This is a genomic window from Micromonospora sp. NPDC048894 (assembly GCF_040649765.1).
GTDB classification, from domain to species: domain Bacteria; phylum Actinomycetota; class Actinomycetes; order Mycobacteriales; family Micromonosporaceae; genus Micromonospora; species Micromonospora antibiotica.
The window spans coordinates 1-115,343 of the sequence record NZ_JBEZFY010000011.1; the positions used below are offsets into that span (position 1 = coordinate 1).

The following is a 115,343-nucleotide window of genomic DNA, read 5'->3' on the forward strand; positions in this document are numbered from 1 at the left end:
GAACACCGCGTCCTACCGGATGAGCGTCGACAACCTCGCCGACTGGATCGCCACCCGCGGCTACACCTCCTGACCCGCTACTCGTCCTGACCTCGGACACCGATCGGGCCGCCCCCACCCGGGGGCGGCCCGATCGTCGTCGGTACGGCCGGCTTCCGCGCCCGGTTGCAGCTCAGCGGTCGGTGCCGGCCCCCACCGGTTCGGCCTCGTCGATGGTCGTCGTCGACTCCAGGCGGCGGGCTCGGCGGCGCAGCCACCAGGTGCTGGCCACCCCGCCGAGTACGGCCAGGACCAGGCCGGCCCAGGAGATGTCCTTGAGCCAGTGCTCGGCCGCCCGGCCCAGGGTGTAGAGCAGGTAGGTGGTGCCGAAGGCCCAGACCAGGCCTCCGGCCGCGTTGGCCACCAGGAACCGCCGGTACGGCACGTGCAGCGCGCCGGCCAGCGGCCCGGCCAGGATGCGCAGCAGGGCGACGAACCGGCCGAAGAACACCGCCCAGACGCCGTGCCGGGCGAAGCTCTGCTCGGCTCGGGCGAGTTGTGCGGGGCCCAGGTGTTTCGGGAAGCGCCGGCCCAGCCGGGCCAGCAGCGGACGGCCGCCCCGGCGACCCACCGCATAGCCGACGGAGTCGCCGACGATCGCGCCGAACGCCGCGGCGGTGGCGACCCAGTGCGGCTCGACCACCCCGGCCGCGGCCAGCAGGGCGGAGCTGACCAGCACGATCTCGCCCGGCAACGGGACACCCATGCTCTCGACGCCGATCACCCCGGCGACGATCAGGTAGACCACCCCCGGGGGAAGTGCTACGAGCCAGTGCTGAACGTCGACCACTACGGCACCCCTTCCGACCCGACCTCGAACCCTACCCGCGCCGGGCGGGCCGGGCGGGCCCCCGGGAACACGGTGCGGTCAGCGGGGTTCGAGCAGGCCCCGGGCGGTCATGAAGCTGTGCAACGTCGCGGCGTCCTCGGCGGGCATCAGCCAGCGGGGGATCACCGTCGCCGGCATCCGGCCGACGTACACGATCCAGAAGTCGCCGGCCTCCCGCACCCGGGCCACCCCGTCCCAGGCGATGCCGCCGGACTCCGAGCCGCTGCGCATCATGATGTTGTCGTCGGTGATGTCGTAGCCGCCCTCGACCGCGTAGTCGTCGGAGCGGCGTCGGGCCCGCCAGCGCACCCAGGGCGCGTAGAGCATCGACAGCAGCCCGCCCACGAGCAGCACCAGCCACAGCGACGAGAGCCGGCCACCCCGGGAGACGAGCAGGCCGACCGCCCCGGCCGCCGCCAGCGCCACGCCGATGAGGGTGAACCGGCGCAGCCGGACGCTGCCGAGCGCGGCGGCCACCCGGCCCGGGTAGGCGGGGTCGGCGGGGACGTCGAAACGGATGTGCACGCGGAAACGATAGTGCGGCGCGGCGGCGGTGGCTCAGTCGAGGCAGAACTCGTTGCCCTCGACGTCCTGCATCACCAGGCACGACTCGTCGTAGCCGCCGGCGGGCAGCAGGCGTACCCGGGTCGCGCCGAGGGCGACCAGCCGGGCGCACTCCGCCTCCAGCGCGGCCAACCGCTGCGCACCGACCAGGCCGGGGCCGATCCGCACGTCGAGGTGCAGCCGGTTCTTGACCACCTTGCCCTCGGGCACGCGCTGGAAGAACAGTCGCGGGCCCGCACCGGTGGGGTCGACGCAGGCGAACGCGGAGCCCTGCCGCTCGGGCGGCAGGGACCTGTCGAACGCGCCCCAGTCGGCGAACCCCGGCGGCGGTGGCGGGACGACGTAACCGAGCGCCTCGCACCAGAAGCGGGCGACCCGTTCGGGCTCCGCGCAGTCGAAGGTGACCTGGACCTGCTTGACCGACACCATCGGCACACCGTAGCGGCCGGGTCCGACACGGTGGCGCTCAGCGACCGGGGGCCGCCGGCCGGGTCGTCCGGTCGGGCAGCGGGGCGACGAACTCCAGCCGGTTGCCGTGCGGGTCGGCGGTGTGGAAGCGGCGCATCCCGGGCAGCTCGTCGTCGTCACCCCAGGTGACCGGGTGGCCGGCGCGGGCCAGCCGGTCGGCGAGGGCGTCGAGGTCGGGGCGCAGCAGCGCCGGGTGCGCCTTGCGGGCGGGCCGGAAGTCGTTCTCGACGCCGAGGTGCAGTTCGGCGTCGTACCCGGTGAACCAGCAGCCGCCACGGGCGGCGAGGGTCGGGGGTTTGGGTTTCTCGGTCAGGCCGAGGATGCCCACGTAGAAGGCCCGGGACGAGTCCTCGGCACCGGGCGGGCAGGCGAGCAGCACATGATGGATCATGGTGGCACCTCCTCGTCCCGAACCCTGGCACGAGGTTGCGTGAATAGCAAGACGGACGTACGGTTTTGTTGGAAGACGACGAATCGGCAGTAAGTGTTACCTAACCTGGGCGGCCCTCCGCCTGGTGCGACAGACTGCTCAGGACTACTCACGGTCGCTGGTGTGAAGGAGTACGACGTGGCGAGCCTCGACACCTTCGGTGCGAAGACCCAGCTACGCGTCGGAGACGCGAGCTACGAGATTTTCAGGATCGGCCAGGTGCCGGGGCACGACAGGCTGCCCTACAGCTTGAAGATCCTGCTGGAGAACCTGCTGCGGACCGAGGACGGCGCGAACATCACCGCCGACCACATCTCCCAGCTCGGCGCGTGGGACCCCACCGCCGACCCGAGCGTGGAGATCCAGTTCACCCCGGCGCGGGTGCTGATGCAGGACTTCACCGGCGTGCCCTGCGTGGTCGACCTGGCCACCATGCGTGAGGCCGTCCGCGAGCTGGGCGGCGACGCCACCAAGGTCAACCCGCTGGCCCCGGCCGAGCTGGTCATCGACCACTCGGTCATCGCCGACCTGTTCGGCCGCGAGGACGCCTTCGCCCGCAACGTCGAGCTGGAGTACGAGCGCAACAGGGAGCGCTACCAGTTCCTGCGCTGGGGCCAGAGCGCGTTCAACGAGTTCAAGGTCGTCCCCCCGGGCACCGGCATCGTGCACCAGGTCAACATCGAGTACCTGGCCCGCACGATCATGGCGCGCGCAGAGGCGTCTGGAGTCATGCAGGCGTACCCGGACACCGTGGTCGGCACCGACTCGCACACCACCATGGTCAACGGCCTGGGCGTGCTGGGCTGGGGCGTCGGCGGCATCGAGGCCGAGGCCGCGATGCTCGGCCAGCCGGTCAGCATGCTGATCCCCCGGGTCGTCGGCTTCAAACTGCACGGCGAGATGCCGGCCGGCACCACCGCCACCGACCTGGTGCTCACCATCACCGAGATGCTGCGTAAGCACGGCGTCGTCGGCAAGTTCGTCGAGTTCTACGGCCCCGGCGTCAGCGCCGTGCCGCTGGCCAACCGGGCCACCATCGGCAACATGTCCCCCGAGTACGGCTCCACCGTCGCGATCTTCCCGATCGACGCCGAGACCGTCCGCTACCTGGAACTGACCGGCCGCGACGCCTCCCAGGTGGCGCTCGTCGAGGCGTACGCCAAGGAGCAGGGTCTCTGGCACGACCCGGACCACGAGCCGGAGTACTCCGAGCGCCTGGAGCTGGACCTGGGCACGATCGAGCCGTCCCTGGCCGGGCCCAAGCGCCCGCAGGACCGGGTGCCGCTCGGGGTCGCCAAGACGCTGTTCCGCTCGGCGCTGACCGACTACGTCGCCGACGACTCCGCCGGTGAGCGCGACCTCAAGCCCGGCGTCGCCCGCGAGCAGCTCCCCCGGGGCGCGAACGGCCCGGCCGACGAGGCCAGCGCCGAGTCGTTCCCGGCCAGCGACCCGCCCGCCAACGACTTCAGCGACCCCGCCGACGAGCCGCGCGACCTGGAGACCGCCGCCGTCGGCGCCGGGGGCCGGGCCAGCAACCCGGTCCGGGTCACCGGCAGCGACGGGGTGGAGTACGAGCTGGACCACGGCGCGGTGGTCATCGCCGCGATCACCTCCTGCACCAACACGTCCAACCCGCAGGTGATGATCGGTGCCGCCCTGCTGGCCCGCAACGCCGTCGACAAGGGCCTGAGCCGCAAGCCGTGGGTCAAGACCACCCTGGCACCCGGCTCCAAGGTCGTCATGGACTACTACGAGCGGGCCGGCCTCACGCCCTACCTGGACAAGCTCGGCTTCAACCTGGTCGGCTACGGCTGCACCACCTGCATCGGCAACTCCGGCCCGCTGCCGGAGGAGGTCTCCGCCGCCGTCAACGAGGGCGACCTGGCCGTCGTGTCGGTGCTGTCGGGCAACCGGAACTTCGAGGGCCGGATCAACCCGGACGTCAAGATGAACTACCTGGCGTCCCCGCCGCTGGTGGTGGCGTACGCGCTGGCCGGCACGATGGACATCGACCTGGCCAACGAGCCGCTCGGCGAGGACACCGAGGGCAACCCGGTCTACCTGCGCGACATCTGGCCCAACAGCGCCGAGATCCAGGACGTCATCGCCCAGGCGATCGGCGCGACCGGGTTCAGCGCCGCCTACGCCGACGTGTTCGCCGGTGACGAGCGGTGGCAGTCGCTGCCCACCCCGACCGGCGACACGTTCGCCTGGGCCGACGACTCCACCTACGTCCGTAAGCCCCCGTACTTCGAGGGGATGCAGCAGGAGCCGAGCCCGGTCGTCGACATCGCCGACGCCCGGGTGCTGGCCAAGCTGGGTGACTCGGTGACCACCGACCACATCTCCCCGGCCGGCGCGATCAAGGCCGACTCCCCCGCCGGCAGCTACCTCGCCGAGCACGGCGTGCCGCGCCACGAGTTCAACTCGTACGGCTCCCGCCGGGGCAACCACGAGGTGATGATCCGGGGCACCTTCGCCAACATCCGGCTGCGTAACCAGCTGGTCCCCGGTGTGGAGGGCGGCTTCACCGTCAACCACCTGACCGGTGAGCAGACCTCCATCTACGACGCCTCCACCGCCTACCAGGCCGCCGGCGTCCCGCTGGTCATCCTGGCCGGCAAGGAGTACGGCTCCGGTTCGTCCCGGGACTGGGCAGCCAAGGGCACCATGCTGCTCGGCGTCCGGGCGGTCATCGCCGAGTCCTACGAGCGCATCCACCGGTCCAACCTGATCGGCATGGGCGTGCTGCCGTTGCAGTTCCCGGTGGACACCACCGCCGAGTCGCTCGGTCTCACCGGCACGGAGACCTTCTCCATCACCGGCGTCACCGCGCTCAACGACGGCGACACCCCGCGTACGGTGCGGGTCAGCACCGACACCGGCGTGGAGTTCGACGCGGTGGTCCGGATCGACACCCCCGGCGAGGCGGACTACTACCGCCACGGGGGCATCCTCCAGTACGTGCTGCGCCGCATGATCGCCAGCTGACGTCGGCGTACGAAACGGGCCCTCTCCAGCGTGGAGGGGGCCCGTTCCCGTCGACGGGTGGCGGCGGGTCGCGACCGTCGTCAGCGGCCGCCGACCGCGCGCCGCCGGGAGTTCCGGGTCTTCATGGCGTGCTCCAGCAGGGTGATCAGCACGTTGCGGCTGGACTCCCGCTGCCGGGCGTCGCAGAGCAGCAGCGGCACCTCCGGGTCCAGGTCCAACGCCGTACGCACCTCGTCGAGGCCGAACCGCCGGGCCCCCTCGAAACAGTTCACCGCCACCACGAACGGGGTGCCCCGCCCCTCGAAGTAGTCGATCGAGGGGAAGCAGTCGGCCAACCGGCGGGTGTCGGCCAGCACCACCGCGCCGAGCGCACCCACCGCCAACTCGTCCCACAGGAACCAGAAGCGGTCCTGACCGGGGGTGCCGAACACGTAGAGCACCAGGTCGTCGCTGATGGTGATCCGGCCGAAGTCCATCGCCACCGTGGTGGTGCTCTTACGTTCCACCCCGGACAGGTCGTCGACCCCGATGCCGGTCTCGGTCAGCACCTCCTCGGTACGCAGCGGACGGCTCTCACTCACCGCACCGACCAGTGTCGTCTTGCCGGCCCCGAACCCACCCGCCACCAGAACCTTGAGCGCGGTGGGCAGCACCCGTGCCCCCGCCGGACGTTCAGAGCGCCCGTAGTCCATTGATCACCGCCTCGTAGATGCTCTCGTCGTTGACACCGGCCGGCTCCCGGGGTTCCTGTACCCGGACCAGGTCCCGTGCCACCAGGTCACCGAGGAGCACCCGTACGGTGCCCACCGGCAGGTCCAGTCGGGCCGCGACCTCGGCCACCGACTGCATGCGCTGGGTCAGCGCCACTATCGCCACGTGTTCGGGCCCCAGCCCGGCCTCCTCGACCGCGTTCGTCCGGGTCGCCGTGACCAGCGAGATCAGGTCGAACGAGCCGGCCACCGGGCGGGCCCGGCCCCGGGTGACCGCGTACGGGCGGACCACCGGGCCCGCGTGGTCGTCGACCCACTGCTCGTCCGCGGGGTCGCCGTCGGCAGCCATCGCGGTCAGCTCCCACCGGACGACTGGTCGACACCCCGGGCCGGGGACGCCACGTACTTACCCACCCGGGCGACCAGCATCGCCATCTCGTACGCGATCAGGCCGACGTCGGCGTCGGTGCCGGCGAGCACCGCCAGGCACGCGTTCGGCCCGGCCGCGGTGACGAACAGGAACGAGGACTCCATCTCGATGATGGTCTGCTGGACCTGCCCGCCGCCGAACCGTTTGCCGGCGCCCCGGGCCAGGCTCTGGATGCCGGCGGCCATCGCGGCGAGGTGTTCCCCGTCGTCGCGGCCCATCCCCTCGGACGCGGCCATCAGCAGGCCGTCGGTGGAGAGCGCGACGGCGTGCTCGGCCTGCTTCACCCGGCCGACCAGATCGTCCAGCAACCACGTCAGGTCGGCACCGGATGCCGTCGTCTGCCCCACTCGTCGTCCTCTTCCCCGGCGGTTCCGCCGTGCTCGGTTGCCGTGACCCCGTGGACGTCGCGTCCGTCGCGACGCCGTCAGGTGGCCGGGCGGTCTGCGTCGTCCGACCGGTCACCGCTGCGGGTGCCCTCCGACAGCCGGGCCGCGTCGGTCCGGCCGCGTCGGGTGCCCGACTGGTAGGCGCTCATCATCTGGCGCACCTGCTCGGGTGCGCGCCGGACCGCAGCACCGGCCCCGGTCTCCCCACCGGTCGGGGGGTCCCGCAGCTCGGGCGCCAGGTTCGCCTGTCGTACCCGCACCGGCAGGCCCGCGTCGGTCACCGGCCCCTCCACAGTAGGCGACGGCGGGTCGGCGTCGGCGTCCGCCGTCCGTGCGTCCCCGGCCACCGCGACGGTCGGGGTGGACGGTCGGGCGACGGTCACCGGCAGACCGGTCGGGACGGTCGGCGCGTGCAGCGCGTCCTGCGCCGGGCGTCGCTTACGGGACCGGGCCGGCAGGCCCGCCGGGGTCACCGCGTCCGACGGCGGGACGGCCCTCGGGCTCACCGGGGGCCCCGCGTCGGCCGCCGGTGTGGCCTCGGCGGTGGCCGGGCGTCGGGCGACCACCGGAAGCGCGCCGGACGGGCTCGGGTCCCCCGGCACGACCAGCTCCGCCGGGATCAGCACCACGGCGGTGGTCCCCCCGTAGGCGGACTCCTTGAGCTGCACCTTCACCCCGTGCCGCTCGGTCAGCCGGCTCACCACGTACAGCCCGAGGCGGGCGGCGTCGGCCAGGTTCAACTCGGACCGGTCCACGATGCGGCGGTTGGCGGCGAGCAGTTCCTCACCGGTCAGACCCAGACCACGATCCTCGATCTCGATGGCGAACCCGGCGGTCACCAGGTGACCCCGCACCTCGACGGTGGTGTTCGGCGGGGAGAAGGACAGGCCGTTCTCGATCAGCTCGGCGAGCAGGTGGATCACGTCACCGACCGCCCGGCCGGCGAGCGCGACCGGGCCGAGCGGCAGCACGTCCACCCGGGTGTAGTCCTCGACCTCGGCGACCGCGCCGCGCACCACGTCCACCATCGGCACGTTGCGTCGCCACGCCCGACCCGGGGTGGCGCCGGAGAGCACGATGAGGTTCTCCGCGTTGCGCCGCATCCGGGTGGCCAGATGGTCGACCCGGAACAGGTCCTCCAGTTCCCCGGCGTCGTGTTCGCGCCGTTCCATCGCGTCGAGCAGGGTGAGCTGGCGGTGCACCAGCGCCTGGGTCCGCCGGGCCAGGCTGAGGAACACCCCCCGGACGTTGCGGCGCAGCTCGGCCTGCTCGACCGCCGTGCGGATGGCGGTCTCCTGGACGGCGTTGAAGGCTCGGCCCAGCTGACCGATCTCGTCGTCGCCGAAGTCCAGCGGCGGGGCCTCGCGGGCCACGTCGACGTCCTCGCCGTGGCCGAGGCGGTCCACCACTCCGGGCAGCTGTTCGTGGGCCAGCCGCAGCGCGGCGTCGCGCAGCCGGGCCAGCTGCCGGACCAGGTGCCGGGCGGTGCTGATCGACACCACGATCGAGGCGATCACGGCGATCAGGCCGAGGCCGGCGGCGAGCACCAGCCGGACGATGACGCCCACCGCGACCGGGGTGGCCCGGTCGATGAGCGCGTCGCCGACGCTCACCCCGAAGTCCACCTGCGCCTGCATCGCCGGCCCGACGGTCGACTGCCACTCCTGCTCGGTCAGCGGCAGGGTGGTGCCCGACCGGGCCTGCTGGATCACCCGGTCCTCCAGCAGCCGGAACCGGGCCACCGCGTCCGAGCCGGCGAGCTGGTCGTAGCGGACCCGGTCGGCCGGGGACAGCTCGGCGACCGCCTCCGCCGTCTGGTAACGCTGGGCGCCGACCAGTTGGGTGAAGCGGGCGTACTCGTCGCCGGTCATCCGGCCGGCCGCGAGCACGCCGGTGATCAGGGCATCCTGTTGGGAGATCAGCTCCCGCACCTGGTAGAGGTCGACCAGGGTCTCGCTCTCCGCGGCGATCCGCGTGTCGTCGAGCTGCCCCAGCGAGCCGTACATCCGCAGCACCCCGGCGAGGACCCCGGTGTACGCGGCGGACGCCTCGGCCCGGGTCATCCCGGCGTCGCGCACCGACTCCCGGATGCCGGTCAGGCCACTCAGGCCGGTCAGCACCTCGTCGACCCGGCGGCGGGTGTCCTCGCCGGTGGCCAGCTCGGCCTGCCAACTGCCCACCGAGGTGCCGAACTCGTCCGCCACCTGGTCGGTGCGCTGCCACTGGGTGCTCAACGCGTCGAGTTGCCGCTGGGCCCGTTCACCCAGGTAGGCGTTGGCGAGCCGCCGCTCCTCCTGGAGCGCGGTGAGCAGCGACTCCCCGGGGTCGGCCACCCGGCTGTTGAGGGTCTGCACCCAGAGCAGGTTGAAGCCGTCACCGACGGTCACCCACGCGGCGAAGGACCAGAGCGCGACGAGGGAGGTGAGCAGGGCCACGATCTTGGTACGCAGACGCGTGCTGCCGGAACCCATCACACCGCCCCCGGGCCGGACCGTGGCCACCGGACGCCCGACGCGTCACGGCACACCTGAACCCGGCGCACGCTAGCAGTCGGCACCACCATCGCTCAAGCCATGCTGATCATGGAGGCGGGGCCGGTGCCGCAGGTCCTGGGGCGATGGTGACCACCGTGGATGGTGCCGGCACCCCCTGAGGCAGCCGACCCGGCGACCACCCGGCGCGGGCCACGGCCGGTCTGGCCGCCGACGGACCGGCCGGCCCCGAACACGGGCGCGGGCGACCCTGCTGTGCCAGGCTCAGGGGCATGGACGACAAGACCATCCTGCATCGGATCTCGGAACTGGTCGACGAGGAGCACCGGCTCCGCTCGGCCGCCCAGGACCACGAATCCGGCACCGACGACGAGGCCAAGGAACACCTGCGCGCGCTGGAGGAGTCGCTGGACCAGTGCTGGGACCTGCTGCGCCGCCGCCGGGCGGCCCGGGAGGCCCACGGCGACCCGGAGGCCCAGGGGGCCCGACCGGTGTCGGAGGTCGAGCGTTACCTCCAGTGACGCCCCGACGTCCCGGACGGCCGGTTGCCGTCCGGGACGTCACCCCCGTTCAGCGCACCCCCGCCTCGCGCAGCAGCAGCTCGGTGAGGGCGGCCGGGTCGGTGTCGGCGGCGGGCAGCCCCCGGGCGGTGAACCAGGTCGCCACCACCCGCACGTCGCGGGCCAGGAACTCCGGTCCCTGCGGGTTGGCCACCACGTCGACCACCTGCGGCAGGTCGATCATGACGAGCCGCCCGGCGTGCACCAGCAGGTTGTACGGCGACAGGTCGCCGTGGGCGTAGCCGGCCCGGGCCAGCACCACCAGGGCGTCCACCAGTTGCTCCCAGAGGGAGCGCAGCGGGGCCGGGTCGGGGCGTACCTGGGCCAGCCGGGGTGCGGCGGTCCCCTCGTCGGGGTCGCCGACGAACTCCAGCATCAGCTCGGTGCCGAGCAGCTGCACCGGGTACGGCACGGCGATCCGCCCGGATTCCGCACCGATCTCCCAGAGCCGGGACAGCGCGGCGAACTCGGCCGCCGCCCACTGCCCGGCGATCATCTGCCGGCCGAACGCCGTCCGGCCGGCCATCGCCCGGTTCTCCCGGGACCGGCGCACCCGGCGTCCCTCCAGGTAGCCGGCGTCGCGGTGGAAGAGCCGGTGCTGGGCGTCGCGGTACCGCTTGACGGCCAGCAGGCAGGACCGGTCGGTGTCGGGCACCGCCCGGCGGACGAGGTGCACGTCCGCCTCCTTGCCGGTCTTGAGCACACCGAGTTCGGTGTCCCGGGCGGCCAGCTCGGTGACGAGCCACGGCGGGTGCGGTTCCGGACCGTGCACGGCCTCGTCCCAGGAGGACCAGTGGTCCTCGGGCTCGGGCTCGTCCTCGGGTGCGGTGCCGGCCGGCTGCCGGCCGTACGTCAGGAAGGGTGTCTCGTCGTCGTCGAAGCGGCTTCTGCCGCGGCCACGGCGCTGCGGCGCCGGGAGGTCGTGTTCGCGCACGGTGCTGGTGATCCCTTGGTCGAGGCTGGTGAGGGCAGGTGGTACGACCCTGCAAAGACGGCCATGACCGACCTCCTCTCCTCGACCGGGCCCCGCCCGGCTGCGCGCTCCCGCGCGGGCCCATGCTGACCGATACCCCGCCCGGCGCACAACCGGATTACCCCCCGGCGAGCACCACCGAGACCGCCGCGATCAACGAGTCGACGGTACGGGTGGGGGCGAACCGCCCGTCGGTCCAGCTGCGCCCCCGGTGCAGCCAGACGCTGGGCAGGCCGACCGCGGCGGCCCCGCCGATGTCCGCCTCCGGGCTGTCGCCCACCACCCACGCGCCACGCAGCGGCAACCGGGCCCGTTGGGCGGCCAGCGCGAAGATCCGGGGGTTGGGCTTGCTCACCCCGGCTTCCTCGGAGATCACCCAGTCGGCGACGTAGCGGTCGAGGCCGGTCTGCCTGATCTTGGCGTCTTCCAGCCGGACCGAGCCGTTGGTGACCACCACCGGCAGCCACCCGGCGTCGTCGGCGATCCGCAGCGCGCAGGCGACCAGCGGGTCCAGCCGGGTGTAGCCGACCACCCCGTCGTGCAGCTCCTCGACCAGGTCGATGGAGGGGATGCGCAGCGCGTAGCGGTCCCGGATGGCGTCGGCGATGTCCCACCGGTCGGTGAGGCCGTCGGCGTCGATGGACAGCAGCCAGTCGATGTCGGTGGCCGGGGCGCCGATCTCGGCCAGGAAACCCTCGGCCCAGGCGCGGAACGGCCCGGCCCGGTCGAGCAGGGTGTTGTCCAGGTCGAGCAGGAGCAACGGCACTGAGGCACCTTACGGGAGGAAGGACCGCCGCCGACAGGGTCGAACCGCCCGCCGGCGACCGTCGGGCTGCCGGGGCCGGATGGGGGCGGTGGGCGGGTAGGGGGAGGTGACCGGGGCTGTCGGCACCGGCCGATCCTAACCGGACGGGCGTTCGGCAGGACGAGGTGACGACCCGATAGCAAGCCGTACGTACGGTTTGCCTTGCGGAGGGTCACCTGCGACGATCGACCCGTGCCCAGAGTAAGTCAGGACCAGCTCGACGCGCGCCGGCAGGAGATCCTGGGCGCGGCCCGGGCCTGTTTCGCCCGGCACGGCTACGAGGGTGCCACCGTGCGCCGGCTGGAGGAGGCGACCGGCTTGTCCCGGGGCGCGATCTTCCACCACTTCCGCGACAAGGACTCACTCTTCCTCGCCGTCGCCGAGGACGACGCCGCCGTGATGGTCTCCACGGTGGCCCGCCACGGCCTCGTCCAGGTGATGCGGGACCTGCTCGCCCGCGCGGTCTCCCCCGACACCACCGGCTGGCTGGGCAGCCAACTGGAGGTGTCCCGGCGGCTGCGGACCGACCCGGCCTTCGCGCGCCGGTGGGCGGAACGCTCCGCCGCCATCGCCGAGGCGACCCGGGACCGGCTCGCCCGGCAACGCGACGCCGGGGTGCTCCGCGAGGACATCGACATCGACGTGCTGGCCCAGTTCCTGGAGCTGGCGTACGACGGGCTGGTGCTGCACCTGGCGATGGGCCGGCCCGCCGGTGACCTGGGGCCGGTGCTCGACCTGGTCGAGGAGGCCGTCCGCCGGCACTGACCCACCCGGGCCGGCAGCCCGGATCTCGGCTCGGTAACTCGCCCACCGCCCCGGTGCCGGCGTGGCGGGGCTACTCCACAATGAGGCCGCGACCCCCTCGCGCGACAGGAGCAGCTCATGAACACGCTTGCCGCACAGGGCGACACCTGGGGCATCCCCGGGCCGCTCTTTCTGAAGCTCTACCTGCTGGTGGCCGTCGTCGCCGTGGTCGGCACGCTGCTGCACCGCCGCCGTACGACCGCCGGCCCCGACACGGTCACCACGGACCAGCTCGGACCCCAGCAGGTGGCCTACCTCAACGGTGGCGACCAGCTCGCCATCTGGGCGGCGCTGGGTGGGCTGCGCGGCGCCGGCGCGATCGACGTCACATCGAACGGCCGGTTGGTCGCCGCCGGGTCGACACCCAGCGGGCTCACTCCGCTCGACCACGCGATCCGGCACGCCGCCCGCCAGTCGGTCGCCACCCGCGAGCTGCGCCGCAACGCCGGGGTGACCCGCGCCCTGGAGGAGCTGCGGCAGGGGTTGGAGCAGCGCGGCCTGCTGATCGACGCCGACGGGGTACGGGCCCTGCGGCGCGGACGGAACCTGCTGCTGGTGCTCCTGGCCCTGGGTGTGGTGCGGCTGGTCGCCGGCCTGTTCAACGGCCGGCCGGTCGGCTGGCTACTGCTCGCCCTGGCCGGACTCGCAGTGGCGTTCGCCCTGGTGGCCCGTACGCCCCGGCGGACCAGGACGGCGAACGTGATGATGAGTCGCCTGCGCAGCAGCAACCACCACCTCGCCCCCGACGCCGCCCCGGCCTACGCGACCTACGGTCCGGCCGGCGCGGCGATGGGGGTGGCCCTGTTCGGCACCGTCTCCCTCTACGCGCTCGACCCCGGCTTCGCCGCGCAGGCGGAGATCCAGCGGCAGGCGTTGAACGCCAGCAGCGGCAGCGGCTACACCGGTTCCACGGGTGTGACGTGCGGCGGCAGCACCTCGTCGGGCGACAGCGGCTCGTCGGGCGGTGGCGGCAGCTCCTGCGGCGGCGGAGGAGGATGCGGCGGCGGTGGCGGGTGCGGCGGATGACCGGGCCGCAGGGGGTGGGCATCGGCTGGCGGTCGGAGATCGCCGGCTTCGTCGCCGAGCTGCCCGGGCTGCGCTTCGTCGAGGTGGTAGCGGAGTCGCTCAGCCCGGGCAACCCCCTGCCGGCCGGGCTGGCCGGGCTGCGGGAGCGCGGCGTGACCGTCGTACCGCACGGGGTGCGGCTCTCCCTCGGCGGCGCGGACCCGGTCGACCCGGCCCGGGTGACGCACCTGGCCCGGGTGGCCGAGCTGGTCGACGCGCCACTGGTCAGCGAGCACATCGCGTTCGTCCGGGCCGGCGGCCTGGAGGCCGGGCACCTGTTGCCGTTGCCGCGCACCCGGGAGGCGGTGGCGGCGGTGGTGGCGAACGTCCGCCGGGCCCGGGCGGAGCTGCCGGTGCCCTTGGCGTTGGAGCCGATCGCCGCGCTGTTCGACTGGCCCGACGACGAGCTGGACGAGGCGGACTTCCTCACCGAGATCCTGGACGCCACCGACGCGGAGCTGCTGCTCGACGTGGCAAACGTGTACGCCAACGCCCGCAACCGGGGCGAGGACCCGCAGGCCCTGCTGGACCGGCTGCCGCTGGACCGGATCGCCTACGTACACGTGGCCGGTGGGGCCGAGCACGGCGGGCTCTACCACGACACGCACACCGATCCGGTGCCCACCGAGGTGTTGGAGCTGGTCGGCGCGCTCTGTGCCGGCCGCCGACCGCCGGCCCTGCTGCTCGAACGCGACGGCCACTACCCACCCGCCGACGTGCTGCGGGCCGAGCTGGACGCCCTCGCCACCGCTGCCGGCCACCCGGTCGTCACATGAGCCCGACGCACCCCGTCGAGTCGGCCCCGCCGCCCGGTGCCACCGGACCGGTGGGGCTGGCCGCCCGACAGGCCGCGCTGGTCGCCGCCCTGGTCGCGGGGGCCCCGCTGCCCGCAGGCTTCGCCACCGACCGGGTCGACGCCGCCCGGCGGGCGCTGCTGCGCAAGCGGGCCGGCGAGGTCGCCCGCCACTGGCCGCTGCTCGCCGCCGGCCTCGGGGACACCTGGCCGGCCACCTTCGCCGACTGGGCGTCCGGCCGACCCACCGTCGGGTCGCTGCGCGACGGTTGGGACCTCGCACGTGGGCTGCGCGACCGGGACGCCCTCCCCCCGCTCGGCGCGCAGGAGCTGGCCGCCCGCGAGGCCACCCACCGCTACGACGGGCGGCACCCGCCCCGCCGCCGCCGGTTGCCGGCCCTGGCCCGCAGCGGCGACGCCGTCGCCCTCCAGATCGCCGGCCGGGTACGCCTGCTCCGACCGGCCCGCCGCTGACCACCGGCTCGCCTCCCCGGCCCGCCGCGCCACCCACCGCCGGATGCGGCAGGATCGGTGGCATGGATCTCGGACTCACCGATCGGGTGTACGTGTTGACCGGCGCTTCCCGGGGGCTCGGCTTCGCGACCGCGCAGTGCCTGGTCGCGGACGGAGCACGGGTGGTCCTGTCGGCCCGCACGCCGGAGCGGATCGCCGGGGCGGTCGACCGACTCGGTGGGCCGGACCACGCGATCGGTCTCGTCGCCGACCTGGCCGACCCGAGCCTGCCCGAGCGGCTGGTGATCGCCGCCGGAGAACACTTCGGCCGCCTCGACGGGGCGCTCGTCTCGGTCGGTGGGCCGCCCCCGGGCACCGCCGCGCAGGTCAGCGACGCACAGTGGCGGGAGTCCTTCGAGACGGTCTTCCTGGGCACCGTCCGGACGGCCCGGACGGTGGCCGCCGCGCTCACCGATGGTGGCGCGATCGGTATGGTGCTGTCCACCTCGGCCCGGACGCCGATCACCGGCCTCGGCATCTCCAACGGCCTGCGGCCCGGCCTGGCCGGCGTGGCCAAGGACCTGTCCGACGAGTACGGCCCACGCGGGGTACGGGTGCTGGGCCTGCTGCCCGGGCGCTTCCTGACCGACCGCAACCGGGAGCTGCTCGGCGACGACGCGGCGGCCCGTGCCGCTGCGGAGGCCGGCATCCCGCTGCGCCGCATCGGCGATCCGGCCGAGTTCGGGCGGGTGGCGGCCTTCCTGCTCTCCCCCGCCGCCGGCTATGTCACCGGGGTCAGCGTGCCCGTCGACGGCGGCGCGCTGCGCAGCCTGTGACCCCGCGACGCCGTTCGACCAGCCCCGCCGCCGCCCCCGAACCAGCCCCGGCCGCCGAACCGGGCCGCACCGCCCCCGAACTGCCTCCCGCCGTCGCGACCCCCGAACCGGCCCGTCGTCGGGGTGCCGGCGGGCGGCCCTCCCCGGCCCCTGCCGAGCGCCCGTCCACGACCGTCGACGCGATGTCCGACCCGGTCGGGCCCTCCGCCGGCCTGACCCGGCCGGGCGCGTCGCAGGTACGGCGACCGGACCAGCCAGGCACGCCGGAGGTACGGCGACCGGACCAGCCAGGCACGCCGGAGGTACGGCGGCAGGACCGGCCGGGCACGCCGGAGGTACGGCGACCGGACCGGGCGGAGCTGGCAGCGGCGGCGGACCGCACCATCCCGGACGTGATCGGCCCCGGGCTGACGGTGCTCTTCGTCGGGATCAACCCGGGCCTGTGGTCGGCGGCCACCGGGTGGCACTTCGCCCGGCCGGGCAACCGGTTCTGGCCGGCCCTGCACCGGGGCGGCTTCACCCCGCGCCAACTGCACCCCAGTGAGCAGGACACCCTGCCCGGGTACGGCCTGGGCATCACCAACATGGTGGCGCGGGCCAGCGCCCGGGCGGACGAACTGACTCCGGCGGAGCTGGTGGCGGGCGCGCGGACGCTGACCGACAAGGTGGCCCGGTACCGGCCGACCTGGGTCGCCGTGGTCGGGGTGACCGCCTACCGGATCGGGTTCGCCCGGCCGAAGGCCGGTTTCGGCCCGCAGCCGCAACCGCTGGCCGGTGCGCGGCTCTGGGTGCTGCCCAACCCCAGCGGCCTGAACGCCCACTTCACCCCGCAGACCCTGGGGGCCGCCTTCGGCGAGCTGCGCGCCGTCATCGCCGGCCACCCGCCGGCTGACCGGTCGGCGTGACCACCCTGGCGAGATGGACCCCTTCCCGTACCGCATGAACACCGCCGCGAACCACCGGGACGTCTGGCGGGGAACGGCCAGCAGTCCACTCCGCGTGCCGGCTCACGCTGTCCGTGGGGTGGCGCGTTCACGATGTGTCGGGTAAAGGGTGACATTGAGGCAATAAATTGCGCACCCGACTCACTACCCTATTGACGAAGATTTATTTCGAACGTGCTTTCGACTTCACCTTGGTCTAACATTGGGTCCGCAATCGGTCACACGTCGTTAACGCAATTCTCCAGCAGATCAGGAGCAGTTATGCCTCAAGTCCGCTCTTCCCGCTTCATCCGCCTGCTCGCCGCAGGCGCCGCCGGGGCGGCCGCGGTGGCCATGTTCCCCGCGGTCAGCGCCCAGGCGGGCACGTCATCGATCAACGTCTCGGTCAAGGGTGGCTACAACAACACCCATTCCCTCGGCACCGCCACCGGGACCGTCACCGGGACGACAGGCAGCACCCAGGCAAGCTACTCGGTGACACTGTGCGGGCAGAGCACCTACCCGAGCGCCAGCGTCACCATCCAGGGCGGAACCGCCACGGCCACCCACACCGTCTACTACCAGAACTGCGAGACCTTCACCGGCGATCTCGTCTCCAGTTACGGATTCACCAACGTCCAGGTCAGTGTGTCCGGTTCCACCTTCTACCCGGGCAGCCAGTACACCACGTACACGAAGACCAAAACGGTGTACTTCTGAGTTACCGTCGCACCTGATGACGGAACAGGCACCGAATTGACGATCGCCGCCTCGGGCAGCCGCCGCGCCGGCAGCCTGTGAGTCGTGCCGACGGCCGGTGGGACGTGTCGTCGGCACCCGGCGTGGGGAGCGCCGTCGGAATGCGAGACCAGGCCAGGGCCCGCTCCCCCTGGCCTGACCTCGTTTCACTGGCGGCAGCACGCAGCCGAGGTGTGCCCCGACCCCGGTCCGCAGGACACCAGCCGGGTCACCACGCTGGTCGCTTTCGGGACGGGGTCCCGTCAGTTGGCCACGGCCGGGGGCAGCGCCTCCTGCGCGACGTAGGTGCCCATCGGCACGGTGGTGATGATCGGCTCAGGCTGGTCCGCCTCGGCGTACGGGGCAGGCGAGTCGACGACGGCGAACTGGGTGCGGTACAGCTCGGCGTAGAGCCCACCGACCGCGACCAGTTCCTCGTGGCGGCCCCGCTCCACGATCCGGCCGCCGTCGAGGACCAGGATCTGGTCGGCGTCACGGACGGTGGAGAGCCGGTGCGCGATCACCAGCGCGGTACGCCCGGCCAACGCCACGGACAGGGCCCGCTGCACCGCCGCCTCACTCTCCGAGTCGAGATGGGCGGTGGCCTCGTCCAGGATCACGATCGACGGGGCCTTGAGCAGGAGCCGGGCGATGGCGATGCGTTGCTTCTCGCCGCCGGAGAAGCGGTAGCCGCGCTCGCCGACGGTCGTCTCCAGCCCGTCGGGCAGGGCCCGGACCAGGTCGGCCACCTGCGCACCGGCCAGCGCCGCCCAGATCTCGTCGTCCGTGGCGTCCGGCTTGGCGTACCGCAGGTTCTCGGCGATCGTCTCGTGGAACAGGTGGGAGTCCTGGGTGACCACACCGATCTCGTCGCGCAGCGAGGCGAGGGTGGCGTCCCGGACGTCGACCCCGCCGACCCGCACCGCGCCGTCGGTGACGTCGTAGATCCGTGAGATCAGCATGGACAGCGTGGACTTGCCGGCCCCGGACGGCCCGACCAACGCCACCATCTGCCCCGGCTCGACGCGGAACGAGACGCCCTTGAGCACCGGCTCGTTGGCCGTCCGGTCGAGGGTGGCGACCTCCTCCAGCGAAGCCAGCGAGACGTCGGCGGCAGCCGGGTAGCGGAACCGGACATCGCGGAACTCGACCCGGCCGGCGCCCCGGGGGACCGGCACCGCGTCGGGCTTCTCCTCGATGCCGGGGCGCAGGTCGAGCACCTCGAAGACCCGGTCGAAGGAGACCAGGGCGCTCATCACGTCGACCCGGACGTTGGACAGCGCGGTCAACGGACCGTAGAGGCGGGTGAGCAGCAGGGCGAGGGTGACCACGGTGCCCGCGCTGACCGCCCCGGTGACCGCCAGCCAGCCGCCGAGCCCGTAGGTGAGCGCCTGGGCCAGCGACGCGACCAGCAGCATCGCCACGAAGAAGGTGCGTGAGTACATCGCCGACTGGATGCCGATGTCGCGGACCCGTTCGGCCCGCGCGGCGAATCGGCCCGCCTCCACCTCAGGCGTGCCGAACAGCTTGACCAGCAGCGCGCCCGCCACCCCGAACCGCTCGGTCATGGTGGCGTTCATCTTGGCGTCGAGGTCGTACGACTCCCGGGTGATCTCGGCCAACCGCCGGCCAACCCGCCGCGCCGGCACCACGAAGATCGGCAACAGGACCAGCGACAGCAGGGTGATCTGCCAGGAGAGGGTGAACATCACCCCGGCGGTGAGCACCAACTGGATGACGTTGCTGACCACCCCCGACAGGGTGGAGGTGAACGCCCGTTGGGCGCCCATCACGTCGTTGTTGAGCCGGCTGACCAACGCACCGGTCTGGGTCCGGGTGAAGAACTGCAACGGCATCCGCTGCACGTGGTCGTAGACCCGGGTGCGCAGGTCGAGGATGATGCCCTCGCCGATACGCGCCGAATACCACCGCTGGACCAGGGAGAACAGCGCGTCGGCGACGGCCAGCGCGCCGATGATCAGGGCGAGCCGGACGACGACCGCACCCGCCTCGGGGCCACCCCCGCTGATCGCGTTGATCACGTGGCCGGCCAGCACCGGGGTGGCCACCCCGATCACGGCGGCGATGACCACGGTCACCAGGAAGACGACGATGTCCCGCCGGTAGGGGTGGGCGAACGCCATGATCCTTCTCGCGGTGCCCCGGGTGAGCCGGTGCGTGGAGACGTCGTCACCGTGCCGGATCGACCGGAGCATGCTCCAGCCGGCCATGTTGCCGCCCGCCATCGGGTTCATGGGTCACCTCCGCGTCGTGGGCAGCGCGCACCGTCGGGTCGATTCTCCCGACGCCTACGACAACCTCGGCGGCAACCCGGGTCTTCCCGGGCAGTCCCTGCTGTTCGCTCCGGGCAGAGTAGCCGCGGTTCCCGCCCCCGGCGGGTGGGCTATTCGCCGCGGCCGGCGAGATCGCGCAGCCGGCGGGTCTGTGCCTCGCGCTCGGCCCGCTGCTGTTCGGGGTGGGAACGGCCGGCGGCACCGGCGAGCAGCGCCTTGATCTCGACAACCGCGTCCCGGTTGCCGGCGAGCAGGCCGGCGGTGAGGTCCCGGACGGCCGCGTCCAGCTCGGCGGGCGGCACCACCAGGTTGGCCAGCCCGATCCGGTCGGCCTCGACGGCGTCCATCCGCCGGCCGGTGGCGCACAGCTCCAGGGCACGGGCGTAGCCGACCAGCTCGACCAGCCGCTTGGTGCCGGCCAGGTCGGGGACCAGGCCGAGGGTGACCTCGGCCATCGACAGCTTCGCGTCCTCGGCGAGCACCCGCAGGTCGCAGGCGAGCGCGAGTTGGAAGCCCGCGCCGATGGCATGACCCTGCACGGCCGCCACCGAGATCACGTCCGGTCGGTGCAGCCAGGTGAAGCCCTGCTGGTAGTCGGCGATCCGGTCGGCGCACTCCTGCTCGGGCAGGGTGGACAGCTCCGCGAAGGAGCCCGGACCCTGGGCACCGGCCACCGACAGGTCGAGGCCGGCGGAGAACGACCGCCCCTGACCGCGTACCACGACGACGCGCACGTCGCCGGGCAGGTCCCGGGAGAAGTCGCTCATCGCGCGCCACATCGCCGGGGTCTGGGCATTGAGCACGTCGGGCCGGCACAACGTGACCGTCGCGACCGGCCCGTCGCAGTGCAGTAGCACCCCGGTCGTCTCGGCGGTCACCGGACCGCCCGGGGCGTGCTGACGGACGACGCTGGTAGGCGGGTCACGCCTTCTTGCGACGCCGGGCGCCGCCGCGCTGTCGCAGCTGCACACCGGACTCGGTGAGCACGCGGTGGATGAACCCGTAGGATCGCCCGGTCGAAGCGGCGAGCGCGCGAATGCTCTCGCCGCCGGTGTACCGCTTTACCAGGTCCTTGGCGAGCGTCTGACGCTCGGCTCCGACGATCCGGCGACCCTTCTCAGTGCTGGTGGCTGTGCCAGTGGCTGCCATGTTGATTCCTCACGTCCCAGACTGTGCGGTTCGATACGGTCCCACCTATTAGACCGTCTCGAACGATCATGCGCCAGATATCAACTCCACGCCAACCGACACGCTATGCAGTGTCGCCAACCCGATAGAGTGACGCTCCGGACGATCCACGGCGGAGACCGCGCTGCGGTCGCGCCCGTGGGAGGCCCGTAGCCTGCCGGTCGTGACCGACCTGTTGGGCAGCGTGAGCGGAGCGGGGGCCGTCTTCGCGGCCACCAACCTCGACGACATCGTGGTGTTGACCGTACTCTTCGTGGCCGCCCGGAGCACCGGACGACCCCGCCCGTGGCAGATCGTGACCGGGCAGTACCTGGGCATCGCCGCCCTCGTCACGGCGGCTCTGGTCGTCGCCGCCGGCCTGCTGGTGGTGCCCGACCCGTGGACCGGCCTGCTCGGGCTGCTGCCGATCGCGCTTGGCGTCCGGGCGCTGCTGGCCCGCACCGACGACGACACCCCGCCGGCCGTGGTGGGCGGCCTGCTCGGCGTCGCCGGGGTGACGATCGCCAACGGCGCGGACAACATCGCCGTCTACGTCCCGGTGTTCCGCTCCCTCGACCCGGCCACCGGGCTGGTCTACCTGCTGGTCTTCGCCGTGCTGGTCGCCGCCTGGTGCGGTGCCGCCGCGCTGCTCGGTGGGCATCCCCGGGTGGTCCGCCTGGTCGGCCGGGCCGGGCACTGGCTGGTCCCGGTCGTCTTCGTCGCCATCGGCCTGGTGATCCTGGTCGGCTCGGGTGTCCTCGGCCGGCTGGTCGACCTCGCCCGCTGACCACCGGCCGGGCCGCCGCCGCGCCGCCGAGCGTAGGCCGGCGACCACCGGCCGGACCGCCGAGCCGCCGGGCGTAGGCCGCTGACCACCGGCCGGACCGCCGAGCATGGGCCGCTGACCACCGGCCGGGCCGGTCACGGGCCGGTGGGGCAGGGGCCACTGAGCACCGGTCGTTGGCCGCGGCAGCCGACCCCGCCGGCCGTCGCGGGCGGGGTCGTGGCCGGGTCAGGCCAGCTCGACCAGTTCCAGCAGGTCGTCGCTCCAGGCGTCCTCGTCGCCGTCGGGGAGCAGGATGGCCCGGTCGGGCTTGAGCGCGAGCACCGCGCCCGGGTCGTGGGTGACCAGCACGATCGCGCCGGGGTAGTTGGCGATGGCGTCGAGCACCTGCTCACGGCTGACCGGGTCGAGGTTGTTCGTCGGCTCGTCCAGCAGCAGCACGTTCGCGCCGGAGCAGACCAGGGTCGACAGGGCGAGCCGGGTCTTCTCGCCACCGGAGAGCACCCCGGCGGGCTTGTTGACGTCCTCGCCGGAGAACAGGAAGGCACCGAGGATCTTGCGCAGGTCGGTGTCGGACTGCTCGATCGCCGCCGCCCGCATGTTCTCCAGCACCGTGCGTTCCACGTCCAGCGTCTCGTGCTCCTGGGCGTAGTAGCCCAGCCGCAGGCCGTGCCCGGCGTGCACCTCGCCGGTGTCCGGCGGGAGCAGGCCGCCGAGCATCCGCAGCAGGGTGGTCTTGCCGGCACCGTTGAGCCCGAGGATCGCCACCCGGGAACCCCGGTCCACCGCGACGTTCACGTCGGTGAAGATCTCCAGCGAGCCGTACGACTTGGACAGGCCGGTCGCGGTCAGCGGGGTCTTGCCGCACGGCGCGGGGTTGGGGAACCGGACCTTCGCCACCTTGTCGGAGACCCGTACCTCCTCCAGGCCGGAGATCAGCTTCTCGGCCCGGCGGGCCATGTTCTGCGCGGCGACGGTCTTGGTGGCCTTGGCGCGCATCTTGTCGGCCTGCGCCATCAACGCGCCGGCCTTCTTCTCGGCGTTGACCCGCTCCCGGCGACGCCGCCGCTCGTCGGTCTCCCGGGCCTCCAGGTACGCCTTCCAGCCCAGGTTGTAGACGTCGACCACGGAACGGGTGGCGTCGAGGAACCAGACCTTGTTGACCACCGACTCCAGCAGCGAACCGTCGTGGGAGATCACGATCAGCCCGCCCTTGTGGTTGGCGAGGAAACCGCGCAGCCAGGTGATCGAGTCGGCGTCGAGGTGGTTGGTGGGCTCGTCGAGCAGCAGGATGCCGCCGCCGTTCTCCCCGGCGTCGCGGAACAGGATCCGGGCCAGCTCGATCCGGCGACGCTGACCGCCGGAGAGGGTGCCGATGGTCTGGGCCAGCGCCCGGTCGGGCAGCCCCAGGTTGGCGCAGATCCGGGCGGCCTCGGCCTCGGCGGCGTACCCGCCCAGCGAGGCGAACTGGTCCTCCAGGGCGCCGTAGCGGCGGACCAGCTTGTCGTCGACGCCGTCGGCGAGCCGCTGCTCGATCTCCTTCATCTGGGCCATCAGCACGTCCAGCCCACGGGCGGAGAGCACCCGGTCCCGGCCGGTGACCTCCAGGTCGCCGGTACGCGGGTCCTGCGGCAGGTAGCCGATGGCGCTGCGCCTGTCGATCTGCCCACCGTAGGGCTGCCCCTCGCCGGCGAGGACCTTGAGGGTGGTGGTCTTGCCGGCGCCGTTGCGGCCGACCAGTCCGATCCGGTCACCGGGCTGTACCCGCAGGGTGGTGTCGGACAGTAGGATCCGGGAACCGGCGCGCAGTTCCAGGCCGGTGACACTGATCATTTCCGGTACTCGCTCTCGGGGGTCTGGAAGGGCTGACTCAGGGCACGCGAAAGCGCCGGCGGGCGGTGGTTCCCGTCGGCGCGGGGCGATTCAGCCTTCGCAGCGCAGCACCCGACAAGTGTACCGGGCGGCCCGACACGCGCCGCCCGGATTACCGGGCAAGATCATCGGGTACCGGAAACGCCGTCCGGACCCGGTCCGGTACCGCAACCCTCAGACGTGACGAATCGGTGATCGGGGTCAACATGGAGCTGAACGAGAACGCGCGGGTCGACACCGGCCAGGTGGACGACCGGCGGGGATCCGGCGGGGGTGGCGGGATGGGCATCCCGATCCCCGGCGGGGGTGGACGCGGCGGCATCGTCGGGCTCATCATCGCCGTGCTGGTGGCCCTGGTGGGTGGTGGATTCGGCCTGAACGCCATGAACGGCGGCGGCGCCGAGTCGGGCGACAACACGTCGCTTACGCAGAAGTGCTCCGCCGACGACGCGCTCAAGCAGCTGGACTGCCGCAACACCCTCTACGTCAACTCGATCCAGGCGTACTGGCGTACCGCGTTGCCGGAGCGGTTCGGCCAGCAGTACCAGCCGTCCAAGACGGTCTTCTTCAGCCAGGGCGTCAACACCGGCTGCGGTCAGGCCGACTCCGGCGTCGGGCCGTTCTACTGCCCGGCCGACGACCTGGTCTACATCGACCTGACCTTCTACCAGACCCTCGCCGACCAGCTCGGTGCCGAGGGTGAGTTCGCCCAGCCGTACGTGCTGGCCCACGAGTACGGCCACCACGTGCAGGACCTGCTCGGCACCGAGGCGCAGATGCGCCGCCAGCAGCAGCGGGACCCGGGCAGCGCCAACGCGCTCTCGGTCAAGCTGGAGCTCCAGGCCGACTGCTACGCCGGGGCCTGGGCCAAGAACGCCACCGGCACCGCCGACGAGCAGGGCCAGAAGATCTTCAAGAGCATCACCGAGCAGGACATCGCGCAGGCGATCGACACCGCCGAGAAGATCGGCGACGACGCCATCTCCAAGCGGGCCAACCGCCCGGTGAACCCGGAGGAATTCACCCACGGCTCCTCCGAGCAGCGCAAGCAGTGGTTCACCAAGGGCTACACCACCGGTGATCCGAAGTCCTGCGACACCTTCGGCGGCAGCCTCTGACCGGGCACCGCATCGGCACCGTCGCGGCGGTCGGAGGGGCGTACGCCCCCCGGCCGCCGTCGTCGTGCCGCCCCGCTCAGGCCGGATCGCGGACCAGGATGTGCACGGCGCGGGCGGCGGCGACCGCGCCGACCAGCACCGCGTGCCGGGGTTCGGGCACGTCGAGCAGCCGGTCGGCACGCAGCGCGGCGAGCGGGGCCAGCCGCCGGTCGGCCAGGACCGTGTCGACGGCCCGGCGGTCGCCCCCGCAGACCAGCGCCGCCAGCGTCGCCGCCGCCGGCAGCAGCAGGCGTACGGCCAGTTCCGCCGCGTCGCCCAGGGCCGCCTTCGCCTGGTTGTCCCGCCGCCGGGCGAACCGCTGCTGGGACCAGCCCCCGGCGGCGGTACGACCCTGCACGTAGCGGGTGTCCACCTTGGAGACCAGCAACTCCGCACCGGACGCCACACCGACCGCCACCGCGCCCTTGCGGGCGAGCAGCAGCCCGAGCCGGCGGGGCGCGGTGGCGACGCTGACGAACTGCGGCACGTCGTCGACGCGTCGGGGCGGGACGGCCTGCGCTGCGTCGCCGACGGTCGGGGCACCCGGCGGCAGGTGCAGCTCGGCGGTCGCGCCGTCGGAGGCGGTGAGCAGCAGCCCGTACCCCTGCGGGGAGACGACGGGCGGGCCGTGCCGGTCGGCGAAGCCCTCGGCCCAGCGCCCGACCCGGGTCGGATCGACCTCGACCCACCGGCCGCCACCGGCTGCGGGTCGGCTGCTCATCACCCGACCGTACGGCACGCCGGCGTTCCGCTCCTACCCCACCTGACCGACGGCGGGCGGACGACGGCACACGCCGTGCCGACCGACCGGTGGCCCACCCGAGCCGGTCCGACGGCCGGCCCACCGCACGACCAGCCGGGCCGACCGCCCGACGGGCGGCCCACCGCACGACCGACCGGACCGACGGACGGCTCACCGCACGACCAGCACGGCGACGGCGAGTGCGGCGATGATGAGGCTGGAGAGGAGCCCGGTCACCAGCCGGCCACGCGGGCCGGCCAGCACCCGGCCGACCAGGGTGCCGCCCCCGGCGATCAGCAACTGCCAACTCGCCGAGGCGACGAAGGCACCGAGGACGAACAGCGCCGCCGCTGCCGGTGCCGCCCGCGCCGCGTCGGCACGGCCGAGGACCAGCGCCGTGAAGTACACGACGGTGGCCGGGTTGAGCAGGGTCAGTGCCAGCACCCCGGCGAACGCCCGCCCCGCGGTGTCGATCCCCCGGCCCGCCCCCGGGCCGCCCGACGCGGGCCGGGGACGCCAGGCCCGCCAGCCTCCGTGCACGGCGAGCGCCAGCAGCACCACCGCCGCCACCACCCGCAGCGGACCGGCGACCGGGGCGACCACGGCGGCCACCGCCGCGCCGCCGAGCACCGCCACGGCGGCGTAGAGCCCGTCCGCCGTGGCGACACCGAGCGCGGCGGCCGCACCGACCCGGAAGGAGGTACGGGCACTGAGCCCGAGGATGAGCACCGCGATCGCGCCGACCGGCACGGCGACGCCGTAGCCGGCCACCAACCCGGCCAGGAAGGCGGCGGTCACGACGATCGGGGACGGGCCGATCCGCACCCCGGACGGGCCCGCTGTCGACGCGCGGCGGTGGCCGCCCGGACAGGGCTCTGCTTCGGGTACGCCTCGATCACCGGCCCATCATCGGCCGCCACCCGCCACCAGGCCACCGAATTGCCACAAAAACGGGGAACGACCGGGGTGGTCGACTCGTCGGCGGCGACGGTGCGATAGCCGGCAGACCTGGACACCCACTGCGGTGAGCACCCCCGGCGGGTGGGTCGGGCCGGCTGGAAAGACGCGGGCACGGCACCCGGTCAGGGGTGCCGTGCCCGCGAGGTCGACCAGGGGTCAGACGTTGAAACCGAGCGAGCGGAGCTGGTCCCGCCCCTCATCGGTGATCTTGTCCGGGCCCCACGGCGGCAGCCAGACCCAGTTGATCCGGATGTCGTCCACCAGTCCCCCGCCGGGGCCGGTGGTCAGCGCCTGCCGGGCCTGGTCCTCGATCACGTCGGTGAGCGGGCAGGCCGCCGAGGTCAACGTCATGTCCAGGGTGGCGACGTTCTGGTCGTCCACGTGCACGCCGTACACCAGGCCGAGGTCGACCACGTTGATGCCGAGTTCGGGGTCGACGACGTCCTTCATCGCCTCCTCGATGTCGGCCAGGGCCGCCCGGCCACCGGCCGAACCGGCGGCGTCCGCCGTCCCGTCGCCGGCCGGGGTCCCGTCGGCACCGGACGACGCGTCGACACCCGCCGTCCCGGTGGCACCGTTCACGGCGTCGGCGGCCGGAGTCGCGGCGGCGACACCGTCGGTGGCCGGCGGCGTCACCGCGCCGGTCGTGGTGCCGGCGTCGCCGGTCTGCGGCGTCGCCGCGGTAGCCGTGTTCTCGCTCATGCCTCAACCTCCGTCGGGCTCACGCCCACCCCCGCGCGTGCCGCGGCGTCCTTGAACGCCATCCACGGCAACAACGCGCACTTGACCCGGGCCGGGTAGCGGGCGACCCCCGCGAACGCCACCCCGTCACCGAGTAGTTCCTCGTCCGGCGTGACCTGGCCACGGCCGGACATCAACTCCACGAATCCGGCGTGCACGGCGGCGATCTCCTCCGCGCACCGGCCGGACAGCCGGTCGTACAACACGCTCGCCGACGCCTGGCTGATCGAACAACCGGCCCCGTCGTACGAGATGTCCACCACGATGTCGTCGACGGCGGCCACCCGTACGGTGACCTCGTCGCCGCAGGTCGGGTTGACGTGGTGCGCCTCGGCCACCTCGGCGTCGGGGTCGTCGGCGTCACGCAGACCGCGCCCCTGCGGACGCTTGTAGTGGTCCAGGATGATCTCCTGGTAGAGCTGCTCCAGCTGCATCAGTCGAAGATCCTCCGCACCTGTGCGAGACCCGACACCAGGGCGTCGATCTCCTCCGTGGTGGTGTACAGGTAGAACGAGGCCCGGGTCATCGCCGGCACCCCGAACCGGGTGCAGACCGGCTTGGCGCAGTGGTGACCCACCCGCACCTGCACGCCGAGCGAGTCGAGGACCTGCCCGACGTCGTGCGGGTGCACGTCGCCGAGCGCGAACGAGATGGTGCCACCCCGGCCGACCGGCACCGTCGGGCCGAAGATCCTCAACCCCGGCACGGTGGCGAGGGCGTCCAGCGCGTACGCGGTCAGCTCCTTCTCGTGCCACTGGATCGCCCGCATCCCGACGCCGGTGAGGTAGTCGACCGCCGCGCCGAGCGCGACGGCCTCGGCGATCGGCGGGGTGCCCGCCTCGAACCGGGCCGGCGGCGCGGCGAACGTCGACCGGGCCATCGACACCGTCTCGATCATCGAGCCGCCGCCCATCACCGGGGGCATCGCGGCGAGCAGCTCGCCCCGGCCCCACAGCACGCCGATGCCGGTCGGCCCGCACATCTTGTGCCCGGTGAACACGATGAAGTCGGCGTCCAGATCGACCACGTCGATCGGCTGGTGCGGCACCGACTGCGAGCAGTCGAGCAGCAGCAACGCACCCACCTGGCGGACCCGTTCGGTGATCCGGGCGGTGGCGTTGACCGTGCCGAGGATGTTGGAGGTGTGCACCAGCGCGACGATCTTCGTCCGCTCGGTGACCAGGTCCGCCAGCCCCGACTCGTCCAGCCGGCCGCTGTCGGTGACCGGGAACCAGCGTAGGGTCGCGCCGGTCCGCTCGGCCAGCAACTGCCACGGGACGATGTTCGAGTGGTGCTCCATCTCGGAGATCACGATCTCGTCGCCGGGGCCGAGCCGGAACCGCTCGTCGGCGTCGGCGCGCAGCGAGGCGTTGGAGAAGGCGTACGCCACGATGTTGATCGCCTCGGTGGAGTTCTTGGTGAACACCACCTCGTCCACGCTCGGCGCGTTGACGAACGCGGCGATCTTCGCCCGTGCCCCCTCGTACGCCTCGGTCGCCTCGGTGCCCAGGGTGTGCACCGAACGCGACACGTTGGCGTTGTGCATCGCGTAGTGCCCGGCGAGCACGTCGAGCACCTGGCGGGGTTTGTGCGAGGTGTTGGCGCTGTCGAGATAGACCAGCCGGTGCCCGTTGACCTCCCGGTCGAGGATCGGGAAGTCGGCGCGCACCGCGGCCACGTCGAAGCGCGGCACGTCGTCGTACTGCGGCATCCCGTCCGGGATGGCGATGGTGGTCATCTCAGCGCCCCGTTCCGTGGTGTTCAGGCCCGCGCCGTGCCGGCTCCGGCGACGTACCGCTCGTAGCCCTCTTCCTCGAGCTTGTCGGCCAGCTCCGGGCCACCCTGCTCGACGATCCGACCGGCCACGAACACGTGCACGAAGTCGGGCTTGATGTAGCGCAGGATGCGGGTGTAGTGGGTGATCAGCAGCAGGCCGGTGTCGCCGGTGTCGCGGACCCGGTTGACTCCCTCGCTGACCACCCGCAGCGCGTCCACGTCGAGGCCGGAGTCGGTCTCGTCGAGGATGGCGATCTTGGGCTTGAGCAGCTCCAGCTGCACGATCTCGTGCCGCTTCTTCTCGCCGCCGGAGAAACCCTCGTTGACGTTACGCTGGGCGAACGCCGGGTCCATCTGGAGCTTCTCCATCGCGCCGCGCAGCTCGCCACCCCAGGTACGCAGCTTCGGGGCCTCGCCGTCGATGGCGGTCTTGGCGGTGCGCAGGAAGTTCGCCACCGAGACGCCGGGCACCTCGACCGGGTACTGCATGGCCAGGAAGAGGCCGGCACGGGCCCGCTCGTCGACGGTCATCTCCAGCACGTCGACACCGTCGAGGGTCACCGAGCCGCCGGTGATCTCGTACTTGGGGTGGCCGGCGATCGAGTAGGCAAGCGTCGACTTGCCGGAGCCGTTCGGGCCCATGATCGCGTGGGTCTCCCCCGACCGGACGGTCAGGTCGACGCCGGACAGGATCGGCTTGAGCTCACCCTCGGGCAGCTTGACCGACACCTTCAGGTCGCGGATCTCCAGGGTGCTCATTATCGGGTCACTCCATTGCTCGGCGTCGGGCGGCCGTCGGCGCCCACGGGAAGGTAGATGTCGCCGTCGCGGACCTCGACGGCGTAGACGGGGACGGGTTCGGTGGCGGGCAGCCCGGAGGGCTCACCCGTGCGCAGGTCGAACCGGGAACCGTGCAGCCAGCATTCCAGCGTGCAGCCCTCGACCTCACCCTCGGACAGGGCCACCGAGGCGTGCGAGCACTCGTCGTGCACCGCGTAGAACTCGCCGTCGGTGCCGTGCACGACGGCGACCTGGAGGCCGTCCACGTCGGCGCTGATCACGGTGCCCTTCGGCACGTCCTCGGTCGCGCAGATCCGGATCATGTCAGGCCCCGGACCGGGAGAGCCGGGCCTCGATGGCGTCCCCCAGCCGCTCACGCAGCGACTCGACCGGAATCTTGTTGATCACCTCGGCGAAGAAGCCCCGCACCACCAGGCGGCGGGCCTCGTCCGCCGGGATACCCCGGGCCATCAGGTAGAACAACTGCTCGTCGTCGAACCGGCCGGTCGCGCTGGCGTGGCCCGCCCCGGCGATCTCGCCGGTCTCGATCTCCAGATTGGGTACGGAGTCCGCCCGCGCACCGTCGGAGAGCAGCAGGTTCCGGTTGATCTCGTACGTGTCGGTGCCGGTCGCCTCGGCCCGGATCAACACGTCGCCCACCCAGACGGTGTGCGCCTCGTCGCCCTGCAACGCGCCCCGGTAGCCGACGTGACTGCGGCAGTCCGGCACGTTGTGGTCGACGAGCTGGCGGTGCTCCAGGTGCTGGCCGCCGTCGGCGAAGTAGACGCCGTACAGCTCGGCCTCGCCGCCGCGGCCGGTGTACTCGACCGTGGTGTACTGGCGGACCAGGTCGCCACCCAGGCTGACCTGGATGTGCGACACCTTGGCGTCCCGGCCGAGCCGGATCTTCAGGTGCTGCGCCTGCACCGCGTCGGCGGCCCAGTCGGCCACCGTGACCAGGGTCAGCTTCGCCCCGTCGGCCACCGCCACCTCGACGTTGTCGGCGAGCGTCGCCGCGCCGACGTGTTCCAGCACCAGCACCGCCTCGGCGAACCGGCCCACGTCGACGAACGTGTGCCCGAAGGCCAGCCCGGCGGCGTCGTCCCCGACCACCCGCAGGGTCACCGGCGCGTCGACCACCGCGTCGGCCGCGACCTCGACCAGCAACGCCGCACCGGCACCGCCGTACGCCAGCGCGCTGACCCGGTCGACCGGGGTGAGCACGCTGCCCACCCGGGGGTCGTCCCGGCCGATCCGCCCGACGGTGACGCCGGCCGGCAGGTCGGCGTACTCGTGGCGGACCGCACCGGTGGCGGCCTGCGCCCCGTCGGTCAGCCCACGCAGCCGCTTGAGCGGGGTGAAACGCCACTCCTCCTCCAGGCCGGTCAGGGCCGGGAAGTCGGCGACGTCGTACGAGCGGAGCGCCTGCGACTTGGTGCTGGGCGGCGCGGAAGCCTGGGTAGTCATCTCTTCCTTGGTCTGTCTGTCCGTGACGACGGTGTCATTGGGCGGAGGGTGGGCGGCGTCAGCCGACCGCGCCCTCCATCTGGAGTTCGATCAGGCGGTTGAGCTCCAGGGCGTACTCCATCGGGAGTTCCTTGGCGATCGGCTCGATGAAGCCCCGCACGATCATCGCCATCGCCTCGTCCTCGCTCAGGCCCCGGCTCATCAGGTAGAAGAGCTGGTCGTCGCTGATCTTGGAGACGGTCGCCTCGTGCCCCATCGACACGTCGTCCTCGCGGATGTCGACGTAGGGGTAGGTGTCCGAGCGGGAGATGGTGTCGACCAGCAGCGCGTCGCACTTGACCGTGCTGCGGCTGTGGTGCGAGCCCTCCAGCACCTGCACCAGGCCCCGGTACGAGGTACGGCCACCGCCCCGGGCGATCGACTTCGACACGATGGTGCTGCTGGTGTGCGGCGCGGCGTGCACCATCTTGGCCCCGGCGTCCTGGTGCTGACCCTCGCCGGCCATCGCCACCGAGAGCACCTCGCCCTTGGCGTGCTCGCCGGTCATGTAGACCGCCGGGTACTTCATGGTGACCTTGGAGCCGATGTTGCCGTCGACCCACTCCATGGTCGCGCCCTCGTGGCAGACGGCCCGCTTGGTGACCAGGTTGTAGACGTTGTTCGACCAGTTCTGGATGGTCGTGTAGCGGCAGCGCGCGTTCTTCTTGACGATGATCTCGACGACCGCGCTGTGCAGCGAGTCGGACGAGTAGAGCGGCGCGGTGCAACCCTCGACGTAGTGCACGTACGCGCCCTCGTCGACGATGATCAGCGTCCGCTCGAACTGGCCCATGTTCTCGGTGTTGATCCGGAAGTACGCCTGGAGCGGGATCTCCACGTGCACGCCCTTCGGCACGTAGATGAACGAGCCACCGGACCACACGGAGGTGTTCAGCGCGGCGAACTTGTTGTCGCCGACCGGGATCACCGTGCCGAAGTACTCCTTGAAGACGTCCTCGTGCTCCTTGAGGGCGGTGTCGGTGTCCAGGAAGAGGACACCCTGCTCCTCCAGGTCCTCGCGGATCTTGTGGTAGACCACCTCGGACTCGTACTGCGCCGCGACCCCGGCGACCAGCCGCTGCTTCTCCGCCTCGGGGATGCCCAGCCGGTCGTAGGTGTTCTTGATGTCCTCCGGCAGGTCCTCCCAGCTGGTGGCCTGCTTCTCGGTGGACCGCACGAAGTACTTGATGTTGTCGAAGTCGATCCCGGTGAGGTCGGCACCCCAGGACGGCATCGGCTTGCGGCCGAACAGCCGCAGGCCCTTGAGCCGCAGGTCGAGCATCCAGGCCGGCTCGTTCTTCTTCGCCGAGATGTCCCGCACCACCGCTTCGTTGATGCCGCGCTGCGCGGCCGCCCCGGCGACGTCGGAGTCGGACCAGCCGTACTCGTAGCGACCGAGGGCGGCGAGCTGCTCTTCCTGGGTCAGGGGCTGGACGATCTGCTCGGTCATCTATCTGTCCTCACAGTGGTGACGGTGTTACCGGACTGGGGCGCGCAGCTGGGCCGGAATGTGCGTGGTGCACACCCCGTCGCCATGCGCGATGGTGGCCAGGCGCTGCACGTGGGTGCCGACCAGACGGGAGATGACCGCCGTCTCGGCCTCGCACAGCTGGGGAAACTCGGCGGCCACGTGCGCCACCGGGCAGTGGTGCTGGCAGAGCTGCCCGCCGGAGGCGATCGTGGACGCGTTGGCAGCGTAGCCCTCGGCGGTGAGCGCCCCTGCGAGTGCCTCGGACCGGGCGAGCGGATCGTCGCCGGCATCCTCCATGGCGGCCCGGCAGCGGGCCTCCAGCGCGGCGACCTGGTCGGCGGCGAAAGCCTCGACCGCGTCGGAGCCGCCGCTGCGGGCGATCCAGCGCAACGCCGCGGTGGCCATGTTGTCGTAGTGGTGGGTGCCGCAGCGCACCCGGGCCGCGTCGGTGAGCAGGAAGACCTTCGCCGGTCGGCCCCGGCCCCGACTGCCCCGCACGGTCTGCTCACGGGCCACCACGTCACCGTCGGCGAGCATCGCGTCGAGGTGTCGGCGGATCGCGGCGGGACTGAGGCCGAGCGCCGAGCCGAGCTGGCCGGCGGTGGTCGCCCCCTGCTCCAGCAGGAGCTGGGTCACCCGGTCCCGGGTGGAAAGATCGGTGGGGGCGGCCGGGGTCGACTCCACCGGGGCGGGGTGACCGGCACCCGGCCCGCCGGGTCGCCCGGCACGACGGGACCGCGCTCCGACGCCGACGACCGACCCGGTCGTCGGCGGGTGCCCGGAGAGCGCCGCCATGTTTTTCACAACGCCAACGTTACGTAATTCGGCGGGCGCTCGCAAACCCGATCCCGGTGATTCCGCCCACCGGGGTGCCGGAGTCACCCGATCGGGATCAACTACGGTGCGTAGGATTCGCGGCGTGAAGCGATCCGTCCGGTTCCCGGTCCCCGCCGCGCTGGCCCGCCTGCTCGACCGCCACCCGGTCTCGACCACCCTGCTGCGCCGCCTCGCGTACGCCTCGATCGTGGCAAACGTGGCCATCGTGGTGACCGGCGGGGCCGTCCGGCTCACCGCGTCGGGGCTCGGCTGCCCGACCTGGCCCCGGTGCACCGACGCGTCGTACACCACCACCACCGAGATGGGCGTGCACGGGGTGATCGAGTTCGGCAACCGGCTGCTCACCTTCGCCGTCGGGGCGATCGCGCTGGCCACCCTGCTGGCCGTGCTGGCCCAGCGGCCCCGACGCCCCGGGCTGACCGGGTTGGCGGTGGCGGTGTTCCTCGGCATCCCCGCGCAGGCCGTGATCGGCGGGATCACCGTGCTGACCAACCTCAACCCGTGGGTGGTCGGACTGCACTTCCTCGCCTCGATGGCGGTCATCGCCGCCGCGTACGCCCTCTGGCGGCGGATCGTCGACCCCGACGGGCCGGCGGAGCCGGTGGTGCCCCGGCCGCTGCGTACCCTCGCCCGGCTCACCACCGCCGTCAGCGTCGCGGTGCTGGTCGTCGGGACCTGGGTGACCGGCAGCGGCCCGCACGCCGGCGACCACGGGGCGGCCCGCAACGGGCTGGACCCCGAGACGATCTCCCAGGTGCACGCCGACGGGGTGTTCCTGCTGATCGGGCTCTCCGTCGCGCTGGTCCTGGCGTTGCGGGCGGTCGGCGCGGCCGGCCCGGCCCGCGCCGCCCTGGTGCTGGTCGCGGTGGAACTGGGGCAGGGCCTGATCGGTTTCGTGCAGTACTTCACCCACCTGCCGGGCGTGCTGGTCGCCGCGCACATGCTCGGCTCCTGCCTGGTGCTGCTGGCCACCCTGGCGATGCTCTGGTCGACCCGGCAGCGCCGTCCGGCCACGGCCGACCCGCTGCCGGCCGGTCCCGCACGACCCCTGACCGAGGACCGGTTGCCCGCCACCGTCTGACCGCCTGCGGCCCCTGCCGCACTCGCGGTCCTGGTGCACTCGCGGGCCCTGCCCCACTCGCCGGTCCTGCCCCACTCGCGGGCCCTGCCGCACTCGCCGGTCCTGGTGCCGAGATCGCACTCGAACCAGGTTGTAGTGGCCTCACCGCCGCAGAAGGCCACTACAACCTGGAAGTAGCCGGCCGCATCCGGCCCGACGGCGCGGGCGGGCGGGCGCGGGGCTGGGTGGCGCGGGGCGGGTGGGCGCGGGGCGGGGCGGGTGGGGAAGGTCAGCTGCGGCGGGTGAGGTGGGTGAGCACCGCGTCGGCGAGGCGCTCGGGCGCACCGTCGGCGTGACCGAGGAACAGCGAGGGCTCGGTCAGCTCCAGCTCGATCAGCACGGGTTCGCCGTCCGGGCCGGGAAGCAGGTCCACCCGGGCGTAGAGCAGCCGCTGCGGGCCGCCCGGGACCTCCGCCAGCACCCGCGCGGCGACGGCCAACTGGGCGTCGGTGGGGGTGCGCGGGCTGATCTCCTCCGGCCGGAAGAGCCCCTCGACGCCCAGGTCGGGGCCGTCGAGCATGGCGCCCTTGCGGATGGCGTGGCTGAACGTCAGGCCGTCCGGGCCGGCCACGAAGAGCAGGGCGGTCTCACCGGCGGTGTCCACCGCGTCCAGGTAGGGCTGGACCATGGCGACCCGGCCGGCCGACGACAACCGACGGACGTGTGCGACGGCCAGGTCCCCGTGTCCCGGGTCGGCCGCGTCGTACCGGCCGGTGTCCTGGCTGCCGGCGCTGACCGTCGGCTTGACCACGTACCCGCCGGGCGGTGGAGGCGGGACCCAGGCGTCACCCGGCGCGACCCAGGAGGTCGGCACGGTGGGCACCCCGGCTGCGGCGAGCTCACCGAGGTAGCGCTTGTCGGTGTTCCACTCGACCACGTCGGCGGGGTTGGCCAGGGTCGGCACCGTACGGGCCCAGGTGACGAACTCGTCGCGGCGTGGGGCGTAGTCCCAGGGCGAACGGAGCACGACCAGGTCGTAGCCCTCCCAGTCGACCCGGGGGTCGTCCCAGACGGCGGCCTCGACGGTGACGTCCCGTGCCGCCAGCGGGGCGAGCACGAGCCGGTCGTCGGGGTAGAGATCGGCGAAGCGGGCGCAGGTGACGAGAGCGACCCGGGGTTTCCCCCGGGTCGACTGGTGGTGGGTCACGGTGTCGTCGGTCAACGGGCCGACCGGGTCAGCGGGCCATCGTGCGTCGGGCCATCGACCGCCACAGGTCGTTGCTCGGCCGCATCTGGTCCATCAGCTCTCGCTCCCAGGCGTTCTCGACGGTGACCCCCGCCTGCGCGCACGCCTCCCGGGCGGTCACGGTGTCCTCGGCGAACTGGTCGCCCCACGCACCGTCGGCGCCGACCAGGACGATCCGCGCGCCACGCTTGCCGACGTACTCGATGACCGCCTTCGCGCCGCCGTGTCCGGCGGCGAAGGACTTGATGCCCGAGACCAGCCCGGTGGGGGCCGGCTCGGCGGTCTGTTCAGCCGTCAGCGTCGTATCGGAACCTTCTGCCATGCGCGAAGCCTAAGCAGACTTGCACCCCTACGCGCGAGAATCATGAACTATTTGTGATACCAATTACCCGAGGGTTTATCGGAACCGCTGGGCCGATTGACCAGGCATGTCGGATAAATACGGGCGTAACGACTCGCCTGGATCGCCATAATCTGTCCAGATGCAGACAGTGCAGTCCGCCGGCGTCCGTGGGCTGCCCGGTCGACGGGAGCGGATCAACGTGGCCGCTCGACATCGACGGTGAGCTTGCTGTAGACGTCCTTGGCGGCGATGCGGCCGTCGCGTACCCGGTAGACGTCCACCCCGCGCAGGACCGTGCCGTCCTCAGCCGGGGCCCACTGCCAGACGCTCCTGTGCCGCGTCAGAGCAGCGCGTCGAGGGCCACCGCGGCGAAGACGATGGTCAGGTAGGTGGTCGACCAGTGGAACAGGCGCATCGGCTTGACCGGCTCGCCCCGGGTCACCCGCCGGCAGAGCTTGTGCGCCTCGACCAGGAAGACCGCACCCACCAGGGCGGTCGGCACCCCGTAGATCGCGCTCATGCCCAGCGGCCACAGCGCCAGCGAGGTCGCCACGGTCAACCAGGCGAAGATCAGGATCTCGGCGTTGACCCGCCGGGCCGAAGCCACCACGGGCAGCATCGGGATGCCGGCGCGGGCATAGTCGTCCTTGTATTTCATCGCCAGCGGGTAGAAGTGCGGCATCTGCCAGAAGAAGACCACCGCGAACAGCACCCAGGCCGCAGGTGCCAACGACCCGGTCACCGCAGCCCAGCCGATCAGCACCGGCGCCGCCCCGCACGCCCCGCCCCAGAACGTGTTCGCCGTCGTGGTGCGCTTGAGCCAGAGGGTGTAGACCAGGTCGTAGTAGGCGATCGCGGCCAACGTCAACGCCGCGGCCAGCAGGTTGGTGAACGTCGCCATCAGGGCGACCGACACCGCCGCCAGCACCAGCCCGAAGACCAGGGCGCTGCGGGGCGAGACGGTGTGCGCCGGCAGGGGACGCCGCTTGGTCCGGCGCATCAACTGGTCGATGTCCCGGTCGATGTAGCAGTTGAGCACGCTCGCCGCACCGGCGGCGAGCGAACCACCGACCAGCACCACCGCCATCAGCCACAGCGACGGCAGGCCACCGTCGGCGAGCATCATCGCCGGCACCGTGGTCACCAGCAGCAGCTCCACGATGCGCGGCTTGGTCAGCGTCACGTACGCCGACAGCACCGCGCGCACGTCCCGCCGCCGGGACGCCGGCTCCCCGGCCACCGTGCGCACCGGCGGCTGCCCGGCAGGGTTGCTGACGGGGCGCTCGGTGATCATGCTCACGGATTGCCACCTTCCGGCATCGGCAGGGGAAGTCGGTTCGGCGGGGCCCCGTCGGGGCCCACACACCGCACCACACACTACGCGTCGTCGTTTTCGCTGCCCGGGCGACCCGACAACGGTGCGGGCCGTCACACCTGACGGGTGACCGAACGATCCGGCCCGCCCATACGTAACTGCCTGCTGAGATCCCCGGGCGGACGTTTAGACCCGCTCGATAGGGTCACCACTGAGGGTTCCGCCCATCTGCCGAGGAGCACAACCATAGTGGCTGCCAACCGACCCGCACTCAACTGGACCGACCTCGACCGCCGGGCCGTCGACACCGTCCGCGTCCTGGCCATGGATGCCGTGGAGAAATCCGGCAACGGCCACCCCGGCACCGCGATGAGCCTCGCGCCCGCGGCGTACCTGCTGTTCAACCGGGTGATGCGGCACAATCCGGCCGACCCGAACTGGCCCGGCCGGGACCGGTTCGTGCTGTCCGCCGGGCACTCCAGCCTCACGCTCTACATCCAGCTCTTCCTGTCCGGCTACCCGCTGAGCCTGGACGACCTGAAGTCGCTGCGGCAGTGGGGCTCGCTCACCCCGGGTCACCCGGAGCACGGGCACACCCCCGGTGTCGAGACCACCACCGGCCCGCTCGGGCAGGGCCTGGGCAACGCGGTCGGGATGGCGATGGCGGCCCGCCGCGAGCGTGGCCTGTTCGACCCGGAGAGCGAGCCGGGGCAGTCCGTCTTCGACCACCAGATCTGGTGCATCGCCTCCGACGGCGACATCGAGGAGGGCATCAGCCACGAGGCGAGCGCGCTGGCCGGGCACCAGCAGCTGGGCAACCTCACGCTGATCTACGACGACAACGAGATCTCCATCGAGGACGACACCCGCATCGCCAAGAGCGAGGACGTGGCGGCGCGCTACGCGGCGTACGGCTGGCACGTGCAGACCGTCGACTGGCGGGCCGGCGACGCCGACCAGGGCGACTACCACGAGGACGTCGAGGCGCTCTACCAGGCGCTGCTGGCGGCGAAGGCCGAGACCGGCCGTCCCTCGTTCATCGCGCTGCGCACCATCATCGGCTGGCCCGCGCCCAACAAGAAGAACACCGGCAAGATCCACGGTTCGGCGCTCGGCGCCGACGAGGTGAAGGCCACCAAGGAGATCCTCGGTTTCGACCCGCAGCAGAGCTTCCAGGTCGACGAGGACGTGCTCGCCCACGCCCGTGGGGTGCTGACCCGGGGCACCGAGGCCGAGCAGGCGTGGACCGGCGAGTTCGACGGCTGGGCGCAGGCCAACCCGGAGCGCAGGGCGCTCTACGACCGGATCGCCGGCCGGGTGCTGCCGCAGGGCTGGACGGACGCGCTGCCGACCTTCCCCGCCGACGCCAAGGGCGTGGCCACCCGGGCCGCGTCCGGCAAGGTGCTGGAGGCGCTCGCCCCGGTGCTGCCGGAGCTGTGGGGCGGCTCGGCCGACCTGGCGGAGAGCAACAACACCACCATGAAGGGCGAGCCGTCGTTCATCCCGGCCGCCCACGCCACCAAGGACTTCCCCGGCCACGAGTACGGCCGCACGCTGCACTTCGGCATCCGTGAGCACGCCATGGGCGCGATCCTCAACGGCATCGCGCTGCACGGCGGCACCCGCCCGTACGGCGGCACCTTCCTGGTCTTCAGCGACTACATGCGCCCGTCGGTGCGGCTCGCCGCCCTGATGAAGCTGCCGGTGACGTACGTCTGGACGCACGACTCGATCGGCCTCGGCGAGGACGGGCCGACCCACCAGCCGGTGGAGCACCTGACCGCACTGCGCGCCATCCCGGGCCTGGACGTGGTCCGCCCGGCCGACGCCAACGAGACCGCCTGGGCCTGGCGGCAGGCGCTGGAGCACACCGACCGGCCGACCGCGCTGGCGCTGAGCCGGCAGCCGCTGCCGACCCTGGACCGGGAGCAGTACGCCGGCGCCGAGGGCACCGCCAAGGGCGGGTACGTGCTGGCCGAGGCGTCCACCGGCAAGCCGCAGGTGATCATCGTGGGCACCGGCTCCGAGGTGCAGCTCTGCCTCACCGCCCGGGAGCGGCTGGAGGCCGACGGCACCCCGACCCGAGTGGTGTCGATGCCCTGCCAGGAGTGGTTCTACGAGCAGGACGAGGCGTACCGGGAGTCGGTGCTGCCGCGCGGGGTCAAGGCCCGGGTGAGCGTGGAGGCCGGGATCGGGATGTCCTGGCGGGGTGTCGTCGGTGACCTGGGCGAGAGCGTCAGCCTGGAGCACTACGGAGCAAGCGCGCCGCACACGGTGCTGTTCGAGCAGTTCGGGTTCACCCCCGACCGGATCGTCGCGGCGGCACACGCGTCGCTGGCGCGGGTGGGCGACATCACCGGTTTCACGACCGGCAGTTGAGGGGAGCGTGCACGGCATGACGGACCGACTGAAGGAACTGAGCGCCGCCGGAGTGGCGGTCTGGCTCGACGACCTTTCCCGGGTACGACTGAGCTCCGGCGGGCTGGACCAGCTCCGCCGCGAGAAGCACGTGGCCGGGGTGACCACCAACCCGACGATCTTCGCCAAGGCGTTGAGCGACGCCGACGAGTACAACTGGCAGCTCAAGGACCTCGCCACCCGGGGCATCGAGGTCGAAGAGGCCGTCCGGATGCTCACCACCTACGACGTGCGCTGGGCGTGCGACGTGATGCGCCCGTCGTACGACGGCAGCGACGGCGTCGACGGGCGGGTCTCCATCGAGGTCGACCCCCGGGTCGCCCACGACACCGACAAGACGGTCGCCGAGGCCAAGGCGCTGTGGTGGCTGGTGGACCGGCCGAACCTGTTCATCAAGATCCCGGCGACCGAGGCGGGGCTGGCGGCGATCACCGCCACCCTGGCCGAGGGGATCAGCGTCAACGTGACGCTGATCTTCGGGCTGGACCGCTACTCCGCGGTGATGGAGGCGTTCCTCACCGGCCTGGAGCAGGCCAAGGCCAACGGCCACGACCTGTCCGGCATCGGCTCGGTGGCCTCGTTCTTCGTCTCCCGGGTCGACTCCGAGATCGACAAGCAGCTCGACAAGATCGGTTCCGAGGAGGCCAAGGCGCTGCGCGGCAAGGCCGCCGTCGCCAACGCCCAGCTCGCCTACGAGCGCTACACCGAGGTCTTCTCCTCCGACCGGTGGCAGGCCCTGGCCGATGCGGGCGCCCACCCGCAGCGCCCGCTGTGGGCGTCGACCTCGACCAAGAACCCGGACTACCGCGACGTGATCTACGTCGAGGAGCTGATCGCGCCGGGCACCGTCAACACCATGCCCGAGTCGGTCGTGACGGCGTACGCCGAGCACGGGGAGACCCGGGGCGACACCATCACCGGCGCATACGAGGCCGCCCGGAAGGTCTTCGCCGACCTGGCCGCCGTCGGCGTCGACATGGCCGACGTGATCGCCACCCTGGAACGGGAGGGCGTGGAGAAGTTCGAGGCCAGCTGGGGTGAGCTGCTCGAAGGTGTCCGCAAGTCGCTGAGCGCGGCGGCGCAGGGCACCGGCACGCCGAACGAGGCCGCCAAGGGCAACGCCGAGGCGGCCCAGCGGGCCGGGGGCAACGCGTGACCGACGGCGTCGCCGGCGTCGCGGGGCCCGGCCCCGCGACGTGCCACGCCGTCGTCACCGCAGCACCGGTGGCGACGTGAGTGACCTGTCGACCGGCGCGGCCGATGCCGCCGCCGGTCGCGCGGTGAACGGGGCGGACGCGGTCGCGACGACCGCGCCCGCCGCCGTACCGGCTGCCCTGTACGCGCGGGGCATCCCGGTGGCACCATCCGACCGGGGCCGGCCGATGCTGCGCCGGCCCCCGGCCGACAGGCCGGCCGCACCGGCCCGGCTGGACGCGATCGGACAATGGCGGGCGTGACGATGGACGACATGGACCAGACGGAGCGAGGAGACGGCGTGAATCCGCTGCGCGACGCGCAGGACCGAAGGCTCCCCCGGATCCCGGAGCCGTGCGCCCTGGTGATCTTCGGGGTGACCGGTGACCTGGCGCGCAAGAAGCTGCTGCCGGCGGTTTACGACCTGGCCAACCGGGGGCTGCTGCCGCCCGGTTTCGTGGTGCTGGGCTTCGCCCGCCGGGACTGGGGCGACGGCGACTTCGAGGCACTGGCCCACGAGTCGGCGAAGAAGCACGCCCGGACACCGTGGCGGGAGGAGGTGTGGGGCCGGCTGGCCGGCAACATCAAGTTCGTCGGTGGCTCGTTCGACGACGACGCCGCCTTCGACAAGCTCGCCTCGACGCTGAACCAGCTGCGCGACAGCCACGGCATCCACGGCAACGCCGCGTTCTACTTCTCCATCCCCCCGACGGCCTTCCCGGTGGTGCTCAAGCAGCTGGCCCGCACCGGCATGGCCGACAACGACAAGTGCGGCGGCTGGCGGCGGGTGGTGGTGGAGAAGCCGTTCGGCAACGACCTGCCCTCGGCCAAGGAACTCAACGACCTGGTCGACGACGTGTTCACCCGGCAGGACGTCTTCCGGATCGACCACTACCTGGGCAAGGAGACGGTCCAGAACATCCTCGCCCTGCGGTTCGCCAACAACCTGTTCGAGCCGCTGTGGAACTCCAAGTACGTCGACTCGGTGCAGATCACCATGGCCGAGGACGTCGGCATCGGCACCCGGGCCGGCTTCTACGACTCGGTCGGCACCGCCCGCGACGTGCTCCAGAACCACCTGCTCCAGCTGCTCGCCCTGGTCGCCATGGAGGAGCCCACCAGCTTCGACGCCGACGAGATCCGGGCCGAGAAGCTCAAGGTGCTCAAGGCGATCACCCTGCCGAAGGACGTGTCCCGGGGCACCGTGCGCGGTCAGTACCTGCCCGGTTGGGTGGGTGGCGAACGGGCCGTCGGCTACCTCGACGAGGAGGGCGTCCCGGCGCACTCGACCACCGAGACGTACGTCGCCGTCGAGTTGGGCATCCAGAACCGCCGCTGGGCCGGGGTGCCGTTCTACATCCGGGCCGGCAAGCGGCTGCCCCGGCGGGTCACCGAGGTGGCCATCATGTTCAAGAAGGCCCCGCACCTGCCGTTCAACACGGCCGACATGGAGTCGCTGGGCAACAACCAGCTGGTCATCCGGGTGCAGCCGGACGAGGGCGTGGTGCTCAAGTTCGGCTCGAAGGTGCCCGGCACCACCATGGAGGTCCGCGACATCGCGATGGACTTCCAGTACGGCGAGGCGTTCACCGAGTCCAGCCCCGAGGCGTACGAGCGGCTCGTGCTGGACGTGCTGATCGGCGACCGGACACTCTTCCCCGACGCCTCCGAGGTGGAGCAGAGCTGGGCGGTGGTGGACCCGCTGGAGCACGCCTGGGAGGGCACCAAGCCGGAGCCCTACCGGTCCGGCGAGTGGGGTCCCCGGGCCGCCGACGAGATGCTGGCCCGCGAGGGCCGGGCTTGGCGGAGAGCGTGAGCGAGCAGAGCGAGCGAACCAGGAGGCTCCATTGATCGGGCTGTGGGACACCACCGGCAACGAGGTGGTCAAGGCGCTCGCCGCCGAGCGGCGCAGCGCGGGCGGGGTGGCCAGCGGGATGGCGCTCACCCTGATCGTCGTGGTCGACGAGAAGCGGGTCCGGGAAGCCGAGGCGGCGGCCACCATCGCCGCCGCCGCCCACCCGTGCCGGCTGCTCGTCGTCGTACGCGCCGACGTGGAGCGGGAACGCAACCGGTTGGACGCCGAGATCGTGGTCGGCGGCCGGCTGGGCCCGTGCGAGGCGGTGGTGACCCGGATGTACGGCCGGCTGGCCCTGCACGCCGAGTCGGTGGTGATGCCGCTGCTGGTGCCGGACGTACCGGTGGTCACCTGGTGGCACGGCGAACCACCGGCGGAGATCGCCACCGACTTCCTCGGGGTGGTCGCCGACCGGCGGATCACCGACTGCGCGCAGGCCGTCGACCCGGTCGAGGCGCTGCGGGAACGGGCCCGGGACTACGCCCCCGGCGACACCGACCTGGCGTGGACCCGGATCACCCCGTGGCGCACCCTGGTCGCCGGGGCGTTCGACACCACCGAGGCGCGGGTCACCGAGGCGACGGTGGTGGCACCCCGCCGGGACCCGACGGCGGCGCTGATGCAGGGGTGGCTGGCCGCCCGGCTCGGCATCCAACCGCAGTGGCAGCACACCGACGACCACCCGAGGATGCGTCAGGTGCAGCTGCGCTGCGCCAACGGCGACGAGTTGACGTTGACCCGGGACGACAGCCTGGCGACGTTCCGGCGTACCGGCCAGGACGACCGGGTGCTGCCGCTGGTGCGTCGCCCGCTCGGTGACGAGCTGGCCGAGGAGCTGCGCCGGCTCGACGCCGACCAGGTGTACGCCGAGGCGTTGGGCACGGCGGCCGGCCTGTCCGGCCTGGAGCAGCGTCCGCCCCAGCGGGTGCACGTCTGGAAGGATCCGGCCACCGCGCGCCGGGCGGAGGCGGGCGTGAGCGCGCACGCCGACACCAGCACGACATCCTGAGCATGTGTCGGTGGGCGGTCCTGCGGGGCCGCCCACCGGCCGTTAGGGGCAGCCGGGGTCCGTTCCCGGGTGGGCGGGTGTCCTCTCCCGCCCGTCGCCGGAGTCGACCGGCGGCCCGCACGACGACGAGACCTCCGGTGACACCGGCACCCGGCGGGCCGACCGGTCCCCGCCCCCACGAGCAGGACCGCGCCGAGCGGTCAGGAAAAGAAGGCCAAGATGAGTGAGGCGAGTGTCGCGGTCCACGCCGACGCCGACCTGCTGGCGCAGGCGGTGGCGGCCCGGCTGGTGGTGAAGCTGCTCGACGCGCAGGCGGAGCGGGGTGCGGCGTCGATCGTGTTGACGGGCGGGCGGATCGCCGCGGCGGTGCACCGGGCGGTGCTCACCCTGCCCGCCCACGACGCCGTCGACTGGTCCCGGGTGGATGTCTGGTGGGGCGACGAGCGCTTCCTGCCGGCCGGCGACCCGGACCGCAACGAGACGCAGGCCCGGGCCGCGCTGCTGGACCTGGTGCCGCTGGACCCGGCCCGGGTGCACCCGATGCCGGCCACCGACGGCCCCACCGGCGACGACCCGGAGGCCGGTGCCGCCGCGTACGCCGAGGAGTTGGCGCGGGCGGCCCGGCCCGGTCACGCGGCACTGCCGCACTTCGACGTGCTGATGCTGGGCGTCGGCGAGGACGGGCACGTGGCGTCGGTCTTCCCCGAGCACCCGGTGCACCACGACACCCGACCGGTCAGCGCGGTACGGGGCAGCCCGAAGCCGCCGCCGGTGCGGACCACCCTCACCCTGCCGGCGATCAACACCGCCGAGGAGGTCTGGCTGGTCGCCAGTGGGCCCGACAAGGCGCGGTCGGTGGGGATGGCTTTGGCCGGTGCCGGCCCGAAGCAGGTGCCCGCCGCCGGGGTGCAGGGCGTCTCGCGTACCCTCTGGCTGCTCGACCGGGCGGCGGCGGCCGACGTGCCGGCCCGGCTGCGCAGCCTGCGCTGAGCCTGGGCGGCCCGGCCGCGAGCCGGGTCAGCACGCCCCCACCGCCGGGGCGGTCACACCCGGCCGCAGCGGGCGTCACCGCCGGGCGGTCGCTCCGGGTCGAGGTGTCACCGCCGGGCGGTCGCTTGGGGTCGCAGCGTCACCGCCGGGGCGGTCACTCCCGACCGCGTCGGCGGCGCAGCGCGGCCAACGCCTCCGCCAGCAGCGCCTCCCCCTCCTCCGGGGTACGCCGCTCCTTCACGTACGCCAGGTGGGTCTTGTAGGGCTCGGGACGGGTACGTCCGGGCGGATTCTGGGCGTCCTGGCCGGCGGGCAGGCCGCAGCGCGGACAGTCCCAGACGGCCGGCTCCTCGGCGTCCAACGCCAACCGGATCTCGGTGGCGTGGTCGTTGCGGCACCAGTAGGTGACCGCGCGACGGGGGGCCGGCTCGTAGCGTTCGGTGGGGCGCTCCGGCGCCCCACCGATCCGGGAACCGCGGATGACGTTGCCACTGGGCACACTCGCTCCTGTCGTCGGAGGGGACCACCGCCTGAGGCGGGCGGTGGGCGACGGTGGCGGAGAAACACAACTGCGCGCGGTCCGTGACGGACCGCGCGCAGATTGTACGACCTGATCGTGTCGCTCAGGACCCGCTGTTGAGCTGGAGCCGGAGCCAGAGGCCGAGCCCGATGATGCAGGCGAACCAGACGATGCTCACCAGGACGGTGTAGCGGTCCAGGTTCTTCTCGGCCACCGACGAGCCGGCCAGGCTGGAGCTGACCCCGCCGCCGAACATGCTCGACAGCCCGCCGCCCTTACCCCGGTGCAGCAGAATGAGCATGGTGAGCAGAACGCTCGTGATGACCAGCAACACGATCAACGTGTATGCGAACCAGATCGGCATGGCTGGGGTCAGTCCTCTCGTTACGATCCTCGCCCGGACAGATCGGGCACGGCGGCACCGACCGGTGGACGGGCGGAGTCAAGAATAGCGAGCGATCAGCGACCCGTGTGCTCCGGGAAGCGGCAGATCTTCGCGAACTCCTCGGCGTCCAGGCTGGCCCCGCCCACGAGCGCCCCGTCCACGTCCGGCTGGGACATGATCGACGCGACGTTGGACGACTTCACCGAGCCGCCGTAGAGGATCCGGACCTGGTCCGCGGTGCTCTGGTCGTACGTCTCGACCAGCCGCTTGCGGACCTCCCCGCAGACCTCCTGGGCGTCCTCGGGGGTGGCCGTCTTGCCGGTGCCGATCGCCCAGACCGGCTCGTAGGCCACCACGACCTTGGTGACCTGCTCGGCGGTGAGCCCCTTCAGGGCGCCGTCGAGCTGGTCGCAGCAGTGCGGCACGTGCCGCAGCTGCTCGCGGATCTCCAGGCCCTCACCGATGCAGAGGATCGGGGTGAGCCCGTTGGCCAGCGCGGCGGCCACCTTCGCGTTGACGATCGCGTCGTCCTCGTAGTGGTACTGCCGCCGCTCCGAGTGCCCGACCGCCACGTAGGTGCAGCCCAGCTTGGCCAGCATCGCCCCGGAGATGTCCCCGGTGTACGCGCCGGACTGGTACGGCGAGAGGTCCTGCCCGCCGTAGCCGATGAGCAGCTTGTCGCCGTCCACCGCGGTCTGCACGGTGCGCAGGTCGGTGAAGGGCGGCAGGACCACCGTCTCGACGGCGGTGAGCTGCTGCTCGGTGAGGCTCGCGGCCAGCTTCTGCACCAGCAGGTTGGCCTCGAGGTGGTTGAGGTTCATCTTCCAGTTGCCGGCCATCAGCGGCCGGCGGGTGACGCTCGCCATCAGTTCTCCAGGGCCGCGATGCCGGGGAGGGTCTTGCCCTCCAGGTATTCCAGGGAGGCGCCGCCACCCGTGGAGATGTGCCCGAACGACGACTCGTCCAGCCCGAGGGCCCGTACGGCCGCCGCCGAGTCACCGCCACCGACCACGGTGAACGCGTCGGTCTTGGTGATCGCCTCGGCGACACCCCGGGTGCCGTTGGCGAACGCCGGCATCTCGAACACGCCCATCGGGCCGTTCCAGAAGACCGTCTTAGCCTGCGACAGGGCGGCGGTGAAACCGGCCACCGTCTCCGGGCCGATGTCCAGGCCGAGCCGGTGGCTGGGGATGCCGTCGGCGGGCACCGTGTCGTGCGCGGCGTCCGGGGCGAAGGCGTCGGCCGCCACCACGTCGACCGGGAGCAGGATCTTGCCCTCGGCGCGGGCCAGGAGGTTGCCGCAGGTCTCGACCATCTCCTGCTCCAACAGCGAGGTGCCCACCTCGTGGCCCTGGGCCTTGAGGAAGGTGAAGCACATCCCGCCGCCGATGAGCAGCCGGTCGACCTTCGGCAGCAGCGCCTCGATCACGGCCAGCTTGTCGGAGACCTTGGAACCGCCGAGCACCACCACGTACGGGCGCTCCGGCTCGCCGGCCAGCCGGGACAGCACCTCCACCTCACGCAGCACCAGCCGGCCCGCGACGTGCGGCAGCCGGGCCGGTACGTCGTGGACGCTGGCGTGCTTGCGGTGCACCGCGCCGAACGCGTCGTCCACGTACGCCTCGCCGAACGCGGCGAGCTGGTCGGCGAAGGCCCCCCGCTCGGTGTCGTCCTTACTGGTCTCCCCCTTGTTGAAACGGAGGTTCTCCAGCAGGGCCACCTGGCCGTCGGCCAGCGCGTCCACGGTGCTGCGGGCGGACTCGCCGACGGTGTCGGTGGCGAAGTGCACCGGCGCGTCGAGCAGCTCACCGAGCCGCCCGGCAACCGGGCGGAGGCTGTACTGCGGGTCCGGGGCACCCTTCGGGCGACCCAGGTGCGAGCAGACCACGACCTTCGCCCCGGCCTGCACGAGCGCGCCCAGGGTGGGCAGGACGGCCCGGATCCGGCCGTCGTCGGTGATCTCCCCGGTCTGCTTGTCGAGTGGGACGTTCAGGTCGGCGCGCACCAGCACGCGCCGACCTGACACCCCCTCGGCGAGCAGGTCGTCGAGGTTGCGGATGCTCACAGCGAGGAACCCACCAGCTTGACCAGGTCGACGAGCCGGTTGGAGTAGCCCCACTCGTTGTCGTACCAGCCGACGACCTTGACCTGGTTGCCGATGACCTTGGTCAGCGGTGCGTCGAAGATGCACGACGCCGGGTCGGTGACGATGTCGGACGAGACGATCGGGTCCTCGTTGTAGACCAGGATGCCCTTGAGCGGGCCGTCCGCGGCGGCCTTGATCGCGGCGTTGACCTCGTCCACGGTGGTCTCCCGGCCGACCTCGACGGTCAGGTCGGTGGCCGAGCCGGTCGGGATCGGCACCCGCAGCGCGTAACCGTCCAGCTTGCCCTTGAGCACCGGCAGCACCAGCCCGATCGCCTTGGCGGCACCGGTCGAGGTGGGGACGATGTTCAGCGCGGCGGCACGGGCCCGACGCAGGTCCTTGTGCGGCGCGTCCTGGAGGTTCTGGTCCTGGGTGTACGCGTGGATCGTGGTCATCAGGCCCTTCTCGATGCCGAAGGTGTCCTGGAGGACCTTCGCCATCGGGGCCAGGCAGTTCGTGGTGCACGACGCGTTCGAGATGATGGTGTGCTTGGCCGGGTCGTACTGGTCGTGGTTCACGCCCATGACGACCGTGACGTCCTCGTTCTTCGCCGGGGCGGAGATGATGACCTTCTTGGCCCCGCCGTCGATGTGCGCCTTGGCCTTGGTGCCGTCGGTGAAGAAACCGGTGGACTCGATGACGACGTCCGCCCCGGCGTCGCCCCACGCCAGCTTCGACGGGTCCTTCTCGGCGAACGCCTTGATGGTCTTGCCACCGACGGTGATCTCGTCGGCGGTGGCCTTGACCTCGTGCGGCAGACGACCGAGGATGCTGTCGTACTTGAGCAGGTGGGCGAGCGTCGCGTTGTCGGTCAGGTCGTTCACGGCGACGACCTCGATGTCGGCGCCGGACGCCAGCACGGCCCGGAAGAAGTTACGGCCGATGCGGCCGAAGCCGTTGATGCCAACCCGGATGGTCACAGGTCCCATCTCCTCGCGTTCTGGTCCGCCGACGTCAGAACGGGCCGGCGGAGGTGTGTGCGCCGGCCGGTGAGCCGGCCGTTGACGATTCGTCTCGGCCACCCCGCCACGGTCTGGGAGGACCTGACCGCCTGAGGCGGCGTGCACGGCGAGGAGTGCCTGTGCCGGCCCCCTTGCCGTACCTGACGACCCTATCCGAGCGTGCCCCGCCGTGCTGCGGCGGGTGGTGACCCCGTCGGGTCGACGGCACGGCACGCCCCACCCACCCGACCCGGGGCACGTCACGCCCGCCGGCCCGTGCCTCGCACGCGCCCGCGGGATGGCGGCCCACCGTCCTATCAGACCACGAGCATGTCCGGCGTGACTGCCGCTTCGGTATCCGGGATGCCCAGGTCACGGGCCCGCTTGTCGGCCAACGCCAGCAACCGGCGGATCCGCCCGGCGATCGCGTCCTTGGTCAACGGCGGGTCGGCCAGCGCGCCCAACTCCTCCAGCGACGCCTGCCGGTGCTCCAGCCGCAGCTGACCGGCCGAGGTGAGATGGTTCGGCGCGTCGTCGGCGAGGATCTCCAGTGCCCGGGTGACCCGGGCGGCGGCGGCCACCGCCGCCCGCGCCGAGCGGCGCAGGTTGGCGTCGTCGAAGTTCGCCAACCGGTTGGCCGTGGCCCGCACCTCCCGGCGTACCCGACGCTCCTCCCAGGCCAACACGCTGGAGTGCGCGCCGACCCGGGTGAGTAGCGCGGCGATCGCGTCACCGTCCTTGACCACCACCCGGTCCACCCCGCGCACCTCCCGGTTCTTGGCGGTGATGCCGATCCGACGGGCCGCCCCCACCAGGGCCAACGCGGACTCCGGCCCCGGGCAGGTGATCTCCAACGCACTGGAGCGGCCCGGCTCGGTCAACGAGCCGTGCGCCATGAACGCGCCCCGCCAGGCCGCCACCGCGCAGCAGACGTTCGCCGCCACCACGTGCGGCGGCAGGCCGCGTACGGGCCGGCCCCGGACGTCGAGCAGGCCGGTCTGCCGGGCCAGCGCCTCGCCGTCCTTGACCACCCGGACGATGAAGTGGCTGCCCTTGCGCAGCCCGCCGGAGGCGAGCACGTGGATCTCGCTGGGATAGCCGTAGACCTCGGCGATCTCCCGGCGCAGCCGGCGGGCCACCGCCCCGGTGTCCAGCTCCGCCTCCACCACCACCCGACCGGAGACGATGTGCAGCCCACCGGCGAAGCGCAGCAGCGCCGCCATCTCCGCCCGCCGGCAGCAGGGCTTGGGCACGTCGACCCGGCTCAGCTCGTCCTTGACCGCAGCCGTCATCGCCATTGTGCGCCCCCTCACGGACCGGTACCGGCGTGTCGCCGGTGATTACGTACGTGCTTAACGATCGACGCCCAGGACAGGCACCAGTGCGGCAGCCAGGGCGGCCGGATCGTGACGGGGCGTGCCGTCGTCGACGGCGACCGGGGCGAGGACCAACCGGGCACCAAGCGATTCTGCCGCACGCCCGACCGGTTCGGGGTCACCCACCGCCTTGGAGTCGGCCACCACGTAGTCGACGGTGAGCTGCGGAAGGTACCAACGCAGAGCGGCCAGGTGGTCGGCCACCGAGAGACCCAGGGTCTCCTTCTCGGCGGCCAGGTTGAGGGTGACCAGCCGCCGGGCCGGGCTGGTCACGATCGCCTCGGCCAGCCCCGGCACCAGCAGGTGCGGCAGCACGCTGGTGTACCAGCTGCCCGGTCCGAAGATCAACCAGTCGGCGTCGCCGATCGCGGCCACCGCCTCCGCGCAGGCCACCGGGGCGTCCGGGGTGATCCGCAGCGCCTGCACCGTGCCGGTGGTCACCGCCACCTGGTGCTGGCCGCGCACCGTGCGTACCTCGTCGGGGTGGGCCGGGTCGAGGCCACGGACCCGGGCCTCGATGTCCACCGGCTGGGCGGACATCGGCAGCACCCGGCCGACCGCGCCGAGCATCGCGCCGGCGTGCGCCAGCGCGGCGACCGGGTCGCCGAGCTGCTCCATCAGGCCGCAGAGCACCAGGTTGCCCACCGCGTGACCGGCCAGCCCGTCCCGGGTGGCACCGGCGAACCGGTGCTGGAACAGCCCGGCGCTACGTCGGGTGGCCGGATGGTCCCCGGCCAACGCGACCAGTGCCTGCCGCAGGTCGCCCGGGGGCAGGCCGCCGCGTTCGGCCCGGAGCCGGCCGCTGGAGCCGCCGTCGTCGCCGACGGTGACCACGGCGGTGATGTCCAGGTCCAACTCCCCGGCGCAGTGCCGCAGCGCCCGCAGCGAGGCGGACAGTCCGTGCCCCCCGCCGAAGGCGACCACCGACCGCACCGTCACTCCCGCCCCAGGTCCCGGTGCTGCGCATTGGCGGCCAGCCCCGACTGGCGCAGCCGCTCGGCCAGCTCCTCGGCGATCGCCACGCTGCGGTGCTTGCCGCCGGTGCAGCCCACGGCCACCGTCAGGTAACGCTTGCCCTCCCGCTCGAAACCGGCGGTGGTGGCGTTGACCAGCTCGGCGTACGAGGCGACGAAGGCGTCCGCGCCCTCCTGGCCGAGCACGTACGCGCTGACCGCCGCCTCCCGACCGGTGTGCTCCCGCAGCTCCGGCACCCAGTACGGATTCGGCAGGAACCGGGCGTCGAGGACGAAATCGGCGTCCGGCGGCAGGCCGTACTTGAAGCCGAACGAGAGCACGGTGAGCCGCAACCGCCGGGCGTCCTCCCCGCCGAACAGCTCCTCGACCCGACGGCGGAGCTGGTTGACGTTGAGGTGGCTGGTGTCGATGATCACATCGGCCTGGTCGCGGGCCTCCTCCAGCAGGGCCCGCTCGACGGCGATCCCGTCGGCCAACCGCCCCTCACCCTGCAACGGGTGCGACCGGCGCACGCTCTCGAACCGCCGGATCAGCACCTCGTCGTCGGCGTCGACGAAGACCACCCGGGGCGAGAAGCCACGTTCCTTCAGCTCCCGGATCGCCCCGGCCAGGTCGGTGGAGAACGCCCGCGACCGCACGTCCAGCACCATCGCGGTACGCCGGGCCGCCCCGCCGGCCTTCATCGCCAGCTCGGCCATGTCCAGCATCAGCGCCTGCGGCAGGTTGTCCACCACGTAGTAGCCGACGTTCTCCAGGGCGCGCGCCACCGTGCTGCGGCCACCGCCGGACAGGCCGGTGACCACCACCAGCGTGGTGTCCGACTCCGCCGTGCCGCCCTCGACGTGCCCGCCGGTTGTCCGCGCCTCGCCCATTCCACCACTCCCGGTTCCGTGGCGGCGAGCCCCGATGGGTCCCGTACCGCGCAGGGTCAGTCGACGACTCTATCCCGGTGGGCGGCGTCGATCCCGGCACGCCCGACGGCGGGTCGCCCGGCGGGGTCGGCTCGGCGTTCGACCGGCATCCGGAGCATTGCCTGGCGCGGAGCGGTATGCCTGTCCGTCATATTTATGCCGGACAGGCATACCGCTCGACGGGAGAAGTGTCACCACCTCCGCACCGCGACGGTGGCGGCACGATCGTCCTAGTCTCCGTCCAGTTCGACGGCGGTGCGGGGCGCGGGCTGGCCGGCCTGCGCCCGTAGCGCGCCCTCCCACACCGGGTCCGTGGCCGCCCACTCGGCGACCAGCGCCGCCAGCCGGCGCGCGGGCAGCCCACGCGCGAGTACGGTCAGCTCCGCGACCCGGGGGTCGACCGCCGGGTCCAACTGCGGGGTGGCCGTCGACGACCACGCGAAGCCCTCGGCCAGGGCGGCGGCGGTGAGGGCCACCGCGTGCGCACACAGGTCGGTCTCGGCGGCACAGTCGCACTCGGCGGTGAAGCCGTCCGCCGTGACCCCCACCCAGACCTCGTACGGCGGCCGACCCGCCTCGTGGACCACCCCGGATGCTCCGCCGTCGACCGGGAGGACCTCCGGCGGCTGGCCGGAGGCCGTCAGCTTGTCCGCCGCTGCGCAGACCTCGACCCCGGCCGCGTCCCGGAGTGCGTCGATATCGATGTGTACCGCCATCAGGCCATCCAACCGCACGGCGTCTCGGCTTCCACAGCGCCGCCGGCATCGGCGGCCTCTGCTGGGGTGACGGGGACAGCACCGGGTGAGGGCCCGCCGGGTCGGACACCCGCCGGCTCCGGCGGGGGCACCGCTGAGGACGAGGGTGCCGCCGGAAGCGGGGCGGATCGGGGCGGGTCCGGGGGCGTCGTGGACGGTGGTGTCGGGGCCGGCTCGTAGACTCCCCGGATGGTCTCCCCCACCGAGTTGCGCGCCTCCGACGCCCTCGACGTGCTCCGCCGGGTCTTCGGCTACGACGCCTTCCGGGGCTTCCAGCAGGAAATCATCGATCACGTGGTGGCCGGTGGGGACGCGCTGGTGCTGATGCCCACCGGTGGCGGCAAGTCACTGTGTTACCAGGTCCCGGCGCTGGTCCGCGACGGCGTCGCGGTGGTCGTCTCCCCGCTGATCGCCCTCATGCAGGACCAGGTCGACGCGCTGACGGCGGTCGGCGTACGCGCGGGTTTCCTCAACTCGACGCAGGACTACGCGGCCCGGCGCACGGTCGAGCAGGCCTTCGTCGCCGGGGAACTGGATCTGCTCTACCTGGCCCCCGAGGCGCTGGGCACCCGGGGCGTGCAGCAACTGCTCGACCGGGGCCGGATCGGCCTGTTCGCCATCGACGAGGCGCACTGCGTGTCCCAGTGGGGGCACGACTTCCGCCCCGACTACCTGGCCCTGTCGATGCTGCACGAGCGGTGGCCGACGGTACCCCGGATCGCGCTGACCGCGACCGCCACCAGCGCCACCCGGGCCGAGATCGCCACCCGGCTCCAGCTCACCGAGGCGAAGCACTTCGTGGCCAGCTTCGACCGGCCCAACATCCAGTACCGGATCGTGCCCAAGAAGGAGCCGCGCAAGCAGTTGCTGGCCCTGCTGCGCGACGAGCACCCGGGCGATGCCGGCATCGTCTACTGCCTGTCCCGGGCCTCGGTGGACAAGACTGCCGAGTTCCTGGTCGCCAACGGGGTCGCCGCGCTGCCCTACCACGCCGGCCTGGACTCGGGCACCCGCGCCACCAACCAGCAGCGTTTCCTGCGCGAGGACGGCCTGGTCATGGTCGCCACGATCGCCTTCGGGATGGGCATCGACAAGCCGGACGTCCGCTTCGTGGCCCACCTCGACCTGCCCAAGTCGGTCGAGGGCTACTACCAGGAGACCGGGCGGGCCGGCCGGGACGGCCTGCCGTCGACGGCGTGGCTCGCCTACGGCCTCCAGGACGTGGTGCAGCAACGCAAGATGATCGAGACGTCCGACGGCGATCTGGCCCACCGCCGTAACCTCGCCACCCACCTGGACGCCATGCTGGCGCTCTGCGAGACGGTCCGCTGCCGACGGGTGCAGCTGCTCGAATACTTCGGCCAGCCCGGCACGGCCGACTGCGGCAACTGCGACACCTGCCTGACCCCGCCGGAGACCTGGGACGGCACGGTGGCCGCGCAGAAGCTGCTGTCCACCGTCTACCGGCTCGACCGGGAGCGCAACCAGCGCTTCGGCGCCGGGCACTGCGTGGACATCCTGCTCGGCAAGCAGAACGACAAGATCAGCCAGCACGGCCACGACGCGCTGAGCACCTTCGGCATCGGCACCGAGCTGCGCGATACGGAGTGGCGCGGGGTGGTCCGGCAGCTGCTCGCCGAGGGGCTGCTGGCGGTCGAGGGCGACTACGGCACGCTGGCGCTCACCGAGGCCAGCGCGGACGTGCTGGCCCGCCGCCGCACGGTCACCATGCGCCGGGAGCCGGAGAAGGTGGCCTCGGCCCGCTCGGCGAAGCCGCGCGGCGCGGCCACCGTGGTCGCCGAGCTGTCCCCGGCGGCCGGGTCGCTGTTCGAGCGGCTGCGTGCCTGGCGGGGAGCCACCGCCAAGGAACAGGGCGTGCCCGCGTACGTGATCTTCCACGACGCGACGCTGCGGCAGATCGCCACCGACTCCCCCACCTCGCTGGCCGAGCTGTCGAGGATCAGCGGCGTCGGCGAGAACAAGCTGGCCAAGTACGGCGAGTCCATCCTCACCGTCCTCGCCGACCAGCCCTGACCGCCGTCAGTCGGCCGGGGTGGGGGCGGTGGTCTTCGGGTCGTCGTCGAGGGCGGCGAGGATCGCCTCGGCGGTGCGCCGGCCCACCCCGGGCACCTCGACGATCTCCTCCACGGTGGCGGCGGAGAGCCGTTTGAGCGAGCCGAAGTGGTGCAGCAACGCCTTGCGGCGGACCTCACCCAGCCCGGGGACGGTGTCCAGGGCTGATTCGGTCATCCGCTTGGAGCGCCGCTGCCGGTGGAAGGTGATGGCGAACCGGTGCGCCTCGTCCCGGGCGCGTTGCAGCAGGTAGAGCCCCTCGGAGGTGCGCGGCAGGATGACCGGGTAGTCGTCGTCGGGGAGCCAGACCTCCTCCAGCCGCTTGGCCAGCCCGCACAGCGCCACGTCGTCGATGCCCAGCTCGGCCAGCGCCTGGGCGGCCGCCGCCACCTGCGGGGCACCGCCGTCGACCACCACCAGCTGCGGCGGGTACGCGAACTTGCGTGGCCGGCCGGTGGTCGGGTCGATGCCGGGGCGGTCGGGGTCGGACGCGGTCTCCTCGCCCAGCTCACCGGTCTCGGCGCGGGCGTCGAGGTAGCGGGCGAAGCGGCGACGCAGCACCTCGGACATCGCCGACAGGTCGTCGGTGGCGCCCCGGACGATGAACCGGCGGTATTCGCTCTTGCGGGGCAGCCCGTCCTCGAAGACGACCATGCTGGCCACCACGTCGGTGCCCTGGATCTGGGAGACGTCGAAGCACTCGATGCGCAGCGGCGAGGTACGCATGCCGAGCGCCTCGCTGATCTCGTCGAGCGCCTTGCCCCGGGTGGTGAGGTCGCCGGCCCGCTTGAGCTTGTGCCGGGCCAGCGCGTCCTTCGCGTTGCGGCCCACGGTCTCCAGCAGGGTCTTCTTGTCGCCGCGCTGGGGCACCCGCAGCGACACCCGGCTGCCCCGGCGGGCGCTGAGCCAGTCGGCGAGCGCGTCGGCGTCACCGGGCAGCTCGGGGACGAGCAACTCCCGGGGGACGTCCGCCTCGCCCTGCTCGCCGCCGTAGACCTGGGTGCAGAAGTGGTGCACCAGGTCGCCGGTGGTCAGCTCCTCGGTCTTTTCCACCACCCAGCCGCGTTGGCCGCGTACCCGACCGTCGCGGACGTGGAAGACCTGCACGGACGCTTCGAGGGGGTCGTCGGCGAAGGCGACCACGTCGGCGTCGGTGCCGTCGCCGAGCACCACGGTCTGCTTCTCCATGGCCCGGCGCAGGGCGGCCACGTCGTCGCGGAGCCGGGCCGCCCGCTCGAACTCCAACTGCTCGCTGGCCTCGGTCATCTCGCGTTCGAGGCGACGCACCATGCTGTCGGTACGGCCGGCCATGAACTCGCAGAAGTTGTCGACGATCGCCCGGTGCGCGTCGGCGGAGACGGTGCCCACGCAGGGCGCGGAGCACTTGCCGATGTAACCGAGCAGGCAGGGCCGGCCCACCTGCCCGGCCCGCTTGAACACCCCGGCGGAGCAGGTGCGGGCGGGGAAGACCCGCAGCAGCAGGTCGAGCGTCTCGCGGATCGCCCAGGCGTGCGAGTACGGCCCGAAGTACCGCACGCCCTTACGCTTCGCGCCCCGCATGACCTGCAGCCGCGGGTATTCCTCGTCGAGGGTGACCGCCAGGTACGGGTACGACTTGTCGTCGCGGTACCGGACGTTGAACCGGGGGTCGTACTGCTTGATCCAGGTGTATTCGAGCTGGAGCGCCTCGACCTCGGTGCCCACGGTGACCCAGTCGACCGACTCGGCGGTGGTGACCATCTGCCGGGTGCGCTCGTGCAGCCCCCACGGGTCGGCGAAGTAGGAGTTGAGCCTGCTGCGCAGACTCTTGGCCTTGCCGACGTAGATCACCCGGCCGGTGCCGTCGCGGAACCGGTAGACCCCGGGGGACTCGGGGATCGTGCCGGTCGCGGGGCGGTAGGTCGAGGGATCAGCCACGGCACCGAGACTATCCGTTGCCCCCGACACTCCAGATCACACCGAGCTGGTCGACCTCGGTGCCGCTGCGGCCGAAGAAGCCGGCCAGTCGACCGCCCGGGGGCGCGGTGAAGGTGACCGTCGCCGAGGTGGGCGTACCGGCGCTGAGGGTGCGGCCCTGGTCGGTGCCGAGCCGGGCCGAGAAGATCCTGGTCCGGCCGTCCTTCTGGCCCTGGGTCAGAGTGACCTGGGTGATCCGCTCGCCGGGGGCCAGGGTGAGGCCGGTCTCGGTCCCGCCGGTGCCGCCGTGGCGCAGCTGGCCGCCGTCGGCGAGGTCGACGCCGACGGCGTCGAGCCGGGAGCCGCCGCGCAGGGTGACCCGGGTCACCGCCGGGCCGACCCGGTCGGCGTCGGTGAAGCCGGTGCCGTGCGGGCCGCCCCAGGTATCGCTGGCCCGCAGCGTCGGGGCGAGGGTCCAGTCGAACCAGGCGGCGTGCGGGTAGTGGTCGGACAGCGGCCCGCCGGTCGGGGTGAGGAACCGGGCGTGCTCGTTGTGGTAGCGGTTCAGGGTGAGGTTGACCAGCTTGTTGCCCCGGTAGAGGATCTTGTCGACCACCTCGCAGGAGTCGGTCACGTTGGCCTCGTCGCAGACCAGCGCGGGGTCACCGGCGGCCGGCGGCTGGCCGCCCCGTTCCTGCTGCACCCAGACGTCGGTGAGGCCGTTGGCCGCCACCAGGTCCCGGATGTTGTCTCCGGTACGGGTGTAGCGGACGTTCAGGTCACCCATCAGGACCACCGCGTTGCCGGCCGAGTTGGCGGCGACGTACGCGGAGAGCTGGCTGAGGTTGGACCGGCGGGCGGCCAGATCGGCGTCGGTGGTGCCGGCGTTGGGGTGGGCGTTGTAGAAGTCGACGAAGACGCCCTCGGCGAGCCGGATGCGGCTGGCGGTGAAGCCCTTCGGGGTGAGGCAGTCGGTGCCGTTGCAGGAGTTCCACTTCACCCGGGCGAAGTCGCTGTACGGGTAGTTCGACAGCGTGTTGAGGCCGCTGCCGAACGGCACTCCCCCGCTGGTCGGGGTGCGGTACGGGTGCTGGTCGGTGGCGTACAGGTCGGCGTGGTAGTTGAAGTCCTCCTGGACGTGCACGATGTCGTACCCGCCGAGCCGTTCGCCGATCGGCCGGGTGTTGGTCGCCGGGTCGCCGCTGGAGATGATGTCGGGCAGCCCGGCGACGTTGTAGGTGAGCACGGAGAACGCCCCCGAGGTGGGCGCGGCGGCGGCGGTGCCCGGGGACGCGGCGGCCGGCGCGGGCGGGGTGAGCACGGCCGCGAGCAGCGTCGCGGACGCGAGCAGACGGACGACCTTCATCGACGGTCCAATCTGGAGTGGCGGGACCGGCGGGTGTCCGCCGGTCGGGGGCGGGACCGGCAGTGAGCACCGGTCAGGGTTGGGGGACCGGCGGGTGAGCACCGGTCCGGGCGGGAGGGCCGGCGGGTGAGCGCCGGGCGGGGTGGGGCGAGGGGCGGGCGTCAGCCCGGGTGCCGGATCGAAAGCTATCCACGCGCGCCGACCGGCTCGATACTCCCGGGGAAAGATCCGGCAGCCGCTCGATGGACGTCTTCCGATATCGACGAGCGGAGATTACCATCCGGTAACCGAATGTTATTCACGTAAATATCCCCATCCTCATCGGAGGATCACCATGCCCCGTCCCCCCACCGTCCGCCGCCTGCTCGCCGGACTGACCGCCGGCATCAGCGTCGCCGCCCTGCTCACCGCGACCCCCGCCGCCCCGGCCGAGGCCGCCGCGCCACGTGCCGCGTTCAGCCCCGAGGACTACTGCCTCGGCGAGTGCGGCGACATCCTGCCACCCGGCCAGAACGGCAACGCCACCCTCGTCGAGGTGCTGGGCAACCAGACCCTCGGCACCCTGCCCCGGCACTCCGCCGACCAGCTCGACCGCTACGCCGACCTGGTCTACGGCTACGCCGGGCTGCGCGAGGAACAGATCGGCTCGTTCTTCAACGACGCCTCCTTCGGAGTGCCGCAGGGGCAGGTCGAACGCGACTACTCGCCCCGCTCCGACGTGCGCATCCTGCGGGACAAGGCGACAGGCGTCCCGCACGTCACCGGCACCACCCGGGGCGGCACCATGTACGGCGCGGGCTACGCCGGGGCCGAGGACCGACTGTTCACCATGGACCTGCTACGGCACGTCGGCCGGGGCACCCTCACCTCGTTCGCCGGGGGCGCCCCCGGCAACCGGGCCCTGGAGCAGAGCGTCTGGCGCAACTCGCCCTACACCGAGGCGGACCTCCAGGCGCAGGTCGAGGCGCTGCGCACGAAGGGTCCGCGCGGCCAGCAGCTCTACGCCGACGTGCAGGAGTACATCGCCGGCATCAACGCCTACATCGGCGTCTGCATGGGCGCCCGCAACTGCCCCGGCGAGTACGTGCTCACCGGCCACCTGGACGCGGTCACCAACGCGGGTGGCCCGGAGCCGTTCCAGCTCACCGACCTGATCGCCATCGCCGGCGTGGTGGGCGGCCTGTTCGGCGGCGGGGGCGGCACCGAGATGCAGTCCGCGCTGGTCCGCATCGCCGCCCGCGCCAAGTACGGCGCCACCGAGGGCGACAGGGTGTGGACGGCGTTCCGCAACCAGAACGACCCGGAGACCGTGCTGACCCTGCACGACGGGCAGAGCTTCCCGTACGGCGACGCCTCCCCGGACGCGGCGAGCGTGGCACTGCCCGACGCCGGCTCGGCCCGGGTCGAGCCGATCTTCACCGACCCGACCGGCTCCGCCGGCAGCACCGCCGCCCCGGCCCGTGCCCCCGGCACCAGCGCGTCCGGTGAGCTGGCCGCCGCGCTGTCCGGGCTGACCATCAGCCCGGCGCACCGGGGCATGTCCAACGCGGCGGTGGTCTCGGCCGGGAACTCGGCCACCGGACACCCGGTCGCGGTCTTCGGCCCGCAGACCGGCTACTTCTCCCCGCAACTGCTGATGGTGCAGGAGTTGCAGGGCCCGGGGATCAGTGCCCGGGGCGCGGCGTTCGCCGGTCTCAACCTCTACGTGCTGCTCGGCCGGGGGCAGGACTACGCGTGGAGCGCCACCTCGTCGATCCACGACATCACCGACAGCTACGCGGTGCCGCTGTGCACCACCGACGGCAGCGCCCCCACCCTCGCCGCCGACCACTACCTCTACCGGGGGCAGTGCGTGGCGATGGAGCAGCTCGCGCACGTCAACAAGTGGACGCCGACCCTCGCCGACGGCACCGCCAAGGGGTCGTACAAGCTCGTGGCCTGGCGCACGAAGCTCGGCCTGGTGTCCTGGCGGGGCACGGTGGGCGGCAAACCGCACGCGTTCACCCAGCTCCGCTCCACCTACCGGCACGAGGCCGACTCGGCGATCGGCTTCCAGATGTTCAACGACCCGGCCGAGATGGGCTCGGCGGACGCCTTCGTCGCCTCGGCCAACAACGTCGAGTACGCGTTCAACTGGTTCTACGTCAACTCCACCGAGTCGGCGTACTTCAACTCCGGGCTGAACCCGGTGCGGGCCGCCGGGTCCAACCCGAACCTGCCGATGAAGGCCGAGCCGGCCTACGAGTGGCAGGGCTTCGACCCGGCGACGAACACCGCCAACTACGCCCCGCTGGCCGCCCACCCCCGGTCGGTCAACCAGGACTACTACGTCAGCTGGAACAACAAGCAGGCCAAGGACTTCGGCGGCGCGGACGGCAACTACAGCTTCGGCGCGGTGCACCGGGCCGACCTGCTGGACCGCCCGCTCAAGGCGGGCCTTCAGGCCGGCCGGAAGTTCGACCGGGGCTCGCTGACCGCGCTGGTCGAGCAGGCCGGCGTGACCGACCTGCGCGGGGCCGAGGTGCTCGACGAGCTGATCCGGGTGCTGGAGAGCCAGCCCGTCGCCGACGCCGCGCTGGCCACCGAGATCAGCCGGCTCAAGGCGTGGCGGCAGGACGGCGCGCTGCGGGTGGAGACCGCGAAGGGGTCGAAGGTCTACCGGCACGCCGACGCGATCCGCACCTTCGACGCCTGGTGGCCGCTGCTGGTCCGGGGGATGTTCCGCGACCAGCTGGGCCCGGACCTCTACCAGTCGTTGATCAACGCGATCCAGATCAACGAGTCCCCCTCCGGGTACCAGCAGGGCGACAAGTCCAACCTGCCGACCTCGGCCAACGAGGCCCAGTCGCACAAGGGCTCGTCCTTCCAGTACGGCTGGTGGGGCTACGTCGACAAGGACCTGCGCGCGGTGCTCGGCGACCCGGTGCGCGGCGGGCTGGGCCGGAGCTACTGCGGGGCCGGGAACCTGGCCGGCTGCCGGCAGGTGCTGCTGGACACGCTACGCACGGCGGCGGCCACCCCGGCCGCCCAGACCTATCCCGGCGACGCGAGCTGCGCCGCCGGTGACCAGTGGTGCGCGGACGCGATCATCCAGTCGCCGCTGGGCGGGATCAAGCACGCCACCACCGCCTGGCAGAACCGGCCCACCTTCCAGCAGGTGGTGTCGTTCCCGTCCCGCCGGGGCGACGACCTGACCAACCTGGCCGCCGGCCGGCCGGTCAGCGCGTCCGGCAGTGAGCTGTTCTTCGGGGCGGCCAAGGCCGTCGACTCCGACCTCGGCACCCGCTGGGCGAGCAGCTGGGCGGACGACCAGTGGCTGACCGTGGACCTCGGGTCGGCCCGCCAGGTGGGTCGGGTGACGCTGGCCTGGGAGTCGGCGTACGCCCGGTCGTACCGGATCGAGGTGTCCAACGACGGGTCGACCTGGCGTACGGTCTGGTCGACCACGGCCGGCGACGGCGGCACCGACGTGGCGGCCTTCCCCACGACGAGCGCCCGCTACGTCCGGATGCACGGGGTGACCCGGGCCACCACGTACGGCTACTCGATCTGGGAGATGGCGGTCTACCCGCAGTGAACCCGACCGGCCGGCCCGGAGGACGTCCTCCGGGCCGGCCGGTGTCGGTCAGGCCAGCGAGATCTGGTCGCCGTCGATCTTGAGTTCCTTGGCGGCCAGCGGTTTGGTCGCCGGCCCCTCCTTGACCGCGCCGTCGGTGATGGCGAACTTGCTGTTGTGGCAGGTGCAGTTGATCGTCCCGCCGTCGACGTTCGACACCGGGCAGCCCTGGTGGGTGCAGATCGGGTCGAAACCCTTGAACTGCCCCTCCGTCGGCTGGGTGATCACCACGCCCTGCGCGGCGTAGACCTGGCCGCCGCCGACCGGGATGTCGGCGGTCTTGGCGATCGCGGCGGCACCGGACCCGCCGGAGGTCGCGGCCGGCCCACCGGTGGCCGGGGTGGCCGGTTCGTCACCGGAGTCGTCGCCGCAGGCGGTCAGGAGAACCGAGGCCCCCACCGCACCGGCCCCGGCCAGCAGGGCGCGTCGGGTCTGCGTACCGGGCCCGGTCAGCACCTGATCGTCGTTCATCTCCGGCCTTCCTCTCGACTGCCGCCGCAGGTCGTCGACCATCGCGGCCTCACTGGAGCACACGCACCACTGTGCCCGACGGTTCACCCCACCCGCCCGGGAATGTCCGCGCCGGACCCCGGGGCGGGGCCGGTCGTCGACCCGCCGGGTCAGCGGGCTGCGGCGGGCACCTTGCGGGTACGCGCCTTCGGCGTCGCACCGTTGGCCCGGGACGCCCGGGTCACCGCCGCCTTCGCCCCCCGGGCCTGGCCGTCGAGCTTGAGCACCGAGCGCAGGAACTGGCCGGTGTGGCTCTCGGCGACCTCGGCGACCTCCTCCGGGGTGCCGGTGGCGAGCACCGTGCCGCCCCGGTGACCGCCCTCCGGGCCCATGTCGATCAGCCAGTCGGCCGTCTTGATCACGTCGAGGTTGTGCTCGATGGTGATCACCGTGTTGCCCTTGTCGACCAGGCCCTCCAGCACCATCAGCAGCTTGCGGATGTCCTCGAAGTGCAGGCCGGTGGTGGGCTCGTCGAGCACGTAGACCGTGCGACCGGTGGAACGCTTCTGCAACTCGGAGGCCAGCTTGACCCGCTGCGCCTCACCGCCGGACAGCGTCGGCGCGGGCTGACCCAGCCGGACGTAACCCAGACCCACGTCGTTGAGCGTGCGCAGGTGCCGGTGGATGGCGGGGATGGCGGAGAAGAACTCGGCCGCCTCCTCGATCGGCATCTCCAGCACGTCGGAGACGGTCTTGCCCTTGTAGTGCACCTCCAGGGTCTCCCGGTTGTACCGGGCGCCCTTGCAGACCTCGCACGGGACGTAGACGTCCGGCAGGAAGTTCATCTCGATCTTGATGGTGCCGTCGCCGGAGCACGCCTCGCAGCGGCCACCCTTGACGTTGAACGAGAACCGGCCGGGGCCGTACCCCCGGACCTTGGCCTCGGTGGTCTCGGCGAACAGCTTGCGGACGTGGTCCCAGACCCCGGTGTAGGTCGCCGGGTTGGAGCGCGGGGTACGGCCGATCGGCGACTGGTCGACGCCGACCACCTTGTCGACGTGCTCCAGCCCGGAGACCCGGGTGTGCCGGCCCGGCACCAGCCGCGCGCCGTTGATCTGGTTGGCCAGCACCGCATAGAGAATGTCGTTGACCAGCGTCGACTTGCCCGAGCCGGAGACCCCGGTGACCGCGATGAGCTGCCCCAGCGGGAACGGCACGGTCAGGTTGCGCAGGTTGTGCTCGCGCGCCCCGTGCACCACCAGCTCCCGCTCCGGCGTCTGCGGTCGACGCTGCTGCGGTGTCGGGATCTCCCGCCGGCCCGACAGGTACGCCCCGGTCACCGACTCGGGATTGTCCAGCAGCTCCGGCACCGAGCCGCTGTGCACGATCCGGCCGCCGTGCTCCCCCGCGCCGGGCCCGATGTCGACGATCCAGTCGGCGACCCGGATGGTGTCCTCGTCGTGCTCGACCACGATCAGCGTGTTGCCCAGGCCGCGCAGCCGCAGCAGGGTCTCGATCAGCCGGTGGTTGTCCCGCTGGTGCAGGCCGATCGACGGCTCGTCGAGCACGTAGAGCACGCCGACCAGGCCGGAGCCGATCTGGGTGGCGAGCCGGATGCGCTGCGCCTCGCCACCGGACAGGGTGCCGGCCGCCCGGTCCAGCGAGAGGTAGTCCAGGCCGACGTCGAGCAGGAACCGCAGCCGGGCGTTGATCTCCTTGAGCACCCGCTCGGCGATCATCTTCTGCCGGTCGGTCAGCGCGATGCCGGCGAGCAGCTCGGCCGCCTCGCCCACCGACAGGTTGCACACCTCGGCGATGCTCTTGCCGGCGATGGTGACCGCCAGCACCTCGGGCTTGAGCCGGGTGCCGCCGCAGGCCGCGCAGGGCACGTCGCGCATGTAGCCCTCGTACTTGTCCCGCGACCACTCGCTCTCGGTGTCGGTGTGCCGCCGCTCGATCCACTGCACCACGCCCTCGAAGCCGGTGTAGTAGGACCGCTCCCGGCCGAACTTGTTGCGGTAGCGGACGTGCACCTGGTCGTCGGAGCCGTGCAGGATGGTCTTTTGCGCCCGCGCCGGCAGCGCCCGCCACGGGGTGTCGACGTCGAAGTGCTGGCTCTCGCCGAGCGCCTCCAGCAGGCGCAGGAAGTACTCCAGGTTGTGCCCGGTCGCCCAGGGTTGCAGCGCGCCCTCGCGCAGGGTGCGCTCCGGGTCGGGGACGACCAGCTCCGGGTCGACCTCCTTCTTGGTGCCCAGGCCGGTGCACTCCGGGCAGGCCCCGTAGGGCGCGTTGAACGAGAAGACCCGGGGTTCCAGGTCCTCGATCGCCAACGGGTGGTCGTTGGGGCAGGCCAGGTGCTCGGAGTAGCGACGTTCCCGGGCCGGGTCGTCCTCGGCCAGGTCGACGAAGTCGAGCAGCACCAGGCCGTCGGAGAGGCCGAGCGCGGCCTCCACCGAGTCGGTCAGCCGCTGCTTGGCGCCCGCCTTGACGCTGAGCCGGTCGATCACCACCTCGATGGTGTGCTTCTCCTGCTTCTTGAGCTTGGGCGGCTCGGTCAGCGGGTGCACCACCCCGTCGACCCGGGCCCGGGCGTAGCCCTTGGCCTGGAGTTCGGCGAAGAGGTCGACGTACTCGCCCTTGCGACCCCGGACCACCGGGGCGAGCACCATGAACCTGGTCCCCTCGGCCATCGTCAACACCCGGTCGACGATCTGCTGGGGGCTCTGCCGGGAGATCCGCTCGCCGCAGACCGGGCAGTGCGGCTCACCGATGCGGGCGAAGAGCAGCCGCAGGTAGTCGTAGACCTCGGTGATGGTGCCGACGGTGGAGCGCGGGTTGCGCGAGGTGGACTTCTGGTCGATGGAGACGGCCGGGCTCAGCCCTTCGATGAAGTCGACGTCGGGCTTGTCCATCTGGCCGAGGAACTGCCGCGCGTACGACGACAACGACTCGACGTAGCGGCGCTGCCCCTCGGCGAAGATGGTGTCGAAGGCCAGGCTCGACTTGCCGGAGCCGGACAGCCCGGTGAAGACGATCAGCGCGTCCCGGGGCAGGTCGAGACTGACGTCACGCAGGTTGTGCTCGCGCGCGCCACGGATGATCAGACGGTCGGCCACGGTGCGGGTGCTCCCGAAAGAAGAATGTGAGGCGGATCTGTCCGCTACGAGGGTGATCTGAGCGGTTTGCGGAGTGAGTTGAGCAGTTTCACGGGCGCGAAGGAACGCCCCGGCAACTTTAGCCCCGGGGTACGACAACTTCGTGCACGCCCACACTCCCCCAGCTCACACCGGTCAGGTCAGCCACCGCCCGGCCCGCGCCACAGCTCGGACCGGCACCGCGGCGGCACACCGACCCGGTGCCCGACCCGACCGCTGTCGGCCGGTCCGGGCACCGGTCAGAAGCCGCCCGGCAGCGGTGGCGTGGTCGGCCGGGCCGGCCGGCGTCGACCCCCTCGCCAACCGCCCCGCCGCTCGGCGGCCAGCCGGCTCTGCCGACGGCCACCCTCGTAGGCCACCTCCCGCTGGAGCCGACGCCAGCTCTCCCAGCGCCGGGGCGACAGTTCCCCGTTCTCCAGCGCCTCCCGCACCGCGCAGGCCGGCTCGGCGGTGTGCCCGCAGTCGGCGTACCGGCAGCCGGTGGCCAGCTCGGCGATGTCGGTGAACGCCCGGTCCAGGCCGGCGTGCCCGTCGAGCAGGCCGACCGCCCGGACCCCGGGGGTGTCCAGCACCGCCCCGCCACCGGGCACCGGGACCAGCGCCCGCCAGGTGGTGGTGTGCCGACCCTTGCCGTCGACGCGTCGGATCGCCTGGGTCGGCATGACGTCCGCCCCGACCAGGGCGTTGACCAGGCTGGACTTGCCCGCTCCGGACGGGCCGAGCAGGGCCAGCGTGCGCCCCGGGGCGACCAGCGGACGCAGCGGTGCCAGGCCGGTGCCCTGCTCGGCGCTGACCGGCAGCACCGGCACCCCGGGGGCCACCGCGGCGAGTTGCCGGGCCACCGCCTGCGGGTCGGCGGCCAGGTCGACCTTGGTGAGCACCACCAGCGGGGTGGCCCCCGACTCGTGGGCCAGCGCGAGCAGCCGTTCGATCCGGGCGGCGTCCGGCTCCGGGTGCACCGGCTCGACCACCGCCGCGGCGTCGAGGTTGGCGGCGAGCACCTGACCGCTGGCGTCCTTGCCGGCGGTCCGGCGGATCAGCGCGGTCCGTCGGGGCAGCACCGCGTCGACGGTCACCGGGCCGTCCGGCCAGCGGGCCAGCAGCACCCAGTCACCGGCGCACGGCAACGCGGTCAGGTCACGGGCGGCGGCGGCCAGCACCGCCGGGCCCAGACTGGCCCGGACCGGTCCGTCCGCGGCGAGCACGGTGCACACCCCCCGGTCGACCCGGGCCACCCGGCCGGGCCGGCGGTCCGGCCGCCGTCGCGCGTACGCCGCCCGCTCGGCGTCCAGGCCGAGAGCGGTCAGATCGATGGTCATGTCATCCTCACCGGGGTCGGGGCTGGTCGTGGCCGAACACGCGTCCTGCTACCGGCATGATCACCACCCCGTCCGTCGTCCCGGTACCGCGTCGTAGCCGACGGTAGGCGTCGCACCGACGCGCCGAAAGCGAATTCCCCGGCGGCGCAACGCTCCCCGGACCGTTAGGGTCGTGGCGTGACCACGGATCCACTGCTGTTGACCGGTGCGGTGACCGACGCCGCCGCCCGTCTGCTGGACACCACGGCCGGGCTCGACGCGGCGGCCGTCGCGGCTGCCAGCCTGCTGCCCGGCTGGACCCGGGGCCACGTGCTGACCCACCTGGCCCGCAACGCCGACGGGTTCGTCAACCTGCTCACCTCCGCCCGAACCGGGCAGAACATCCCGATGTACGCCAGCGACGCCGCGCGGGACGCCGACATCGCCGCCGGTGCCGACCGGCCGCCCGCCGAACTGCTGGCCGACCTGCGTCGCAGCACCGACCGGTTCACCGAGGCGGTGGCCGCGATGCCGGCGCACGCGTGGCAGGGCACCGTGCAGACCCGACGCGGCCCGTGGCCGGTCGCCCTGGTGCTCTGGGGCCGGTGGCGCGAGCTGGAGGTGCACCACGTCGACCTGGGCACCGGCTACCGGCCGGCGGACTGGCCGGCCGCGTTCGCCCAGCACCTGCTGCACGAGGTGGCCGGCGGGCTCGCCGAGCGGCCGGACGCCCCGGCGCTGGTGCTACGGCCCGCCGACGGTAACCGGCCGGAGCTGGTGGTGGGCGACCCGCAGGACGCCCCGCAGGTCGCCGGCCCCGCCGCCGAACTGGTCGCCTGGTTGATCGGCCGCAGCAGCGGCGACGTGTTGACCGTCACCCCGGACGGTCCCCTCCCGACCCCACCCGAATGGATATAGACCGCCCATGAGCTACACCGGAGACGTCACCCACGGCGGCCCGCCCGCCGTCCGGGAACTGGACCGACTCACCGTCAGCAAGCTGTCGGTCGGCCCGATGGACAACAACGCCTACCTGCTGCGCTGCCGCGACACCGGGGCGCAGGTCCTGATCGACGCCGCGAACGAGGCACCACGGCTGCTCGACCTGATCGGCGACGCCGGCCTGACCTCGGTGGTCACCACCCACCGGCACATGGACCACTGGGTGGCGTTGGAGGAGGTCGTCGCCACCACCGGCGCCCAGGCCCTGGTGCACGCCGACGACGCCGAGGGGCTGCCGATCGCGGCGCAGGCCCTGACCGACGGCGACACCGTGACGGTGGGCGAGCAGACGTTGGAGGTGATCCACGTCAAGGGGCACACCCCGGGGTCGATCGCGCTGCTCTACCGCGACCCGGCCGGCACCCCGCACCTTTTCACCGGGGATTCGCTGTTTCCCGGCGGGGTCGGCAACACCGACCGGGACCCGCAGCGGTTCGGCCAGCTCATCGACGACGTCGAGCACAAGCTGTTCGACCGGCTGCCCGACGACACCTGGTTCTATCCGGGGCACGGTGCCGACAGCACCCTCGGGGCGGAGCGGGCGTCGCTGCCGCAGTGGCGGGCGCGCGGCTGGTGACCCGGGGCACCCGGTGGCGGGCTCACACCCGGTGACCGGGCGAACGCCGGTCACCGGGGCGGATGCCGGTCACCGGGTCGGCAGCGGTCAGCCGGCCTGACCGAGGGCGGTCACCGTCCGTAGCCGACGTCGGGTGCCCAGCAGCACCAGACCGGCCAGCACCAGGCCCACCCCCATGGTGACCAGCAGCGGATCGCCGGGCAGCAGCCCGGCCAGGGCCCGTGACGCCACCCCCAGCGCCAGATAGAGACCGGCCCACGCCGCCGCGCCGAGCGCGGCACACGTGACGAACCGGCGGTACGACATCCGCAGGCCCCCGGCGGCCAGCGGCAGCAGCGTGTTGAACACCGGCAGGAAGGGTGCGACAAGCACCATCCGCCCGCCACCGGAGCGCAGCAGTTGCTCGGCGGCCGACCAGCGCCCCTCGCCGATCCAGCCACCGACCCGGCTGTGCCGCAGCCGCTCCCCGTAGATCCGCCCGGCGAGGAAGCTCAGCGACCAGCCGGCGAGGCAGCCGACGACCACCGCCACCATGGTCGCGACACCGGCGAGGGGCCGACCCACCCCCACCGCCGCGAGGATCGCCACGTCGCCGGGGACGAGCACACCGAGCAGCGGTACGGCGTCGGCGAGCATCACCAGCCCGAGCGCCGCCATCAGCAGAGCGGTGGGCAGGTCACCGAGTCGGGCCAGTTCGTCGAGCACGAGCCGACGCTACGGCTCGGGGGTGCTCCGGCGCATCGGGTCGCGACCCTGATCACTCCCCGAATTATCTCGGGGTGCCCTGGTTGGCCTGCGGGGTTCACCGGGGACGCAGCACCTGCACCCGGCGGACCGGGGAGTCGACGGACGGCTCGGTGGTGGGCACCGGATAGCTGGCCACCACCTCCAGCACGTCCCACGGCAGGTGGCCCCGGTCCGGGTCACCGACCAGCACCTGCGTCCCACCCTGGGCGGCCCGTCGCAGGTAGGGCAGCACCCGCTCGGCCAGTTCCCGGTCGTAGAGGACGTCCCCGGCGACCAGCAGCTCGGCCTGGGTGCCGTCGTCGTCGAGCAGGTCACCGGAACGGGCCTGCACCCGTACCCGGTTGGCCCGCGCGTTGACGGTCACCGCCGCCACCGCGTACGGGTCCACGTCGTTGGCGACGACCTGGGTGGCACCGCCGAGCGCGGCGGCGATGGCGACCAGTCCGGAGCCGGCGGCCAGGTCGAGCACCCGGCGACCGGCGACCAGGTCGGGGTGATCGAGCAGGTGACGGGCGAGCGCCTGACCACCGGCCCAGGCCGAGGCCCAGAACGGTGGCGGCAGGGCACGGCCGGCCGCCGCCTCCATTCGTGCCCACCAGACGATCGCGTCCTCGGCGAGGTGCAGCCGCACCTCGGGCACGAACGGCGTCGGCACCAGCCGGAGCCGGTCCAGCCCGTCCCCCGGTGCGTCGATCTCCCGCTCCAGCTCGGCCAACGCGGCGGTGCTCGGTCCGTTCACCGGTCGAGTGTCCCGGACCGGACCGCCCGAAGAGTGGTATTCCGGGCTGACCCGCGAGTTTCCCCGTAACTTCCTGCGGCACTTCAGCCGGCAAAAACCGGATCGGCCGGTTACTGTCGGGGCAGTACAGGGCGATCATCCGCCGCAGCGGCGGGATCACCCGTTGTAAACAGGGAGAGATGCATGGCAACCGGCACGGTCAAGTGGTTCAACTCGGAAAAGGGCTTCGGCTTCATCGAGCAGGACGGCGGCGGCCCCGACGTCTTCGTCCACTACTCGGCGATCGCCAGTAGCGGATACCGGGAACTGCAGGAGGCCCAGAAGGTCGAGTTCGATGTGACCCAGGGGCAGAAGGGCCCGCAGGCGGAGAACGTCCGCCCGCTGTAGGTCCGTGCCGGTGGCGGCGGCTTCGGCCGCCGCCACCGAGCGCTGTCGACCACCATCACCCGGTGACGGCACCGGTACGGCCCGGCACGACCATGATCGACTCAAGGGGGCCGTTGTAGCGCTATCCCGCCCGCCGTGACACCGCTACCTGGGCACCATTGCGGCGCATCCTGCCCGCCGTTCCGCCGGACCGAGCGAACTCCGCCGTCGGGGCGGGGAGGCACGGTCCCGTCCGTCCGGCAGGAAGACATCACGCGTTCGGGCGAGGGCGGGGAGGGCGGTCACGGCCCCCCGGCCGAGGGAAGCAGTGATCATGGGCCGCCCGGCGAGGAACCGTCACGGCCGCCCGGCGAGGAAGCGGTCACGGGCCGCCCCTCGGGGAAAGCCGCCACCGGCCGTCCGGGCGGGGTGCGGTGGTGTCAGGACCGCTTGACGAGGCCCAGGAACGACCGCCAGGCGGCCGGCGCGAAGCTGAGCACCGGGCCCGCCTCATCCTTGCTGTCGCGGACGCCGACGACACCGGGCAGGTTGGCGGCCACCTCCACACAGTCACCGCCGTTGCCGCTGCTGCGGGTGCTCTTGTGCCAGATCGCGCCGGTCAGGTCCATGAATCTGCCGCCTCCGAGATCATCTTTACGGTGGCCCCGTGGGGTAACGCCTCGGCGCGCACCGATTCCCAGGTCCGTCGCAGCGAGTGTACGTCCGCCGTCCGCTCGATGATCGATCCATGCAACTGGTTGTCGAGGTAGGCGATGTCGTCGCCCTCGGGCGGCGTGGCGATCACGAAGGCACCGTTCAGCCCGGGGTACGCCCCGGTCCCCTTCGGCACCAGGTGCAGGTGCACCCTCGGCCGGCTGCCGACGTCCCGCAGGTGCAGGAGCTGCTCCCGCATCACCTTCGCCCCGCCGACCGGGCGCTCCAGCACGGTGTGGTCGAGCACCGCCACGAACAGCGGAGGGTTAGCTCGGGTCAGGATCTCCTGCCGGGCCAGTCGCGCCGCGACCTGCTGCTCGATGTCGTCACCGAGGAAATGGCTGGCCCGCTCGAAGAGTTCCCGGGCATATGCCTCGGTCTGGAGCAGGCCGGGCAGGACCGTTTGCTGGAACGAGCAGAGTGCGGTCGCCTCCTGCTCGATGGTGACCCACTCGCGGAACCAGGGCAGCAGGCTCTCCCGGATCTGGGCGTCCCGGATCCGGGCCAGCAGGCCGTCAGTGTCCAGCACGGTGTCGCAGCGCTCGGCGAACTCCTTGCGCGGCGGCCGACGGCACTGCTCGACGGCGGCGACCAGCGAGGCCGAGTAGTTGACCAGGTCACCCAGCCCTTCCTGGGACAGTCCCGCCTTCGTCCGCAGCCGGCGCAGCTCCCCGGCGAACAGTTCCAGCATGGGCAGACGTTCCATCTGCACAACTCCTGTACGTGAAGGGTGTCGGCGCTGCACGCCCGCTCCGGTGCAACGCGAATGCCTTCCGACGGTAACGGCAACCTCAGCAGACTGTCACGTATGCGGACCTGCTCGACGCCGGACGAGGGCTCGGGCCGACTCCGCCGGGGCCGCCCCCTCCCCCGTGGGGGCGGCCCTTCCAGTCTCCGAGGAGGTAGGCCGTGCCCGGTCCGATCAGGTGGTGGAGAACCCGCGACGTCGCTGCCGGCCCGGACGACCCGGTCTGCGCCGGGACGCCGTCCCATCGGATGCGCGCGGCCCACCGGTGACCGGCGTCGACGGTGGGGAGCCGCGCCGCCGGGTGGCGACTCCGATGACGGCCCGTCGGGTGATCCCCCACGTCGCCATGCGCCCGCTCTGGCGGTGCCGCAACTGCGGCGGGGAGTGGCCCTGCCAGCCGGCCCGGCTGGGCCTGCTGGTGGAGTACCGGGGCAACCGGACCGGCCTGCTCGTCTATCTCGCCACGTTGATGACCGAGGCCGAGCGGCAGCTCACCCAGCTCCACCCCGACCGGCGCGACGAGTTGACGGACCGCTTCCTCACCTGGGCCAGGGCACGGGAGTGACCCCCGGCCGCCCGTCGCCAACCGTGGGTACCCCGTCACAGGAGGCGTGGCGGACGGGGTACCCACGGGGTCGGGGGTCAGGCGACCAGCCGCTTGGCCAACTCGTCGGCGACCTGCTTGGCGATGGTGGGCGGGATGGCGGCGGCGATCTTCTCCGGGGTGAGCCCGGTCAGGACGCCGGTGATGATGGCTTGCTCGTCGGTGAAGTCCTTGGTGGCCAGCGCGGTCTGCAGCGAGGCCACCTGCGCGCCGAGCGACTTCAGGCTCGGGTGCGGGACGACGAAGTCGGGGTTGGTGTGGTCCTCACCCATCGCCATCCGGGTGTAGATCTGACCCACCGGGTTCCGGCCGTCCAGGACGGTCAGGTTCTTGTGGACGGTCTCCAGCCAGGCGTGCTCTTCGGGTGTCATGTCGGGTCCTTCCAGTAGTCCGATGCCGGTCAGGTAGCGCCGGAACAGCGAGGTCTGGTCCCGTCCGGCCTTGGTCGAGTCGCGGAAGAAACTGAAGTGGGTGTGCCACAGGTGCGAGTCGTCGCCGGAGCTGCGCTTGCCGAGCCGGTCCCAGCGCCGCACGACCTTGCCGTCGGGCGAATAGATGATCTCCCGCAGGTCGCGGCTGTCCGCCGTGTTCGCCCGGCACTGGGCGACACACCACTCGGAGAACGTCCGCAGGTCGTGGGTCGCGCCCCCGGACCGCACGCTGAACGTGCCCACGTCCAACCCTGAGGCATAGAGGGTGAGGCCGGCGGAGTCCCGGGGTGACTCCACCACGGAGTAGTCGTTGGCGACCACCCGGTCCGAGCCGGTGTGGTAGCCGCCCCGGTGGGCCGGATCGCCGACGATCCCCACCGCCGCCGGGTCGAGGCTCTTGATGGTGTCGAGCAGGAGCCGGCGGACCGCCAGCAGATTGGCCGGAGCCGTCGTCATGACGTCCCCCTCTCCGCAGTCGGAACCAGGGCGCCGACTGCTTCAGCACCAGGCCAGGGCCGGAAACGTCGCTACTCCGCGTAGGCAGTGCCCGCTGGGAGAGCGGACCCGACCGCTGGTGCACGTCATCGGGCGTTGCGAGAGACGATATCCACAGTTGCCAGAAAAGCCCAGTTCAGAGGGATTGTCTTCAGATAGGTCGAAGCTGGGAGTTGACTGGGACCGTGGGCAGCACCAGCCGCGACGGATGCGATGGATCATGCAGGATCTGCCGCAGCCCTGCGCGGAGCGTGATGGCCGTCCCGAGTGGTTCGCCGGTGCCGGGATTGCGCGCGTAGCGGGGATGGGCACCGCCTGAGACCTGCACCCGCAGCCGGTGCCCCACGGCGAAGCGGTGCGCCACCGGCCACAGTGCCACCGGCACCCGGGTCACCCCGTCCGGGTCGACCGGGAACCGGCCGGGGGCCACCCGGACCAGACCGTCGGCGACGTTCCAGGACCGGCCGCGCCGGTCCACGTCGCAGAGCCGCACGAAGACGTCCAGGTACGACAGTTCGCTGCGGACGTGGATCTCCGCGTGGACCGGGCCGACCACCTCGACCGGGTCGGTCAACACCGCACTGGTGTAGACCAGCACGTCGGGGCGGGCCTCGACGGAACGGTTGTCGACCGGGCCGGCCCGCTGGGCGACCAGCAGCGGACCGCCCAGCGACGGGGTGGGGTCGGTGGGGTCGTACCGGATGGTGTCCGGGGCCGATTCGGCCGGTGGCTGCGGGGCGAGCCGGCCCCCGGCGTGCAGGTGCCACGGGGTCACGGTGGCCGGCGGCGGCCAGTCGGGGAGGTCACGCCAGCCCCCGCCGTCCCCGCCGACGTGCACCCGCACCGGGGCGCGCGGCGGCGCGGGTCGGCCGTGCAGGTGGGCGTCGAGCCAGCCCAGCCCCTCCCGCAGCGACTCCGCCAGCAGGCCGGGGCTGCCGTGCGTCCACGGGCCGACGGTGAGCCGGGTGGGCACGCCCGCCGCCCGCAGCGCGGCGTGGTCGGCGAGCTGGGCTGGCAGGAAGATGTCCTGCCAGCCGCTGACCATCGTCACCGGGGCGCGCACCTCGGCGATCCGCGCGCCGAAGACCCGGGTCCGCCAGTAGTCGGCGTCCGGGGTGTGGTGGTGCAGCCACTCCTGGAAGAACGGCACGGTCACCCCGGTCGCGACCCGGTCGGCCTCGGCCAGCGGCAGGTGGGCCAGGGCGGCGGCCAGCCGGGGCTGCCCGCGCTTGAGCTCCCACTGCCGGGCCAGCCACGGTACGGTCTGCGCCTGGAGCAGCTCGGCCCAGGTCAACACGGTGTCCAGGGCGAAGGATTCCCCCGCGTACGTCGAGTCGCGGGTGGCCGAGGCGGTGACCACCGCGACCATCGCGGCCAACTCCTCCCCCGCGTCGGCGGCCAGCGCCCACTGGACGAAACCCTGGTAGCTGGCCCCGAACATGCCGAACCGGCCGGTGTACCAGGGTTGCCGACGCAACCAGTCGACGGTGTCGAGCCCGTCGTCGCGCTCGTGCACCAGCGGGTCGAACAGCCCGTCGGAGCCGTCGGTGCCCCGGCAGGACTGGATCACCAGGTGGAAACCGCGACCGGCGACCAGCCGACCGAGCAGCCGCATCGGCCCGCCCCGCCCGTACGGCGTGCGGATCAGCACGGTCGGCGCACCGGGCAGCCGGGGGGCGTAGTGGTCGGTGCGCAGCCGCGCCCCGTCGCGGGCCCGGACCACGCCGCCCCGGGTGACGTCGACCCGGTGGGTGGGCGCGGCCGGCAGCCGCAGCGCGGCGGCGGCGAGTCGGGCGAGCGAGCGGTCCAGCACGACGGTCAGTCCACCGGGCGGCGGGACGGCTCGGCGCGGGCGGCCCGCATGGCGTCGCGGTGCTCCCGCATCGAGGCGACCATGGTGGTCATGAACCGCTGCACGACCGCCAGCTCGTCGTCGGTGAACCGGGCCATCACCTCGTCGGTACGCCGCCCGAGCGGGCCGAAGAAGCTCATCGCCAGGGCGGCCCCCCGGTCGGCGTAGTGCAGGAACACCTTGCGCCGGTCGGCGGTGTCGCGGTCGCGGCGGATGTGCCCGGCGCGTTCCAGCCGGTCGATCAGCGCGGTCACCGACCCGGAGGAGAGATTCAGCTGTTCACCCAGCCGGCCGGGGGTGATCGGGTCGCCGAGCAGCTCGGCGTCCATCACGGCGATCAGGGCGTGCAGGTCGGTCGGGTTGAGCCCGTGCAGGCCGGCGAAGGCGTGCCCGATGTGCTGCGCGTCCACCGAGTAACGCCGCAGGTCGTTGGTGATGTCGGCCACCATCCGCCCGCGCGGATCGTCCCGCCGCCGATACATCTCGTGCGCTGCCACGCCCGCCGTCGCCCCCTGTCGATGCGCCCGGTTGCAGCATAGAACAGCTACCGATAATCTCGTCCATCAAGATACTCGAAGGGCGGGCTATCTCTCCGTCCGGCGTCCCCACCGACCAAGAGGGCCTCCGATGTCTCTGTTCACCCGCGTCGCCCGCAGCCGGCTCGCCGCCTGGCTCACCGTGGTCGCCGCGATCGTCGTCGGCGCGATCGTCTTCGGGCTGCCCAAGCCCGACAACCCCGCCCCCGTCTCGACCACCGGCCTGTCCGTGCAGTGGCAGTCGACCCAGGTGGAACGCCTCCAGGAACAGCTGCCGCAACGCGACGTCCAACCGGCCATCGTCGTGGTCAGCCGGGACGACGGCGCAGCCCTGACCGACGCCGACCGGGCCGCCGTCACCGGACGCTCCGACGCGCTGGGCCGGCTCGCCGTCGGCGGTCAGGTCAGCCCACCCCAGGTCTCCCCGGACGGCACCGTCGCGCTGCTCGCCGTCCCGCTGGACACCGCCGGCGGCCAGCAGGCCGTCGCCGACGAGGTGGCCCAGGTACGCGACGCCGTCGGCGGCCTCCCCGACGGGATCACCGTCGCGGTCACCGGGGCACCCGCCTTCACCGCCGACCTGACCAAGGTCTTCGAAGGCGCCGACATCACCCTGCTCGCGGTCACCGCCGGCGTGGTCGCCCTGCTGCTGCTGATCACCTACCGCAGCCCGTTCCTGTGGATCGTGCCGCTGATCGTCGTCGCCGCCACCGAACAGCTCACCCTGCGGGCCGTCGACACCATCGTCCCGGCCGTCGGCATCAACCTCCAGGAGGGCGCGGTCACCGGCATCGCCAGCGTGCTGGTCTTCGGCGCCGCCACCGACTACGCCCTGCTGCTCATCGCCCGCTACCGGGAGGAACTGCGCCGCCACGAGGACCGGTTCGCCGCCATGCGCGCCGCCGTACGCCGTACCGCCGAACCGATCCTGGCCAGCGGCGGCACCGTCGTGCTCGGCGTGCTCACCCTGCTGCTCTCCGAGCAGGAGACCAACCGGGCGCTCGCCGTGGCCTGCGCCACCGGGGTCGTGTTCGCCATGCTCTCGGCGCTGTTCGTGCTCCCCGCCGTGCTGGTCATCTTCGGCCGGGGGCTGTTCTGGCCGTTCGTGCCCAGGGTCGGCGGCCCGGCCCGCGAGGGCAAGCTGTGGGGCCGGCTCGGCGCGGCCGTGGTCCGCCGCCCGGTGCCCGTCGCCGCGCTCGCCACCCTGCTGCTCGCCGGCCTCGCCCTCGGCGGCCTCGGCATCCGCACCGGCCTGTCCGAGACCGAACAGTTCCGGGTCGAGCCGGAGGCGGTCGCCGGAGCCCAGACCCTGGCCCGCGCCTTCCCCGCCGGCACCACCCAGCCGGTGGCCGTCCTCACCAACCCGGCCGCCGCCCCGGCGGTCACCCGGGTCGCCGCCGCCGTGCCCGGCGTCGCCTCCGCCCGGCCCGGCCTGGCCGGCGGCAACGTGGCCCAGGTCGACGTGGTGCTGACCGACGAACCGGGCACCCCGGCGTCCGACCGGGCCGTCGAGGCGCTGCGCGACGCCGTCGCCGCTGTACCCGACTCCGCCCCACCGGCCGTCGAGGGCGTCGACCCGCCCGACGGCGCGCTCGTCGGGGGCACCGTCGCCGCGACGTACGACTCCGACGAGGCCAACACCCGCGACCTGTGGCTGATCCTGCCGATCATCCTGGTGCTCGTCCTCGCCGTGCTGGTGCTGCTGCTGCGCGGCCTGCTCGCCCCGCTGCTGCTGGTGCTCACCGTGATCGCGTCCTTCTTCGCCAGCCTCGGCGCGGCCTGGCTGCTCTTCGACCACGTGCTGGGCTTCCCCGCGCTGGACAGCGGAGTGCTCCTGCTGGCCTTCGTGTTCCTCGTCGCCCTCGGCGTGGACTACAACATCTTCCTGGTCACCCGGGCCCGGGAGGACGCCCGTCTCACCGGCACCCGGGACGGGATGCTGTCCGCCCTGCGGGTCACCGGCGGGGTGATCACCAGCGCGGGCATCCTGCTCGCTGCGGTCTTCGCCGTCCTGGGCGTGCTGCCGCTGATCCTGCTGACCCAGATCGGGATCATCGTGTGCCTCGGTGTGCTGCTCGACACACTACTGGTGCGCACGGTGCTGGTGCCGGCCCTGGCGTTCGTGCTCGGCGACCGCTTCTGGTGGCCGGGCCGCATCCAACGGGACGCCCCCGACTCGGCCATCACCCCCGAGCCAGCCGCCCACCCCTGACCCAGCCGCCCCCGACACGGGCGCCACCACCCCACGAGACTGAACCGACCTCCACCCTCCGCCCACCCCTCATTTCCAGCCACCTCCCACCCCAGCTCCCTCGCTACCGACCCTCACCCCACCTCCCACCGCGCCCTCGCTCCCGGCCCCTCGCACCACCTCCCGTCCCCGCTCCGGGCGCGCGCGAGCAAGATCGCGCTCGATCCTGGTTGTAGTTGCCTCCGCAGCTTCGAACACCACTACAACCTTGTTCGAGGGCGAACACGGGCGGCGGGCGCGGGCGGGCCGGGGCGCGGCGGACAGCAGACGCGGGCACGAGCGGCGGGGGTGGGCGAACGCGGGCGACGGGCGACGAACACGGCCGGCGCGACGGGTGGGCGCAGGTGCGGGGATGTGGTGCCGGTCACGGCCGGCCCGGTCAGCGGGAGCAGTGCCGAGACGGGCCTTCCCGGGCCCGCGTACGCTAGGAGACCGACCAGCAGGGTCGACTCCCCCCGGCACCGACACCGACGATCACTGTGGCCTCGTCCGCCGTGACCGTCGCGACCGGGTGCCCGACCGGCCCACCGGGGCCGGCGGGATGCCGGTGGGAGCGGCAGACCCGCAGCTGGCACGGCCGCAACAGCAGTTCCGGCCGAGTTCCGGGCGGCGTCGGGGGTGACCCCGACACCTGACCCGGCAACCGCAGACAGGAGTATGGAGGGTATGCAGCTTCGCACCGACCTCCGCAATGTCGCCATCATCGCCCACGTCGACCACGGCAAAACGACCCTGGTCGACGCCATGTTGCGGCAGGCCGGCGCCTATGGGGCCCGTGGTGAGAACACCGAGCGCGTCATGGACTCGATGGATCTCGAACGGGAAAAGGGCATCACCATCCTGGCCAAGAACACCGGCGTGCGCTACCTGCCGGCGGACGGCTCCGACCCGGTCACCATCAACATCATCGACACCCCCGGCCACGCCGACTTCGGCGGTGAGGTCGAGCGGGGCCTGACCATGGTCGACGGGGTGGTGCTGCTGGTCGACGCCAGTGAGGGCCCGCTGCCGCAGACCCGGTTCGTGCTCCGCAAGGCGCTCAAGGCCCGGATGCCGATCATCCTGGTGATCAACAAGGTGGACCGGCCCGACGCCCGGATCAAGGAGGTCGTGGACGACACCTACGAGCTCTTCCTCGACCTGGACGCCGACGAGGAGCAGATCGACTTCCCGATCGTCTACGCCTGCGCCCGCGACGGCATCGCCTCGCTGACCCAGCCCGCCGACGGCTCGGTGCCCGGCGACAGCACCAGCCTGGAGCCGCTGTTCCGGACCCTGCTCGACACCATCCCGCCGCCCTCCTACGACGAGGGTGCCCCGTTGCAGGCGCACGTCACCAACCTGGACGCCTCGCCGTTCCTCGGTCGGTTGGCGCTGTGCCGGGTGCGTCAGGGCACCATCAGCAAGGGCCAGACGGTGGCCTGGTGCCGTACCGACGGCAACACCCAACGGGTCCGCATCTCCGAGATGCTGATGACCGAGGGCATGGAGCGTAAGCCCGCCGACTCGGCCGGGCCGGGCGACATCATCGCCGTCGCCGGCATCCCCGAGATCATGATCGGTGAGACCCTGGCCGACGCGGAGAACCCGATCCCGCTGCCGCTGATCACCGTGGACGAGCCGGCCATCTCGATGACCATCGGCACCAACACCTCGCCGCTGGTCGGGCGGGTCAAGGGCGCCAAGGTCACCGCCCGGATGGTCAAGGACCGGCTCGACAAGGAGCTGGTCGGCAACGTGTCGCTGCGGATCCTGCCCACCGAGCGGCCGGACGCCTGGGAGGTGCAGGGCCGTGGCGAGCTGGCCCTGGCGATCCTGGTCGAGCAGATGCGCCGGGAGTCCTACGAGCTGACCGTCGGCAAGCCGCAGGTGGTCACCAAGGAGATCGACGGCAAGACCTGCGAGCCGGTCGAGCGGTTGACCATCGACGCGCCGGAGGAGTACCTGGGCGCGATCACCCAACTCCTGGCCACCCGCAAGGGCCGGATGGAGCAGCTGGTCAACCACGGCACCGGCTGGATCCGGATGGAGTGGCTGGTGCCGGCGCGGGGCCTGATCGGCTTCCGCACCGAGTTCCTCACCGACACTCGGGGCACCGGCATCCTGCACCACGTCTTCGAGTCGTACGAGCCGTGGTTCGGTGAGCTGCGCACCCGCAACAACGGGTCGCTGGTGGCCGACCGGACGGGCGTCGTCACCCCGTTCGCGATGATCAACCTCCAGGAGCGCGGCCAGCTCTTCGTCGAGCCGACCACCGAGGTGTACGAGGGCATGATCGTCGGGGAGAACTCCCGCTCCGACGACATGGACGTCAACATCACCAAGGAGAAGAAGCTCACCAACATGCGGGCCTCGACGTCCGACGAGACCGAGAAGCTGATCCCCCCGCGCAAGCTCTCCCTGGAGCAGGCGCTGGAGTTCTGCCGCGAGGACGAGTGCGTCGAGGTGACCCCGGTCGCCGTCCGGATCCGCAAGGTGGTGCTGGACCAGACCCAGCGGGGTCGGATGGCCGCCCGCCGCAAGCACGCCGGCTGAACCACCCCACAGCACCCCGCACCACCCCGGAGCCCCGGTCCGCCACGCGCGGCCCGGGGCTCCGCCCTGCCCGACCGGGAGCCGACCGACGGGACGGGAGACCGGGGCCGAACCGGCCGCCCGGAGTGCGGCGGCGGGATGGCGCGGGTAGGGCGGGCTCGACCGTCGGGCCGCCCGGGAGTAAGGCGGACGGGGTGGGCGGGCTCGACCGTCGGGCCGCCCGGGAGTAAGGCGGACGGGGTGGGCGGGTTCGACCGTCGGGCCGCCCGGACGACGGGGGCCGTGCCCACCGGTCGCCTCGCTTCGGCGGCCCCCGTGCCCGCAGGCGGTCCGTTACCGTCACGGCATGACCTGGGATGACCTCGACGCCCGGCTGGACCGGGTGCCCGGCACCGTTTCGGCGTACGTGGGTCGGCTCGACGCGCCGGCCACCTGGACCCGTACCCCCGACGCCACCCACTACGCGGCCAGCACCATGAAGGTCGCGGTGCTGCTGGCGCTGCACCGGGCCGCCGAGGCGGGCACCCTCGACCTGGACGTCCCGGTGCCGGTGGTCGACGAGTTCGACTCGGCCCAGCCGGGGGCGCCCCGGTTCTCCTGCGCCCGGCACTACGACAACGACGACGCGGTCTGGGAGCGGCTGGGCGGGCAGGCCACCCCGCGTTGGCTGGCCGACCGGATGATCACCCGGTCCAGCAACCTCGCCACCAACCTGATCATCGACCGGGTCGGGCTGCCCGCCGTCGCCCAGGCGTGGCAGCTCGCCGGGGCCCGGCACAGTGTCACCGGTCGGGGCATCGAGGACGCCGCCGCCCGGGAGGCCGGCATCACCAACCTGGTCACCCCGGCCGACCTGGCGGCGCTGCTCGGCGGGCTGGCCACCGGTGCCGAACACCCCGGACCGCTGGCCTCCCCGGCCGCCTGCGCCGCCATGCTGGACGTGCTGCTGGCCCAGCGGCACCGGGAGGATCTCGCCGCCGGGCTGCCCGACGGCACCCGGATCGCCCACAAGAACGGCTGGGTACGCGGGGTACGGCACGGTGCCGGCGTGGTCCTGCCCGACGACGCCCCGGCGTACGTGATCGCCGTCTGCACCACCACCGACCTGGCCGCCTCCCCCGACGACGACCTCGACGACGCCTGCCGACTGGTCGCGGAGATCTCGGCAACGGCCTGGGCGGCCCGACACGACCTGGCCGGCTGACCCGCAACGGCCCGGCCCGCCACGATCGGCTGACCGGCCCGGCTGGGCCCGGGCCAGCCCGGTGTCACTCCAGCAGGTGCGCCCGCAGGGCGGCGCGGACCTCGGTGGTCACCCCCAACCCGTCCACCAGGTACGCGTCGAACGACCCGAACACCCGGCGCACCTCGTCGTAGCCCGCGTCCAGGTACTCGGGGCGGACCTCCAGCACCGCCTGCGCCGTCTCCGGGTCCAGCTCCGGCCGGCGACGCAGCATCGCCGCCGACATGGTCGCCCGCGACTCCACCGTCAGGTCGTTGTGCCGCAGGTAGTCGGCCCGCACCGTCGCCTCGTCGACGCCGAGTGCGGTGAGCAGCACCACCGCCAGCCACCCGGTGCGGTCCTTGCCGGCCGAGCAGTGGAACAGCAACGGCAGGTGGGCCGGATCGGCCGCCAACCGTACCGCGTGGGCGAAGCCCTCCCGGGCCACCGCGGCGCTGACGAACCAGCGGTAGACCTCCGCCATCGCCGCCGCCGCACCCCGCCGGGCCAGCTCGTCGTACCCGGCGAGGTCGTGACCGTGCAGCACCGCCGAGAGGTAGGTGAACCCGGGGTGCGTCGGGTCGAGCACCGGCAACCGGACCAGACGGGGGTCACCGACCAGCCGGTTCGGCGGGGCGAGCGCGGTCTCCGAGTCGTCGCGCAGGTCCACCACGCAGGCCGGGGCGAGCCGGCCCAGCACCGTCAGGTCGGCCTCGGTCAACCGCCCCAGCGCCGGGGTCCGGATCAGCCGGCCCACGCGTACCCGCCGCCCGTCCGTGGTGGGTAGTCCGCCCAGGTCACGGGCGTTCGGTGCGCCCACCAGCTCCCAGTCCCGCACGCTCATCGGCCTCCCCTTCCGGCGACATGGTGCGTATAGGGTGCCGCACATGACGATCGCCGCGGTACGCACCCACCGGCTGTCCGCGCCGCTGCACACCCCGTTCGTCACCGCGCTGCGCCGGACCACCACGGTGCGGACCCTGGTGGTGGAGGTGACCGACGACGACGGTCGGTCCGGTTACGGGGAGGCACCGCAGGTGTGGCAGGTCACCGGGGCTTCGGTGGCCGGCGCGGAGGCGTGCGTGCGGGACGTGCTCGCCCCGGTGGTGGTCGGCCGGGACGCCGACGACGTGCTGGCCCGCTGCGCCGAGATGGCGGCGACGGTGGCCGGCAACGAGGCGGCCCGCTGCGCGCTGGACGTGGCCCTGCACGACCTGGCGGCACGGCGGCTCGGCGTACCACTGGTGCGGTTGCTCGGCGGCACGGCGCTGCGGGTGCCGACGGACGTCACGCTGGCGGCCGGGGACGGCGCGGAACTGGCCAGGGCGGCCCGGCAACGGCAGGGCGAGGGCTTCGACGTGCTCAAGCTGAAGGTCGGCACGGATGCGGCCGGCGACCTGGCACGGGTCCGCGCGGTCCGGGCGGCCGTCGGCCCGGGGGTGCGGATCCGGTTGGACGCCAACCAGGGCTGGACGCCGCGCGAGGCGGTCCGGGTGATCCGGGGCGTCGAGGACGCCGGGCTCGACGTGGAGCTGGTCGAGCAGCCGGTCGCCCGGTGGGACCTGGACGGCATGGCCTGGGTCGGCGACCGGGTGGGCGTGCCGATCCTGGCCGACGAGGCGGTGTTCGGGGTGCGGGACCTGGTCGAGGTGATCCGCCGGCGGGCCGCCGACCTGGTCAACGTCAAGCTCGCCAAGTGCGGTGGGCTGCGACCGGCGCGGACCCTGCTGGAACTGGCCCGCGCGCACGGCATGGGCACCCTGGTCGGGTCCATGATGGAGAGCCAGGTCGGTGTCGGGGCGGCGGCCAGCCTGGCCGCCGCGTACACGACCAGTGCCGTGTCCGACCTGGACGCCGCCTGGTGGCTGGCCCGGTCACCGGTGCGCGGGGGGCTGCGGTACGAGGGCGCCACGGTGGTGCTGCCGGACGCCCCGGGGCTCGGGATCACCTCGGTGACCGAAACAAAAGTTCACCACCAGAGTTGATGACCGCATTTTTCTTACCTATCGTCCGGTGAGGCACCGACACGTGAGCCGGAGGTCGACGTGGAGTTGGAGCCGGGCTGCGAGGCCCTCGTACAGGTGGCCGTCGCCACCCTCTGGACCGACCCCGGCGCGACCCGCCCGGTCGACCGGCCGGCCCTGTCGGTGCCGTCCGACACCGACGGCTGGATCACCGGGATGGACGCCACCCAACGGGTCGGCGACTGCGTGCTCAGCCAACTGCTGCTCGGTGAACGGGTCCTGGTGACCGCGCTGCGCCCCGGCGGCTGGGCCGAGGTGGTCGCGGTGCAACAGGCCGCCCCCCGACGTGACCCGCGCGGCTATCCCGGCTGGCTGCCCACCGCGCAACTCACCCCCGCCACCCCCGACGCGGACCCGCCCGGTCCGTTGGTCGTCGACGCCGTCAGCACCGGCCTGCGCGCCACCCCGGACGGCCCGGTGACCCTGCCCGGGGTCGTCCTCGGCACCCGGCTCCTGCCCGTGGGCCCCGCCGTCGACGGGTGGCGACCGGTCCGGGCACCCGGTCGGCCCGATCCCCTGTGGGTGCCCGAGGTGGACGTCACCGACCTGCCCACCGTCGCGCCGACGGCCGACGAGGTGCTCACCGTCGCCGCCCGGCTGCGCGACGTCGCGTACGTCTGGGGTGGGCTCTCCGGGCACGGGATCGACTGTTCCGGCCTGGTCCACCTGGTCTGGCGGCGGTTCGGCGTGACGCTGCCCCGCGATGCCGACGACCAGGCGGCGGCCACCACCCCGGTGCCGGCCGGCGAGGAACTCCCGGGCGACCTCTACTTCTTCGCCCGCCCCGGACGCCGGGTCCACCACGTCGGCCTGGTGACCGACGGCAGCGGACCACGGATGCTGCACGCCTGCTACCGGCAGCGGCGGGTGCTGGCGGAGCCGCTGCCGCCCGACCGGGTCGCCACCCTGGTCGGCGCGCACCGGGTCTGACCCGGGGTTCGAACCGGCGATGGGCGTCACCGACGTGCGGTGACGCCCATCGTGGTCACGACGGTCAGCGGCGGGCCTCGACCAGCTCGCGGCGGCGGTCCCGGGACGACTTGACCAGGCTCGCCACCGTCGCCACGGCGAGGCAGCCGAGGATGACGGTCAACGACAACCAGATCGGGATGTGCGGGGCCCAGCCGATCGGCTCACCACCGTTGAGGAACGGCAGGTTGTTGTCGGCCAGCGCCTCGAGCACCAGTTTGACGCCGATGAAGCCGAGCACCACCGCCAGGCCGTAGCTCAGGTAGATCAGCCGGTCGAGCAGCCCACCGACCAGGAAGTAGAGCTGTCGCAGACCCATCAGCGCGAAGACGTTCGCGGTGAAGACCAGGTAGGGCTCCTGGGTGATCCCGAAGATCGCCGGGATCGAGTCCAGCGCGAAGATCAGGTCGGTGGTGCCGATCGCGATCATCACCACCAGCATCGGGGTGAACAACCGCCGGCCGGCCTGGTGGGTGGTGAGCTTCGCCCCGTCGTAGTCCCGTGAGATCGGCAGCGCCTTGCGGCTCCACCGGATCAGCACGTTCTCCTTGAACTCGTCCTCCTCCGGCTCACCCTGGCGGGCCAGGTTGATCGCCGTGTAGATCAGGAACGCGCCGAAGATGTAGAACACCCAGGAGAACTGGGCGAGCAGCGCCGCTCCGGCGGCGATGAAGCCACCCCGCATGACCAGGGCCAGCACGATGCCGACGAGCAGCACCTTCTGCTGGTATTTCCGGGGCACCCCGAAGCGGGCCATGATGATCACGAAGACGAAGAGGTTGTCCACCGAGAGGCTGTACTCGGTCAGCCAACCGGTGTAGAACTGGCCGGCCACGTTGCCGCCCGCGGTGACCCACAGCCCGGCCCCGAAGAGCAGCGCCAGGCCGACGTAGAAGCTGACCCAGAGGCTCGACTCGCGGACGCTGGGCTCGTGCGGCCGGCGACCGATGATGAAGAGGTCGACGAGGAGCACAGCCGTCAGTGCGACGAGAGTTCCCGCCCACACCATTCCGGACACGTTCAATCCATTCCTCCGGCAGACACGCGGCGTCGGGCACACCGTACGCCGCGTGACGGCGGGGTGGGCGACGACGCACACACTGGTGACTGACGGAGGTCTCTTCCGCCGGTGACCCGCGAACGGGCCGCCGACCGGCGGAGCCGGGTCGATTGTCGGGGGTGACGCTCGACCGTGCTGACGACTCCGTCGCGAGGGAATACTCCCCTCCTCGGCCGCCATTGTTCACCATCGAGGGCCACGGGCGCATCTCCTGCGGCATGCATTGCCGGCAGCATCACGTTCCGAAACCGGTCGCCGCGCCGGTCGCTCCGCTGCGGCAGACCGCCCACAGCGCCCGTCGAGGGGTGATGCCGCAGGTGGGGGCCGATCGGGTCGGCTGGCGCCACGCCACACCCCGCAAGGCTTCCTAGGAGGCTAGGTGTGGCTGGTGCGGAGTCGGTCCGCCTGCTCCGCGCCGGGTTCGGCCCCACTGCGGTGGGGCCTCGGCAGGGCGTGGCAGGCTGTCAGCATGGTGCTTGAGGTCGCGCTCATCGACGTACTGCCCGGACACGAGGACGATTTCGCCGCCGCCTACGCGGAGGCGCACGCCATCATCATCGCCACCGAAGGGTGCCGCTCGGTCCGGATGACCCGGGGCATCGAGTCCCCCTCCCGCTTCGTGCTGCTGGTCGAGTGGGACTCGGTGCAGGCCCACGAGGAGAACTTCCGGGGCACCGAGGCGTTCGACAGGTGGCGGGCGCTGATCGGCCCACACTTCGCCGGACCGCCCCGGGTCGAGCACTTCGTCGACGTCCCGGCCTGAGCCGAGCCGGCCGTTCCGGGTCGGCCCGGCGGGTCCCACCATCCGACCCCACGGGCCACAGGTCGTTTCGCGGTCGACCCGGCGGCGGGCCGGCCGGTTCGGGGTGGCCGGTTCGGGGTGGCCGGTCGAGCGGTCCCGGTTCGGGGCGGCCCGGCGGGTAGAGAAATTTACCTTGGTCGATCAGATTCGAGCCGGTTCTGTCGTACCTCCGGGTTATCGTGCGGCGCACGCGCGGCCCACCGGCCCCGACACGTTCGGGGGTGCCGGGCCCGGTGGTCGCGCGCCGACCCACCGTGCCGGTGCCCCACCGTGCCGGCGCCCCACCATGCCGGCGCCCCACCGTGCCGGTGCCCCACTATGCCGGTGGACCGTTGCGGCCGTTACGGCGCAGTGGTGTTAATCCGTGGCGTCCGGTGCGCCCGCTCCGGTTGACTGGCCCGCATGACCGCACGGGTGTTCCTGGTGACCGGGGTGAGCCGACGGGTCGGCATCGGCGCGGCGGTCGCCCGCACCCTCGCCGCCGACGGACACCGGCTGCTCCTCACCGGCCTGCCCGACTTCGACGACGCCCAGCCCTACGGCGGTGACCCCGACGGCGTGCCGGCGTTGCTGGCCGATCTGGCTGGTTCCGCCGAACACATCACCGCCGACCTGCTCGACCCGGGCACCCCGGCGGCCCTGGTCGCCGAGGCGGTACGCCGGCACGGCCGGCTCGATGCCGTGGTGGCCGCGCACGCCTACTCCACCAGCACCCGGCTGGGGGAGCTGGACGCCACCCAGGTCGACCGGCACCTGCTGGTCAACGTCCGGGCCTGTCTGCTGCTGGCCGACGCGTTCGCCACCGCCTTCACCGCCGGGGCCGGCGGCCGGCTGGTGTTCTTCTCCAGCGGCCAACGACTCGGCCCGATGCCCGACGAGTTGGCCTACGCGGCCAGCAAGGCCGCCCTGGAGAACCTCACCACGCAGCTCGCGCCGCTGCTGATGGCCCGGGGGATCACCGTCAACTGCCTCAACCCCGGGCCGACCGACACCGGTTACGCCGCACCGGAGGCACACGCCGCCGTGGCCGCGCGCTTCCCGGGCGGGCGCTGGGGCACCCCGCAGGAGGCGGCCCGGCTGGTGCGCTTCCTCTGCTCACGGGAGGCGGACTGGCTCACCGGCCAGGTCATCGACTCCGAGGGTGGCTTCAACCGCTACGGGTGAGCCCGGACCGGCCGGCCGCGTACCGGGGCCGTCGGCCGCTTCGCCCGGCTCTCCCCCACGGTGGGCGGCACCCCCGCCGCCGGACGCACCGACGGCGACCGCGGGTGGGCCGACGGCGAGACCGGCGGCCCTGCGACCGAGTAGTTCCACCGTCTCCGCCGCGCTGAGCGCGGCGGCGGAGAGCCAGCCGGTCATCCGGTCGTAGCGACCGACGTCGGCGTCGGAGGCCAGCCGCACGTCGGTCGTCAGCGCCTCCAGCATCACCGTGCGCGGGTCGGCCGGGTCGGGGAACGAGTAACACGAGAAGGCGGTCAACGGGTACGCGCCACCACGCGGGACCCCCGTCCTCGGCACCACCCGGATGGTCACGTGCGGCAACTCGGCCAACGCCAGCAACTGGTCCAACTGCTCACGCCACACGTCGGCGGGCAGACCCGCCGGATCGCAGGCCCGCTCGTCGAGCAACGCGGTGTACTGCGGCGGATCGGGGCGGCGCAACACCCCCTGCCGGGTGAGCCGGGCCCGCAGATCGGCCTCGACGTCGACGTCCGGGTGCAGCAGCCGACCGGCGGTGATCCGCAGCCGGGCGTAGCCGGGCGCCTGGAGCAGGCCCGGCAGCACCGTCGGCTGGTATTCCACGATGGACGCCGCCCCCGCCTCCAGCTCGGCGTAGGTGCGCTGCCGCTCGCTCATCTCGCCGAGCGCCTTCCACCAGCCGCGCCCGGTCGCCGCGTCGCGGGCGATGACGATCAGTGCCTCGCGCTGCGGCGACGGCACCTCGTAGACGTCCAGCAGATCGAGTACGTCGGCCAGGTCGGGCCGGCTCTGCCCCAGCTCGATGCGGGACAACTTGGAGGTGGAGGCCCAGCCCAACCGGGCACAGACCTGTTCCAGCGTCAGCGCCTCCCGTCTGCGCAACTGGCGCAGCTCGGCGCCGAGCCTCGCGCGTCGAATGACAGGACTCGATGACAATGGCATCCCGGCCTCCCCACGAGGGAGGGTACGCAGGATCATCACCCAGGGCAACACTTTGCTTGCTCACCGCAACAATAATCTGAGCCCGATTCGGATGACGCCGCTGTCGGAGACGGCCCCGAACGGCAGCCCCCCGTTCGCTACGGCTGCCGTTCGGGGCCGTCCGGTCAGGGCCGGTAGGTGCCGAACGACCAGACGTGACCGGCGAGGTCCCGGGCCGCGTAGTCACGGGAACCGTAGTCGGTGTCGAACGGTTCCCGGACGATCTCCGCCCCGACCGCCCGCGCCCGGTCGTGGTGGGCGTCCAGGTCGTCGACCGCCACGTAGACGGCGTAGTCGTCGTCGGCCGGCCGATCCGGTCGCCCCCGGCCCGTGCCGAGCATGACGATGCCGTCACCGAGGGCCAGCTCGGCGTGCGCCACCGTCCCGTCCGGGCCGTCGTGCACCGCGTGGACCCGGAACCCGAACGCCGTGCAGAGCCAGTCGATCGCCGCCCGGGCGTCGGGATACCGGAAGGTCGGGTAGATGTTGGTCATGCGTCGAGTGTGCCGTCCGGGGATCAGCCCGGATTGGACGAATGGGAACCCGGCCGGCCGACCGCCGTCGGGGTCGCCCCGGTGAACTCCCGGAACTCCCGGATCAGGTGCGACTGGTCGTAGTAGCCCCAGCGCACCGCCAACTCGGCCCAGCCGTCCGTCGGATCGGGACGATCCGACCCGACGGGCGACGCGGGCATGGCGTGCGTCCGCCCCAGGGCCGCGTAGGCCCGTTGGAAGCGCAGCAGCCGGGCGGTCGTCTTCGGGCCCAGCCCCAACTCCCGGCGGAACCGCGCGGTCAGGTGCCGGCGACTCCAGCCCAGTTCGTCGGCCAGCTCGCCGATGCCGATCCGGCCGGCCGACCCGGCGAGTCGGCCCCAGGCCCGGCCCAGGTGCTCCTCGACCGGATCGGTGGCCGCCAGTCGGGCCCCGAGCGCCGCGTCGAGCAGAGCGAACCGGCGGGGCCAGTCCGACATCTCGGCCAGCCGGACCCGTAACCGGTCGAGCCACGGATCGGGCAGCCCGTCGACCGCCACCGCCCGGTTGGCCAACTCCCCCAGCGGCACTCCGAGGATCCGACGGGCCGCCAGCGGGGTGAGCAGCAACTGCACCCCGGCACCGGCCCCGACCGTCGAGGTCGTGCAGTAGCCGTCGTACGGCCCGGCCACGAACGAGTCCACCTGGTACGCGCTGTGCGCTGCCGAGCGCGGGTTCAGCACGTCCAGCGGGGCGCCCCAGCCGAGGATGAGGACCACGAAGGCCCCGGCCGCCTCGTGCCGCACCAGTGGCGACGCCGTACCGGCCGGCACACCCCCCGGATGCGCCGGCCGGCTCTCCCGGTAACCCAGGTAGCTGCCCACCAGGGGGCGCAGCCCACCGGCCGGTGTCCCGACGCGCACCTCGTCCAGCACCAGGGCGGCCGTCACTTCACCCCGGCGGCGTCCATCCCGCGCAGTTCCTTCTTGAGGTCGGCGACCTCGTCGCGGATCCGCGCCGCCAGCTCGAACTGCAACTCGCGGGCGGCGGCGAGCATCTGGTCGTTGAGTTCCTGGATCAGCTGCGCCAGGTCGGCGCGGGCCATCCCCTCCCGGGAGGGCGTGCCGGCCGTGGCCCGGCTGCGGCTGCGGGTCTCCTTGACCGGCGCCTTGCCCCGGGACAGCTGACGTGCGGCCCCGCCGATCCGGGAATTCTCGGTGTCCTCCGCCTCACGGTAGATGTCGTCGAGGATGTCGTGGATCTTCTTGCGCAGCGGCTCGGGGCTGATCCCGTGCGCCTCGTTGTGGGCGATCTGCTTGGCCCGGCGGCGGTTGGTCTCGTCGATCGCCGACGCCATCGACGGCGTGATCTTGTCGGCGTACATGTGCACCTGGCCGGAGACGTTACGGGCGGCCCGGCCGATGGTCTGGATCAGCGACCGGCCACTGCGCAGGAAGCCCTCCTTGTCGGCGTCCAGGATCGCCACCAGGGAGACCTCGGGCAGGTCGAGCCCCTCCCGGAGCAGGTTGATGCCGACCAGCACGTCGTAGTCGCCCTTGCGCAGCTCGCGCAGCAGCTCCACCCGGCGCAGGGTGTCGACCTCGGAGTGCAGGTAACGCACCCGGATGCCGTTCTCCAGGAGGTAGTCGGACAGGTCCTCGGCCATCTTCTTCGTCAGCGTGGTGACGAGCACCCGTTCGTCCCGCTCGGTCCGCAGCTTGATCTCGTCCATCAGGTCGTCGATCTGGCCCTTGGTCGGCTTGATCACGACCTCCGGGTCGATCAGGCCGGTGGGGCGGATGACCTGTTCGACGAACTCGCCCTGGGCCTGTTCCATCTCCCAGGTGCCCGGGGTGGCCGAGAGGTAGACCAGTTGGCCGACCCGCTCCAGGAACTCGTCGAAGCGCAGCGGACGGTTGTCGGCGGCGCTGGGTAGCCGGAAACCGTGGTCGATCAGCATCCGCTTACGGGAGGCGTCGCCCTCGAACATGCCGCCGATCTGCGGGATGGTGACGTGGGACTCGTCGACCACGGTGAGGAAGTCGTCCGGGAAGTAGTCGAGCAGGCAGTGCGGGGGACTGCCGGGCAGTCGGCCGTCGATGTGCATGGAGTAGTTCTCGATGCCGGAGCAGAACCCGACCTGCCGCATCATCTCCAGGTCGTAGGTGGTGCGCATCCGCAGCCGCTGCGCCTCCAGCAGCTTGCCCTGCCGTTCCAGCTCGGCCAGCCGCTCCCCCAGCTCGGCCTCGATGTCGCGGGTGGCCCGTTCCATCCGCTCCGGACCGGCCGCGTAGTGGGTGGCCGGGAAGATCAACAGGTGGTCGACCTCCTTGACCACGTCACCGGTGAGCGGGTTGAGGTAGTAGAGCTTCTCCACCTCGTCACCGAACAGCTCGATGCGGACCGCCAGCTCCTCGTACGCCGGGATGATCTCCAGGGTGTCGCCCCGGACCCGGAAGGTGCCGCGTTGGAAGGCCATGTCGTTGCGGGTGTACTGGATGTCGACCAGCCGGCGTAGCAGCTGGTCGCGGTCCAGCTCCTGCCCGACGGCGATCCGGACGGCCCGGTCGAGGTATTCCTCGGGGGTGCCCAGGCCGTAGATGGCCGAGACGGTCGCCACCACGATCGTGTCGCGCCGGGTGAGCAGCGACATGGTCGCCTTGTGCCGCAGCCGCTCGACCTCCTCGTTGATCGAGGAGTCCTTCTCGATGTAGGTGTCGGTCTGCGGGATGTACGCCTCGGGCTGGTAGTAGTCGTAGTAGGAGACGAAATACTCCACCGAGTTGTGCGGGAGCAGCTCGCTGAACTCCTTGGCCAGCTGGGCGCAGAGCGTCTTGTTGGGGGCGAGCACCAGGGTCGGCCGTTGCAGTCGCTCGACCAGCCAGGCGGTGGTGGCGCTCTTGCCGGTGCCGGTGGCGCCGAGCAGCACGGTGTTCCGGTCGCCACGTCGAACCCGACGCTCAAGATCATCAATGGCGGCCGGCTGGTCGCCGGCCGGCTGGAAGTCACTGACGACCTGGAAGCGACCGTCGAGCCGGGGAATGTCGAGCGCCATGACATCAACGGTACGCCGCGGGTCCGACACTGTGCCGCGACCGTCGCCAGCAGTCGACCACCTTCGATATTGCCATTGTGGCCCACATCTCAGAGGGCTAGCCTGGACACCGTAGGCCGCTCGCGGCGGCCGACCGCGGCAGTGGCCGGGCCTCGACAGGCTCCCACCGCCCGGCACCTGGGGTCGCAGCACCCGGACATCACCGGCGTGCGCATCCCGCGTGGTCGCGCCCCTGGCGCAGACCGGCCGCCGCGAGCGCCCCTGCCCGTCCGGCCGGCCACCGCCCGCCCACCCCACCCGTCCCGGCGGCGTCACCCCGCCCCCGGCCGGCCCGTTCAACTCCACGTGGAGACCTCGCCCGACCGGCCACGACACCCACCCGGCACCGGCCCGGGACGACGACGTGCCGGCCGGCGACACCGAACCGCCGGCCGACCGGTCGCCCTCGGCACGACCGCCCCGGCCGGCCCCGAGGACCGCACGCCGGGGCGGCGAAGCGCCACCCTGCTCGTCCTGGGCGCGGTCGCGGCCACCTCCGCCGCCGCCCTGGTGGCCGGCCTGCTCAGCTGGTCGCCCGCACCGGCCACGCCGGCCCGCGCGCTGACCGGCGACGAGGTCGAGCGGCTGGCAGCCGCCCGGGTCAGCGCCTACCGGGACGTCCGGGCCGGGGTACGGGTGGCCGTCGGCACCGCAGCCGGCCGTACCGACCTGGTCGGCTGGGTCGACTGGTCGCGTCCCCTGGCCTACCTCGCCGTCGGCGGTCCGGGTGCCGGCCAGGACCGGGGGCTGGTGCAGGCCGCCGGCCCGGTGGTGGTGCACCGTCGCGACCCCACGGCGATCGTGACCCCGGCCCGGCCGCCGCTGGTGCCTCCCGTCGACCGTTGGCGGCTGCGCGACCGACCCACCGGGCGACGCCTGGACGGCGCGCTCGCCGTCCTGTTCGCGCTGGCCGCCGACCGGGCCGAGCCGGCCGAACCACTCCGCACCGGCGGACGGTGGCTCGGCCGGGACACTGTCGGCGGCGACCCGGTGGACGTCCTCCAGGCGGCGCTGCCGCCGGTCGGGCCCCGTGGTCGGCCCGCCGCCGGGCCGACCGGTCGACCGGTGGCCAGGGACACCGACCCCCGCTGGTGGGTGGACCGGGACGCCCGGCTGCGTCGCTGGGCGGGCCGGCTCGACGACGGGACCCCGGTCACCATCGAGCTGGACCGGGTCGACCGGCCGACGCCGTGGCCGGTCGACGCGCTCGGTGGCCGGCCAGGACTGCCCCGGGCCCTCACCGACGAGGAGGCCGCCCGGCTGGGCCGCCTGGCCACCCGGCTACGCGCCGGCAGCGGGGCCGCCGTCACCGTGACGGCCCCCCTCGGGGCCGCCGCCAACCTGCGCGGCAGCGGCTGGTTGAGCTGGTCCGCCGATGTCTCCTACCTGTCCGTCGCCGAGCTGGACACCCTCGGCCGTCGGACGCTGCGGCGGCGGGACCGGACCGGCTTCGCCCGGGCGGACGTACCGGTCGGGCCGGACACCGCCGCCCCCGGTCCGCCGTTGCCGCCGCCGGCCGGGACCGGCTGGCGGCTCGGCGGTCGGCCGGCCGACGAGCTGGACATGCTGGTCGACGCGGCGCTACAGGCCGACGGGCGCCCGCCGGGCGTCGACACGGCCGTCCGGATCCGGGGCGACCGACGGGCCAACCGGCCGGTGGACGTGTTCGAGGTACGCCAGCAGGGCCGGCGACTGCGCTACTGGCTGGACCGCACCGGGTTCCCGCACCGGCTGGAGCTACGCACCACCGGGGGTCTGTGGGCGCAGCTGGACCTGAGCCCCGGGCCGCTGCCGGCGGGACTCGTCGCGCCCCACCGCACGGCAACGTCGGCCTCACGACCCGGCGGACGCCACGACGCTGCCGGCGGCACGATTCGGCCGACGCCCTGACCCGGCAGACGGGCACGACGCTGCCGAGTGCGCGATCCGGCGGACGGCACGATTCCCGGTGCCGTCCGCACCGGCTGGGGAGGAGGGCTGCGGTCAGGGACGCCAGCCGGTCCGGGTCGCCCACGCCTCCGCCCGCAGGTACTCCTCCGCGGACCACGGGTCGCCCGTGGCGGTGGACCCCGGATCGGGCGGCGCCGCCAGCTCCCGCTCCACCAGCAGGTGGGCCGCCCGTTGACCGGGATCGGCGCGCAGGTGGTCCCGCATCAGCAGGGCGTGTCGCCAGCCGGGGGATCCGGCCACCCGCAGGTGCACCCGTACCGGCCGCCCCGGGTCGGCACCGCCGTGCAGCCGCTCATCCCGGCCCGCCCCGCCGTCGCCGGCTGCCGGTCGGGGTGCGTCCCCCCGGACGTCGGGCACCCTGGGAAATCCGGCGTCGGCGAGTCGCCGCGCCAACACGCCGTCCGCCTCGGCCAGCGACGGGACGGTCACCTGCACGTCGATGACGTCCCGGCCGGCCAGCCCCGGCACAGCGGTCGAGCCGACATGGTCGATCCGCAGGTCGGCCGGGGCGAGCGCGTGCCGGATCCGGGCGGCGAGCCGGGCGTACTGCTGCGGCCAGGTCGGGTCGGGCTCGGTCAGCACCGCCCACCCCTCCCGGACCGCCCGGTGTTCCCGCACGTTGCGCTCGTAGGGCAGCAGGCGGTCCCGCCAGAGCGCGTCCACGGCGGCGTGCAGCTCGTCGAGACCGCCGTCGTTGTCGAGGACCACGTCGGCCGCCGCCCGGCGGCGGGCGTCGTCGGCCTGGGCGGCGATCCGCCGCTCGGCCTCCGCCCGGGTCATCCCCCGGTCCCGCACCAGCCGCGCCAACCGGATGGCCACGGCCGTCTGCACCACCACCACCAGGTGGTACGACGGTGCCAGCCCCACCTCCACCAGCAGCGGCACGTCGTTGACCACCACCGCGTCGGCGGGGGCCGCAGCGGACAGCTCGGCGGACCGGGCCCGTACCCGGGGATGGGTGATCTCCTCCAGCCGACGGCGGGCAGCCTCGTCGGCGAAGACCAACGCGCCCAACGCCGCCCGGTCCAGTGCGCCATCGGCGGTCAGCACCCGGTCGGAGAAGGCGGCCACGATCTCGGCCAGCCCCGCACTGCCCGGCGCGACCACCTCCCGGGCGATCCGGTCGGAGTCGACGATGATCGCGCCCCGCTCGGCCAGTCGGGTCGCCACCGCGCTCTTGCCGGACCCGATACCACCGGTCAACCCCACCCTCAGCACCGACCCAGTCAACCGGATCGGCCCCTGCCCCACCACACCACCCCCGCCCCCACCTCCCACCACGCCACCAGGCCCGTGTTGCCGGCGCACCGCACCGGGAAGCCCGCCCCGGGCACCGGCGGCACCTGACCGCCGCCGACGGGCCGCCTCGCACCCGGAGCGCCACGCGGTGTCAGCGGGGTAGCCGTATCCGACGCCGACGCCAAAGAGCCCCGCCTCCGGTCCACTGAACGTGGACCGGAGGCGGGGCTCTTCTGGTCAGCGGCTACCCGGGCCCGGGTACGACGTCAGACGTGGTACCCGGTGGCAGCCTCCTGGGTCACTTGCCGCCGGCGAGCTTCTCCCGCAGCGCGGCGAGCGCCTCGTCGGTGGCCAGGGTGCCCGCCGGCTCCTCGGCCTGCCGGCTCGGGGTCGACGAGCTGGTCGAGGTGGTGGTGCCACCACCGGCGGCCACGGGCGGAGCCGGGTTGGCAGCGGCCTCGGCGTCGGCGGCCCGGGAGGTCTGCACCTGCTTGGTGTGGGCCTCCCAGCGCTGACGCGCCTCGGCGTACTGGTTCTCCCAGGTCTCGCGCTGCTTGTCGTACCCCTCGAGCCACTCGCCCGTCTCCGGGTCGAAGCCGTCCGGGTAGATGTAGTTGCCCTCGGTGTCGTACGTCGCGGCCATGCCGTAGAGGGTCGGGTCGAAGTGCTCCTCGCCCTCGACGAAGCCCTCGTTGGCCTGCTTGAGCGACAGCGAGATCCGGCGGCGCTCCAGGTCGATGTCGATGACCTTGACCATGACCTCGGAGCCGACCTGCACGACCTGCTCCGGGATCTCCACGTGGCGCTCGGCCAGCTCGGAGATGTGGACCAGGCCCTCGATGCCGTCGTCCACCCGGACGAAGGCGCCGAACGGGACCAGCTTGGTGACCTTACCCGGCACGATCTGCTGGATCGCGTGGGTGCGGGCGAACTGCCGCCACGGGTCCTCCTGGGTCGCCTTCAGCGACAGCGAGACCCGCTCGCGGTCCAGGTCGACGTCCAGGACCTCGACCTCGACCTCCTGGCCCACCTCGACGACCTCGGACGGGTGGTCGATGTGCTTCCAGGAGAGCTCGGAGACGTGCACCAGGCCGTCCACGCCGCCCAGGTCGACGAACGCGCCGAAGTTGACGATCGACGAGACGACGCCCTTGCGGACCTGCCCCTTCTGGAGCTTGTTGAGGAACTCGGTGCGCACCTCGGACTGCGTCTGCTCCAGCCAGGCCCGGCGGGACAGGACCACGTTGTTGCGGTTCTTGTCCAGCTCGATGATCTTGGCTTCGAGCTCGCGGCCCACGTACGGCTGCAGGTCACGCACCCGCCGCATCTCGACCAGGGAGGCGGGCAGGAAGCCGCGCAGCCCGATGTCGAGGATGAGGCCACCCTTGACCACCTCGATGACCGAACCGCGGACGACGCCGTCCTCGTCCTTGATCTTTTCGATCGTGCCCCAGGCCCGCTCGTACTGCGCCCGCTTCTTCGAGAGGATCAGACGCCCCTCCTTGTCCTCCTTCTGGAGGACCAGGGCCTCGATGTGGTCACCGACCGAGACGACCTCGGCGGGGTCCACGTCGTGCTTGATCGACAACTCCCGCGAGGGGATGACACCCTCGGTCTTGTAGCCGATGTCGAGCAGGACCTCGTCCCGATCGACCTTGACGACGGTGCCTTCGACAATGTCGCCGTCATTGAAGTACTTGATGGTCTCGTCGATCGCGGCGAGGAAAGCCTCCTCGGAACCGAGATCGTCGTGGGTGACCCGGGTGGCGCTCGAGGGGGCCTCGATGCTGCTCGTCATGTGGGCGGTTGCTCCGGTCGGATGGGTTGTCACAGCAGGCGTGGTGTCGCAGTGACCCGTTCGCGCCAGCGGATCCGCCACCGGGCACACCGAACGATCGTCAAGAGAAGACCATTGGTGCTCCGACGACCGCGCACCTGCTCCCTGCCGAGGTACACGATCCACGAGCGCATCGTCTAGCCTACCCGCTGCATTACCACAGCGTGCAAGGCCTCCCGGGTCCTCGCGAACCCGCCAGCTGCGAAAGCGGAGATTTCGGGGAAAAAGCGCCTCCGGTGTCTCATCCGTCACATCCACCCCACGGGACCGACAGCGTACGGCGGTCCGGCACGCCGCGCGCGGCGGGGTCCGGCGGGCGAGACCACCGCAGGGCCTAGCGTGAGCTGGTGAACGACGACGAGCTGGTGGACGACGACGAGCGGGTGCTGCGACGCCGGGTGGGCGCCACCGAGGCACGATGGGCCAACCGGGGCTGGTGGGACGCCGACGCCGACGACTACCAGGCCGAGCACGGCGCGTTCCTGGGCGAGGTCGACTTCCGCTGGTGCCCGGAGGGGCTGCGCGAGTCCGACGCGCGGCTGCTCGGCGAGGTCGCCGGGCGGCGGGTGCTGGAGGTCGGCTGCGGCGCGGCGTCCTGCGCCCGCTGGCTGGCCACCCAGGGGGCGGAGCCGGTGGCCTTCGACCTCTCCGCCGGAATGCTGCGGCACGCCGCCCGCGCCGCCGGCACCACCGGGGTACGCGTCCCGCTGGTGCAGGCCGACGCCCTGGCCCTGCCGTTCGCCGGGGCGTCCTTCGACATCGCCTGCACGGCCTTCGGCGCGATCCCGTTCGTCGACGACTCCGCCGCCCTGATGGCCGAGGTGCACCGGGTGCTACGCCCCGGGGGGCGCTGGGTCTTCTCGGTGACCCACCCGATGCGCTGGGTCTTCCTGGACGACCCCGGCGAGGGTGGCCTGACCGCCGTGCACTCGTACTTCGACCGCTCGCCCTACGTGGAGCAGGACGAGCGGGGGGTGGCTAGCTACGTCGAGCAGCACCGGACCCTCGGCGACCGGATCCGCGAACTGGTCGACGCCGGCTTCCGCCTGCTGGACCTGGTGGAGCCCGAGTGGCCGGCCGGACACCGGGAGACCTGGGGGCAGTGGAGCCCGCTGCGCGGACGGCTCTTCCCCGGCACCGCCATCTTCGTCACCGAGAAGCCGACCGCCAGCTGACCGGTGGCGGCTGCCCGCCCCGCTCCCGACCGACTCCTTGTCACCCGGGCCGTCGGGGCCGGGCTGAGCGGCACCACCGGACACCTGCCGATCACCGGGGTGTCACGTAGCACCGGGTCCGCACCGGTCGTTTCGGTGGACCGCCCCCGGGTACGCGGCGGACATGGCCGAGCAGAGGTTCCGCATCCGCCATGACGGCACCCGACGTCGCCCGCCGACTGGAGGCGGTGCGCGATGAGCCGGGCCGACGATCCGCAGCAGACCTACCGCGAGTTCACCGAGGCGGTGAACATGCGGCCCGGCGAGCTGTCCTCCTGGTTACAGACGGCTGAGTCCAAGCACGTCGGCTGGCACAAGGGTGGACGTGCCGGCGGCGGCGAGTCGGTCGGCCACTCGTCCGGGCGGCGGATCGTCGACCTGCTCCGCCGCAAGCGGGCCGAACTGTCGGCTGCCGACTACCAGCACATGCGCACGGTGATCGGGTACGTGCACCGGCACCTGGCGCAGCGGCCCGCCGGTGACATCCGGGACACCAGGTGGCGCTGGTCGCTGATGAACTGGGGCCACGACCCACTGCGGTGACCGCCCCCGACCGGGGCGGCGGAGGTCAGGCCGGGGCGGCGAAGTCGACGTCCTCCGCCTCGACCGTGCCGGCGGTGCGTCCCGGCGCCGTCTGGTGGGCCCAGTAGAGGTTGGTGTGCGCGACGACCTGCTCGGGCGGTGGAGCACCCCACGCCGTCCGGTCCTGCGTGGTGTGGGCGTCGCCGACCAGCACGGTGTCGTAGCCTCGGACGAACGCGCCGTGCAGCGTCGACCGGACACACGCGTCGGTCTGCGCACCGGCCACCACGAGTCGCCCGACACCCAGCCCGGCCAGCACCGACTCCAGCGCAGTGTCCTCGAAGGAGTCGCCGTAGTGCTTCTCGACCAGCGGCTCGGCCTCGCCGGGGGCCAGCTCACGGACGATCCGCCAGTCGTCGCTGCCCCGGACGAGGTCGGCGTCGGAGTGCTGCACCCAGACGACCGGCACCCCCTCGTGTCGGGCCCGCCGCACCAGTGCACCCACGGTGCCGACGACCTCGTCACGCCGGTGCGTCCCCGCGACGACGCCGTTCTGCACGTCGACGACGAGCAGCGCGGTGTGCGGCCGGTCGTGGAGTGTGGTCATGTCTCCCCCTCGTCCCCGTCAGAATTCCCTGGTCAGGTCGCCGACCACCGACCCGAAAGGCCGTGGCCCAACGGGCCACCGCCCTGGTGGCCGACCGGCCTAGTGGTCGGCGCTGTTCCAGTCCCGGCCCGCGCCGACGGAGACCTCCAGGGGCACCGACAGCGGATAGGCCGCCCCCATCTCCTGCCGGACCAGGGCCTCCAGCGCCTCCCGCTCGTCGGGGGCAACCTCGAAGACCAGCTCGTCGTGCACCTGGAGCAGCATCCGGGAACGCAGCCCGGCGTCGCGCAGCGCGGTGTCGACGCGCAGCATGGCGACCTTGATGATGTCGGCCGCCGAGCCCTGGATCGGGGCGTTGAGCGCCATCCGCTCGGCCATGTCCCGGCGCTGCCGGTTGTCGCTGACCAGGTCGGGCAGGTAGCGGCGGCGGCCCAGGACGGTGGAGGTGTAGCCGTCCTGGCGGGCCCGGGCCACCACCTCGTGCAGGTAGTCACGCACCCCGCCGAAACCGGCGAAGTAGTTGTCCATCAGCCCGCGGGCTTCCTCGGCGGTGATGCCGAGCTGCTGGGACAGGCCGAAGGCGCTCAGCCCGTACGCCAGGCCGTAGTTCATCGCCTTGATCTTTCGGCGCTGGTCGGCGGTGACCTCGCCGACCGGGACGGTGAAGACCGACGACGCGGTGGCGGCGTGGAAGTCGTGGCCGGAGTTGAACGCCTCGATCAGCGCCTCGTCCAGGGACAGGTGCGCCATGATCCGCATCTCGATCTGGCTGTAGTCGGCGGTGAGCAACGTCTGGTAGCCGTCGCCCACCACGAAGGCCCGGCGGATGCGCCGGCCCTCCTCGGTGCGGATCGGGATGTTCTGGAGATTCGGGTCGGTGGAGGAGAGCCGGCCGGTGGCCGCCACGGTCTGCTTGAACGTGGTGTGGATGCGGCCGTCGTCGGCGACCGACTTGAGCAGGCCGTCGACGGTGGTCTTGAGCTTCGCCACGTCCCGGTGCCGCAGCAGGTGCTCCAGCACCGGGTGCGGGTTCTGCGCGTGCAGCCACTGGAGCGCGTCGGCGTCGGTGGTGTAGCCGGTCTTGATCTTCTTGGTCTTGGGCAGCCCCAGCTCCCCGAAGAGCAACTCCTGGAGCTGCTTGGGCGAACCCAGGTTGAACTCCCGCCCCACGGCGGCGTACGCGCTCTGCGCGGCGGACTTCACCTCGCCCGCGAAGTGCGCCTCCAGCTCCTGGAGGTAGTCCAGGTCGGCACCGATGCCGACGCGCTGCATCGCGGCGAGCACCTCGGACAGGGGCAGCTCCACCTCGGCCATCAACCGGGCCGACTGCTCGCCGTCGCGGGACAGCTCGGCGTCGATCGCGTCGGCCAGGTCGAGGGTGGCCCGCGCCTGCAGCATCAGGTTCTGCTCGGCCTCGCCGTCGTCACCGAGGCCGTCGAAGGTGAGCTGCCCGGTCTCCGGCGCGTCGACCCGCAGCTCGCGGTGCAGGTAGCGCAGCGCCAGGTCGGTCAGGTCGTAGGAGCGCTGGTCGGGACGGGCCAGGTAGGCGGCGACCTCGGTGTCCCGGGCGACGCCGGCCAGGTCCCAGCCCCGGGCGGCGAAGGCCAGCCGGGCGTGCTTGCTGTCGTGCAGCACCTTCGGTTGCTGCGGGTCGGCCAACCAGTCGGCCAGGGCGCGCTCGTCGGCCTCGGCCAGCGTCGTCGGGTCCAGCCACGCCGCCGGGCCGGTGGCCAGCGCGAACGCCAGCGCCTCCAGCTGCGGCTCGTAACGCTCGCGGGGTTCCTTCGGCTTGGCCGGCGTCTTCACCGCCACACCGACCTGGGTGCCGACCGGGGCGTGCGTGGCCAGCCAGTCGGTCAACGCGCCGGGCGCGGTGAGCACCTCGGCGGTCAGGTCGAAGCCCGCCTCGGCCTCCGGCTCCACCGCCTCCAGGTACTGGTAGAGCCGGTCGCGCAGGATGCGGAACTGGAGCGTGTCGAAGACCTGGTGCACGGCCTCCCGGTCCCAGCCCTGCCAGCGGGCGTCCTCGGGACGGATCGGGAGCTCCAGGTCGGAGACCAGACAGTTGATCTCGTAGTTGCGGATCACGTCGGCGAGCCGCTCGCGCAGGCTGTCGCCGGCTTTGCCCTTGATCTCGTCGGCGTGGGCGATCACGCCCTCGACCCCGCCGTAGGTGGTGATCCACTTGGCGGCCGTCTTGGGGCCGACGCCGGGGATGCCGGGCAGGTTGTCGCTGGTCTCGCCGACCAGCGCGGCCAGGTCGCGGTAGCGCTGCGGGCCGACACCGTATTTCGCCTCGATCGCGGCCGGGTCCATCCGGGCCAGGTCGGAGACGCCCTTGCGGGGGTAGAGCACGGTCACGGTGTCGCCGACGAGCTGGAAGGCGTCCCGGTCGCCGGTGCTGATCAGCACCTGCATGCCCTGGTCGCGGGCCTGGCAGGCCAGGGTGGCGATGACGTCGTCGGCCTCGTAGCCCTCGCGCTCGACGACCGGGATGCGCAGCGCGTCGAGGACCTCCTTGACCAGACTGACCTGCCCCTTGAAGTCGGCCGGGGTCTCGCTGCGGCCGGCCTTGTACTCCGCGTACTTCTCGGTGCGGAAGGAACGGCGGGAGACGTCGAAGGCGACCACGATGTGGGTGGGCTGCTCGTCGCGGAGCACGTTGATCAGCATCGAGGTGAAGCCGTAGACCGCGTTGGTCGGCTGCCCGGTCGTGGTGGAGAAGTTCTCCACCGGCAGGGCGAAGAACGCCCGGTATGCCAGGGAGTGTCCGTCGACGAGAAGCAGGCGCGGCGTCGTAGCTGTCACGGCAGCGACTCTAGTACGGGATACCGACAGCGCTCGCGCGCCAGCACCGGGTCGTGCGACGACCGACCACCCCCCTCCCGGATCAGGACGCCCTGTTTCCGGATCGGTCCGGCGGCCGGACCACGGCCCGCGCCGCACGCGAGGAGGCCCGCCGCACGCGGTGATCGCGAGGAGGCCCGCCGCACGTGGCGATCGCGCAGGTCGGCGCATCGGACAACGCCTCCGCCGGGAGCGCGAGTGCGCCCGGCGAACCGCCGGCGGCACCGGACCGGCAAGGAATCCACCATTGTTCACCACTGCCCGTGGTACGCGATGGTCCCCGCAAAGCCCGACGGTCCCCGTAAACGTGATGGCCCTCGTAAAGCGTGCCGACCCCCGTGCAGCGCAATGAGCACCACCCTGTCAGCGGTCGAAATCGGCCGCTGTCCCTCGCCGCCGAACACCGGTCACCCTCACGCCGACCTGGCCAGCAGTAGCCCGAATGGGGGACAGGATTACCTCGACTCGCACACCTCCACACCGATTTCAAGGCTTGACATGCATCTTCGACACCAGCATCGTATTGACGAACAGCAACCGAAAGATTGGAGCGGGGGATGAAAAAGCTGGCGCGACGATTAAGCGTCGCTGTCGCTGTCGCGGCGGCCGGTGTCACGCTCGTGGGAAGCCCGGCATATGCCGGGGTCTGGGTGGACGGCGGGCTCTATCAGGTCCTGTCCGACTGCCAGGCCGTCGGTGACGGTCGCAAGCTGATCGGGATGTACCAGACGTACACCTGCACCAAGGAATGGGACAACGTCGCCAAGAAGAACTTCTACCGGCTCCGCGGGTACATGAACTGACGCGGGCTCGCCAGGAATAGCGGCCGGCTCACACCCGACCTTCAGTGACATCACCCGTCCCGTGTTGCGGAAATACGCAGGACGGGCGATGCCGCCATGCCCTGAAACGCTTATTCCAGAAAACGTGAACGGCATATCGAACGGTCCGGGTCGACGCGTGCCTCCGGTCAGCTGACCCGGCGGTGGCCGTCGTGGCGAGCAGGCCGGGGACGCGTACGCCCGCTTATCGGTTCCGGAAAAGCTGGCAGACAACACACAGTGCCGAAGAACAGCGAAATCACGATGGGAGACGACGGAGAGCCATGCGGAAAGTTGCGAGAACCGTTGCGATGTCGGTCCTGGCCACGGCCGGGGCCGTCGCCTTCATGGCAGGTCCCGCACATGCGGGGGTGTGGGTCAATGGTGGCTTCTACTCGTCGGAAGCCGAGTGCCGGAGCACGGGCGCGGCACGGGTCGCGAGCCATCAGTACGAGGCCTACACCTGCACCTTCGGTACCAAGTCGTGCGTGGCGGAGCCGACGGGATCCGGCGTCGCCGTGGGCCTCGTGCCCTTCGACCGGTGCGGCGAGCGGGGATACTTCCTCCGCGGCTACATGAACTGATCCGCCCACCGGCGGGCCGACTCGACACTGGGGACAACGGTCGGCCCCGGTACCCACTGACGAACCGGCCGGCGAGTGACTCGCCGGCCGGTTCGTCGTGCCTGGTGCGGTCAGGACACGCCGAGGTACGCCTCCTTGACCGCCGGGTCGGTGAGCAGGTCCTGACCGGACCCCTCCTTGACGATCCGGCCGGTCTCCAGCACGTAACCCCGGTGGGCCCGGGAGAGCGCCTGCTGGGCGTTCTGCTCCACCAACAGGATGGTGATGCCCTGCTGCTGGTTGATCTCCGTGATGATGTCGAAGATCTGTCGGATGACCATCGGCGCCAGCCCCATCGACGGCTCGTCGAGCAGGAGCAGCTTCGGCCGGCTCATCAGCGCCCGACCGACGGCCAGCATCTGCTGCTCACCGCCGGAGAGCGTGCCGCCGGCCTGCTTGCGCCGCTCGGCCAGCCGGGGAAAGAGGGTCATCACCCGGTCCAGGTCGGCGGCGATACCGGCGGAGTCCCGCCGGGTGTACGCCCCCATGTCCAGGTTCTCCAGCACCGTCATGCCGGGGAAGATCTGCCGGCCCTCGGGCGACTGGCACAGCCCCCGGACCACCCGCAGGTCGGCCCGGAGCCTGCTGATGTCCTCGCCGTTGAAGGAGATCCGCCCCTGGGACAGGGTCCGGATGCCGGAGATGGCCCGCATGGTGGTGGTCTTGCCGGCGCCGTTCGCGCCGATCAGTGCCACCACCTCGCCCTCGTTGACGGTCAGGCTGATGCCGTGCAGCGCCTCGATGCGGCCGTACGACACGCTTACGTTGTCCAGCTCAAGCAGCGCCATCGGCGGGCTCCCCCAGGTACGCGGCGATCACCCGCGGGTCTCGACTGACTTCGGCCGGCGCACCCTCGGCGATCTTCCGGCCGAACTCCAGCACCACGATCCGGTCGGTGACCCCCATGACCAGGCGCATGTCGTGCTCGATCAGCAGCACGGTCAGCCCCATGTCACGGATCCTGCGGATCAGGGAGAGCAGTTCCTCCTTCTCCGCCGGGTTGAAGCCGGCAGCCGGCTCGTCCAGACAGATCAGCTTCGGCTCGGTCGCGAGGGCCCGGGCGATCTCCAGCCGGCGCTGGTAACCGTACGGCAGGTTGCGCGCCTCGTCGTTGGCCCGGTCGGCGATGCCGACGAAGCGCAGCAGCTCCAGCGACTTCGCCTCGGCGGCCCGCTCCTCGAGGATGTGCCGGGACAACCCGAACACCTTGGCGCAGGTCCGACGGATCTCCTGCCAGGTCCGTACGATGCCGGACGTGGCGGTCACCTGCGGCAGCTCCTCCGGCTTCGGCTTGACCCGGTACAGCCGGAACAGCGCACCCGGCACGCTGGTCTTGTGCCGGGAGTCCGTCCCGACCATGACGTTCTCCAGCGCCGTCATCTCCGGGAAGAGCCGGATGTTCTGGAACGTGCGGGAGATGCCCATCCGGCTGATCTGGTGCGGCTTGCGGCCGGTCACCTTCTCACCCCGGAACCGGACGGCCCCGGAGGTGGGCCGGTAGACGCCGGTCATCACGTTGAAACTGGTGGTCTTGCCCGCGCCGTTCGGACCGATGAGCCCGAGGATCTCGCCCTCGTAGATCTTGAAATTGATCTTGTCGAGGGCCACCACTCCACCGAAGCGGAGCGTGACCTCGTCGACCTCGAGCAGCACCGGCTTCGGGCCCGGCTGGGCCGGAATCTTCGGCGTCGTGGTGGTCATCTGGTCAGACATGAGCGGGCGCCTCCTCTGCAGCCGCCGCGCGATCCTTCAACTCACGGGCCCGCCGTCGGCTCGGGATGAGGCCCTGCGGACGCAGGATCATCACCAGCACCATGGCGAGGCCGAAGGCCAGCCACCGGTAGTCGGCGACCTCCCGGAACCGCTCCGGTAGGTAGGCCAGCAACACCGCGCCGAGCGAGACACCGATCATGTTCCCCGATCCACCGACGACGACCATGGCGACGAAGAGGATGGAGAGGTTCGCGTTGAACTGGGTCGGGTCGATGAACGCGTTCCGGCTGCCGAAGAGGAACCCGGACAGTCCGCCCAGCGCCGCGCCGATGGCGAAGGCCCAGAGCTTGGCCTTGAACGGGTAGACCCCCATCACCGCAGCGGCGTCCTCGTCCTCACGCACCGCCAGCCAGGCCCTGCCCACCCGGCTGTGCTCCAGCCGGCGGACCAGGAAGACCATCAGCAGCACCATCGTGATCGCCAGCCAGTACCAGGGCTTCGCGTCGATCAGGCCGAAGACCTTGTTGTCCCCCGACGGCGGGCCCTCCGGGCCCGGGATGGCCGAGATGCCCTGCGGGCCGTTGGTCAGACCGGTGGCGTTGCGTGCCACGATCCGGATGATCTCGCCGAAGCCCAGCGTCACGATGGCCAGGTAGTCACCGCGCAGGCGCAGCGTCGGCCAGCCGAGCAGCACGCCGGAGATCAGCGTGAGCACGATGGCGAGAAGCAGGCAGACCGCCCAGGTCACCGCCCACGTCGGCGGCAGGTCGAACTCCTGCTGGATCCACTTGACCACCGGCGAGTTGACCGAGCCGAAGAGCGCGACGCTGTAGGCGCCGATGGCGAAGAACCCGATGTAGCCCAGGTCGAGCAGGCCGGCCAGGCCGACCACCACGTTCAGGCCGATGGCGACCAGGACATAGATGGCGCAGACGAACAGCACGCCGGCCCAGTTGTTGCCGCCCGCGATGGAGTCGGTCCGCAGCCAGGTCAGGCCGGGGATGCCGAGCAACGGCAGGTAGTACAGGAAGGCCACCAGAGCCACGATCGCCGCAGCCTGCTGCCACTTCGGCAGCGCCCGGAACCGGTCGCCGACGGAAGTCAGCACGCTGACCCGTCGTCGGTCTGCGGAACGAATCTTGTCGATCATGCGCGGGCCCTCCCGAGCGACTCGCCCAACAGGCCGGTCGGGCGGAACATCAGCACGACGATCAGCACCACGAAGGCGATGACGTCCTCCCAGTTGGAGGCGAAGAGCGTCGCACCGTAGACCTCGACGATGCCGAGGAACAGGCCACCCACCAGGGCGCCCCGCAGGTTGCCGATGCCGCCGAGCACCGCGGCCGTGAAGGCCTTGAGACCGAGTACGAAGCCGATGCTGTTCTGGGTGAAGCCGAACCGCATGCTCCACAGCAGTGCCGCCGCACCGGCCATGATGCCACCGAGCATGAAGATCAACATGATCACACGCTCCTGGTTGACGCCCATCAGCGCGGCGGTCTCCGGGTTCTGCGCCACCGCGCGCACGCCCCGGCCGTACCGGGTGCGGTTGATGAACCAGTCCAGGAGGGCCATCATCACCACGGCCGACACGAAGACGATCAACTGGATGTTGGTGATCGCGGTGTTGCCGATCTGGAGCAGCGTCTCCTGCTGGATGATCGTCGGCATACCGACGATCTGCCGGGCCCGACCGAACAGGGTCGGCAACGCGCCACCCGCCACGTCCGGCAGGAGCAGGCCGAAGACCTCGACCAGCACCAGGGAGATTCCGATCGCGGTGATCAGGAAGATCAGCGGTGGCGCGTTCTTACGGCGCAGGGGGCGGTAGGCGATCCGTTCGATCGCCAGGGCGGTACCACCGGACGCGATCGCTGCGGCGATGAGGCCGAGCACCAAGAAGAGCACCGCCTGGCCGATCGGCGGGTTGTTCTTTACCCCGAACGCGGTCCACAGGCCCAGCACCGCGAAGGTGCCGACCATGAAAACCTCGGAGTGGGCGAAGTTGATCAGGCGCAGGACGCCATAGACGAGGGTGTAGCCAAGAGCGATCAGGGCGTAGATGGCACCCTTGGACAGGCCGTCCACGGTGTGCTGGCCGAGGTGTCCGATCAGTTCATCGAAATGCACGGGGTCTCCTTGCATCGAGTGCGGCCGGGAACAGCACCCGGCCGCACCCCCTGCTGTGTCGTCAGCTGAGCTTGAGCTCCTGCAGGGCGCTGATTTCCTCGCCCTTGATCTGGTAGGCCCAGATGACGACCTTCGACGGGTCGACGTCACCCTTGTCGTCGAACTTGATGTACTTCGAGACGCCCTGCTTGTCGTACGCCTTCACGTAGGCCAGGATGTCGGCCCGGGTCTTCTTGCCGTCCTTGAAGGCGTCCAGGTAGATCTGGGCACCGTCGAAGCCCTCGGCACCGTAGGAGCCGGGCGCCTGGCCGAACTCCTTCTGGTAGTCGGCGGAGAAGGTGCCGCCCGCCTTGTCGGCCGGCAGGCAGGGGCAGGTGATGATGGCGCCCTCGGCGCCGCCCGAGGCACCCTTCGGGAACGCCGGGTCGTAGAGGCCGTCCGGGCCCACGAACTTGGCCTGGATGCCGGCCGCACGCATCTGCTTGACCAGCGGAGCCGCCTCGCGGGTGTACCCGCCGTAGAAGACGAAGTCCGCCTGCGCCGACTTGATCTTGGAGATGGTGGCGTCGAACTGCGCCTGCTTCTCCTGGATCTTGTCGGTGCCGGCCAGCGTCGAGCCGATGTTCTTGGCCAGCTCGGCGGTGATGCCCGCGCCGTACGCGCTGCCGTCGTCGATGGTGAAGACCTTCGCCGCGTTCTGCGACTTCAGGTAGGTGGCCACGGCCCCCGCCTGGGTGCCGTCGTTGCCGACCACCCGGAAGAAGGACTTGTTGCCCTTCTGGGTCAGGTCGGCCCGGGTCGCCGAAGGGCTGACCATGGCCAGGCCGGCCGCCTGGTAGATCGGCATGGTGGCGTCGGACTCGCCGGAGAAGTGGCCGCCGATCACACCGAGGAACGAGTTGTCGCCGGCGATCTGGTTCGCGAACGGGGTCGCCACCGCCGGGTCGCCCTGGGTGTCGAACTCCTGCAAGGTGACCTTGCAGTTCGAGTTCTTCTCGTTGAACTGCTTAACGGCGAGCTTCGCACCGTTCAGCGACGGCAGGACGAGGCCCGCGTTGTCACCGGTGAATGCGCCGAAGATAGCGATCTTGCCACCACAGTCGCCGGACGCGGTGGTCTCGCCGCCGCCCGTGTCCTGGCAACCTGCGGCACCGACCATCGCCACGGCAAGCGCGGCGGCCCCCAGTGCCCGTACATAGCTACGCCTCACGGCTTCCTGACCTCCTCCAAAAGCAGAAGGCGACCATCCTGGGAGGGCGGCGACCGTACAGCCCGCACCACCACCCACCCAGCAGGAACGCCCCCTGCGTTACGGCTCGTGATGGCGGAGCGTACCGACACTCATACGACCGGGGAAGACCTTGGCCCGTGGTCTGCGAAACCGTTACGAAGACGTGCGTGATCGGCCAGGAGCCCGTAACAGGTCGGCCCCTGACTGGTCCTTGGAGCCCTACCTCGGCCCCTCACCACGTCGCTCGACCCCGCCGTCCGCGGGCACTTCCGCCGTCCACACCGCCGGGCGGACACCGTCGTCGACCAAGATCCACAGTCGCCGCCCCACCGCCACCACCGCGACGTCCCCGTCCACACCCGCCGGCACCGGCCCGGGCAGCTCCATCCGCCGCCAGGAACCGCCCCGGTCGACCGACGTCCAGACCGCACGCGATATCCCGTCCGAGATCGCCGCCACCAGCCGGCCGTCCGCCGCCACCAGGGCGTCCACCGACGGGACCCGCGACGGCACGGCACCGGCGAACCCGCCGACGGCCACCCAGCGGTCGTCGTCGCGACGCCACGCGCCGAACGCCGTACCCCGCAACCCGACCGCCACCACCGCGTCGCCGGTCAGGACCACCCGCTGTAGTTCCTCGTAGCGGTCCGTCCCGGGCAGCGTCGTCCGCCGCCAACTGCGGCCGTCCGCCGACGACCAGGCGACCGGGTCACGGTCGATGCGACCACCCGGCAGCACCCCGCCGACCGCCAGCCACCCGCCGGGCACCGCGGTGGCGTCGAAGGCCCAGGTGATCCCGCCTCCGTCACTGGCCAGTTCCGGCGCCCCCTCCACCAGGGCGAAGTCCGCCGCGTCCGGGGACACCCACGCCGCCGCGCCGCTGGAGCGGTTGCCGACGATCAACCAGCCCGGCGGGCCGCCCACCAGGCGGGACACGTTCACCGCCTTGGGCCCGCCGTAGGTCTCGAACGACGCCGACACCTCGACCAGTGCGCCGTCCGGGCCCTGCCGCCAGGTGCTCACCCGGGGGTTGCCGTGGGCACCACCGGTCTTGGCACCGACGGCCGCCAACGCGCCATCGCGGCAGCCGGCTGCGGAGAGCACGTTCTGCCTGCCGTAGAAGGACTCGGCGACGATCGGCACCACCGCCCAGGTCGTACCGTCCAGGCTGGTCCAGGCGGCCGGTCGGGTGCCGCCGTCGGCATCCGCGACGCCGCCGACCGCGTACCACCGGCCCGCGCAGGCCGTCGCGTCGCGTAGCAGCACCCGGCCGGGCGGACCCGGTGGTGGCGGCAGGGTCAGCGGCTGCCACGCCGGTCGGACCGGCGGCTGCTCACCGGTCGATGTGGGCGCCGGATCACAGGCGACCAGCGACGCGGCGAGCACAACCAGCACCGCGAAGCTCCACCGAGAGGCCATCCATCGATGCTAGCCACCGACGGTGGTCTCCGGAACCGGCGGACGCCCCGCCCCGGCCGGCTAGCCGGTGGGCTGCTCGGCGATCTCGCCGCCGGCGGTCTCGGCGAGGATCCGCTCGGCGACCTCCTTCATGGTCATCCGGTGGTCCATCGCGGTGCGCTGGATCCACTTGAACGCCTGCGGCTCGGTCATCCCGTACGTCGTCATCAGCGCACCCTTGGCGCGCTCGACCGTCTTGCGGATCTCCAGCCGGTCGGTGAGCCCGGCCACCTCCGACTCCAGGGCGGCGATCTCGGAGTAGCGGGAGAGGGCGATCTCCACCGCCGGCACCAGGTCGCTCTTTTGGAACGGCTTGACCAGATAGGCCATCGCCCCGGCGGCGCGCGCCCGTTCCACCAGGTCACGCTGGCTGAACGCGGTCAGGATGATCACCGGGGCGATCCGGGCGCCGGCGATCCGCTCGGCGGCCGCCAGCCCGTCCATGATCGGCATCTTGATGTCGAGGATGACCAGATCGGGCTTGAGTTCCTCGGCCAACCGGACGGCGGTCTCGCCGTCCCCGGCCTCACCGACGACCTCGTAACCTTCCTCGACCAGCATCTCGGCCAGGTCCAGTCGGATGAGCGCCTCGTCCTCGGCGATCAACACCCGCCTGCGCTCGGCATCCGTCTGCGTCTCGGCCACCAGCCCTACCCCCACCATCGATCTCGGCACAGCTACCGCCCATACTCCCGCAAGAGCCTAGTCGGGTACAGTTGTCAGCACCCGCCGGGATGGTGGAACGGCATACACGGAAGTCTCAAACACTTCTGCCCGAAAGGGCTTGCGGGTTCGAATCCCGCTCCCGGCACCACCTGCACGTACGCACAGTGACCCGGGTGCCTGCTCCGAGCAGGCCCCGGGCCCCGCGTCGACCGGGGTGCCCCGGCTCATGATCCCGCGACGACAGCGGTGTCGCGATGCCGACCCCCACGACCTCGTCGACCTGCCCGTCCTCCCCTGGACCGGGCGGGGGACCGCGCCGGCCAGGGAACATATCCGGCGTGGGGCGGGTTGGGGAAAGTCGTGATCGACGTACCGATGTCTGTTCTTGATCTTGCTCCGGTCGCCGCCGGGGCCACCGCCTCCGAGGCCCTCGCGCACACCACCGAGCTGGCCCGCCGGACCGAGGAACTGGGCTACCGCCGGTTCTGGGTGGCCGAGCACCACAACATGCCGGCGATCGCCAGCTCCGCACCGGCGGTGCTGCTCGCCCACCTGGCGGCGCACACCACCACGATCCGGCTGGGCTCGGGCGGGGTGATGCTGCCCAACCACGCGCCGCTGGTGGTCGCCGAACAGTTCGGCACCCTGGAGGCGCTGCACCCGGGCCGGATCGACCTGGGCATCGGCCGGGCCCCCGGCACCGACCAGCGGACCGCGCTGGCCCTGCGCCGGACCATGGAGGGGCTGTCGGCGGAGGGCTTCCCCCGGGAGCTGGCCGACCTGATGAACTACTTCAGCGGCGACGACCCGGGCGCGATCACCGCCAGCCCGGGGCTGGGCCAGTCCCCCGCCGTCTGGCTGCTCGGCTCCAGCGGGTTCAGCGCGCAGCTCGCCGGGCTGCTCGGGTTGCCGTTCTCGTTCGCCCACCACTTCAGCTCCCAGCACACCCTGCCCGCGCTCCAGCTCTACCGGCAGAGTTTCCGGCCGTCGCGCTGGCTGACCGAGCCGTACGCGATGGTGGCGGTGAACGTGGTCTGCGCCGACACCGACGAGCGGGCCGAGTGGTTGTCCGGCCCCGCCGGGCTGTCGTTCCTCAAGCTGCGCTCAGGGCGGCCGGAGCCGCTGGCCAGCCCCGACGACGCCGCCCGGTATCCGTACACCAAGATCGAGCGGGAGTTCGTCCGGCAGCGCCGCGACGGTCAGGCGATGGGCTCACCGGAGACGGTCCGCCGGCAGCTCACCGAGCTGCTGGCCCGCACCGGCGCGAACGAGCTGATGCTCACCACCATGGTGTACGACGTGGCCGACCGGGTGCGCTCGTTCGAGCTGGTGGCCGAGAAGGTGGTCGGCGGGCTGTCCCGCAGCGTCTGAAACACGCTCTTCATAGCGACGTCACCCCACCGTTGCGGACGACCTCTAACTTTATTACCGGTGGTGGTACGGCACTCCCGGTCGGGACGGGTCGGGGGTGCTGCGGTGTGGTGCACCGGGTCGCCAGCTGAGCGGATTCCGCGGCTGGCGACCCGGTGCCTGCTTTGTGGGGCCCGGCCAGCGCCGGGCCCGCACCGTCAACGCAGGTAGATGTTGGGCGTGGGCGGGGTGGACATGCCGTCACCGATGAAGAAGCCCGGGTGCGGCGGCTGGTTGTAGGCGGTGTTCTGCCAGGCGATCGCCGCGCGGTACTGGGGGTCGTGCATCAGCGTGTAGATCCGGGTGCTGGTCGGCGTGGGCGTGCTGTAGATCCGCAGCGCCCGACTGTCGCCGGTGCGCCAGATCACCTCCTCGCGCCAGTCGCCCAGGATGTCGCCGGAGAGCGCCGGGGTGGACTTGGTGCTGTTGTTGGAGGCCACGTCGCTGCCGGTGAGCAGCCGCGTCTCGCCGCCGGTGCCGTACTTGTCGATCTTGGTGCCGTCGAGGAGTTCACGCACCGGGTCGCCGTCCCACCAGGCGAGGAAGTTCATCGACGACGGCTTGCGGCCGATGTTCTGCCCCCTGGTGTTGGCCAGCCCGTCGACCGCCGCCGACCACGACTCGGCACCGGGGCTGCCGGCCCAGATGTCGGCCGAGACGCCCCGACCGTTGTCGCCGTTGGCCGCGGTCCTCCAGATGATCTGACCGGTCCGCGCGTCGGCGAACCAGGAGCTGGGCTTGCTGGCGTCCTCGTCGACCTTGAAGATCTCCAGGCCGGCCCGACCCGGGTCCAGGTCACCGACGTGCAGGGCGTCGCCGTGACCGTTGCCGGTGGAATAGAGCAGCCGGCCGTTGTCGTCGATGGTGGCCGCGCCGTACACGATCTCCTGGCGGCCGTCGGCGTCCACGTCGGCCACCGAGAGCTGGTGGTTGCCCTGGCCGGCGGCGGCCGAGTTGCCGGAGGCGTTGGAGTCGAACGTCCACCGCTTGGTCAGGGTGCCGTTGCGGAAGTCCCAGGCGGCGATCACCGCGCGGGTGTAGTAGCCGCGCGCCATGATCAGCGACGGCCGCTGCCCGTCCAGGTAGGCGGTGCCGGCGAGGAACCGGTCGACCCGGTTGCCGTACGAGTCGCCCCAGGACGAGACGGTGCCGCGCGGCGGGTCGTAGTTGACGGTGGAGGCGATGGCACCGGTCTGCCCGTTGAACATGGTCAGGTACTCCGGGCCGGACAGCACGTAGCCGCTGGAGTTGCGGTAGTCCGCCGACGACGAACCGATCAGCTGACCGGTGCCCGAGCGGGTGCCGTCGGCGGTCTTCATGGCCACCTCGGCCCTGCCGTCGCCGTCGTAGTCGTACACCTGGAACTGGGTGTAGTGGGCGCCCGCCCGGATGTTGCGGCCCAGGTCGATGCGCCACAACCGACTGCCGGTCAGGGTGTACGCGTCGACGTAGACGTTGCCGGTGTAGCCGGACTGGCTGTTGTCCTTGGCGTTGGACGGGTCCCACTTGAGCACGATCTCGTAGTCGCCGTCGCCGTCGAGGTCACCGACGCTGGCGTCGTTGGCCGAGTAGCTGTACGCCTCCCCGCTCGGGGTGGTGCCCCCGGCCGGCGGCTGGATCGGCACGTCCAGGTAGCCGTTGGCGAACTGGAGCGCGGACGCGGACGCCGCCTGCTCGGCCCCGTTCACCACCGCCCGCACGGTGTACGCCGAGCCGGCCGCCGCCCCGCTGTCCAGGTAGTTGGTGGCCCCGGTGATCGGCGAGGCGTTGACCCTGGTGGAGCCCCGGTAGAGGTTGAACGACACCCCGGAGGTCTCGGTGCCCAGCAGCCGCCAGGAGACCAGGTTCCCGCTGCCGGAGCGGACGCTGATCAGCCCCCGGTCGAGATCCTCCAACTGCTTGGCCCCGGCCGGCGGATCGGTCGGCGGGGGCGTGGTCGGCGGCGGTGTCGTCGGGGGTGGGGTGGTCGGCGGCGGCGTGGTGGGTGGGGGCGTGGTCGGCGGTGCGGTCGTCGGGGGCGCGGTGGTCGGCGCGGTGCCACCGGTGCAGGTCGTGCCGTTGAGCACGAAGCTGTCCGGCGTCGGGTTGCTGGCGTTGTTCCACGACGCGTTGAAGCCGAAACTCGCGGTGCCGTTGGTGCCCAGGGCGGCGTTGTAGCCGGCGTCCTTGGCGCTGACCTGCGCCCCGGACTGGGTGACCGTGGCGTTCCACGCCTGGGCCACCTGCTGACCGGCCGTGTAGGACCAGGTCAACGTCCAACCGTTGATCGGGTCACCGAGGTTGGTGACCAGGACGTCGGCGCCGAAGCCGCCGCCCCACTGGCTACTGATCTTGTAATCGACCCGGCAACCGGCGGCGGCGGCCGAAGCCGTCACGGCGGTGAGGGTGCCGGCGGCGAGCGTGGTGGCCGCGGCGGCGGCGAGCAACGCGGCGCGACGACGGGGTGGGCTCAGGTGCACGGAAACGCCTTTCGCGGGGGTCAGCGCACGGTGCCGACGCCGGCCTGCCCGGGCCGGCGGGATGAAGCGCCGTGCTGACGGTGGTGACGGGACGCCTTGCATCGACATCCATGGTTCGACTCCGCGCAGTCGGATCGTAGGACAACGCTTTCCGCCCGCACAACCCGTACCCGCCCTTGCCCCCGACCGGCCCACCTGATCGACTCGGCCCATGGCTGAGCACATGGACCCCGAGGAGTTCCGTCGCGCCGGGTACGCGGTGGTCGACTGGGTCGCCGACTACTGGCGGACGCTGGACCAGCGCCCGGTGGTCCCCCGGGACCCGCCCGGCACGGTCACCGCCGCCCTGCCGGCCACCCCGCCCATACACGGCGAACCGGTCGCGGCGATGCTGGCCGACCTGGACGACATCATCGTGCCCCGGGTCACCCACTGGCAGCACCCCGGCTTCTTCGGCTACTTCCCGGCGAACACCAGCGGCCCCAGCGTGCTCGCCGACCTGGTCAGCTCGGGCCTCGGCAGCCAGGG

102 protein-coding genes, 1 tRNA gene and 2 pseudogenes (1 of these 105 running past the window's edge) are annotated in these 115,343 nt (G+C 72.2%); 39 read left to right on the plus strand and 66 right to left on the minus strand.

Translation table 11 applies throughout. The features are described from left to right. Positions 1-172: 172 nt before the first annotated feature. From AB0C22_RS22510 to AB0C22_RS22525, 4 genes are all read right to left on the minus strand, one after another. Positions 173-829 carry a DedA family protein gene (locus tag AB0C22_RS22510; protein ID WP_357536838.1) on the minus strand — a complete coding sequence of 219 codons (657 nt, stop codon included), beginning with the start codon at positions 827-829 and terminating at the stop codon, positions 173-175. Positions 830-907: 78 nt separating this feature from the next. Further along, positions 908-1,393 (minus strand): YcxB family protein, encoded by a 486-nt coding sequence (locus AB0C22_RS22515; RefSeq protein ID WP_219463689.1) that lies wholly within the window; start codon positions 1,391-1,393, stop codon positions 908-910. 33 nt (positions 1,394-1,426) lie between these two features. After that, positions 1,427-1,861 carry a VOC family protein gene (locus AB0C22_RS22520; protein ID WP_357536840.1) on the minus strand — a complete coding sequence of 145 codons (435 nt, stop codon included), beginning with the start codon at positions 1,859-1,861 and terminating at the stop codon, positions 1,427-1,429. A gap of 37 nt (positions 1,862-1,898) precedes the next feature. Beyond that, complete coding sequence (locus AB0C22_RS22525; protein ID WP_357013769.1) at positions 1,899-2,291, minus strand: VOC family protein; 393 nt, start codon at positions 2,289-2,291, stop codon at positions 1,899-1,901. A gap of 162 nt (positions 2,292-2,453) precedes the next feature. On the opposite strand from AB0C22_RS22525, the gene AB0C22_RS22530 reads away from it, so the two are divergent. Further along, positions 2,454-5,321 (plus strand): aconitate hydratase, encoded by a 2,868-nt coding sequence (locus AB0C22_RS22530; RefSeq protein ID WP_219463691.1) that lies wholly within the window; start codon positions 2,454-2,456, stop codon positions 5,319-5,321. An 80-nt stretch (positions 5,322-5,401) separates the two neighbouring features. Here AB0C22_RS22530 and AB0C22_RS22535 read toward each other — a convergent pair whose 3' ends face one another. The 4 genes from AB0C22_RS22535 to AB0C22_RS22550 all read right to left on the minus strand — a co-directional run bounded on the left by AB0C22_RS22535 (position 5,402) and on the right by AB0C22_RS22550 (position 9,318). Beyond that, complete coding sequence (locus AB0C22_RS22535; RefSeq protein WP_208569165.1) at positions 5,402-6,013, minus strand: ATP/GTP-binding protein; 612 nt, start codon at positions 6,011-6,013, stop codon at positions 5,402-5,404. Further along, positions 5,994-6,380 carry a DUF742 domain-containing protein gene (locus AB0C22_RS22540; RefSeq protein WP_208569166.1) on the minus strand — a complete coding sequence of 129 codons (387 nt, stop codon included), beginning with the start codon at positions 6,378-6,380 and terminating at the stop codon, positions 5,994-5,996. The genes AB0C22_RS22535 and AB0C22_RS22540 overlap by 20 nt, the downstream gene beginning before the upstream one ends. Before the next feature lie 5 nt (positions 6,381-6,385). Then, a complete protein-coding gene (locus tag AB0C22_RS22545; protein ID WP_208569167.1) occupies positions 6,386-6,808 on the minus strand; it encodes a roadblock/LC7 domain-containing protein in 423 nt (140 codons plus the stop codon). 77 nt (positions 6,809-6,885) lie between these two features. Next, on the minus strand, positions 6,886-9,318 hold the full coding sequence (locus tag AB0C22_RS22550; RefSeq protein WP_357536843.1) for a nitrate- and nitrite sensing domain-containing protein: 2,433 nt from the start codon (positions 9,316-9,318) through the stop codon (positions 6,886-6,888). A 293-nt stretch (positions 9,319-9,611) separates the two neighbouring features. Here AB0C22_RS22550 and AB0C22_RS22555 point away from each other — a divergent pair, with 293 nt between their 5' ends. Continuing rightward, a complete protein-coding gene (locus AB0C22_RS22555) occupies positions 9,612-9,860 on the plus strand; it encodes a DUF2630 family protein (RefSeq protein WP_208569169.1) in 249 nt (82 codons plus the stop codon). Positions 9,861-9,909: 49 nt separating this feature from the next. On the opposite strand, the gene AB0C22_RS22560 is transcribed toward AB0C22_RS22555, so the two are convergent. Next, on the minus strand, positions 9,910-10,833 hold the full coding sequence (locus tag AB0C22_RS22560; RefSeq protein ID WP_219463693.1) for an RIO1 family regulatory kinase/ATPase: 924 nt from the start codon (positions 10,831-10,833) through the stop codon (positions 9,910-9,912). A 157-nt stretch (positions 10,834-10,990) separates the two neighbouring features. Next, complete coding sequence (locus AB0C22_RS22565; RefSeq protein WP_219463695.1) at positions 10,991-11,638, minus strand: HAD-IA family hydrolase; 648 nt, start codon at positions 11,636-11,638, stop codon at positions 10,991-10,993. 231 nt (positions 11,639-11,869) lie between these two features. On the opposite strand from AB0C22_RS22565, the gene AB0C22_RS22570 reads away from it, so the two are divergent. The 7 genes from AB0C22_RS22570 to AB0C22_RS22600 all read left to right on the plus strand — a co-directional run bounded on the left by AB0C22_RS22570 (position 11,870) and on the right by AB0C22_RS22600 (position 17,271). Next, entirely contained in the window at positions 11,870-12,442 is a 573-nt protein-coding gene (locus AB0C22_RS22570; protein ID WP_208569172.1) for a TetR/AcrR family transcriptional regulator, read from the plus strand. Positions 12,443-12,559: 117 nt separating this feature from the next. After that, positions 12,560-13,507, plus strand: coding sequence for a TIGR04222 domain-containing membrane protein (locus AB0C22_RS22575; RefSeq protein ID WP_357536845.1), 948 nt, complete (start codon positions 12,560-12,562; stop codon positions 13,505-13,507). Further along, the gene (locus AB0C22_RS22580) at positions 13,504-14,322 is read left to right on the plus strand and encodes a DUF692 domain-containing protein (RefSeq protein ID WP_219463699.1); all 819 of its coding nucleotides are present in this window, start codon (positions 13,504-13,506) and stop codon (positions 14,320-14,322) included. Before AB0C22_RS22575 ends, AB0C22_RS22580 begins: the two co-directional genes overlap by 4 nt. Continuing rightward, positions 14,319-14,813 carry a hypothetical protein gene (locus tag AB0C22_RS22585; RefSeq protein WP_219463702.1) on the plus strand — a complete coding sequence of 165 codons (495 nt, stop codon included), beginning with the start codon at positions 14,319-14,321 and terminating at the stop codon, positions 14,811-14,813. Before AB0C22_RS22580 ends, AB0C22_RS22585 begins: the two co-directional genes overlap by 4 nt. A 62-nt stretch (positions 14,814-14,875) precedes the next feature. Beyond that, a complete protein-coding gene (locus AB0C22_RS22590; RefSeq protein ID WP_219463703.1) occupies positions 14,876-15,628 on the plus strand; it encodes an SDR family oxidoreductase in 753 nt (250 codons plus the stop codon). Between the two features lie 182 nt (positions 15,629-15,810). Beyond that, entirely contained in the window at positions 15,811-16,533 is a 723-nt protein-coding gene (mug, locus tag AB0C22_RS22595) for a G/U mismatch-specific DNA glycosylase (RefSeq protein ID WP_219463705.1), read from the plus strand. Between the two features lie 300 nt (positions 16,534-16,833). Further along, positions 16,834-17,271, plus strand: a complete 438-nt coding sequence (locus AB0C22_RS22600) for a hypothetical protein (RefSeq protein ID WP_219463707.1) — start codon at positions 16,834-16,836, stop codon at positions 17,269-17,271. 281 nt (positions 17,272-17,552) lie between these two features. On the opposite strand, the gene AB0C22_RS22605 is transcribed toward AB0C22_RS22600, so the two are convergent. From AB0C22_RS22605 to AB0C22_RS22615, 3 genes are all read right to left on the minus strand, one after another. After that, on the minus strand, positions 17,553-19,535 hold the full coding sequence (locus AB0C22_RS22605) for an ABC transporter ATP-binding protein (RefSeq protein WP_357536981.1): 1,983 nt from the start codon (positions 19,533-19,535) through the stop codon (positions 17,553-17,555). A gap of 158 nt (positions 19,536-19,693) precedes the next feature. After that, positions 19,694-20,461, minus strand: coding sequence for an enoyl-CoA hydratase/isomerase family protein (locus AB0C22_RS22610; protein ID WP_208569179.1), 768 nt, complete (start codon positions 20,459-20,461; stop codon positions 19,694-19,696). Positions 20,462-20,504: 43 nt separating this feature from the next. Further along, complete coding sequence (locus AB0C22_RS22615; RefSeq protein WP_007072022.1) at positions 20,505-20,732, minus strand: helix-turn-helix domain-containing protein; 228 nt, start codon at positions 20,730-20,732, stop codon at positions 20,505-20,507. 202 nt (positions 20,733-20,934) lie between these two features. On the opposite strand from AB0C22_RS22615, the gene AB0C22_RS22620 reads away from it, so the two are divergent. Beyond that, the gene (locus AB0C22_RS22620; protein ID WP_308290851.1) at positions 20,935-21,537 is read left to right on the plus strand and encodes a cadmium resistance transporter; all 603 of its coding nucleotides are present in this window, start codon (positions 20,935-20,937) and stop codon (positions 21,535-21,537) included. A 225-nt stretch (positions 21,538-21,762) separates the two neighbouring features. Here AB0C22_RS22620 and AB0C22_RS22625 read toward each other — a convergent pair whose 3' ends face one another. Next, positions 21,763-23,367 (minus strand): ABC-F family ATP-binding cassette domain-containing protein, encoded by a 1,605-nt coding sequence (locus AB0C22_RS22625; RefSeq protein ID WP_219463710.1) that lies wholly within the window; start codon positions 23,365-23,367, stop codon positions 21,763-21,765. Between the two features lie 245 nt (positions 23,368-23,612). On the opposite strand from AB0C22_RS22625, the gene AB0C22_RS22630 reads away from it, so the two are divergent. Beyond that, positions 23,613-24,524 carry a neutral zinc metallopeptidase gene (locus AB0C22_RS22630; RefSeq protein ID WP_219463712.1) on the plus strand — a complete coding sequence of 304 codons (912 nt, stop codon included), beginning with the start codon at positions 23,613-23,615 and terminating at the stop codon, positions 24,522-24,524. A gap of 76 nt (positions 24,525-24,600) precedes the next feature. Here the strand turns inward: AB0C22_RS22630 and AB0C22_RS22635 are convergent, their stop codons facing one another. The 10 genes and pseudogenes from AB0C22_RS22635 to AB0C22_RS22680 form a co-directional block, all read right to left on the minus strand. Continuing rightward, positions 24,601-25,284, minus strand: coding sequence for an acVLRF1 family peptidyl-tRNA hydrolase (locus tag AB0C22_RS22635; protein ID WP_219463714.1), 684 nt, complete (start codon positions 25,282-25,284; stop codon positions 24,601-24,603). A 192-nt stretch (positions 25,285-25,476) separates the two neighbouring features. Continuing rightward, complete coding sequence (locus AB0C22_RS22640; RefSeq protein WP_219463715.1) at positions 25,477-26,103, minus strand: LysE family transporter; 627 nt, start codon at positions 26,101-26,103, stop codon at positions 25,477-25,479. A 318-nt stretch (positions 26,104-26,421) separates the two neighbouring features. After that, positions 26,422-26,847, minus strand: coding sequence for a metal-sulfur cluster assembly factor (locus tag AB0C22_RS22645; protein ID WP_307799603.1), 426 nt, complete (start codon positions 26,845-26,847; stop codon positions 26,422-26,424). A gap of 116 nt (positions 26,848-26,963) precedes the next feature. Further along, positions 26,964-27,440 (minus strand): Fe-S cluster assembly sulfur transfer protein SufU, encoded by a 477-nt coding sequence (gene sufU, locus AB0C22_RS22650; RefSeq protein ID WP_208569185.1) that lies wholly within the window; start codon positions 27,438-27,440, stop codon positions 26,964-26,966. Beyond that, positions 27,440-28,744, minus strand: coding sequence for a cysteine desulfurase (locus AB0C22_RS22655; RefSeq protein ID WP_219463717.1), 1,305 nt, complete (start codon positions 28,742-28,744; stop codon positions 27,440-27,442). Before AB0C22_RS22655 ends, sufU begins: the two co-directional genes overlap by 1 nt. 23 nt (positions 28,745-28,767) lie before the next feature. Further along, a complete protein-coding gene (gene sufC / locus AB0C22_RS22660; protein ID WP_208569187.1) occupies positions 28,768-29,541 on the minus strand; it encodes a Fe-S cluster assembly ATPase SufC in 774 nt (257 codons plus the stop codon). After that, positions 29,541-29,885: a non-heme iron oxygenase ferredoxin subunit gene (locus AB0C22_RS22665; RefSeq protein ID WP_208569188.1), complete on the minus strand. Its 345-nt coding sequence runs from the start codon at positions 29,883-29,885 to the stop codon at positions 29,541-29,543. The genes sufC and AB0C22_RS22665 overlap by 1 nt, the downstream gene beginning before the upstream one ends. Before the next feature lies 1 nt (position 29,886). Beyond that, positions 29,887-31,029 carry a Fe-S cluster assembly protein SufD gene (sufD, locus tag AB0C22_RS22670; RefSeq protein ID WP_219463720.1) on the minus strand — a complete coding sequence of 381 codons (1,143 nt, stop codon included), beginning with the start codon at positions 31,027-31,029 and terminating at the stop codon, positions 29,887-29,889. Positions 31,030-31,087: 58 nt separating this feature from the next. After that, positions 31,088-32,518: a Fe-S cluster assembly protein SufB gene (sufB, locus tag AB0C22_RS22675; protein ID WP_208569190.1), complete on the minus strand. Its 1,431-nt coding sequence runs from the start codon at positions 32,516-32,518 to the stop codon at positions 31,088-31,090. Continuing rightward, positions 32,515-33,343: pseudogene (locus AB0C22_RS22680) on the minus strand (ArsR family transcriptional regulator). Before AB0C22_RS22680 ends, sufB begins: the two are co-directional and overlap by 4 nt. A gap of 160 nt (positions 33,344-33,503) precedes the next feature. On the opposite strand from AB0C22_RS22680, the gene AB0C22_RS22685 reads away from it, so the two are divergent. Further along, a complete protein-coding gene (locus AB0C22_RS22685; protein ID WP_219470204.1) occupies positions 33,504-34,457 on the plus strand; it encodes a COX15/CtaA family protein in 954 nt (317 codons plus the stop codon). Positions 34,458-34,725: 268 nt separating this feature from the next. On the opposite strand, the gene AB0C22_RS22690 is transcribed toward AB0C22_RS22685, so the two are convergent. From AB0C22_RS22690 to AB0C22_RS22700, 3 genes are all read right to left on the minus strand, one after another. Then, a complete protein-coding gene (locus tag AB0C22_RS22690; RefSeq protein ID WP_219463722.1) occupies positions 34,726-35,658 on the minus strand; it encodes a hypothetical protein in 933 nt (310 codons plus the stop codon). Between the two features lie 13 nt (positions 35,659-35,671). Then, a complete protein-coding gene (locus AB0C22_RS22695) occupies positions 35,672-36,004 on the minus strand; it encodes a hypothetical protein (RefSeq protein ID WP_208569192.1) in 333 nt (110 codons plus the stop codon). Positions 36,005-36,365: 361 nt separating this feature from the next. Beyond that, positions 36,366-37,325, minus strand: a complete 960-nt coding sequence (locus AB0C22_RS22700) for a heme o synthase (protein WP_219463724.1) — start codon at positions 37,323-37,325, stop codon at positions 36,366-36,368. A 264-nt stretch (positions 37,326-37,589) separates the two neighbouring features. On the opposite strand from AB0C22_RS22700, the gene tkt reads away from it, so the two are divergent. The 6 genes from tkt to pgl all read left to right on the plus strand — a co-directional run bounded on the left by tkt (position 37,590) and on the right by pgl (position 44,806). Then, on the plus strand, positions 37,590-39,719 hold the full coding sequence (gene tkt / locus AB0C22_RS22705; RefSeq protein ID WP_357536852.1) for a transketolase: 2,130 nt from the start codon (positions 37,590-37,592) through the stop codon (positions 39,717-39,719). A gap of 16 nt (positions 39,720-39,735) precedes the next feature. Next, positions 39,736-40,914 carry a transaldolase gene (gene tal, locus AB0C22_RS22710; RefSeq protein ID WP_357536854.1) on the plus strand — a complete coding sequence of 393 codons (1,179 nt, stop codon included), beginning with the start codon at positions 39,736-39,738 and terminating at the stop codon, positions 40,912-40,914. Positions 40,915-40,990: 76 nt separating this feature from the next. Continuing rightward, a complete protein-coding gene (locus AB0C22_RS22715) occupies positions 40,991-41,215 on the plus strand; it encodes a hypothetical protein (RefSeq protein WP_208569196.1) in 225 nt (74 codons plus the stop codon). A gap of 2 nt (positions 41,216-41,217) precedes the next feature. Beyond that, positions 41,218-42,768: a glucose-6-phosphate dehydrogenase gene (zwf, locus tag AB0C22_RS22720; RefSeq protein WP_208569265.1), complete on the plus strand. Its 1,551-nt coding sequence runs from the start codon at positions 41,218-41,220 to the stop codon at positions 42,766-42,768. 31 nt (positions 42,769-42,799) lie between these two features. Then, positions 42,800-43,816 (plus strand): glucose-6-phosphate dehydrogenase assembly protein OpcA, encoded by a 1,017-nt coding sequence (locus AB0C22_RS22725; protein WP_219463728.1) that lies wholly within the window; start codon positions 42,800-42,802, stop codon positions 43,814-43,816. A 219-nt stretch (positions 43,817-44,035) separates the two neighbouring features. Continuing rightward, positions 44,036-44,806 (plus strand): 6-phosphogluconolactonase, encoded by a 771-nt coding sequence (gene pgl / locus AB0C22_RS22730; RefSeq protein WP_208569198.1) that lies wholly within the window; start codon positions 44,036-44,038, stop codon positions 44,804-44,806. Between the two features lie 154 nt (positions 44,807-44,960). Here pgl and AB0C22_RS22735 read toward each other — a convergent pair whose 3' ends face one another. The 9 genes from AB0C22_RS22735 to AB0C22_RS22775 all read right to left on the minus strand — a co-directional run bounded on the left by AB0C22_RS22735 (position 44,961) and on the right by AB0C22_RS22775 (position 52,776). Next, positions 44,961-45,305, minus strand: coding sequence for an RNA polymerase-binding protein RbpA (locus AB0C22_RS22735; protein ID WP_208569199.1), 345 nt, complete (start codon positions 45,303-45,305; stop codon positions 44,961-44,963). A gap of 124 nt (positions 45,306-45,429) precedes the next feature. Further along, positions 45,430-45,690, minus strand: coding sequence for a preprotein translocase subunit SecG (secG, locus tag AB0C22_RS22740; protein ID WP_204959149.1), 261 nt, complete (start codon positions 45,688-45,690; stop codon positions 45,430-45,432). Positions 45,691-45,785: 95 nt separating this feature from the next. Beyond that, entirely contained in the window at positions 45,786-46,577 is a 792-nt protein-coding gene (gene tpiA / locus AB0C22_RS22745) for a triose-phosphate isomerase (RefSeq protein WP_357536857.1), read from the minus strand. Beyond that, positions 46,577-47,776 (minus strand): phosphoglycerate kinase, encoded by a 1,200-nt coding sequence (locus AB0C22_RS22750; RefSeq protein WP_219463730.1) that lies wholly within the window; start codon positions 47,774-47,776, stop codon positions 46,577-46,579. Before AB0C22_RS22750 ends, tpiA begins: the two co-directional genes overlap by 1 nt. Then, a complete protein-coding gene (gene gap / locus AB0C22_RS22755; protein WP_208569202.1) occupies positions 47,773-48,777 on the minus strand; it encodes a type I glyceraldehyde-3-phosphate dehydrogenase in 1,005 nt (334 codons plus the stop codon). Before gap ends, AB0C22_RS22750 begins: the two co-directional genes overlap by 4 nt. Positions 48,778-49,115: 338 nt before the next feature. Further along, entirely contained in the window at positions 49,116-50,096 is a 981-nt protein-coding gene (whiA, locus tag AB0C22_RS22760; RefSeq protein ID WP_091237335.1) for a DNA-binding protein WhiA, read from the minus strand. 54 nt (positions 50,097-50,150) lie between these two features. Further along, on the minus strand, positions 50,151-51,113 hold the full coding sequence (gene yvcK, locus AB0C22_RS22765) for a uridine diphosphate-N-acetylglucosamine-binding protein YvcK (RefSeq protein WP_357536860.1): 963 nt from the start codon (positions 51,111-51,113) through the stop codon (positions 50,151-50,153). Next, on the minus strand, positions 51,110-52,021 hold the full coding sequence (gene rapZ / locus AB0C22_RS22770) for an RNase adapter RapZ (protein WP_208569204.1): 912 nt from the start codon (positions 52,019-52,021) through the stop codon (positions 51,110-51,112). Before rapZ ends, yvcK begins: the two co-directional genes overlap by 4 nt. Before the next feature lie 269 nt (positions 52,022-52,290). Next, entirely contained in the window at positions 52,291-52,776 is a 486-nt protein-coding gene (locus tag AB0C22_RS22775; RefSeq protein ID WP_219463734.1) for a hypothetical protein, read from the minus strand. 228 nt (positions 52,777-53,004) lie between these two features. Between AB0C22_RS22775 and recQ the strand changes: the two genes are divergently transcribed. After that, positions 53,005-54,849 (plus strand): DNA helicase RecQ, encoded by a 1,845-nt coding sequence (recQ, locus tag AB0C22_RS22780; protein WP_219463735.1) that lies wholly within the window; start codon positions 53,005-53,007, stop codon positions 54,847-54,849. Between the two features lie 6 nt (positions 54,850-54,855). On the opposite strand, the gene uvrC is transcribed toward recQ, so the two are convergent. Continuing rightward, complete coding sequence (gene uvrC / locus AB0C22_RS22785; protein WP_219463737.1) at positions 54,856-56,805, minus strand: excinuclease ABC subunit UvrC; 1,950 nt, start codon at positions 56,803-56,805, stop codon at positions 54,856-54,858. Positions 56,806-56,815: 10 nt separating this feature from the next. Continuing rightward, complete coding sequence (locus tag AB0C22_RS22790) at positions 56,816-58,150, minus strand: endonuclease/exonuclease/phosphatase family protein (protein WP_219463739.1); 1,335 nt, start codon at positions 58,148-58,150, stop codon at positions 56,816-56,818. 334 nt (positions 58,151-58,484) lie between these two features. Here AB0C22_RS22790 and AB0C22_RS22795 point away from each other — a divergent pair, with 334 nt between their 5' ends. After that, positions 58,485-61,727: a penicillin acylase family protein gene (locus AB0C22_RS22795; RefSeq protein WP_219463741.1), complete on the plus strand. Its 3,243-nt coding sequence runs from the start codon at positions 58,485-58,487 to the stop codon at positions 61,725-61,727. A gap of 48 nt (positions 61,728-61,775) precedes the next feature. On the opposite strand, the gene AB0C22_RS22800 is transcribed toward AB0C22_RS22795, so the two are convergent. The 3 genes from AB0C22_RS22800 to rsgA all read right to left on the minus strand — a co-directional run bounded on the left by AB0C22_RS22800 (position 61,776) and on the right by rsgA (position 66,690). Further along, positions 61,776-62,237 carry a Rieske (2Fe-2S) protein gene (locus AB0C22_RS22800; protein ID WP_219463744.1) on the minus strand — a complete coding sequence of 154 codons (462 nt, stop codon included), beginning with the start codon at positions 62,235-62,237 and terminating at the stop codon, positions 61,776-61,778. Between the two features lie 149 nt (positions 62,238-62,386). Continuing rightward, positions 62,387-65,332 carry an excinuclease ABC subunit UvrA gene (gene uvrA, locus AB0C22_RS22805; RefSeq protein ID WP_357536864.1) on the minus strand — a complete coding sequence of 982 codons (2,946 nt, stop codon included), beginning with the start codon at positions 65,330-65,332 and terminating at the stop codon, positions 62,387-62,389. Between the two features lie 278 nt (positions 65,333-65,610). After that, the gene (rsgA, locus tag AB0C22_RS22810; RefSeq protein ID WP_357536866.1) at positions 65,611-66,690 is read right to left on the minus strand and encodes a ribosome small subunit-dependent GTPase A; all 1,080 of its coding nucleotides are present in this window, start codon (positions 66,688-66,690) and stop codon (positions 65,611-65,613) included. A 177-nt stretch (positions 66,691-66,867) separates the two neighbouring features. On the opposite strand from rsgA, the gene AB0C22_RS22815 reads away from it, so the two are divergent. Together AB0C22_RS22815 and AB0C22_RS22820 are read left to right on the plus strand one after the other, a co-directional pair. Then, entirely contained in the window at positions 66,868-67,587 is a 720-nt protein-coding gene (locus AB0C22_RS22815; protein WP_357536868.1) for a maleylpyruvate isomerase family mycothiol-dependent enzyme, read from the plus strand. 7 nt (positions 67,588-67,594) lie between these two features. After that, complete coding sequence (locus AB0C22_RS22820) at positions 67,595-68,248, plus strand: MBL fold metallo-hydrolase (RefSeq protein WP_357536870.1); 654 nt, start codon at positions 67,595-67,597, stop codon at positions 68,246-68,248. A gap of 87 nt (positions 68,249-68,335) precedes the next feature. Here the strand turns inward: AB0C22_RS22820 and AB0C22_RS22825 are convergent, their stop codons facing one another. Both AB0C22_RS22825 and AB0C22_RS22830 read right to left on the minus strand, forming a co-directional pair. Further along, positions 68,336-68,953, minus strand: a complete 618-nt coding sequence (locus AB0C22_RS22825) for a VTT domain-containing protein (protein ID WP_208569215.1) — start codon at positions 68,951-68,953, stop codon at positions 68,336-68,338. Between the two features lie 97 nt (positions 68,954-69,050). Beyond that, positions 69,051-69,689 carry a 50S ribosomal protein L11 methyltransferase gene (locus tag AB0C22_RS22830; protein WP_357536983.1) on the minus strand — a complete coding sequence of 213 codons (639 nt, stop codon included), beginning with the start codon at positions 69,687-69,689 and terminating at the stop codon, positions 69,051-69,053. A gap of 228 nt (positions 69,690-69,917) precedes the next feature. Between AB0C22_RS22830 and AB0C22_RS22835 the strand changes: the two genes are divergently transcribed. After that, a complete protein-coding gene (locus tag AB0C22_RS22835) occupies positions 69,918-70,121 on the plus strand; it encodes a cold-shock protein (protein WP_091237353.1) in 204 nt (67 codons plus the stop codon). A gap of 419 nt (positions 70,122-70,540) precedes the next feature. Here the strand turns inward: AB0C22_RS22835 and AB0C22_RS22840 are convergent, their stop codons facing one another. Both AB0C22_RS22840 and AB0C22_RS22845 read right to left on the minus strand, forming a co-directional pair. Then, entirely contained in the window at positions 70,541-70,729 is a 189-nt protein-coding gene (locus AB0C22_RS22840) for a DUF397 domain-containing protein (RefSeq protein WP_219463759.1), read from the minus strand. Continuing rightward, a complete protein-coding gene (locus AB0C22_RS22845) occupies positions 70,720-71,520 on the minus strand; it encodes a helix-turn-helix transcriptional regulator (RefSeq protein WP_357536872.1) in 801 nt (266 codons plus the stop codon). The genes AB0C22_RS22840 and AB0C22_RS22845 overlap by 10 nt, the downstream gene beginning before the upstream one ends. Positions 71,521-71,827: 307 nt before the next feature. Here AB0C22_RS22845 and AB0C22_RS22850 point away from each other — a divergent pair, with 307 nt between their 5' ends. After that, on the plus strand, positions 71,828-72,127 hold the full coding sequence (locus AB0C22_RS22850) for a flavin reductase (RefSeq protein ID WP_357536874.1): 300 nt from the start codon (positions 71,828-71,830) through the stop codon (positions 72,125-72,127). Positions 72,128-72,204: 77 nt separating this feature from the next. Here AB0C22_RS22850 and AB0C22_RS22855 read toward each other — a convergent pair whose 3' ends face one another. From AB0C22_RS22855 to AB0C22_RS22865, 3 genes are all read right to left on the minus strand, one after another. After that, entirely contained in the window at positions 72,205-73,053 is an 849-nt protein-coding gene (locus tag AB0C22_RS22855) for a hypothetical protein (protein WP_357536876.1), read from the minus strand. 190 nt (positions 73,054-73,243) lie between these two features. Then, complete coding sequence (locus tag AB0C22_RS22860; protein ID WP_357536985.1) at positions 73,244-74,902, minus strand: CocE/NonD family hydrolase; 1,659 nt, start codon at positions 74,900-74,902, stop codon at positions 73,244-73,246. An 8-nt stretch (positions 74,903-74,910) separates the two neighbouring features. Further along, positions 74,911-75,426 carry a MarR family transcriptional regulator gene (locus tag AB0C22_RS22865; protein WP_357536878.1) on the minus strand — a complete coding sequence of 172 codons (516 nt, stop codon included), beginning with the start codon at positions 75,424-75,426 and terminating at the stop codon, positions 74,911-74,913. A 145-nt stretch (positions 75,427-75,571) separates the two neighbouring features. On the opposite strand from AB0C22_RS22865, the gene AB0C22_RS22870 reads away from it, so the two are divergent. The 3 genes from AB0C22_RS22870 (at position 75,572) to AB0C22_RS22880 (ending at position 81,470) form a co-directional block, all read left to right on the plus strand. Next, positions 75,572-77,692: an efflux RND transporter permease subunit gene (locus AB0C22_RS22870; protein WP_357536880.1), complete on the plus strand. Its 2,121-nt coding sequence runs from the start codon at positions 75,572-75,574 to the stop codon at positions 77,690-77,692. A 705-nt stretch (positions 77,693-78,397) separates the two neighbouring features. Then, complete coding sequence (gene typA / locus AB0C22_RS22875) at positions 78,398-80,266, plus strand: translational GTPase TypA (RefSeq protein ID WP_357013864.1); 1,869 nt, start codon at positions 78,398-78,400, stop codon at positions 80,264-80,266. Between the two features lie 346 nt (positions 80,267-80,612). Then, positions 80,613-81,470 carry a serine hydrolase gene (locus AB0C22_RS22880; protein ID WP_357013867.1) on the plus strand — a complete coding sequence of 286 codons (858 nt, stop codon included), beginning with the start codon at positions 80,613-80,615 and terminating at the stop codon, positions 81,468-81,470. Positions 81,471-81,534: 64 nt separating this feature from the next. On the opposite strand, the gene AB0C22_RS22885 is transcribed toward AB0C22_RS22880, so the two are convergent. After that, the gene (locus AB0C22_RS22885; protein ID WP_357536882.1) at positions 81,535-82,332 is read right to left on the minus strand and encodes a tyrosine-protein phosphatase; all 798 of its coding nucleotides are present in this window, start codon (positions 82,330-82,332) and stop codon (positions 81,535-81,537) included. A 43-nt stretch (positions 82,333-82,375) separates the two neighbouring features. Between AB0C22_RS22885 and AB0C22_RS22890 the strand changes: the two genes are divergently transcribed. Both AB0C22_RS22890 and AB0C22_RS22895 read left to right on the plus strand, forming a co-directional pair. Next, entirely contained in the window at positions 82,376-83,473 is a 1,098-nt protein-coding gene (locus tag AB0C22_RS22890) for a dipeptide epimerase (protein ID WP_357536884.1), read from the plus strand. 60 nt (positions 83,474-83,533) lie between these two features. After that, positions 83,534-84,442, plus strand: coding sequence for a C40 family peptidase (locus AB0C22_RS22895; RefSeq protein ID WP_219463775.1), 909 nt, complete (start codon positions 83,534-83,536; stop codon positions 84,440-84,442). Positions 84,443-84,506: 64 nt separating this feature from the next. Here the strand turns inward: AB0C22_RS22895 and AB0C22_RS22900 are convergent, their stop codons facing one another. Next, positions 84,507-85,505, minus strand: coding sequence for a TerC family protein (locus AB0C22_RS22900; RefSeq protein ID WP_219463777.1), 999 nt, complete (start codon positions 85,503-85,505; stop codon positions 84,507-84,509). 505 nt (positions 85,506-86,010) lie between these two features. Here AB0C22_RS22900 and AB0C22_RS22905 point away from each other — a divergent pair. Together AB0C22_RS22905 and AB0C22_RS22910 are read left to right on the plus strand one after the other, a co-directional pair. Beyond that, entirely contained in the window at positions 86,011-86,304 is a 294-nt protein-coding gene (locus AB0C22_RS22905) for an antibiotic biosynthesis monooxygenase (protein WP_208569225.1), read from the plus strand. 441 nt (positions 86,305-86,745) lie between these two features. Then, on the plus strand, positions 86,746-87,507 hold the full coding sequence (locus AB0C22_RS22910; RefSeq protein WP_357536886.1) for an SDR family oxidoreductase: 762 nt from the start codon (positions 86,746-86,748) through the stop codon (positions 87,505-87,507). Positions 87,508-87,639: 132 nt separating this feature from the next. Here the strand turns inward: AB0C22_RS22910 and AB0C22_RS22915 are convergent. From AB0C22_RS22915 to uvrB, 4 genes and pseudogenes are all read right to left on the minus strand, one after another. Beyond that, a pseudogene (locus tag AB0C22_RS22915) lies at positions 87,640-88,485 on the minus strand (helix-turn-helix transcriptional regulator); the annotation flags it as partial. Positions 88,486-88,649: 164 nt separating this feature from the next. Beyond that, a complete protein-coding gene (locus tag AB0C22_RS22920) occupies positions 88,650-89,018 on the minus strand; it encodes a VOC family protein (protein WP_357536888.1) in 369 nt (122 codons plus the stop codon). 23 nt (positions 89,019-89,041) lie between these two features. Next, a complete protein-coding gene (locus AB0C22_RS22925) occupies positions 89,042-89,944 on the minus strand; it encodes a helix-turn-helix domain-containing protein (protein WP_357536889.1) in 903 nt (300 codons plus the stop codon). Beyond that, on the minus strand, positions 89,941-92,049 hold the full coding sequence (gene uvrB, locus AB0C22_RS22930; RefSeq protein WP_208569228.1) for an excinuclease ABC subunit UvrB: 2,109 nt from the start codon (positions 92,047-92,049) through the stop codon (positions 89,941-89,943). The genes AB0C22_RS22925 and uvrB overlap by 4 nt, the downstream gene beginning before the upstream one ends. A 345-nt stretch (positions 92,050-92,394) precedes the next feature. On the opposite strand from uvrB, the gene AB0C22_RS22935 reads away from it, so the two are divergent. Next, on the plus strand, positions 92,395-93,978 hold the full coding sequence (locus tag AB0C22_RS22935) for a hypothetical protein (RefSeq protein ID WP_357536891.1): 1,584 nt from the start codon (positions 92,395-92,397) through the stop codon (positions 93,976-93,978). Between the two features lie 93 nt (positions 93,979-94,071). Here AB0C22_RS22935 and coaE read toward each other — a convergent pair whose 3' ends face one another. Continuing rightward, the gene (coaE, locus tag AB0C22_RS22940; protein ID WP_219463785.1) at positions 94,072-95,256 is read right to left on the minus strand and encodes a dephospho-CoA kinase; all 1,185 of its coding nucleotides are present in this window, start codon (positions 95,254-95,256) and stop codon (positions 94,072-94,074) included. A 319-nt stretch (positions 95,257-95,575) separates the two neighbouring features. Then, entirely contained in the window at positions 95,576-97,075 is a 1,500-nt protein-coding gene (rpsA, locus tag AB0C22_RS22945) for a 30S ribosomal protein S1 (protein ID WP_208569231.1), read from the minus strand. 404 nt (positions 97,076-97,479) lie between these two features. On the opposite strand from rpsA, the gene AB0C22_RS22950 reads away from it, so the two are divergent. Together AB0C22_RS22950 and AB0C22_RS22955 are read left to right on the plus strand one after the other, a co-directional pair. After that, positions 97,480-98,289: a class I SAM-dependent methyltransferase gene (locus AB0C22_RS22950; RefSeq protein WP_219470211.1), complete on the plus strand. Its 810-nt coding sequence runs from the start codon at positions 97,480-97,482 to the stop codon at positions 98,287-98,289. Positions 98,290-98,523: 234 nt separating this feature from the next. Continuing rightward, a complete protein-coding gene (locus AB0C22_RS22955) occupies positions 98,524-98,871 on the plus strand; it encodes a DUF3140 domain-containing protein (protein WP_208569232.1) in 348 nt (115 codons plus the stop codon). Between the two features lie 25 nt (positions 98,872-98,896). Here AB0C22_RS22955 and AB0C22_RS22960 read toward each other — a convergent pair whose 3' ends face one another. Continuing rightward, positions 98,897-99,457, minus strand: coding sequence for an isochorismatase family protein (locus tag AB0C22_RS22960; RefSeq protein ID WP_357536894.1), 561 nt, complete (start codon positions 99,455-99,457; stop codon positions 98,897-98,899). Between the two features lie 99 nt (positions 99,458-99,556). Then, complete coding sequence (gene polA, locus AB0C22_RS22965; protein WP_219463787.1) at positions 99,557-102,265, minus strand: DNA polymerase I; 2,709 nt, start codon at positions 102,263-102,265, stop codon at positions 99,557-99,559. Between the two features lie 659 nt (positions 102,266-102,924). On the opposite strand from polA, the gene AB0C22_RS22970 reads away from it, so the two are divergent. Together AB0C22_RS22970 and AB0C22_RS22975 are read left to right on the plus strand one after the other, a co-directional pair. After that, positions 102,925-103,107 (plus strand): hypothetical protein, encoded by a 183-nt coding sequence (locus AB0C22_RS22970; RefSeq protein WP_219463790.1) that lies wholly within the window; start codon positions 102,925-102,927, stop codon positions 103,105-103,107. Between the two features lie 329 nt (positions 103,108-103,436). After that, positions 103,437-103,709, plus strand: a complete 273-nt coding sequence (locus AB0C22_RS22975; protein WP_219463792.1) for a hypothetical protein — start codon at positions 103,437-103,439, stop codon at positions 103,707-103,709. 110 nt (positions 103,710-103,819) lie between these two features. Here AB0C22_RS22975 and AB0C22_RS22980 read toward each other — a convergent pair whose 3' ends face one another. The 7 genes from AB0C22_RS22980 to AB0C22_RS23010 all read right to left on the minus strand — a co-directional run bounded on the left by AB0C22_RS22980 (position 103,820) and on the right by AB0C22_RS23010 (position 110,925). Beyond that, positions 103,820-104,536, minus strand: a complete 717-nt coding sequence (locus tag AB0C22_RS22980) for an ABC transporter ATP-binding protein (protein WP_219463794.1) — start codon at positions 104,534-104,536, stop codon at positions 103,820-103,822. After that, positions 104,523-105,461, minus strand: coding sequence for an ABC transporter ATP-binding protein (locus AB0C22_RS22985; RefSeq protein ID WP_219463796.1), 939 nt, complete (start codon positions 105,459-105,461; stop codon positions 104,523-104,525). Before AB0C22_RS22985 ends, AB0C22_RS22980 begins: the two co-directional genes overlap by 14 nt. After that, a complete protein-coding gene (locus tag AB0C22_RS22990; protein WP_219463798.1) occupies positions 105,454-106,611 on the minus strand; it encodes a branched-chain amino acid ABC transporter permease in 1,158 nt (385 codons plus the stop codon). The genes AB0C22_RS22985 and AB0C22_RS22990 overlap by 8 nt, the downstream gene beginning before the upstream one ends. After that, positions 106,608-107,591: a branched-chain amino acid ABC transporter permease gene (locus tag AB0C22_RS22995; protein ID WP_208569240.1), complete on the minus strand. Its 984-nt coding sequence runs from the start codon at positions 107,589-107,591 to the stop codon at positions 106,608-106,610. The genes AB0C22_RS22990 and AB0C22_RS22995 overlap by 4 nt, the downstream gene beginning before the upstream one ends. 61 nt (positions 107,592-107,652) lie before the next feature. After that, entirely contained in the window at positions 107,653-108,801 is a 1,149-nt protein-coding gene (locus tag AB0C22_RS23000) for a branched-chain amino acid ABC transporter substrate-binding protein (RefSeq protein WP_219463806.1), read from the minus strand. Positions 108,802-109,041: 240 nt separating this feature from the next. After that, entirely contained in the window at positions 109,042-110,241 is a 1,200-nt protein-coding gene (locus AB0C22_RS23005) for a hypothetical protein (protein ID WP_357536898.1), read from the minus strand. Between the two features lie 60 nt (positions 110,242-110,301). Then, entirely contained in the window at positions 110,302-110,925 is a 624-nt protein-coding gene (locus AB0C22_RS23010) for a response regulator (protein WP_208569243.1), read from the minus strand. Between the two features lie 83 nt (positions 110,926-111,008). Here AB0C22_RS23010 and AB0C22_RS23015 point away from each other — a divergent pair. Then, positions 111,009-111,094: transfer RNA gene (locus tag AB0C22_RS23015), tRNA-Leu, on the plus strand. 212 nt (positions 111,095-111,306) lie between these two features. Further along, positions 111,307-112,317, plus strand: a complete 1,011-nt coding sequence (locus AB0C22_RS23020; protein ID WP_357536900.1) for an LLM class flavin-dependent oxidoreductase — start codon at positions 111,307-111,309, stop codon at positions 112,315-112,317. 197 nt (positions 112,318-112,514) lie between these two features. Here AB0C22_RS23020 and AB0C22_RS23025 read toward each other — a convergent pair whose 3' ends face one another. Next, positions 112,515-114,815 (minus strand): cellulose binding domain-containing protein, encoded by a 2,301-nt coding sequence (locus tag AB0C22_RS23025; protein WP_357536902.1) that lies wholly within the window; start codon positions 114,813-114,815, stop codon positions 112,515-112,517. A gap of 211 nt (positions 114,816-115,026) precedes the next feature. Between AB0C22_RS23025 and AB0C22_RS23030 the strand changes: the two genes are divergently transcribed. Then, a protein-coding gene (locus AB0C22_RS23030; RefSeq protein ID WP_357536904.1) for a pyridoxal-dependent decarboxylase crosses the window boundary here: on the plus strand, positions 115,027-115,343 show its 5' end (the start). The gene runs 1,162 nt beyond the window's last position; the window shows 317 of its 1,479 coding nt (coding positions 1-317); it begins with the start codon at positions 115,027-115,029; the stop codon falls past the right edge of the window.

Bases quoted from the DNA above. Each gene is read 5' to 3' on its own strand.
- AB0C22_RS22520 (WP_357536840.1), bottom strand. From the start codon at position 1,861: ATGGTGTCGGTCAAGCAGGTCCAGGTCACCTTCGACTGCGCGGAGCCC.
- AB0C22_RS22525 (WP_357013769.1), bottom strand. From the start codon at position 2,291: ATGATCCATCATGTGCTGCTCGCCTGCCCGCCCGGTGCCGAGGACTCG.
- AB0C22_RS22535 (WP_208569165.1), bottom strand. From the start codon at position 6,013: ATGGACTACGGGCGCTCTGAACGTCCGGCGGGGGCACGGGTGCTGCCC.
- AB0C22_RS22540 (WP_208569166.1), bottom strand. From the start codon at position 6,380: ATGGCTGCCGACGGCGACCCCGCGGACGAGCAGTGGGTCGACGACCAC.
- AB0C22_RS22550 (WP_357536843.1), bottom strand. From the start codon at position 9,318: ATGGGTTCCGGCAGCACGCGTCTGCGTACCAAGATCGTGGCCCTGCTC.
- AB0C22_RS22555 (WP_208569169.1), top strand. From the start codon at position 9,612: ATGGACGACAAGACCATCCTGCATCGGATCTCGGAACTGGTCGACGAG.
- AB0C22_RS22575 (WP_357536845.1), top strand. From the start codon at position 12,560: ATGAACACGCTTGCCGCACAGGGCGACACCTGGGGCATCCCCGGGCCG.
- AB0C22_RS22580 (WP_219463699.1), top strand. From the start codon at position 13,504: ATGACCGGGCCGCAGGGGGTGGGCATCGGCTGGCGGTCGGAGATCGCC.
- AB0C22_RS22585 (WP_219463702.1), top strand. From the start codon at position 14,319: ATGAGCCCGACGCACCCCGTCGAGTCGGCCCCGCCGCCCGGTGCCACC.
- AB0C22_RS22590 (WP_219463703.1), top strand. From the start codon at position 14,876: ATGGATCTCGGACTCACCGATCGGGTGTACGTGTTGACCGGCGCTTCC.
- mug (WP_219463705.1), top strand. From the start codon at position 15,811: ATGTCCGACCCGGTCGGGCCCTCCGCCGGCCTGACCCGGCCGGGCGCG.
- AB0C22_RS22600 (WP_219463707.1), top strand. From the start codon at position 16,834: ATGCCTCAAGTCCGCTCTTCCCGCTTCATCCGCCTGCTCGCCGCAGGC.
- AB0C22_RS22605 (WP_357536981.1), bottom strand. From the start codon at position 19,535: ATGGCGGGCGGCAACATGGCCGGCTGGAGCATGCTCCGGTCGATCCGG.
- AB0C22_RS22615 (WP_007072022.1), bottom strand. From the start codon at position 20,732: ATGGCAGCCACTGGCACAGCCACCAGCACTGAGAAGGGTCGCCGGATC.
- AB0C22_RS22625 (WP_219463710.1), bottom strand. From the start codon at position 23,367: ATGATCAGTGTCACCGGCCTGGAACTGCGCGCCGGTTCCCGGATCCTA.
- AB0C22_RS22630 (WP_219463712.1), top strand. From the start codon at position 23,613: ATGGAGCTGAACGAGAACGCGCGGGTCGACACCGGCCAGGTGGACGAC.
- AB0C22_RS22635 (WP_219463714.1), bottom strand. From the start codon at position 25,284: ATGAGCAGCCGACCCGCAGCCGGTGGCGGCCGGTGGGTCGAGGTCGAT.
- sufU (WP_208569185.1), bottom strand. From the start codon at position 27,440: ATGCAGCTGGAGCAGCTCTACCAGGAGATCATCCTGGACCACTACAAG.
- AB0C22_RS22655 (WP_219463717.1), bottom strand. From the start codon at position 28,744: ATGACCACCATCGCCATCCCGGACGGGATGCCGCAGTACGACGACGTG.
- sufC (WP_208569187.1), bottom strand. From the start codon at position 29,541: ATGAGCACCCTGGAGATCCGCGACCTGAAGGTGTCGGTCAAGCTGCCC.
- AB0C22_RS22665 (WP_208569188.1), bottom strand. From the start codon at position 29,885: ATGATCCGGATCTGCGCGACCGAGGACGTGCCGAAGGGCACCGTGATC.
- sufD (WP_219463720.1), bottom strand. From the start codon at position 31,029: ATGACTACCCAGGCTTCCGCGCCGCCCAGCACCAAGTCGCAGGCGCTC.
- sufB (WP_208569190.1), bottom strand. From the start codon at position 32,518: ATGACCGAGCAGATCGTCCAGCCCCTGACCCAGGAAGAGCAGCTCGCC.
- AB0C22_RS22695 (WP_208569192.1), bottom strand. From the start codon at position 36,004: ATGGCAGAAGGTTCCGATACGACGCTGACGGCTGAACAGACCGCCGAG.
- tal (WP_357536854.1), top strand. From the start codon at position 39,736: ATGACGGACCGACTGAAGGAACTGAGCGCCGCCGGAGTGGCGGTCTGG.
- zwf (WP_208569265.1), top strand. From the start codon at position 41,218: ATGGACGACATGGACCAGACGGAGCGAGGAGACGGCGTGAATCCGCTG.
- pgl (WP_208569198.1), top strand. From the start codon at position 44,036: ATGAGTGAGGCGAGTGTCGCGGTCCACGCCGACGCCGACCTGCTGGCG.
- secG (WP_204959149.1), bottom strand. From the start codon at position 45,690: ATGCCGATCTGGTTCGCATACACGTTGATCGTGTTGCTGGTCATCACG.
- tpiA (WP_357536857.1), bottom strand. From the start codon at position 46,577: ATGGCGAGCGTCACCCGCCGGCCGCTGATGGCCGGCAACTGGAAGATG.
- whiA (WP_091237335.1), bottom strand. From the start codon at position 50,096: ATGGCGATGACGGCTGCGGTCAAGGACGAGCTGAGCCGGGTCGACGTG.
- rapZ (WP_208569204.1), bottom strand. From the start codon at position 52,021: ATGGGCGAGGCGCGGACAACCGGCGGGCACGTCGAGGGCGGCACGGCG.
- AB0C22_RS22775 (WP_219463734.1), bottom strand. From the start codon at position 52,776: ATGGCGGTACACATCGATATCGACGCACTCCGGGACGCGGCCGGGGTC.
- recQ (WP_219463735.1), top strand. From the start codon at position 53,005: ATGGTCTCCCCCACCGAGTTGCGCGCCTCCGACGCCCTCGACGTGCTC.
- AB0C22_RS22790 (WP_219463739.1), bottom strand. From the start codon at position 58,150: ATGAAGGTCGTCCGTCTGCTCGCGTCCGCGACGCTGCTCGCGGCCGTG.
- AB0C22_RS22795 (WP_219463741.1), top strand. From the start codon at position 58,485: ATGCCCCGTCCCCCCACCGTCCGCCGCCTGCTCGCCGGACTGACCGCC.
- AB0C22_RS22800 (WP_219463744.1), bottom strand. From the start codon at position 62,237: ATGAACGACGATCAGGTGCTGACCGGGCCCGGTACGCAGACCCGACGC.
- rsgA (WP_357536866.1), bottom strand. From the start codon at position 66,690: ATGACCATCGATCTGACCGCTCTCGGCCTGGACGCCGAGCGGGCGGCG.
- AB0C22_RS22820 (WP_357536870.1), top strand. From the start codon at position 67,595: ATGAGCTACACCGGAGACGTCACCCACGGCGGCCCGCCCGCCGTCCGG.
- AB0C22_RS22835 (WP_091237353.1), top strand. From the start codon at position 69,918: ATGGCAACCGGCACGGTCAAGTGGTTCAACTCGGAAAAGGGCTTCGGC.
- AB0C22_RS22840 (WP_219463759.1), bottom strand. From the start codon at position 70,729: ATGGACCTGACCGGCGCGATCTGGCACAAGAGCACCCGCAGCAGCGGC.
- AB0C22_RS22845 (WP_357536872.1), bottom strand. From the start codon at position 71,520: ATGGAACGTCTGCCCATGCTGGAACTGTTCGCCGGGGAGCTGCGCCGG.
- AB0C22_RS22855 (WP_357536876.1), bottom strand. From the start codon at position 73,053: ATGACGACGGCTCCGGCCAATCTGCTGGCGGTCCGCCGGCTCCTGCTC.
- AB0C22_RS22865 (WP_357536878.1), bottom strand. From the start codon at position 75,426: ATGTATCGGCGGCGGGACGATCCGCGCGGGCGGATGGTGGCCGACATC.
- AB0C22_RS22870 (WP_357536880.1), top strand. From the start codon at position 75,572: ATGTCTCTGTTCACCCGCGTCGCCCGCAGCCGGCTCGCCGCCTGGCTC.
- typA (WP_357013864.1), top strand. From the start codon at position 78,398: ATGCAGCTTCGCACCGACCTCCGCAATGTCGCCATCATCGCCCACGTC.
- AB0C22_RS22880 (WP_357013867.1), top strand. From the start codon at position 80,613: ATGACCTGGGATGACCTCGACGCCCGGCTGGACCGGGTGCCCGGCACC.
- AB0C22_RS22885 (WP_357536882.1), bottom strand. From the start codon at position 82,332: ATGAGCGTGCGGGACTGGGAGCTGGTGGGCGCACCGAACGCCCGTGAC.
- AB0C22_RS22890 (WP_357536884.1), top strand. From the start codon at position 82,376: ATGACGATCGCCGCGGTACGCACCCACCGGCTGTCCGCGCCGCTGCAC.
- AB0C22_RS22905 (WP_208569225.1), top strand. From the start codon at position 86,011: ATGGTGCTTGAGGTCGCGCTCATCGACGTACTGCCCGGACACGAGGAC.
- AB0C22_RS22910 (WP_357536886.1), top strand. From the start codon at position 86,746: ATGACCGCACGGGTGTTCCTGGTGACCGGGGTGAGCCGACGGGTCGGC.
- AB0C22_RS22920 (WP_357536888.1), bottom strand. From the start codon at position 89,018: ATGACCAACATCTACCCGACCTTCCGGTATCCCGACGCCCGGGCGGCG.
- uvrB (WP_208569228.1), bottom strand. From the start codon at position 92,049: ATGGCGCTCGACATTCCCCGGCTCGACGGTCGCTTCCAGGTCGTCAGT.
- rpsA (WP_208569231.1), bottom strand. From the start codon at position 97,075: ATGACGAGCAGCATCGAGGCCCCCTCGAGCGCCACCCGGGTCACCCAC.
- AB0C22_RS22955 (WP_208569232.1), top strand. From the start codon at position 98,524: ATGAGCCGGGCCGACGATCCGCAGCAGACCTACCGCGAGTTCACCGAG.
- AB0C22_RS22960 (WP_357536894.1), bottom strand. From the start codon at position 99,457: ATGACCACACTCCACGACCGGCCGCACACCGCGCTGCTCGTCGTCGAC.
- AB0C22_RS22975 (WP_219463792.1), top strand. From the start codon at position 103,437: ATGTCGGTCCTGGCCACGGCCGGGGCCGTCGCCTTCATGGCAGGTCCC.
- AB0C22_RS22980 (WP_219463794.1), bottom strand. From the start codon at position 104,536: ATGGCGCTGCTTGAGCTGGACAACGTAAGCGTGTCGTACGGCCGCATC.
- AB0C22_RS22985 (WP_219463796.1), bottom strand. From the start codon at position 105,461: ATGTCTGACCAGATGACCACCACGACGCCGAAGATTCCGGCCCAGCCG.
- AB0C22_RS22990 (WP_219463798.1), bottom strand. From the start codon at position 106,611: ATGATCGACAAGATTCGTTCCGCAGACCGACGACGGGTCAGCGTGCTG.
- AB0C22_RS23005 (WP_357536898.1), bottom strand. From the start codon at position 110,241: ATGGCCTCTCGGTGGAGCTTCGCGGTGCTGGTTGTGCTCGCCGCGTCG.